This is a genomic window from Streptomyces sp. NPDC005866 (assembly GCF_040629895.1).
Classification (GTDB): Bacteria; Actinomycetota; Actinomycetes; order Streptomycetales; family Streptomycetaceae; genus Streptomyces.
Window position 1 is genome coordinate 1 of the sequence record NZ_JBEXWP010000035.1, and the last position, 82,428, is coordinate 82,428.

The following is an 82,428-nucleotide window of genomic DNA, read 5'->3' on the forward strand; positions in this document are numbered from 1 at the left end:
CCCTCGGCCCCCGTGGTCGCGCGGCTGCGGGGGCGTCCCCCCCGCGCGTCCCCCCCCCGCCCCCCCCCCCCGGGGGGGGGGGGCCCCCCCCCCCCCCCCCCGCGCCCCTGGTTCCTGGACGCCTACCGCCCCCGGGGACCACCCTTGGGCATCCGCATGCCCTTCGGCATGGGCCCCTTGGGCAACGGCATGTTGGACATGAGGTCACCCAGCGCCCGAAGCCGGTCGTTGGTGGTCGTCACCTGAGGACCGGTCAGCACGCGCGGAAACTTCAGCATCGTCGTCCGCAGCTTCTTGAGCTCGACCTGACCCTCGCCCGTGCCCACGATCACATCGTGCACCGGCACATCGGCCACGATCCGGGCCATCTTCTTCTTCTCGGCGGCCAGCAGGGTCTTCACCCGGTTCGGGTTGCCCTCGGCGACCAGGACGATGCCGGCCTTGCCGACGGCCCGGTGCACCACGTCCTGGCTGCGGTTCATCGCCACCGCCGGTGTCGTCGACCAGCCCCGCCCGATGTTGTCCAGCACGGCGGCCGCGGCGCCCGGCTGGCCCTCCATCTGACCGAAGGCCGCCCGCTCGGCCCGCCGGCCGAAGACGATCGCCGTCGCGAGGAAGGCGAGCAGCAGGCCCAGGATGCCAGCGTAGACCGGGTGGCCGATCAGGAAGCCGATCACGAGGAAGACTGCAAGGGTGCCGAGACCGACACCCGCGAGTACAAGACCGATGGTCTTATCGGCCTTGCGGGTCATCTTGTACGTCAGGACGATCTGCTTCAGTCGCCCGGCATTCGCAGCGTCCGCTGCGGGTTCCTTCCTCGCCATGCCCCGAAGTCTACGTGGCCCCGGGAGTGCCGAACGACGGCAGTGCCCGGAGAAGGACCGGAGGGGCCGTCAGGAGCGGCCGGCGGCCTGTTCCAGGAAGCGCTGCGCCTCGACCCGGTCCTTGGCGCGACGGCGGTCCTCCAGCACGGAGGTCCAGGCGTTCTCGCGGGCGGTGCGCTGGCCGCCGCTCATCAGGAGGGACTCGACGGCGCGCAGCGCGCCGGTGAAGGACGGGATGGCGGTGGCGCGAACCGGCGCTGCCTGCATGGCGGAGGTCCCCCTCGAAGTGGGTGTACGTGCTGTGATACCAGGGTCACTGTTTGGTGTTACCAGGGCGTGACCGACCGGTCAAACACCAATGAAACCTTGATACGCGGGCCCCGCACGTCGGCGCGGTCCTGACGGGTGCCCTCATCAGCGAGGACGGTCAGGACCGCGGCCATCCGGTCATTACTGGCCGGTAGTAGCTTGTGCGCGAATTCACACAGCCTGGGCGAGAGCAACCCAGAGTCAGACCGCCTGCGCCGCGACGAACGCAAGACCCCGCTGCGGAGCGGCTGACTGACGCAGCTCGACGGCCATCTGGTAGAGCCGCCCGGCCCGGTAGGAGGAGCGCACCAGCGGCCCGGACATCACGCCCGAGAAGCCGATCTGCTCGGCCTCCTCCTTGAGCTCCACGAACTCCTGCGGCTTGACCCAGCGCTCCACGGGGTGGTGGCGCACGCTCGGGCGCAGGTACTGGGTGATGGTGACCAGCTCGCAGCCCGCCTCGTGCAGCTGGCGCAGCGCCTCGCTGACCTCCTCGCGGGTCTCGCCCATGCCGAGGATGAGGTTGGACTTGGTGACCAGGCCGAAGTCACGGGCCTCGGTGATCACCTTCAGCGACCGCTCGTAGCGGAAGCCGGGGCGGATCCGCTTGAAGATCCGGGGCACCGTCTCGACGTTGTGGGCGAACACCTCGGGGCGGGACTCGAAGACCTCGCGCAGCAGCTCCGGGACGGCGTTGAAGTCCGGGGCGAGCAGTTCGACCTTGGTGCGGCCGGCCTCGCGCTCCGCCGTCTGCGCGTGGATCTGGCGCACGGTCTCGGCGTACAGCCAGGCGCCGCCGTCCTCCAGGTCGTCGCGGGCGACGCCGGTGATGGTGGCGTAGTTCAGGTCCATGGTGACCACGGACTCACCCACGCGGCGCGGCTCGTCGCGGTCCAGCGCCTCGGGCTTGCCGGTGTCGATCTGGCAGAAGTCGCACCGCCGGGTGCACTGGTCGCCGCCGATGAGGAAGGTCGCCTCGCGGTCCTCCCAGCACTCGTAGATGTTCGGGCAGCCGGCTTCCTGGCAGACCGTGTGCAGACCCTCGCTCTTCACGAGGTTCTGCATCTTCGTGTACTCGGGGCCCATTTTCGCCCGGGTCTTGATCCACTCGGGCTTGCGCTCGATGGGGGTCTGGCTGTTGCGGACCTCCAGGCGCAGCATCTTGCGTCCGTCGGGTGAGACTGCGGACACGTCGGCTCCCTGTAACTTCGATTCCTCGGCGTACACCAGGGTACGCCCGTGATTGCTGGGCCCTTCCGCAGAGGCCAACCCCTCGGCCGCAGGGCGCATTCCCTTGATCAGGCGGAGGCCTTCTCGATCTCGCGCGGCTTGAGCTCCGCGTTCTCGAGGACGTCCGTCAGGTGCCGCTCCACCACCGGCAGCACCTCCTCGATCGTGACGTCCCGGCCGAGCTCACCCGCGAGTGAGGCGACGCCCGCGTCCCGGATGCCGCACGGGATGATCCGGTCGAACCACTTGTTGTCCGGGTTCACGTTGAGGGCGAAGCCGTGCATCGTGACGCCCTTGGCGACCCGGATGCCGATCGCGGCGATCTTCCGGTCCTCGCGGCGCTGGCCGGCGTTGGACGGCGCGTACTCCGGGCCGTTCAGACGTGGGTCGAACTCCTCGTCCTGCAGCCGGGGGTCGAAGTCCAGGGACAGCCCTCGCCCAGCCTCCGGCCGGGGGGACCCCCAGGCCGGCCGCTGCTCGACCGGGTCACCGAGCACCCACACCCCGCTGCGCCCCTCGACCCGGGTGGTCTCCAGACCGAACTCGGCGCAGACGCGGATCAGTGCCTCCTCCAGGCGCCGTACGTGCGCCACCACGTCCACCGGGCGCGGGAGCTTCTGGATCGGGTAGCCCACCAACTGACCCGGCCCGTGCCAGGTGATCTTGCCGCCGCGGTCCACGTCGATGACCGGGGTGCCGTCGAGCGGCCGCTCGTTGTCCGCGGTGCGGCGGCCCGCCGTGTACACCGGGGGGTGTTCGAGCAGCAGCACCGTGTCGGGCACCTCGTCGGCGAACCGCGCCGCGTGCACCCGGCGCTGCTCGTCCCACGCCTCCTGGTACTCGACGGCGGCCGCGCCGAACCCCATGCGGACGAACCGCAACTCACTCACGGCAAGCGCCTCCCTTGGCGATGGGTGTGTCAGGCACATAACGCGCCCAAGCCACTGTACGTCCGCCCGTTGCGCGTCAGCCTTGGGGGCAATCCTCACACGATCGGATGAATGAACGGCGAAGAGTGCGATCACCTGCTCACTCTCCGCTACATTCGCGCCGTCCATGAGTGCCAAAAGGGCAGCTCACCGGCAATCCGGGCACAAGCGACCGAGCTGAGCCCGAAGGCAGGAGACCGCACCGCAGATGACGGACCGACCCGCGCAGCGCACCCCCAACCGCCAGCTCGCCGCGCTCATCGCAGAAGCGGGGTTCTCCAACGCGGGTCTGGCCCGTCGCGTCGACCAACTCGGTCTCGAACACGGGCTGGATCTCAGATACGACAAGACATCGGTCACCCGGTGGCTGCGTGGTCAGCAGCCCCGGGGCACCACACCCGCCCTGATCGCCGAGGTCTTCACCCGGCGCCTCGGCCGCCGGCTCACCGCCCAGGACCTGGGCCTGGACGCCTGCGCCCCGGTGTACGCCGGACTGGAGTTCGCGGCCACCCCCGAGGAGGCCGTCGACATCGTCAGCGGGCTGTGGCGCAAGGACTCCGGCAGCCACGCCGAGCTCCGCAAGATCGCGTTCACCCCGGCCGGGCTCGTGGTGCCCAGCCGGGACTGGCTGATCGGCCGCGCCGACGACAGGGTGGCCCGCGGCGAGACGGCACCGCAGGCGGCCCGGGTGCCGGCGCAGACCCGGCCCGCCGCGCCCAAGCTCCCGGCCCCGCCGGGACGCTCGCGGGGACAGGCCGAACGCGGACCCGGCCAGAGGATCACCGGCGGGGACGTCGCCGCGCTCCGCTCGGTCGGCGAGCTGTTCCGCACGCTCGACGACACATACGGCGGCGGGCACGCCCGGCAGGCCCTGGTGCGCTACCTGGAGCACGAGTGCGAGCCGATGCTGCGCGGCACGTACGGCGAGCAGACCGGGCGCGAGCTGTTCGGCGCGGCCGCCGACCTGACCCGCCTCGCGGGCTGGACGTCTTACGACATCGCCGCGCACGGCCTCGCCCAGCGCTACTTCGTCCAGTCCCTCCGCCTCGCCCAGGCGGCCGGGGACCGCTCCTACGGCTCCTACGTCCTCGTCACCATGAGCCGCCAGGCCGTCTACCTCGGCCACGGCCGGGAGGCGGTGCAGCTGGCGCGTGTGGCCCAGCAGGGCGTGGGCACCAGCGCCCCGCCGGTCGTCCAGGCGCTCCTGCACGCGGCCGAGGCCCGCGCCCACGGAGTCCTCGGCGAGGTACGGGCGTGCACCGGCGCGCTGGTCCGTGCCGAACGCGCCCTGGAGGCGGCCCGCCCCGGCGACGACGTCCCGCACTGGGCACGCCTCTTCGACGAGGCGCAGCTCGCCGACGAGTTGGGCCACTGCCACCGGGATCTCCAGCAGTTCCGGGCGTCCGCGCAGCACGCGGAGCGCTCGCTGCAACTCCGTGCGCCCTCCTATGCGCGCAGCCGCCTCTTCTGCCGCGTCGTCCTCGCCACGGCCCGCCTGGGCCTCGGCGAGCTCGACCAGGCGTGCACGCTCGGGGCGGAGGCGGCGGGCGCCGCCGCGGAGATGCGCTCGGTGCGGGCGATCGAGTACGTCAAGGACTTCGAACGCCGACTGGAGCCGTACAAGGACGCGGCACCGGTCAAGGGCTACCGCGACAAGGTCGCCGCGCTGAGCTGAGCAGGTCTCGGTTCAGCGTCCTTCGCGCCGCGGCGGTGCTTCGGTCACGACGGCGTTGTCCGGCGGTGCCGGGCCGGCCGGTGCCGCTCGCCGCTGCCGGTTCCGGTCTGCCGCCGGGTGGCGCGCCGTCGTGGATTGTCGCGCCCGCGCGGCGGGGCCGCATATCGAATACAGCCGTAGCGCCCCATGGGGCGCTACGCGGCCCGGCGTTGCGTCGTCTCCGCCTGGCTCAAGGAACCCGATGCACCGATGTCCGTCAGGATCGCCGCCGTCGCCCGGTGGGCCGAATGCAACGCTCCCTGGACGGTGCTGGTGTCCCGGTGGTCGCCGCAGACATAGAGGCCGGCCATGAGGCGGACCGGGCGGCGGAGGTCGTGCGGGGGACGCATCGCCGGGATCGCCTCCGGGGTGTGGTGGACGGCCAGGGTCTCCCAGCGGTGCGTCGAGGTGCCGTAGAGACGCGCCAGGTGCATACGGACCGCCGTGTCGATGTCGGAGGGCGGGGTGCCGAGGACCGTCGAGGAGATCAGGGCGCGGCCCTGCGGGGCCCGGCTCGGGTCGATGTTGCTGACAACGGAGGTGTGGGAGACGGGACCGCCCCGGTCGGCGTCGAGGAGGAGCGACGTGCCCGTGGTGAGCGCCGCCGGTTCGTCCGTCGTGTGGTGGACCACCGTCACCTGGTGGAAGTCCGGGACCCGCAGCCCCGGCAGCAGTCCGGCGGCGGCCCCCGCGTCCGTCGCCACCAGCACCGCCCGGCAGCGGATCTCGCCGTGCTCGGCCGTCGTCACGGACGTCGTCGAGACCGAGGTGACCCGTACGCCCGTGTGCACCGTGCCCGGCGCAAGGGCGCGGGCGAGGAGCTCCGGGAGGACTTCGGCGCCCCCTTCCGGCACGCACAGCCGGCCGCTCGCGAAGGAGCGCAGGGCGAGGTCCGCACAGCGGCTGGACGTGGTCAGCTCCGGGTCGCAGAGCAGGGCCGCGAGCAGCGGGCGCAGGAAGCCGTCGATCGTACGGGCGGGCACCCCGCGCTCCGCGAGGGCGTGCGCGGCCGGGAGTTCGGGGCGGGCGAGGATGCGTTCCACCGGTGTGGTGGCGATCCGGCCCAGCGCCGCACCGAGGCGCGCCTGGTCGACCGCGCCGCCCATCGGCGCGGTCGCCCGCGCCGGCGACACGGCCGAGCCGCCCCTGGGGGCGCTTGCCAGGGCGCGCACCGCGTACAGTGCGCCCCTCGCGCTCCCTCCGCCCGCCGGAGCGCCGGCCCGGTGCCTGCGCCCGTCGTGATGCAGCAGCACGCCGGGCGCGAACCGGCGCAGAACCAGGGCGTCCAGTCCCGGTGCCAGCCGTAGCTCCGGGTAGGACGTGGACAGCAGCTGTCCGATCCGGTCGAGCCGGAAGCCGTCGATTTTCTCGGTCGACATTCGGCCGCCGACGTAAGGGGCGGCCTCCAAGACCGCGGTCGTTACTCCTGCGCTGTTCAGCCGGTGAGCCGCGGAGAGTCCGGCGACACCGGCTCCCACGATGACGACGTCCGCCTGGTACGCGGGCTCATGCACGAGGCCCCTCCTCGATTGCGCGTCCGGTGGAGACCTGATGCCCCCTACCGGCTCCGGGGATACCCGAGTTCGGGTCGAGGTTAGGGCGGTGATCGGTCAGGGACAGTCGCGCATGAACAGAGCACGGTCGCACACCGGTCGCATGCGGTCACATCTGTTGTCAGGCCGTGCGAATCGCGTCCTCGATGCCCGGGAACGCGAAGGTGAACCCCGACTCCAGCAGCCGCTTCGGCACCACGCGTTGACTGCCGAGCACGTCCCCGGCCATCTCGCCGAGCGCCAGCCGCAGCGCCGGAGAGGGGACCGGGAAGAGAGCCGGGCGGCGCAGCACCCGGGCCATCGCCGCGGTGATCTCGCGGTTCGTCAGGGGGTGGGGCGCGGTGAGGTTGAAGGGGCCCGCCAGGCCCTCGGTGTCCATCAGGAACCTGATCGCGGCCACCTCGTCGTGCAGCGCGATGAACGACCAGTACTGCCGGCCGTCGCCCAGCCGGCCGCCGAGTCCCGCCTCGAACAGGGGGAACAGCCGGCCCCAGGCCCCGCCGCCGCGGGCGACCACCAGGCCGGTGCGGACGAACACCGTGCGTACGCCCGCCTCCCGCGCCGGGGCCGCCGCCTCCTCCCACTCCACGCACAGCGACGGCAGGAAGCCGTCCCCGGGCGGTGCGTCCTCGTCGACGACCCGGTCGCCCGTGTCGCCGTAGATGCCCATCGCGCTGCCGCTCACGAACACCCGTGGCGGCTGCTCCAGGGCGGCCACGGCCTCCGCGAGCGCGGCCGTGCCGAGGACCCGGCTGTCCCGGATCTCCCGCTTGTAGGCGGGCGTCCAGCGCCGGTCGCCGATCCCGGCCCCCGCGAGGTTCACCACCGCGTCGCAGCCGGCCAGCCCGGCCGCGTCCACGTACTGCCCCTGGGGGTCCCAGCAGACCTCGTCGGTGCCGTGGCCCGCGCGCCGCACCAGGCGCACCACCTCGTGTCCGTCCGCCCGCAGGGACCGCACCAGGGCGTTGCCGATCAGACCGGACGCGCCGGCCACCGCGATACGAGAGCGTTCCATGCGTCCCAGCATGCCGGGACCGGCGCCGGAAAACCCGTCGGCCCCCGGTGTCGGCCGCCCTAGGGTGACCACATGCCGGAACCGTACATACGCACCGCCCTGCCCGACGACGACGAGGAGCTCTCCGCCCTCGACCGCGCCACCTGGTCGTATCGGCACGCCGTGCTGCCCGAGCCGCAGCCGCCGTACGACCCCTTCTTCAGTGAGCGCCACGCCCCCGAGGACACCCTGGTCGCCGAGCTCGACCGGCGCATCGTCGGCTACGTCCGCCTCGGCCTCGCCTACAAAATCCCCTCCAACGCGCACGTCCGGCAGATCCAGGGCCTCGCGGTCGCCGAGGAGGCCCGCGGCCAGGGTGTCGCCCGGGCGCTGCTGCGGGCGGTGATGGAGGAGGCGCGCCGCCGTGGCGCCCGCCGGATCCGGCTGGGCGTCCTCGGGCACAACGCCCCGGCGCGCAGGCTCTACGAGTCGGAGGGCTTCGCCGTCGAGGGCGTGCTGCCGGGGGAGTTCCTCCTGGGCGGCGAGTACGTCGACGACGTGATCATGGGCCGGGCGCTGTGACCGTCAGGACGTGATCAGCTCGCCGGTGGCCACCGGCGCCGTGGCGTTCGCCCCGCGCGTGGCGTCCGAGGCCACCTCGTGGGCCGTCAGGACGTACCCCGTCTCGCTGTCCGACGTGGAGCGGGCGAACACCACGCCGTACACCTTGCCGCCGGTGGTCAGCAGCGGGCCGCCGGAGTTGCCGGGGCGGACCGTGGAGCGGATCGAGTAGATCTCGCGGGTCACGGTGGCGTCGTTGTAGATGTTCTGGCCGGTCGCCTGCACCTTGTTCGCCACCGTGGCCGCCTGCAGGTTCAGGGCGCCGTCCTGCGGATAGCCGGCGACCACCGCCGAGTCGCCGCGCGCCGCACCGGTGTCGAACCCCAGCACCGGCGCGCGCAGCTGCGGCACGTACAGCACCGCCACGTCCCGGTTCGGGTCGAAGACCACCACCTGCGCCTGGTACGACGCCCCGACCCCGCCGATCCGCACGGTCGGGTCGGCGATGCCGGCCACCACGTGGGCGTTGGTCATCACATGCTCCGGCGCGTACACGAACCCGCTGCCCTCGCGGCCCTGGGAGCCCGAGACACCCTCGACCTTGACCGTGCTGCGCTTGGCCGCGCCGGTGGCGGCCGCCGTGACGTTGTCGCCCGACGGCCTGGCCACCTGGGCCGTCGACTCGTTCTCGAACGGGTTGAAGACCTGCGGGAAACCCGCCTCCGTGAGCGCGGAGGTGGCCCGCGAGAACCAGGCCGGCGTGGTGTCCGGCATGGTGTTCTGGACCGTGCCGAGCAGCTTCGAGTCCCGTATCGCCGTCGTCACCGCGGGCGACGAGGACGCGCCCAGCACGCTCGCCGCCACCCAGGCCACGATCAGCACCGCCACCGCGTTGGCCGCCGCCCCGCCGATCCCGTCGGCCACCCGGAGTGGCCCCTGGTCCAGCTCGCGGCGCAGCCGCAGCGCCAGCCGCCCCGCCAGCTCGTGCCCGGCCACCGCCGGCACCAGCACCGTCAGCACCGCGACCACCGTCGCCGTCGCCGTCCCGCGGGTGACCAGTTCCATCACCCACGGCAGCACCCACACGCCGATGACCGCGCCGCCCACGAACCCGGCCAGCGAGACGCAGCCGGCCACCAGCCCGCGCCGGTAACCGGACGCCGCGTAGGCGAGGACCACCAGTACGAGCACCAGGTCGAGCAGGTCCACGGAGCCGCCTTTCTCTCGGTGCCCTTGATACGGCCGGGACAGGTCCAGTGATCAGTCGACGCGCGCGGGGACTCCGGGAACCCGGCACGTGTGCGTGTACCCCTTGAAACGCCTCGCACCGGGACGTTGGTTCCACCAGGTGGCACAGCACACATCGCGGGCGGAGTGGATCAACCCGAGAGTGGGTGCCATGCGTGTCTTCCCCAAAGCAGGGCGGCGCACCAGAATCACCGTCCTGACGCTGCTCGGCTGTCTGCCCGGCCTCTTCGCCGTCCTGGCGCTGGCGCTGTGCGCCCAGGGCGTCGACCGCCCCGTCGCGATCCACCTCGCCGCGCCCGCGCCGGCCAGCCCCGCCACCCGCTACGGGGCGCCCCGGCCGCGCATCGTGCCCCGCTCGGCCTGGCTGGACGCCACCGTCCGCCGCACCCAGCCGCCGCCCCGCTACGACGACAAGGTCGTCGCCGTCTTCGTGCACCACACCGACTCGCCCAACGGCTACGCCTGCGCCCAGTCGCCCGAGATCATCCGCCGCCTCTACAGCGGCCAGACCGGCGACCGTGAGTGGGACGACATCGGCTACAACTTCCTCGTCGACCGCTGCGGCACCATCTACGAGGGCCGCGCGGGCGGCGCCGAACGGGCGGTCACCGGCGCCCACACCCAGGGCTTCAACCACCGCACCGCCGGCATCGCCGCCGTCGGCACCTTCACCGCCGGGGTGCCCGTGCCGCGCGCCATGACCGACGCGATCGCGGCGGTCGCCGCCTGGAAGCTCGGCCTGGCCGACGTCGACCCGCGCACCAGGGCCCGCCTGGTCTCCAGCAACGGGCTCAGCCGCTACGAGAAGGGCGTCGTCGTCGGCCTGCCCGCCGTGGCCGGCCACATGGACGGCTACCGGACCGACTGCCCCGGCGCCGCCCTCACCGCCCGCCTCCCCGAGATCAGGGAGGCGGCGGCCCGGCTGCAGGGCAGGGTGCCGACCGGAGCGGCCACCGCGACCCCGACGGGGCCGCCCACGGCGACACGGGCGAGCACACCCGCGGCGACACCGGTGACTCCGGTGCGAACACCCCTGAAGACACCAGCCGGAACACCAGTCGCACCACCCGTCGGGACACCCGTGAAAACGCCCCTGAAGGCACCGGTGAAGGGGTCCACAGGAACGCCATAGCCGACACGCAGGCCGTTCAGATCCCCGCGTCCTAACGTCATGGACGACACAAGCCGACCGGAGGTGGGGATCATGAACAGCAGTCGTACCGAAGCCCGCAAGGAGACCACGGAGAAGGGCGGTTGGGTGAGGTCCGCGCGCGGCCCCTGGGCCGTGGTCTGCGCGGTCGCGACGGTCGTGCTCGGCCCGGCCGCGGTCACCGCGTCCGCCCTCGACCAGGCCAACGCGGCGCCGATGCACCACGCCGTCAAGGCCGAGCAGACACAGGCGTACATCCCCTCGGACGTGACCCGGCGCCGCACGGCATAGCACTCACTCCTTGAAGCGGTCCCAGAGTCTGGGGAACCGCTCAGCGAGCGCCCGCTCGTTCTCGAAGTCGACCGGGGTGCCCTCCGGTTCGGAGGGCGCCGGGGCGATGCCGAGGTCCGGGGCCACGGTCCCGGTCAGCTGCTCGTACGCCTCGTCCGCCGCGTACCCGAGTTCCTCGCCGTCGCCGTCGATCTCCTCGTCGAAGTCGCCCAGCAACTCCGCGAGTGTGTCCGGGTCGTGCAGGGCGCCCTCGAAGACCTCCCGGCCCTGGCCGATCAGCCAGCACCGGAAGAAGTCGAACGCGTCGTCGCTGGCGCCGTCGAGCAGCACCCACGCGGCACCCCACAGGTCCCAGCGGTAGGCGCGGTTGTAGCGGGCCTCGAAGTGACGGGCGAAGTCCAGCACCATGTCCGGGTCCAGCTGGAGCAGCCGTTCCACGAGCAGGTCCGCCTGGTCCTCGGGGTCGCCCTCGGCGGCCTCGCGGGTGGCGTCGACCAGCTCCCAGAACTCCGTCTCGTCCATCACGGGTCCAGCATCGTGCCTGGGCGCCGGGGGCGCACGCGGAGTGGTGCGGATTGTTATCCGCCGTCACCCGCCGGTGTGTACAGCCCCGCCAGGCGCCGCGCGTCCGCCGCGAAGCGTGCTCTCAGCCCCGGCGGCGCGAGCACCTCGGCCTCCGGTCCCAGCGCGGTCAGCTGGCTGTGCGCGACCTCTTCGCTCTCCACCGGCAGGGTCACCGTCACCCACCCCCGCGCGTCCGGGGTTCCGGCGGCCGCGAGGGCCTGCCGTGCGGCGACCGGATCGACGGCGTACGACAGCCTGCGCAGGCCGACCGCCGACAGCCGCACCACCACCTCGGCGTGCAGGATCGACCGCGCGAACTGCTCCGCCCGCCGGTCCCAGAACCCCGGCAGATCGAACTCCTCGTCCCGATGGAACCGCTCCTCGCCGGCCTCGACAGAGGTGAACCGGTCGATCCGGTACACCCGGTAGGAGTCGGTCTCGGTGACCCGCGCGCACAGGTACCACACGCCGGCCTTCAGCACGAGCCCGTACGGCTCCAGTTCCCGCCGTACCTCGGACTCCCCGCGCCGGTAGTACGCGACGACCCTCCGGTCGTCCCACACCGCGTCGGCGACCGCGGGCAGCAGCGTGGGCGTCCCGGGCTCGGTGAACCAGTTGGGCGCGTCCAGGTGGAACCGCTGGGCCGCGGTCCGGGACGCGTCGCGCAGCGAGGGCATCAACGCGGCGGACACCTTCAGCCGGGCGGCACTGGCGGCGTCCTCCAGCCCCATCTCCCGCAGCGCCCCCGGCACCCCGCTCAGGAACAGCGCCTCGGCCTCGCTCCGCCCCAGCCCCGTCAGTCCCGTCCGATATCCCCCGACCAGCCGGTACCCGCCCCCGCGGCCCCGGTCCGCGTACACCGGCACCCCCGCCTCCGACAGGGCCTGCGCGTCCCGCATCACGGTCCGCTCGGACACCTCCAGCTCGGCGGCCAGTTCACCGGCGGTCATGGCGGACCGGGACTGGAGCATAAGCACCATTCTGATGAGACGGGCGGCACGCATGCCTTCATGATGCCGGGAGCCACCGACGACGAAGGGGTACGGCGGCAGCCGTACCCCTTCGCTGGACCGCGGTGCTTACAGCCCGTACTTCCCTCGCGCTTCCTTCACCGCCGTCGCCTTGACCTCGCCGCGCCTGGCCAGCTGGGCCAGGGCCGCGACGACGACCGACTCCGCGTCGACGCCGAAATGGCGGCGGGCCGCGTCCCGGGTGTCGGAGAGGCCGAAGCCGTCGGCGCCCAGGGAGGAGTAGTCCTGCTCGACCCACTGCGCGATCTGGTCCGGGACCTGGCGCATGTAGTCGGAGACGGCCAGGACCGGGCCCTCGGCACCGTGCAGCGCCTGACGGACGTACGGCACGCGCTCCTCGCCGCGCAGAAGGGCGGCGTCCGCCTCCATGGCGTCACGGCGGAGCTCCGTCCAGGAGGTGGCGGACCAGACGTCGGCCGCCACGCCCCACTCCTCGGCCAGCAACCGCTGCGCCTTCAGCGCCCAGTGGATCGCCGTACCGGAGCCGAGCAGCTGGATGCGCGGGGCGTTCGCCACCACGGACAGCCCGGCCGACTCCGCCGTGTTGAAGCGGTACAGGCCCTTGACGATGCCCTCGTCGATGCCGGGCCCGGCCGGCTTGGCGGGCTGCGGGAGCGGCTCGTTGTAGACGGTCAGGTAGTAGAAGACGTTCGGGTCCTCACCCGGGGCCGACTCGCCGTACATACGGCGCAGACCGTCCTTGACGATCGTCGCGATCTCGTAGGCGAAGGCCGGGTCGTACGACAGCGCGGCCGGGTTGGTCGCGGCGATCACCGGGGAGTGGCCGTCGGCGTGCTGGAGGCCCTCGCCCGTCAGGGTCGTACGGCCGGCGGTCGCACCGACGAGGAAGCCACGGCCGAGCTGGTCGCCGAGCTGCCACATCTGGTCGGCCGTACGCTGCCAGCCGAACATCGAGTAGAAGATGTAGAACGGGATCATCGCCTCGCCGTGCGTCGCGTACGCGGTGGACGCGGCGATGAAGTCGGCCATCGAACCGGCCTCGGTGATCCCCTCGTTGAGGATCTGGCCGTTCTTGGCCTCCTTGTAGTACATCAGCTGGTCGCGGTCGACCGGCTCGTACGTCTGCCCCTTGGGCGAGTAGATGCCCAGCGAGGGGAACAGGCTCTCCATGCCGAAGGTGCGCGCCTCGTCCGGGACGATCGGCACCCAGCGGCCGCCCGTCTCCTTGTCACGGACCAGGTCCTTGACCAGACGCACGAAGGCCATGGTGGTGGCCACGTTCTGCGAACCCGAGCCCTTGTCGAAGGAGGCGAAGGCCTTGTCGGCGGGGGCCGGGAGGGGGGCCAGGGCGTGCGTACGGCGGGCGGGGGCCGGGCCGCCGAGGGCCGCCCGGCGCTCCTGGAGGTAGCGGACCTCGGGGGAGTCGGCGCCCGGGTGGCCGTAGGGCACCGTGCCGTCGGCGAAGTCGCTGTCCTTGATGGGCAGTTCGAGCAGGTCGCGCATCGTCTTGAACTCGTCCACCGTCAGCTTCTTCATCTGGTGGTTGGCGTTCTTCGACGCGAAACCGTCGCCGAGGGTGTGGCCCTTGACGGTCTGGGCGAGGATCACGGTCGGCGCGCCCTTGTGGTCCAGGGCCGCCTTGTAGGCCGCGTAGACCTTGCGGGCCTCATGACCGCCGCGCGAGAGGTGGAAGCACTCGATGATCTTGTCGTCACCGATCAGCTTCGCCATCTCGGCGAGCGCCGGGTCCTTGCCGAAGAAGTCGGCGCGGATGTAGGCGGCGTCGCGGGTCTGGTACGTCTGGACCTGCGCGTCCGGTACCTCACGGAGGCGCCGTACCAGCGCACCGGTCGTGTCGAGCGCGAACAGTTCGTCCCACGCCGTACCCCACAGCGTCTTGACGACGTTCCAGCCGGCGCCGCGGAACTGGGCCTCCAGCTCCTGCACGATCTTGAAGTTGGCGCGCACCGGGCCGTCGAGGCGCTGCAGGTTGCAGTTGATGACGAAGGTGAGGTTGTCCAGGCCCTCGCGGGAGGCGAGTGCGAGGGCGGCCGTGGACTCCGGCTCGTCCATCTCGCCGTCGCCGAGGAACGCCCAGACATGCGAGGACGAGACGTCCTTGATGCCACGCGCCGTCAGATACCGGTTGAAGCGGGCCTGGTAGATCGCCGACAGGGGGCCGAGGCCCATGCTCACCGTCGGGAACTCCCACAGCCAGGGGAGGCGGCGCGGGTGCGGGTACGACGGCAGGCCGTTGCCGCCGGCCTCCTGGCGGAAGTTGTCGAGGTGCGCCTCGGTGAGGCGGCCGTCGAGGAAGGCGCGGGCGTAGATGCCGGGGGAGGCGTGGCCCTGGATGTACAGCTGGTCGCCGGACCCGGCCGCTGCCCCGGATTCCTTGCCCTTGAAGAAGTGGTTGAAGCCGGTCTCGTAGAGCCAGGCGGCGGAGGCGAAGGTGGCGATGTGGCCGCCGACGCCGTGTTTGCTGCCCCGGGTGACCATCGCGGCCGCGTTCCAGCGGTTCCACGCGGTGATCTTCCGCTCCATCTCCTCGTCGCCGGGGACGGCCGGCTCGGCGCCGGTGGGGATGGTGTTGACGTAGTCGGTCTCAAGAAGCTTCGGCAGCGCGATGCCGCCCGCCTCGGCGCGCTCCAGCGTGCGGCGCATCAGGTATGCGGCGCGGTGCGGCCCGGCTTCCCTGGTCACGGCGTCCACTGAGGCCTGCCATTCGGCGGTCTCCTCCGGATCCCGGTCCGGGAGCTGGTCGAGCGCGCTCGGCTGGATGGCGTTGGGGTCGGTCATGTCGCCGCCTTCCTCAGTCGAAGGGGGTTCCCTCATCGGTAAGGGTTCGGGGGTGCCCTTGGTCTTTGGCAGGACAGGGCGGCGGGCCCGGGTGCGGGCCCGTTGGGGACAATAACTCCCTGATCGATGATCGATCAAAGGGTTGAGGGCTAAAACTTCTCGATTTCGAGAAAGTCGGCACGGGGTGCCTCCGGCAGTGGCACCGGGTGACGCGGCCGGGTCGGTGTTTGCGCAGGTGGGGCGGTGTTTGAGCGAGGGTGTGCTCTTGTGCGGGGGGACGGGCGAGGGGCCTTCTTCACGCTCGCGGCGCGCAGCCCAGTACGTGAGCCTTCACGATCTCCGCGATGCGCGGGTCCCGGCGCTGGAACGCGGCCACCAGTTCCTCGTGCTCCTCGGCGTACGACTGCTGCACCGTCCCCAGCCAGCGGATCGACAGCGCCGTGAAGACCTCGATGCCCAGGCCCTCCCACGTGTGCAGCAGAACCGAGTTGCCGGCCGCCCGGACCAGCTCGCGGTGGAAACCGACCGTGTGCCGGACCTGCGCCGTGCCGTCGGCGTTCCGGTCGGCGTCGTAGAGCGCCGTGACATGCGGTTCGAGGGCCGAGCAGTCACCCGCCAGCCGCTCCGCCGCCAGCTCCGCCGCGATCGCCTCCAGGCCGGCCCGCACCGGGTAGCTCTCCTCCAGGTCGGCCGCCGTCAGGTTCCGCACCCGCACGCCCTTGTTCGGCGCCGACTCGATCAGCCGCAGCGACTCCAGCTCCCGCAACGCCTCCCGCACCGGAGTCTGGCTGACCTCCAGCTCGGTGGCGATGCGTCGCTCCACGATCCGCTCGCCCGGCTTCCATCGCCCGCTGACGATGCCCTCCACGATGTGCTCGCGGATCTGTTCGCGCAGCGAGTGGACGACGGGCGCGGTCATGGAAGCTCCTTAAGGGCGTTGACGCTTAGACAATAAGCCCGGACCGCCTTTCGGGAAGGGCGCACGGGGGCGCTTTCGTGCAGGTGAGACGAGACTTACACGCCTGCCGGGCGGGTCTGATCCGCACAGCCCGTACTGGTCGGCTGGCGCCACGCCCGGTGATACGACGGTGCCCCGCCCGGAGCAGCTCCGGACGGGGCACCGCAGAACCCTTCGGGGGTCAGAGACCGAGCTCGACCTCGAACTCGCCCGCCTCCAGGATCGCCTTGACGGCCGTCAGGTAGCGGGCCGCGTCGGCACCGTCCACCAGGCGGTGGTCGTAGGACAGGGTCAGGTACGTCATGTCGCGGACGCCGATGACCGTGCCCTCCTCCGTCTCGATGACGGCCGGACGCTTGACCGTGGCACCGATGCCGAGGATCGCGACCTGGTTCGGCGGCACGATGATCGTGTCGAACAGCGCGCCGCGCGAGCCGGTGTTGGAGATGGTGAAGGTCGCGCCGGACAGCTCGTCCGGGGTGATCTTGTTCGCCCGGACCTTGCCCGCGAGCTCGGCGGTGGCCTTGGCGATACCGGCGATGTTGAGGTCGCCCGCGTGCTTGATGACAGGGGTCATCAGGCCCTTCTCGGAGTCCACCGCGATACCGACGCTCTCGGTGTCGAAGTAGGTGATCGTGCCCTCGTCCACGTTGATCCGGGCGTTGATGGCCGGGTGGGCCTTCAGCGCCTGGGCCGCGGCCTTGACGAAGAACGGCATCGGGGAGAGCTTGACGCCCTCACGGGCCGCGAACGCGTCCTTGGCCTGGGCGCGCAGGCGCATCAGGCGGGTCACGTCGACCTCGACGACCGAGGACAGCTGGGCCTGCTCGTGCAGCGCCTTGACCATGTTGTCGCCGATGACCTTGCGGATGCGGGGCATCTTGACGGTCTGGCCACGGAGCGGGGAGACCTCCAGCGTGGGGGCCTTCTTCGCACCGGCGGCCGGAGCGGCCGCGGCCGTGGGGGCCGGAGCGGCGGCGGCGGCCTTCGCGGCCTCGGCGGCGGCGAGCACGTCCTGCTTGCGGATACGACCGCCGACACCGGTGCCCTTGACGGCGGCCAGGTCGACACCGTTCTCGGCGGCGAGCTTGCGCACCAGCGGGGTGACGTAGGCACCCTCGTCGACCGGGGCGGCCGGAGCCGGAGCCGCGGCCGGGGCGGCCGGAGCCGCGGCCGGGGTGACCGGGGCCGGAGCCGCCGGCGCGGGAGCCGGGGCGGCCGGAGCCGGAGCGGCGGCGACCGGAGCGGGAGCCGGAGCGGCCGGGGCCGGGGCAGCCGGGGCCGGGGCAGCGGGAGCCGGAGCCGGGGCGGCCGGGGCGGGAGCCGGGGCAGCGGCGGCGGGCGCCGGAGCCGGGGCGGCAGGGGCCGGGGCGGCCGCCGGAGCGGCACCCGGGGCGCCGATGACGGCGAGCTTGGCGCCGACCTCGGCGGTCTCGTCCTCGCCGACCGTGATCTCCAGCAGCACACCGGAGGTGGGCGCAGGGATCTCGGTGTCCACCTTGTCGGTCGACACCTCCAGCAGCGGCTCGTCGGCCTCGACGGAGTCGCCGACCGACTTCAGCCAGCGGGTGACGGTGCCCTCGGTGACGGACTCACCGAGCGCGGGCAGGACCACGTCCGTGCCGGAGGCGCCACCGGCCGGAGCGGCCGGGGCGGCCTCGGGGGCCGGGGCGGGAGCGGCGGGGGCCTCGGCCACCGGGGCCGGAGCCGGGGCAGCGGCGGGAGCCGGCTCGGCGGCCGGAGCCGGGGCGGCCGGGGCGGGCGCGGCCGTGCCGTCGTCGATGATCGCCAGCTCGGCGCCCACCTCGACGGTCTCGTCCTCGGCGACCTTGATCGAGGCCAGGACGCCCGAGGCGGGGGCCGGGATCTCGGTGTCGACCTTGTCGGTCGAGACCTCGAGCAGTGGCTCATCGGCCTCGACGCGCTCACCCTCGGCCTTCAGCCAGCGGGTGACAGTGCCCTCGGTGACGCTCTCGCCGAGCGCCGGAAGGGTTACGGAAACCGCCATGGTTTCGGTTGCTCCTTACGAATTGCGGAAGTCTGAGTCGTCGCGTGCGTCGACCGAGGGTCAGTCGTGCGAGTGGAGGGGCTTGCCGGCCAGAGCCAGGTGCGCCTCGCCCATCGCCTCGTTCTGCGTCGGGTGGGCGTGGATGAGCTGGGCGACCTCGGCGGGCAGCGCCTCCCAGTTGTAGATCAACTGGGCCTCGCCGACCTGCTCGCCCATGCGGTCGCCGACCATGTGGACGCCGACCACGGCACCGTCCTTCACCTGGACGAGCTTGATCTCGCCCGCGGTGTTGAGGATCTTGCTCTTGCCGTTGCCCGCCAGGTTGTACTTCAGAGCGACGACCTTGTCCGCACCGTAGATCTCCTTGGCCTTGGCCTCGGTGATACCCACGGAGGCGACCTCCGGGTGGCAGTACGTGACCCGGGGGACACCGTCGTAGTCGATCGGGACCGTCTTCAGACCGGCCAGACGCTCCGCCACCAGGATGCCCTCGGCGAACCCGACATGCGCGAGCTGGAGCGTCGGGACCAGGTCACCGACGGCGGAGATGGTCGGAACGTTCGTCCGCATGTACTCGTCGACGAGGACGTAACCGCGGTCCATCGCGACGCCCTGCTCCTCGTAGCCGAGACCGGCGGAGACGGGGCCGCGGCCGACGGCGACGAGCAGCACCTCGGCCTCGAACTCCTTGCCGTCGGCGAGGGTGACCTTGACGCCGTCGGCGGTGTACTCGGCCTTCGAGAAGAAGGTGCCCAGGTTGAACTTGATGCCGCGCTTGCGGAAAGCGCGCTCAAGAAGCTTGGAGGAGTTCTCGTCCTCGACCGGGACGAGGTGCTTGAGGCCCTCGATGACGGTGACGTCAGCACCGAAGGACTTCCAGGCGGAGGCGAACTCGACGCCGATGACACCGCCGCCCAGGATGATCGCGGACTTGGGCACGCGGTCCAGGACGAGGGCGTGGTCGGAGGAGATGACGCGGTTGCCGTCGATCTCCAGGCCGGGCAGCGACTTGGGCACGGAGCCGGTCGCGAGGAGCACGTGCCGGCCCTGGATGCGCTGGCCGTTCACATCGACGGAGGTCGGGGAGGAGAGACGCCCCGTACCCTCGATGTACGTCACCTTGCGCGAGGCGATCAGACCCTGCAGGCCCTTGTACAGACCGGCGACGACACCGTCCTTGTACTTGTGGACGGCCGGCACGTCGATGCCCTCGAAGGTGGCCTTGACACCGAACTGCTCGCTCTCGCGGGCCTGGTCGGCGATCTCGCCCGCGTGCAGCAGGGCCTTGGTGGGGATGCAACCCCGGTGCAGGCAGGTACCGCCGACCTTGTCCTTCTCGATCAGGGCGACGTCCAGGCCCAGCTGCGCCCCGCGCAGGGCCGCGGCGTAACCGCCACTACCACCGCCGAGGATCACTAGGTCGAAAACGGTGCTGGCGTCGTTCGCCACGTCACGTCCTCCATGCATGTGCGCCGTACGCCGGTCAACGTCGACCGGGCGGCGGCTGGTGTCCGGCCGCTCTTCTTCGGCCCTGTGGTGGGGGCCCTGTCCTGCCGAGCCCCATCTTCGCACTTGTCGGAGTCGAACGAGACGCCGGGCCGGGGTGTGAGACACCACACCCAGCGCCCCGGCCCACTGGGCGACGGGACCCCGCCCTACCCGCACACGAGGTCCCGTCGACCTCGTCAGCCCAGGTCACCCTCAGCGGTCAGCTCGGCCAGCCGCACCAGCGTCCGCACCGCGGACCCCGTGCCGCCCTTCGGCGTGTATCCGAACGGCCCGCCCTCGTTGAACGCCGGCCCCGCGATGTCCAGGTGCGCCCAGGTGATCCCCTCGCCCACGAACTCGCGCAGGAAGAGCCCGGCGACCAGCCCGCCGCCCATCCGCTCACCCATGTTCGCGATGTCCGCCGTGGGCGAGTCCATCCCCTTGCGCAGGTGCTCCGGCAGCGGCATCGGCCAGGCCGGCTCGCCGACCTCCTCGGCCGCGTCGTGGATCGAGGTACGGAACGCGTCGTCGTTGGCCATGATCCCGAAGGTCCGGCTGCCCAGCGCCAGCATCATCGCTCCGGTCAGCGTCGCCACGTCGACGACGGCGTCCGGCTTCTCCGCCGAGGCCGCCCACAGCGCGTCGGCGAGGACCAGGCGGCCCTCGGCGTCGGTGTTGAGCACCTCGACCGTCTTGCCGCTGTACATGCGCAGCACGTCACCCGGGCGCACGGCGGTGCCGGACGGCATGTTCTCGGCGAGCGCCAGCCACCCGGTCACATTGACCTGGAGACCGAGCCGCGCCGCCGAGACGACGGCCGCGAAGACCGCCGCCGCCCCGCTCATGTCGCACTTCATCGTCTCGTTGTGCCCGGCCGGCTTGAGCGAGATACCGCCCGAGTCGTAGGTGATGCCCTTGCCGACGAAGGCGAGGTGCTTGTCCGCCTTGGGGCTCGTGTACGACAGCTTCACCAGTCGCGGGGTCGCCGCCGATCCGCCGCCGACGCCGAGGATGCCGCCGTAGCCGTCCTTGGCGAGCGCCTTGTCGTCCAGGACCTGGATCTTGAGGCCGTGCTCCTTGGCGGCGCGCTGCGCGATCTCCGCGAACGCGGCGGGGGTGAGGTCGTTCGGCGGGGTGTTGACCAGGTCGCGGGCGCGGTTGAGCTCCTCGGAGACCGCGGTGGCGCGGGCCAGTGCCGCATTGTGGGCGGCGTCCCGCGGCTTGCCGCCGAGCAGCACGGCCTCGGCGAGCGGCGTCTTGCCGTTCTTCGCCTTCCCGTTCTTGCCGTTCTCCTTGTACACATCGAACGAGTAAGCGCCCAGCAGCACGCCCTCGCCGATGGCGCCGACGGCGGCCGCGTCCTCGACGGGCAGCGCGAAGGCCGCCTTCTTCGCCCCGTTCAGTGTGCGGGCCGCGACGCCGGCCGCCCGGCGCAGCGCCTCGGCGTCGTACCCGGCGTCGCCGTCGGGCTCGGAGCCCAGGCCCGCCGCGAGGACCAGTGGGGACTTGAAGCCGGACGGAGCGGGCAGCTTCGTCAGTTCGCCCTCGGCACCCGAGGCACCGAGGGTCTCCAGGACGTCGGCGAGCTTGCCGTCGTAGGCCTTGTCCACGGCCTCGGCGCCCGGGGCGACGACCGGGCCCTTGGCGCCCTTGGCGACACCGATCACGATCGCGTCGGCCCGGAGGCCGGGCGCCGCTGAGGTGCTGAGAGTGAGAGCAGTCACGGTGGTGGAATCTCGCTTCCGATGTTGAGTTGCTGTGGCCGAGTGGGTGGGTCGACCGGGCCCGGGAAGCGACCCTAAGGACTGGCCTGGGGGCGCGTTACCACCGGGGCCTTCACCCTGTCGGCGAACACCCGGGACGAGCCTACGCGTGTGCATGCGTTCGCTCATTCCTGCGGGCGTTCACCTGAGGGTGGCGTGGTGGCCACTTCCCGCCTCTCCCGGTCGGTGACCTGAGCCACACTCGGCGCGTTCCGGTGGGCGAATCCGCCTGCCGCTTCGCATGATTTGCGCTGATCCTGCTTGGAACCTCCACAAGGAGGCGCAAGGGGATTTTCTGGGGGAGGGGACCCGCATTGGCACACATCGCGCGCCGATGGAGAACCACGGCAATCGCCATAACCGCGGCCGGACTGATCACGCTGGGACTTGACGCGCCCGGCGCCTCGGCCGCCACCGCACCGCGCATCGACCTCAAGGTGCTGGTCGTCGACAACGGGGACAGTCCCGTCGCGGCCATCACGGCCCAGCTCAGGAGCGAGGGCATCCCGTACACGAGCGTGAACCTGAACGAATCCGGTCGTCCGGCCATCACCGGCACGTTCCTCAGCGACACGGTGAACGGCACACCGCGTGCGAAGTTCCAGGGCGTGGTGCTGCCCGACGAGGCCCCGTTCGGGGCCGGTTCGGCCGAGCAGACGGCCCTGGAGACGTACGAGAGGACGTACGGCATCCCGCAGGTCGACGCCTACACCTGGGCGCACCCCGAGGTCGGCCTCGACTACAGCTCCTACTCCGGCACGCTCGACGGTGAGACGGCGACCGTCACCACCGCGGGCAGGTCGGCGGCCTTCGGCTACCTCGACGGCGATGTCGCCTTCGAGGACAACTCCCCGTCCGTGCAGGAGAGTTACGGCTTCGTCGGCACCCCCCGCACCGGCTTCACCAGCTATGTGGACATCCCGGTGCCGGGCGGCACGGGCACCGGCAGCCTGCTCGGCGAGTACGCCCACGACGGGCGCCGCGAACTGGTGCTGACCTTCGCCTACAACCAGTACCAGCAGCAGTTCAGGGTGCTGGCCCAGGGCATCGTCGAATGGCTCACCCAGGGTGTGCACCTGGGCCGGGCCCGGAACTACTTCGCGGTGCACATCGACGACGTGTTCGCCCCGGACGCCCGCTGGGACACCGAACGCAACTGCACCCCCGGCGACATCGACTGCGGCGGCACCACCACCGACACCACCGCGCCGATCCGGATGACGACCGCCGACGCCCGGTACGCGGCCGCCTGGGAGCAGGCGCACGGCTTCACCCTGGACATGGTGTTCAACGCGGGCGCGGGGGAGGAGTGGAAGGCGGACAACGGCGGCAAGGACGCGCTGACCGACCAGTTGCTCGCGGACAAGGCCAAGTACCGCTGGGTGAACCACACTTACACCCATCTCTTCCTCGGCTGTGTCCAGGACACCTCGACCGTGCCCTGGTCCTGCGCCAAGAACGCCGACGGCTCCACCCGGTGGGTGAGCCGCTCCGACATCTCGACGGAGATCTCCAAGAACCACGACTGGGCCGTCCAGCACGGACTTCCCGTCGACCGCGGCGAACTGGTCACCGGTGAGCACTCCGGTCTGAAGACCCTGCCGCAGCAGCCGCAGGACAACCCGAACCTCGCGCCCGCCCTGGCCGCCAACGGCGTCAGGTGGACCGGCTCCGACAACTCCCGCGAACCCGGGCAGCGGGCCGTCGGCAGCAGCACCCTGACCGTGCCGCGCCATCCGATGAACGTGTACTACAACACCGGCACCAAGGCGGAGATGGCCGACGAGTACAACTGGATCTACGCGTCAAGGGCCGACGGCGGCAGCGGGATCTGCGAGAACAACCCGACGTCGACGTGCCTGTCCGCACCGCTGGACACGGCCACCGGCTATGACTCCGCCATCGTTCCGCAGGAGGCGCACACCGACCTCGGGCACGTCCTCGGCAACGACCCCCGCCCGCACTACGCCCACCAGTCCAACCTGGCCGAGGACCGCACCCTCTACCCGGTCCTGGACAAGGTCCTGGCCGACTACCGGGCGATCTTCGCCGGCAACACCCCGATCGTGAACCTCCGCGAGAGCGCGATCGGCGCCGAACTCCAGAACCGGGCCAAGTGGCAGACCGCCCTGGACGCCGGCAAGGTCACCGCCTACCGGACCGGCGGCACGGTCACCGTCACGGCCCCCTCCGGGACCCAGATCCCGGTGACCGCGCCGGAGGGGACGAAACAGCAACTCCTGCTCGGCACGCAGACGTTCGGAACGTCCTACGCCGGTGAGCGCTCGGCCTGGACCACGCCGGCGCTACTGCAGTCGGCGCTCACGCTGAAGCTGCCGTAACAGGCGTGCCCCACAAGGGGCGCGGGGCTGTACCGACGTGCGGCTCCGCCGCGCGGGCGCGAGCAACCACGACTGACCCGTGGCCGGCTACGTCCGCGCGGCTCCCCGCAGAGCATCCGCAGCACAGCGAGCGCGCCACTGCCACCTGGTCCACGGCGTCCCGTCCGATGCCGATGTGGAGGCACTGGCCCGGGCGCGGGGGGCCTCGGTGTACTGCGCGGAACCCGGAGTGGGAGATCATCCATGGGGTATCCTGCCGCACACCCTGGAGCCCGCCCGGTGAAACCCCGCACCGCACTTCTGCTCGTCCCGCTGGCCCTGCTTGCGGGCTGCACCCAGGCTCCGGCCGACGCCGGGCGCTGGCAGCCGAAGCCGGGGGTCACCTGGCAGTGGCAACTGAGCGGCCGCGTGGACACGTCCGTGCGCGCGTCGGTGTACGACATCGACGGCTTCGACCAGTCCAAGGCGACGGTCGGCACGCTGCACGGCAAGGGCCGCAAGGTCATCTGCTACGTCTCCACCGGCGCCTTCGAGGACTGGCGCCCCGACGCGAAGAAATTCCCCGAGCCGGTGCTGGGGCGCGGCAACGGCTGGGAGGGGGAGCGCTGGCTCGACATCCGCCGTACCGACGTACTGGAGCCGTTGATGGCGGCCCGCTTCGACATGTGCAGGGACAAGGGCTTCGACGCGGTGGAGCCCGACAACATGGACGGCTACAAGAACCGTACGGGCTTCCCCCTCAAGGCGGCCGACCAGCTCCGCTACAACCGGCTCATCGCCCGGCTGGCCCACGACCGGGGCATGTCGGTGGGCCTGAAGAACGACCTGGACCAGATACCGCGGCTGGTGGGCGACTTCGACTTCGCGGTGAACGAGCAGTGCGCCCAGTACGGCGAGTGCGGCGATCTGAAGCCGTTCATCGAGGCGGACAAGGCCGTCTTCCACGTCGAGTACGAACTGCCGACGAGCGAATTCTGCGCGCGGTCGCGCAAGCTGAAGCTGAGCTCACTGGAGAAGAAGTACGAGCTGGGCGTATGGCGCAGAACTTGTTGAGGATGCTTCAGGACGATCCTTCAGCCCCCCAGCGAGAACACCACCAGCGCTGTGGTGGCCGCCGTCTCGGCGAGGCACCCGAACACATCCCCCGTGACTCCTCCGAACCGCCGCCGGCAGTGCCGTAGCAGCCCGTCCGTCACCGTCTCCGCCGCCACCACCGCGAGCAACGCCCGCAGACAGTCCGCCGACCCCACCAGCGCTCCGGCCCCCGCCGCCACCACCATCACCGCGACCGTGACCACCGACGCCCCCACCTTCGGCACCACCCCGGCCACCGCCGCCCCCAGCCCCTCGGGCCGGGCCGCGGGCACCCCCACCACCGCGGCCAGGCTCATCGCCAGCCGGGCCACCGTCGCCGAGACGACGGCGGCCAGCGCCCCCCGCTCCCACGAGGCGCCGTAGGCCTGTGCCAGCGCGGCCACCTGGACCAGCAGGACGAGGACGAGCGTGATCACCCCGAACGGCCCGATGTCCGACCGCTTCATGATCTGCAGCGCTTCCTCGGCGGGCTTGCCGCTGCCGAGGCCGTCGGCGGTGTCGGCGAGGCCGTCCAGGTGCAGCCCCCGGGTGAGCACGGCCGGTACGGCGACCGCGGCCACGGCGGCCAGCAGCGCACTCGCCCCGGCCACGAGGAGCAGCGCCCCGACCGCGCCCGCGCAGAGCCCGACGGCGAGGCCGGCCAGCGGCGCGAGCATCATGCCGCCGCGGGCGGCCTCGCGGTCCCAGCGGGTGACCTTCAGAGGGAGGACGGTGAGCGTGCCGAAGGCGAAGCGGAGGCCGTCAAGCCAGGGAGTCGCAGAGGTCGAAGCCACCGGCGCAGGCTACCCGGTGGTCCGGAGGGGCCGTCTCACGGTTAGGGATAAAGTGCGCACATGGGACATTGGCTGGAACGGAACATCATCGAGCCGGGCAAACTCCCCCTGTTGCTCGCCCTGGCCGCATTCGTCCTGACCTTTGTGATCACACGGGTCGTCACCCGGCTGATCCGTGCCGGAAAGGGCCCGTTCGGCAATGTGAAGGCGGGCGGGCTGCACATCCACCATGTGGTCCCGGGAGTCGTTCTCATCGTCATCGGCGGTTTCGGCGCGGTCGCCAGCGCCCGTGACGGCTTCGGCGCGGGCCTCGCCGCGATCGTCTTCGGTATCGGTGCGGGGCTCGTCCTCGACGAGTTCGCGCTGATCCTGCACCTCGACGACGTCTACTGGACCGAGCAGGGCCGCAAGAGCGTCGAGGTCGTCGTCATCACCGCCGCGGTGGTCGGGCTGCTGCTCGCCGGGTTCTCGCCGTTCGGCGTCAACGACCTCTCGGCCGGCGAACTCCAGGACCGGACCACCGTCATCGCGAACATCGTGGCGAACTTCTTCTTCTCGCTCGTCGCCCTGAGCAAGGGCAAGGGCCGCACCGCGATCTTCGGCGTGATCGTCCCGCTGGTCGCCCTCGTCGGCGCGGCCCGCCTGGCCCGCCCCGGCTCGGCCTGGGCCCGCCGCTTCTACGGCAACCGCCCGCGCGCCCGGGCCAGGGCCGGGCTGCGCGCCTACCACCACGACCGCCGCTGGGCCCGGCTCAGCAGGACTCTTCAGGACTGGATCGGCGGCAAGCCCGACCGCCCCGAACCGGTACGGCTGCCCGGCCGCCGCTGACGCCACCGGTACCCCAGCCGCCGCCCCGCCGCCACAGCCGCGTACAGCGCCACCGCGCCCGTGAGGCCCGCCAGATGCTCCTTGCCGGCGAGGTTCTCCTTCAGTGCCACCTCCATCACCATCGCCGCCGCCACAGCGCCTGCGGTGACATACGCGCCGTACCGCCAGGCCAGGCAGACCGCGAGCCCGACTACGGCGGCCGAGGGGCCGGTGTCCACCACCCGGGCGTCCGAGGCGGCCAGGCCGAGCGGGCCGTGCGGACCCAGCGCCACACCGATGCGGGCGTACAGCGTGCCGGCGAGGGTCGCGGCATAGGCGACGGTCAGGGTCCGCCACCAGCCCAGGCACACCTCGGCGACGCCGAACACGACCAGGATCTGCGTCAGCGCGCCCCACACCGGCAGGTCCAGCGCCGGCACGAACAACGACAGGGGAGTGCGCAGCAGGGCCAGCCAGAGCGGGTCCTCGGCGCGTACGCCCCCGATGTTCTGCACGAACCGATAGCCCCACGACTGGTTCTGGGTGAACTGAAGCAGCGCCGTCAGACACACCGCCGCGACCGCCGTCGGCACCGCCCGCAGCCGCCGCTTCGCCAGCGGGCCGCGCACGGTGACGTACAGCAGACCCCACTCGGCGCGGGCCCGGCGGGCGAGCGGCTTCATGCGGTGGTCCTCATCCGTGCGAGTCTGTGCCCGTGCCGAGGTGCCGTCGGTGCAGCCACCCGGGCAGCACCGGCGCCGTGGGCCGTGTCGGCGGATTCCCGCCTGCCGACACGGCCCCCAGGAACCCCTCGGCGTGCGCCGAGGCGAGGCCGATGCGCGGCAGGTCCGCGCTCTTCTCGAAGAGCAGGAACCGGGGTTCCCAGATGGGCCGGTATTTGGCGTTGGCCCGGTACAGGGACTCGATCTGCCACCACCGGGAGAAGAAGCTCAGCAACGACCTCCACAGCCGCAGCACCGGCCCCGCGCCGAGGCGTGCGCCACGTTCGAAGACCGCCCGGAACATGGCGAAGTTGAGCGAAACCTGAGTGATCCGGATCTCTCCGGCGCGCCGCAGCAGCTCGATGACCATGAACTCCATCAGCCCGTTGTCGGAGTCCCGGTCCCGCCGCATCAGGTCGAGGGAGAGCCCGCCCGGCCCCCACGGCACGAAGGAGAGCAGCGCCCGCAGCCGCCCCTCACCGTCCGTGCACTCCAGCATCACGCACCGCCCGTCCCGGCCGTCCCCGAGCCGCCCCAGCGCCATGCTGAACCCGCGCTCGGTGGCGCCGTCCCGCCAGTCGTCGGCACGCCGGACGAGGTACGACATCTCGTCCGCCGGGATGTCCTCGTGCCGGCGGATCCGCACCGAGTACCCCGCCCGCATGACCCGGTTGTAGGCCTGCCGGACGGTCCGCATGGCCCGCCCCTCCAGCGTGAACTCGGCGACCTCGACGATCGCCTCGTCCCCCAGCTCCAGCGCGTCCAGACCATGCCGCGCGTAGACGGTCCCGGCCTCCTCGCTCGCCCCCATCACCGCCGGAATCCACCCGTGCGCCCGCGCCTCGCTCAGCCACGGCACGATCGCCCCCGGCCAGGCCTCCGGATCCCCGACCGGATCCCCGGAGGCGAGGCTCACCCCGCCCACCACCCGGTAGGCCACGGCCGCCTTCCCGGTCGGCGACCACACCACGCTCTTCTCCCGGCGCAGCGCGAAGTACCCGAGCGAGTCCCGCTCGCCGTGCCGCTCCAGCAGCGCCCGCAGCCGCTTCTCGTCGTCCTCGGTGATCGGGTCGACGGCGCGGCGGGAGCGGAAGGCGGCGTACAGGACGGTCAGGACCAGGAGCGTGCTCAGGACGTTGATGGAGACGTTCACCCAGTTGGGCGGCGCGATGTACGGGAACCGGGTGGGGTCGGCGGCGACCGAGACCAGGCGCAGGGTGCCGTAGTGCCAGCGCTCCAGGAATGTGGAACGGGCGGCGTGCGGGGCCTGGTTGGTGACGGTCACGAGGAGGGCGGCGAGCAGCGAGGCGAGGAGCCCGCCGCCGACGGCCACGGTCGCGGCGAGCCGCGGATTCGACCGGTCGCCCTTGGCGTAGAACTCCCGGCGGCCGACGAGCAGCGCGCCCACGAAGGCGGCGGTCAACACGAGCGAGATCCAGTTCTGCGCGTACCGCCGGATCTCCGGAAACGCCATGGCGAACGCGAACAGCGCGAGGAACAGCCCGCTCAGTACGAGGTTGAGGATCCAGGCGGCCCGCTTGCGCCGCCGCATGGTGATGGCGAGGAACGCGGTGAACACACCCGAGGCGAAGCCGGCGGTCAGCAGGTACGGCGTGAAGAAGTCCTCCTGGTTGTGCCGCCGCACGTCCTGCCCCAACGACACCCACACCGCGCTGAGGAAGTTGACGAAGGCGACCGCCCGCAAATACCACACAGCAAAGGCGGCGGCCCGCTGGGAAACGCTGACGGACCGCCGCCCCGCCGCACGTCCAGCACCCCACTCAAGGGCAATTCGGGCATCTCCCATGGAGATGGATCATATGGGTGCTGTCGTGATGAACCACGTCACACGCACGGACCTCGCCGCCGGTCACACCTCTACGCCTCCGGCTCCTCCGGCTTCTCCGGCTTCTCCGGCTTCTCCGGGAGTTCCGCCGCCAGGGCCGCCGCGGACTGGACCAGCGGCAGTGCGAGCAACGCTCCCGCCCCCTCGCCCACCGTCACGCCCTGTTCCAGCAGTGGCTCCAGCGCCATCCGGTCCAGCGCCTTAGCCTGACCCGGCTCCCCGCTGTCGTGGCCGGCCAGCCACCAGTCCGGCGCCCGGAACGCGACCCGCTGGGCGACCAGCGCACACGCGGCCGCCACGACCCCGTCCAGCACCACCGGCAGCTTCCGCACCGCCGCCTGCAGCAGGAACCCGGTCATCGCCGCGAGGTCGGCCCCGCCCACGGTGGCCAGCAACTGCAACTGGTCTCCGAGCACCGGCCGTGCCCGCCGCAACGCGTCCCGGATCGCCGCGCACTTCCGCATCCACGCGAGGTCGTCGATGGCGACCCCGCCCCGCCCGGTCACCACGGACGCGTCGGTACCGCACAGCGCCGCGACGAGGACGGAGGCCGCCGTGGTCCCCCCGACGCTGACATCGCCGAGCGCCACCAGATCGGTGCCGGAGTCGGCCTCCCCGTCGGCCAGCGCCACCCCCGTCCGGAAGGCCGCCTCGGCCTCCTCCAGGGTCAGCGCGTCCTCGGAGTCGATACGACCGCTGCCCCGCCGCACCCGGTGCCGTACGACCTCCGCGGGCAGCGTGTCCGGGTCGCAGTCCAGCGCCATGTCGACGATCCGCAGGGGCACCCCGAGCCGCCGGGCCAGCACCGCCACCGGGCTCGCCCCCTCCAGGATCGCCCGCACCAGCAGCCCGGCGCTGCCCGCGGGCCGCGCGGACACGCCGAGTTCGGCGACGCCGTGGTCACCGGCGAAGAGCAGGACCCGCGGCCGCTCGACCGGCCGTACCGGTACGGAACCCTGTGCGGCGGCCAGCCACTCACCCAGGTCGTCGAGGCGGCCCAGCGACCCGGGCGGCACGATCAGCCGCTCCCGGCGCGCCTCTGCGTCACGGCGCACACCGCCGTCGGGGCGCTCGATCAGATCGGTGAAGTCGTCGAGATTAAGCGAGCTCATTCGCCGAACAGTACCGGCACGGAAAGAACGGTTCGGTGGCAGATCGCCACCACACCCGCACGGCGTCTTGGCGCGCAAGATCGGTATCCCATACGTTCCGGTTTGCAGTGGACTGCGTACAGGAGCACAGGGAGCCGCCCATGCCGCCCAGACCCGAACTCCTCCCGGGCACCGACGGGTTCCACGAGCCGCGCCGTGAGGACTGCCCCTGGTGCGGCTCCAGACGTCTGCGCACCCGACTGCGCACGCCCGACCTCCTCCATCACCGGCCCGGCGTGTTCGCCGTCGACGAGTGCCGCGACTGCGCCCACGCCTTCCAGAACCCCCGGCTGACCGCAGTGGGAGTCACCCTCTACGACCGGGACTACTACGAGGGCCGCCTGGAGGACTACTACGACCGCCTCCGCGCGACCCGCGGCGGCGGCCGCCGGCACCGCGCCGCCGCCCGCGCGATGCTGGCGCTGCCGGAGCCGGAGAGCTGGCTGGACGTCGGCACGGGCCAGGCCCACTTCCCGCGCGCGGCGAGGGAACTCTTCCCGTACACATCCTTCGACGGCCTGGACTCGACCCTCCGGGTGGCGTGGGCCCAGGCCGAGGGGCACATCGAGGAGGCCCACTGCGGCCACCTGACCGCACCGGAGGTCCTCGCCCGGCTGCGCGCCCGCTACGACGTCGTCAGCATGTTCCGTCACCTGGAACACGCCCCCGACCCGCGCGCCGAACTCCGCGCCGCGCTCGCGGCGCTGCGCCCCGGCGGCCACCTCCTGATCGACGTCGCGAACCCACGCAGCGCCTTCGGCGCCCTGCTGGGCAAGTGGTGGGTCCCGTACGGCCAGCCCCGCCATCTGCATCTGGTGCCGCCGGCCAACCTGCGGGCGGAACTGGAGTCCCAGGGCTGCGAGATCCTGACAGCCGACCGGAAAGCGCCCCACGTCCCGTACGACATCTCGGCGGCGCTCACCTTGGCGCTGGGCCGGGTGTTCCCGAAGCGGTGGCTACCGGCGACGGCCCCGCTGGTGGCCGTGGCGGAGGCCGTCGACCACGCACTGGCTCCCTTGCTGCGCCGCACACCCTTCTCCAACGGGTACCGGATCATCGCGAGAAAGGGGCGCTGACAGGTCGTTGCGCGACCGCGGGCGGGTGGGGACTGGTCGCGCCCACGCGGCAAAGCCGCATATTGTCTCGCCCCGCGCCCCTTCAGGGCGCCACCCCCGCCCCCACTACCTCAGCACCACCACCTGCCCGGCCACCACCAGCACCACGTGCTCGCACTCACCCGCGAACGCCGCGTTCAACCGCCCCAGTTCATCCCGGTACCGCCTCCCCGACGCCGTGGCCGGCACGATCCCCGACCCCACCTCGTTGGACACCGCGACCAGCGTCCGCCGGGTCGACCGCACCGCCTCCGTCAGCTCCCGCACCCGCTCCCGCAGCGCCTTCTCCCCGCCCGACGCCCATTCCGTGTCGTCCCAGGCCCCGACGGAGTCCATAGCGTCCGTCAGCCACAGCGACAGACAGTCGACCAGCAACGGAGGCCCGTCCTGCGTCAGCAACGGCACCAGGTCACAGGTCTCCGTCGTACGCCACGACCCCGGCCGCCGCTCCCGGTGCGCGGCCACCCGCGCCGCCCACTCGGTGTCCCCGCCGCGCGTCCCGCCCGTGGCGACGTACAGCACGTCGGGGAAGGCCTCCAGCCGCCGCTCGGCCTCCACGGACTTGCCGGACCGCGCCCCGCCCAGCACCAGCGTCCGGCGCGGAACGTCGGGCACCTCCTCGTACACCCCCACCGTCAGCGTCGTACCGTCCGGCACGGCGCGCGCCCCGGCCGCCGCCAGCCGCCGCCGAAGCTCCGCGCCGGGCGGCACGTCGTGGTCGACATGGACGGCGATGACGTCCGTCGTCGGCCCCACCGAACCGACCGCCCGCAGCCGCGCCAGCGCGTCCGGCCGCCCCACGAGGTCCAGGAGCGCCATGTCGTACGACTCCGTGCTCCCGTTCTCCAGCCCGGCCGGTGCGCTGCCCGGCGGCAGATACAGCAGCCGCTGCCCGTCGGGTCCGGTCACCGCGTACCCGGTGCCGCCCGCGTCCATCGCCACCGCCCGCACCCGGTGCCCGGTCAGGAGCGCCAGCTCCCGCCCGTCCGGCACCCGCCCCGGCTGGGGCAGCCCGGCCGGCACCTCGACGGCGGGCCCGTCGTGCGGATGCGACAGGAGCACCTGCCGTACGCCCCCGAGCGACCGCCCGGCCCGTGCCGCGGCGAACGCCGCGCCCGGCGTCAGATCGAGCAGCAGTGTTCCGTCGACGAGCACCGCCGTGGCGGCCCGGGCGTCCTCCCCGACGGCGCAGGCACAGGCCGCGCAGGGACAGTCCGGGCGGGGCAGGCCCGCGGGAGCACCGGTACCGAGCAAAGTCACTTCCACGCCCTGATTTTCACCCGACGCGACGAGTCCTGCGCTCAGTGGTAGTCCCGAAGGGGTCCTGCACCTGGCACTGACCCCATACGATGCACCAGTTGGATCAAAGGAGGCCTGCATGACGGCATGGATGTGGCGGTTCGAGAAGGCCGACGGGACGGAGGTCCAGCCCGCGGTGGAGCCCGAGGAGTTCACCACCCAGGGCGACGCCGAGTCCTGGCTCGGCGAGCAGTGGAAGGCCCTGCTGGCCGGCGGCGCCGACCAGGTGCGGCTCTACGAGGACGCCGCCGAGATCTACGGTCCGATGAGCCTGCACGCGGACGAGTCCTGAGCGGTGCCGGTCCGGGGCGGCCCCCTGTGGGCCGCCCGGCCGTCACTGCTCGCCCAGCGTCACCTCCACCGTCCGCGCGATGCCGTTCCGGTGGTACGTCACCGTCGTCTTCTGCCCCGGCCGGGCCGTGGCGAGCGACTCGGCCAGTGAGGTGATGGTGGTGATGTCGTCGTCACCCACCTTGGTGATGATGTCCCCGGGCCGGATGCCCGCCTTGTCGGCCGCGCCGCCCCGCTTCACGGTCACCACGGCCACACCGGCGGGCTGGTAGTTCACGTCGACGACCGTGCGCGCGGTGATGCCGAGCGCGGCCCGGCCTGAGTCGACGACCTTGCCCTGCTTGATGATCTGGTCGGCGACCGTCTTCACCATCGACGCCGGGATGGCGAACCCGATCCCTGGCGCCGCGCTGCCGCCGAGCTGGGGGTCGCTCGCGGCGAGCGTCGGGATGCCGATGACCTGGCCGTCCAGGTTGACCAGGGCGCCGCCGCTGTTGCCGGGGTTGATGGCGGCCGAGGTCTGCACCATGTTGGCAATGGTGGCGCCGGTGCCGCCGTCCTCGGGGTTCTCGCTGACGGTCCGTCCGGTCGCCGAGACGATGCCCTCGGTCACGCTGGACGACAGCCCGAGCGGCGAGCCCATGGCGAGCGTGATCTGCCCGACATCGACCTTCTCGGTGTCCCCGAAGGCTGCCGCCTTCAGCCCGCCGGGGATCTTGTCGAGCCTGATGACCGCCAGGTCCTGCTCGGGGTAGGAGTAGACGAGCGTCGCGGTGAGCGGTTGCTCGTTGTTGGCGGTCGTCACCCTGAACTTCTTCTCGTTCCCGACGACGTGCGCGTTGGTGACGATGTGCCCGTTGCCGTCGTAGACCACGCCCGAGCCCAGGTCGCTGGTGGCCTGGATCTGCACGACCGACGGCAGGACGTCCTTGATCACCTTCTGGTACTGGTCCTGCAGATCGGCAGCCACCCTGGGAACGGCCGCCACCTGGGCGGCCTGGGTGGTCGAGCCGTCCTCGGCCGTGTCGCTGTCGAAGGCGGAGCAGCCGGAGACGAGGGCGAGGCAGCAGGAGCCGAGCGCGGCGGCCGTACGGAAGATCCGGCGGGTACGGGAAACGTCCATGCCCCCGAGTCTCGTCGCGGGGTGCCGGTCCGGCTCGCGCTGCTCACCCGAACGAGCAGGACGCGGTGGGTCAGCCGCGGACTCCGCACAGGTGCAGCAGCGCCGCCACCGCCCGGTACGGATCCGTCCGCCCGGCCCGCTCCTCCACCGCCAGCAGCGTCTCCACGTCGGCGGCTGGTTCGGCGCCGTCCGCGGCCGTGTCCGTGAACACCCGTACGCCGTACCAGGAATGCAGCGGCGCACCGATGCCGGCGAGTGCGGCGGTGAGGGTGCTCAGCCGGTCGGCCCGCACCTCCATGCCCAGCCGGTTGCGGTACGAGACGGTGTCAAAGGCAGCCAGCGCCCCCGCCCAGTCCCCGCTCAGCCCCGGCCGCATGGCCAGCGCGTCGGCGTTGCGCACCAGCAGCGAGAGCAGTCCGCCCGGGGCCAGCATCCGGGCCAGTCCGGCCAGCAGCGCGTCCGGCTCCTCGACGTACATCAGCACACCGTGGCAGAGCACCACGTCGAAGCTGCCCGGCAGGAAGTGGACGCCCGTGTCCCGCCCGTCCCCCTGGACGATCCGTACCCGGTCGCGGATCCCCTGCGGCTCACCGGCCAGGGCCTCCCGCGCGGCCGCGGTCATCGTCGGGTCCCGCTCGATGCCGGTCACCTGGTGCCCGGCCCGGGCCAGCCGCAGCGCCTGCGTGCCCTGGCCCATCCCGACGTCGAGCACCCGCAGCCGCTGACCGACCCGGAACCGCCCGGCTATCTGCTCGTCGAGCTGCCGGGCCACCAGCTCCTGCCGTACGACATCACGCAGTCCGCCCAGCTTGGTCAGCCAGGCCTTCGCCGCACCCCCGGAGAAAGGCTCTGCGCTCAGGGCCGCTCTCCGCGCTTGACCTGCGGCTTGGGCAGCCGGAGCCGGCGCATCTGCAGGGAGCGCATCAGACCGTAGGCGACGGCGCCCTTCTTGTTCTGGTCCGGGAAACGCTCGTTCAGCCGCTTGCGCAGCCGGAAACCGCTCACCGCCGCGTCGAGCACGATCAGCACGATCACGACCAGCCACAGCAGCAGCGCGATGTTCTTGATCGCCGCGTTGTTGACCACGCTCATGACCAGGATGATCACGGCCAGCGGCAGGAAGAACTCCGCCACGTTGAAGCGCGAGTCGACCCAGTCGCGGGCGAACCTGCGGACCGGGCCCTTGTCACGGGCCGGCAGGTACCGCTCGTCGCCACTGGCCAGCGCCTGGCGCTGCCGCTCCATGGCGGCGCGCCGGTCCTCGCGTTGACGCTTGGCGGCGTCCTTGCGGTTCGTCGGCGTGTTGGCCACGCTGCGGCGCTGGGTCTGGGCCGCACTGCGCTTGGGCGTGGGCCTGCCCTTGGGCGCCTGCGGGTTACGGGTCTGCTTGGAGTCGGTCACCACGGCCTTGTCGGCGGGGGCCTTCTCATCCTTGGCACGGCTACGGAACACAAAACCCAAGGGTACGGGGTGGTGGGGTGTGGGCCCTAGTCCGGCGGGGAACGATCCCGCAACGTCAGTCGTCTCCAATAGGGGACAGAGGGGACGTTGCAGACGGTTCGCTCGGGTCGTACGACGTCGACACGGCGTTGTACGGGGGATGTACGACGGTTGCGCGCGGGTTCACCGGGGGGCCACCCCCGGCACACCCCGGGGGCCACCTACTACCTGTGCCGGAGTGGAGGCGACCGCAGTCGTCCTTGGGGATGAGCGCATCGGTCCCCGAACAGTGCGGTAATGGAGGCAGGGCCCGTACTGTGGGTTCTGTCGCAGGATCTGTGAGCTGGAGTCCGTCAGAAGGGGGCGCGCGAAGCCCATGAGCGGTGTCATGAAGCGTATGGGGATGATCTTCCGCGCGAAGGCGAACAAGGCCCTGGACAGGGCCGAGGACCCGCGCGAGACCCTCGATTACTCGTACCAGAAGCAGCTGGAGCTGCTGCAGAAGGTGCGCCGCGGGGTGGCCGACGTGGCCACCTCCCGCAAGCGACTCGAACTCCAGCTGAACCAGCTCCAGCAGCAGTCCACCAAGCTGGAGGACCAGGGCCGCAAGGCGCTCGCGCTCGGCCGCGAGGACCTCGCCCGCGAGGCGCTGTCCCGTCGCGCCGCCCTCCAGCAGCAGGTGACCGACCTGGAGACCCAGCACGCCACCCTCCAGGGCGAGGAGGAGAAGCTCACCCTCGCGGCCCAGCGCCTCCAGGCCAAGGTGGACGCCTTCCGTACGAAGAAGGAGACGATCAAGGCCACCTACACCGCCGCCCAGGCCCAGACCCGCATCGGCGAGGCCTTCTCCGGCATCTCCGAGGAGATGGGCGACGTCGGCCTCGCCATCCAGCGCGCCGAGGACAAGACGCAGCAGCTCCAGGCCCGCGCCGGCGCCATCGACGAACTGCTCGCCTCCGGCGCCCTCGACGACCCGTCCGGTATGGCCAAGGACGACATCGCCGCCGAGCTGGACCGCCTCTCCGGTGGTACGGATGTAGAGCTGGAGCTGCAGCGGATGAAGGCCGAGCTGGCCGGCGGCCAGCCGCAGCAGGCGATCGAGGGCGGCACCGGCCAGGGCCAGCAGTCGCAGCAGCCGCAGGACACCCCGCGCTTCGACAAGCAGTAGCCGACGCCTGGAGGGCGACATGGCCGACATGGTCGTAAGGATCATGGGGGAGGGCCAGGTGAGGCTGGCCGACAGTCACCTCACCGAACTGAACAAGCTGGACGACGAGCTCATGGCGCAGACGGAGTCCGGTGACGAGGCCGCCTTCCGCCGCACCCTGGGCGCCCTCCTGGACAAGGTCCGGGAACTGGGCGAGCCACTCCCGGACGACGCCCTGGAGCCCTCGGACCTGATCCTGCCGTCCCCGGACGCGAGCCTGGAGGAGGTCCGGGCACTCCTGAGGGACGACGGTCTGATTCCGGGCTGACGCTCACACCGTCGGCCCCTCCGACGGTTCCCCCAGCGGGCGGTGGCCGCCTCGGTTCCGGCCCGCACGAAGCACCCGTACTGTTCAGACCGTGAGCCCCTTCGAGAGAGCCCGCTGCCGAGTCGGCGCCCATCCACTCGCCGTGGACGCGGTCATCGCCGCAGGCGCTCTCGTGTGCATGGTCGTCAGCTCTTTCGCCGTCCCGCACGGAGAGCACGGCGTCGCCTGGGGCATCCGCACCCCGGACACCCTCAGCCTGGTCCTGATGACGCTCGCCGCCGCGGCCCTGGTCTTCCGCCGGCACGCCCCGAAGACCGTCCTGGCCGTCACCGGCGCGGCCTCCGTCGTCGAGTGCGTCACCGGCGACCCCCGCGCCCCCGTCGCGATGGCGGCCGTCGTCTCCCTCTTCACCGTCGCCGCCGCCACCGACCGCCGTACCACCCTGCGGGCCGGCCTGCTCACCATGACCGTGCTGACGACCGCCGCGATGGCCGCGGGCCCCCTCCCGTGGTACGCCCAGGAGAACCTCGCGATCTTCGCCTGGACCGGCATCGGCGCCACCGCCGGGGACGCGGTCCGCAGCCGACGGGCCGTCGTCCAGGCCATCCGCGAACGCGCCGAGCGGGCCGAGCGCACGCGTGAGGAGGAGGCCCGCCGCCGGGTCGCCGAGGAGCGGCTGCGCATCGCCCGTGACCTGCACGACGTCGTCGCCCACCACATCGCCCTGGTCAATGTGCAGGCGGGAGTGGCCGCGCACGTCATGGACAAGCGGCCCGACCAGGCCAAGGAGGCCCTCGCCCACGTCCGCGAGGCCAGCCGCTCCGCGCTCAACGAACTGCGCGCCACCGTCGGCCTGCTCCGCCAGTCCGGCGACCCCGAGGCCCCCACCGAACCGGCCCCCGGTCTGCACCTTCTCGAAGAGCTCGCCGACACCTTCCGCAACGCCGGTCTCCAGGTCGAGGTGGCCCGCGCCGACCAGGGCACCACCCTGCCGGCCGCCGTGGACCTCGCCGCTTACCGGATCATCCAGGAGGCCCTGACCAACGTGCAGAAGCACGCGGGCCCCGAGGCCAAGGCCGAGGTCAGCGTCATACGCGTGGGACCGCACATCGAGGTCACCGTCCTCGACAACGGCTCCGGCGAGGACACCGCCCCCGAGGTCGGCGGCGGCCACGGCCTGCTCGGCATGCGCGAGCGGGTCACCGCCCTGCGCGGCACCCTCACCACCGGTCCCCGCTACGGCGGCGGCTTCCGCGTCCATGCGATCCTGCCGGTCAAGACCGACGCCGACGGCCGTACGAACGCCCGGACGGCCGCCCTGGGGGATTCCGTATGACGATCCGTGTCCTGCTCGCCGACGACCAGGCCCTGCTGCGCAGCGCGTTCCGCGTGCTCGTCGACTCCGAGCCCGACATGGAGGTGGTCGGCGAGGCCTCCGACGGCGCCGAGGCGGTGCGGCTGACCAGGGAGACCGGGGCCGAGGTGGTCCTGATGGACATCCGGATGCCGGGCACGGACGGCCTGGCCGCCACCCGCCTCATCAGCGAGGACCCGTCCCTCGCCCGGGTCCGGGTCGTCATCCTCACCACCTTCGAGGTCGACGACTACGTGGTGCAGGCGCTGCGCGCGGGCGCCTCCGGCTTCCTCGGCAAGGGCAGCGAACCCGAGGAACTCCTGAGCGCCATCCGGATCGCCGCCGGCGGTGAGGCCCTGCTCTCCCCGACCGCCACCAAGGGCCTGATCGCCCGCTTCCTCGCCCAGGGCGACGCGGCCGGCGACGGCCGTGACCCTGCCCGCTCCGAGCGGCTCGACGCCCTCACCTCACGTGAGCGTGAGGTTCTCGTCCAGGTCGCCGGCGGACACTCCAACGACGAGATCGCCGAGCGCCTGGAGGTCAGCCCGCTGACCGTGAAGACGCACGTCAACCGGGCCATGGCCAAGCTGGGCGCACGGGACCGCGCACAGCTCGTGGTGATCGCGTACGAGTCGGGGCTGGTCCGTCCGCGGACGGACTGATCTCCACCCGGGCGTACTGCGCCGGGAGTAGGAGCCGGATAAAGGAACGGGGCCAGTGAGCGACGGCCGGTTCCCGGAAACACCGGGAACCGGCCGTCGGCGCGTTGTCGGCTGCGTAGGCCGTGGACTCGCCCGTCTCGGGGAGACACCGGGCGGCTAGGGCAGCGCCAGCATCCGCTCCAGCGCCAGCTTGGCGAACGCCTCCGTCTCCTTGTCGACCTCGATCCGGTTGACCAGGTTGCCCTCGGCCAGCGACTCCAGGGTCCAGACCAGGTGGGGCAGGTCGATGCGGTTCATGGTGGAGCAGAAGCAGACGGTCTTGTCGAGGAAGACGATCTCCTTGCCCTCGGGAGCGAAACGGTTCGCCAGCCGGCGGACCAGGTTCAGCTCCGTGCCGATCGCCCACTTGGAGCCTGCCGGGGCGGCTTCGAGGGCCTTGATGATGTACTCGGTCGAACCGACGTGGTCCGCCGACGCCACGACCTCGTGCCTGCACTCCGGGTGGACGAGGACGTTCACACCGGGGATGCGCTCGCGCACGTCGTTGACCGAGTCCAGACCGAAGCGGCCGTGCACCGAGCAGTGGCCGCGCCACAGGATCATCTTCGCGGCCCGCAGCTCGTCGGCCGTGAGCCCGCCGTTCGGCTTGTGCGGGTTGTAGACCACGCACTCGTCCAGGGACATGCCCAGATCGCGGACGGCGGTGTTGCGGCCCAGGTGCTGGTCGGGGAGGAACAGCACCTTCTCGCCCTGCTCGAAGGCCCACTCCAGGGCCCGCTGCGCGTTCGACGAGGTGCAGATGGTGCCGCCGTGCTTGCCGGTGAACGCCTTGATGTCCGCGGACGAGTTCATGTACGAGACGGGGACGACCTGCTCGGCCGTCCCGGCCTCCGTCAGCACGTCCCAGCACTCGGCGACCTGCTCGGCCGTCGCCATGTCGGCCATGGAGCAGCCGGCCGCCAGGTCGGGAAGGACCACCTTCTGGTCGTCCGAGGTCAGGATGTCGGCGGACTCGGCCATGAAGTGCACACCGCAGAAGACGATGTACTCGGCCTCCGGGCGGGCGGCCGCGTCCCGGGCCAGCTTGAAGGAGTCGCCCGTGACATCGGCGAACTGGATGACCTCGTCGCGCTGGTAGTGGTGGCCGAGCACGAAGACCCTGTCGCCGAGCTTCTCCTTGGCCGCGCGGGCGCGCGCGACCAGGTCCGGGTCGGACGGCGAGGGCAGGTCGCCGGGACACTCGACGCCCCGCTCGCTCCTCGGGTCGGCCTCACGGCCGAGCAGCAGCAGGGCGAGCGGAGTCGGCTGTACGTCGAGCTCCGTGGTCTGGGCGGTGGTCACGGCACACACCCTTTCTACTTTTCGTCGTTCTGACGTTATCTATCATAACCGCTTCACGTCACTTTGACGAAGCCCATTGTGTCGATGTGACGTGAATCCCGGTGCCATACGGGAGAGTTGCGGGGAGGTGGCCGCCGGATGGTCCCCTTGTGGGAATGTCACGGAGTACGGTCGTCACCCTCGTCCACAGGCCGCTGTGCGTGACTTCGGGCATGTGCGAGCATGAAGACAGAGAAAAACGCGAGGACGCGTATGCCGGCCCGGAATGAAACAGCGGCCCCGCCGGTTGCACTCGTCGGCAAGCAGTCTCCGTACAACCCGGGAGAGATGTAGATGTCCGTATCGGACGAGACCAGCACCGCCACCGACGGCATCATCCTGAGTGACGCCGCCGCGGCCAAGGTCAAGGCCCTGCTCGACCAGGAAGGCCGCGACGACCTCGCCCTGCGTGTCGCCGTCCAGCCCGGTGGCTGCTCCGGCCTGCGCTACCAGCTCTTCTTCGACGAGCGTTCCCTCGACGGTGACGTCGTCAAGGACTTCGGCGGTGTCAAGGTCGTCACCGACCGCATGAGCGCTCCCTACCTGGGCGGCGCCTCGATCGACTTCGTCGACACCATCGAGAAGCAGGGCTTCACGATCGACAACCCGAACGCGACCGGCTCCTGCGCCTGCGGCGACTCCTTCAGCTGAGCCGACCGGCCGGCCGGCACGGCAGAGCAGAACGAAGGCGGCGGTCCCTCTCCGAGGGGCCGCCGCCTTCGTGTGTCCTCAGCCCACCTGCGGGTCGAGCGTGGTCGCCTTCTCCTTCGGGACCGCCATGCCGTCCGTGCCGACCACCTTCCGGCCGTCCAGCGGCGCGTCGAGACGCACCGTCTGGTGGTACTGCTTGGCGATCATGATGCAGATCTTGTCCGGCCAGGGCGTCTCGGTCACCTTGACCACCACCTGCTCCGAACCCTCGTCCGCGGAGACCTTGTAGTCGGCGCACACCCCGCCGGTGAAGGCGACGGTCAGATTCCTGCCGTCGGCCGTGTAGCCGTCCACCTTCACGTCCTTCGGCGTCCCCGGGGAGGAACTCGGCGCCGGCGAGGAGGCGGAGGCCAGGTACTTCGGCTCCACCGCCGGATAGGTGACGGTGTACGAGTCCGCCGCGCCGCGCACCTGGAACAGCCAGGACGGCACCAGCGCCTGCCGGGCGGCGACGGACTGCGCGGCCAGCCCGAACACCGCGTGCTGGATCACGGCCGAGGAGGCCGGGGAAGCGGACGGCGTCGACCCGGCGCACGGCTGCTCCAGCCGGTCCTTCAGCGGTACCGAACTGGCGCAGCCGCCGATGCCCATCCGGTGGTCGGAGCCGGGCGCCGCGTTCATCAGGTCCAGCGTCTTCGCGGCGCTCAGCGCCGGATACGTGTCGCCCTTGGCCGGCGTCGCCAGCATCCCGTTGCCGCCGACGACCTCGCCCCGCTGGCTCACGGTCAGGCCGGTCGTCCAGCCGTACGTCGGCAGTCCGCCCACGACCGGATCGGCGTTCACCGCCCGCCGGGCGCCCGTGACCTGGCTCGCGTCGAGCTTCGCGTCGTCCTGGCCGAGCGCCTTCAGAACCGGCGCCGCCGCCTTCTCCGCGGCGGAGACGCTCACGGGATCACCGGCCGGCGCCGCCGGATCCTGCGTACACACGAGCGTGCCCTCGCAGTTGTCGGTGCCGGGGGCGTAGCGGCTGTACGTCCAGATGCCCGGGGCTGCCCTGTTCACCTGCAGACTTCCGCCGGAGCCGTCCTTGTCGGTGCCGACCTTCCACATCTGGCCCTCGGCGACCGGCGTCCCCTCCACCCCGAGCGCCTTCGCCAGCTCGGCCACCCGGTCCTGGGAGACCTCACCGGACGGCTGGTACACCGTGGCCGAGCGGGGGCCGTCGGGGAGTGTTCCGCCCGCCGTGTAGGTCACGCCGTAGGGGTTGGGCTCGCCGGGGGCTATGCCGTTGCCTCCGGAGGAGTAACCGTCAAGGGCGAGCGGCGGAGGAGTGGAGCCACCGGAGTCCCCGGTCCCGGCCCCCGTACCACCGCCGGAGCCGGTGCTCGCGGCGAGATAGGCGCCTCCGCCACCTACCAGGAGTACGGCGGCGGCCACGGAGGCGATGACGACGGCGGGGGAGCGGCGGCGGGCGGGGCGGTCGGCCCCGGGCGCCTCGGGCACTTCGGGAGCACCGGAAGGAGAGGCCACTTCCGGCTCGGGGGCCGTATCCGGCTGGGGAGCCTCGGCCGTGGTGGGGGCCGTGTCCGGCTGGGGGCTTCCGGCGGGCCCGGGTATCGCCCCTGCGGCGGGGGGCGCTGTCGGCTCGGGGGCCGTTTTCGGATCGGCCGGGGTTCGCTCCCGCTCCGGGGGCTCGGGTGCGGTGCTCTCGGCGGGCCCCGCGGTGGACCGGGCGTCGGTCTCGGGAGCCTTCGGCGACTCCGTCGGCTCCTGGGCCTCGGGGGCCTCCCCGGCGGTGCCCGCGGCCGTGTCGTCGTCGTTCTCGGGTCGCTCGCTCTTCACCGCATCGCTCCTTGCCGCCTGTCGTATCCCGTCTCCCCTTCACGGGGGACGGCGATGGGACGCGGGAGGGGAGCGCGCGGTTCCCTGGAAACGCGCCGGGCGGCATGGGGGTAGTGACCCTGCGGGTCAATACAGCTAGTCGCCGTACTCGGACATCGCGTCCAGCAGCTTGGCCGACTTCTTCGGCACGGTCACCCCGTGGATGAGTGACGGCGGCACCGGCCGGGCATCGCTGTGATCAGGAACCGCCCAGTGCGGGGCCATCCGCGCGCAGTCACCGCGCAGCGACGCCAGGTCGCCGTCGAGGTCGGCCGGAGCGGGGGCGTGGACCTTGAGGTTCGTCATGACCGAACGGTATGCACGCCGAGCGCCGCGAAGAAAGATCTACTATCGGGTAGTTTTGCCACCTTCAGGGCGCCCCCGCCGACCCGGTAGCGTTAACTGTCAATAACGCCTCCCCCTCAGGAGAGTTCCAGCCGTGCGCATCGCAGTCACCGGCTCCATCGCCACCGACCACCTCATGACCTTCCCCGGCCGCTTCGCCGACCAGTTCGTCGCCGACCAGTTGCACACGGTCTCGCTGTCCTTCCTGGTCGACAACCTGGACGTGCGCCGGGGCGGCGTCGGCGCGAACATTGCTTTCGGCATGGGACAGCTCGGCACCCGGCCGATCCTCGTGGGCGCGGCGGGCTTCGACTTCGACGAGTACCGGGCCTGGCTCGGCCGGCACGGCGTCGACACGGACTCCGTCCGCATCTCCGAGACCCTGCACACCGCGCGTTTCGTGTGCACGACCGACTCCGACCACAATCAGATCGGCTCCTTCTACACGGGCGCGATGAGTGAGGCCCGCCTGATCGAGCTGAAGACCGTCGCCGACCGGGTGGGCGGCCTCGACCTGGTCCTGATCGGCGCGGACGACCCCGAGGGCATGCTCCGCCACACGGAGGAGTGCCGCGCCCGTTCCATCCCCTTCGCCGCCGACTTCTCCCAGCAGATCGCCCGGATGAACGGCGACGAGATCCGGATACTGCTGGACGGCGCGACGTACCTCTTCTCCAACGAGTACGAGAAGGGGCTGATCGAGACCAAGACCGGCTGGAGCGACGAGGAGATCCTCGCGAAGGTCGGTCACCGGGTCACCACGCTCGGTGCGCGCGGGGTGCGGATCGAGAAGGCCGGCGAGGACGCCATCGAGGTCGGCTGCCCCGACGAGGAGCGCAAGGCCGACCCGACGGGCGTCGGCGACGCGTTCCGGGCCGGGTTCCTGTCAGGGCTCGCCTGGGGTGTCTCGCTGGAGCGGGCGGCCCAGGTGGGTTGCATGCTGGCGACTCTCGTCATCGAGACCGTGGGCACCCAGGAGTACCAGCTGCGCCGCGGGCACTTCATGGAGCGGTTCACGAAGGCGTACGGGGACGAGGCGGCCGACGAGGTTCGGGGGCATCTGGTCTGACGCCGCCGGGCGCGGGTGCCCGGCCGGCGGCAAGCGCTCGGCCGAACCGACACCGCCCGCGCCCCTCAGCGAGTCAGCTGACCCGGCGGACCAGGTACGCCGTTCCCCTCTCCGCGGGCTCCTCACCGACGTACTCCTGGCCCCGCATCTCGCACCACGCAGGGATGTCCAGCCGTGCCGCCTCGTCATCCGACAGGACGCGGACCGTGCCGCCCAGCGGCACGGCCCCGATGACCTTGGCCAGTTCGATGACGGGGATCGGGCACCGCTTGCCCAGCGAGTCGACGACCGTCTCCTCGGAGCGGACCGCCGTCGCCGGCATCGGGGCGCCCAACTTCTCCCGCACCCCCGCCACCACTCCCGGCAGCACCTCCAGGAACCGTTCCACATCCGTCTGCGCGGCCCCCGCCGGCAGCGACACCCGCACGTTCCCCTCGCTCAGCACGCCCATCGCCTTCAGCACATGGCTGGGCGTGAGCGTGCTGCTCGTGCAGGAGGATCCGGACGACACGGAGAAGCCCTCGCGGTCGAGTTCGTGGAGCAGGGTCTCTCCGTCGACATAGAGACAGGAGAAGGTGACGATGCCCGGCAGACGCCGGTCCGCGTCCCCCACCACCTCCACGTCCGGGACCAACTCCGGGACCCGCGCCCGGATCCGCGCCGTCAGCTCCCGCAGCCGTACGGCCTCCTGCTCGGCCTCCGCCCGTACGGCCCGCAGCGAGGCGGCCGCCGCGACGATCGCCGGGAGGTTCTCGAACCCCGGCGCCCGCCCCGACTCCCGCTCGTCCGAGGCGCCTTGGACGGCGAACCGCACCCCTTTGCGCACGACCAGCAGCCCGACCCCGCTCGGCCCGCCCCATTTGTGCGCGCTCGCCGTCAGCAGCGACCAGTCGCCCTCGACCCGCCCCCAGCCCAGCGACTGGGCCGCGTCCACCAGCAACGGCACCCCGGCCGCCCGGCACACCTCGGCCACCGCTGCCACCGGCTGCACGGTCCCCACCTCGTGGTTGGCGGACTGAAGGCAGGCGAGCGCGGTGTCCGGCCGCAGAGCCGCCTCGTACGACTCGGCGTCCACCGCGCCCGTCCGTGCCACCGGCACGCGGGTCACCTCTCCACCGTCGGCCTCGAAGACCTCGGCCGAGTGAAGCACCGAGGAGTGTTCGACGGCTGACACGATCAGGTGACGTCCAGCCCGGCGCCGCCCTGCCAACGCCCCGGCGATGCCGGTGTGAACGGACCGCGTGCCGGACGGGGTGAACGTCAGCTCGTCGGCCCGGCAGCCGACGGCTTCGGCAGCCGCCTCCCGGGCCGCGTCCAGCAGCATGCGGGCCTTGCGTCCCTCGCGGTACAGGCGCGCCGGGTCGGCCCAGCCGTCGTCGAGTGCGGCCAACAGCGCCTGACGGGCCACGGGATGGAGAGGGGCGGAGGAGGCGGCATCGAAATAGGACATACGGCAACGCTAGACGCCCCGAGGGGGCGAGGGGCTGTGAGATGGGCGGCTTCGTCGCGGGGCGCGATCAGGCACGACGCACCCGCCGCCGCGTACGCCCCGGGCAAATCGAGCTGGTGGGCGGCCCGAACCCCCGTCAGAAAACAGACCCCGTGGGTCATCCCACCCCCTTGGGGGTGACCCACGGCGCGTTAGGGACCCTCCCCGCGCGACCCCAAATGGCGTCCAGTAGGGTTTGGTCCGCATAAACATCCAAACCCCTGCCCGACGCAGGGCGGCGACCGACCAGCGAGAAGGCCGCAGCCGAACCGCGCGGGCGAGACTCTCGGGAAGGCGCTACGTGAGTCCCAACGGCTCCGACCGCTCGCCGCGGCGCCCGATGCGGCGGAAGCTGCTGCAGGCAATGACCGCGGGCCTGGTCCTGGCGACCGCTACCGGTTGCACATACAAGGACTTCCCCCGCCTTGGTATGCCCACCCCGACCACGGAAGAGGCTCCGCGGATCCTCTCCCTGTGGCAGGGGTCCTGGGCCGCCGCGCTCGCCGTCGGCGTGCTGGTGTGGGGTCTGATCATCTGGAGCGCCATCTTCCACCGGCGCAGCCGCACCAAGATCGAGGTTCCGGCCCAGACCCGGTACAACATGCCGATCGAGGCCCTGTACACGGTGGTGCCGATCATCATCATCTCGGTGCTGTTCTACTTCACGGCCCGGGACGAGACGAAGCTCCTCAGCCTCACCGACAAGAAGCCCGACGTCACGGTGAACGTGGTCGGCTTCCAGTGGAGCTGGGGCTTCAACTACGTCGCGCCCGTCGACGGTGTCACGGGCGACGCGAAGACCGACGCGAACCTGGACGCCATTCCGGACCGGTTCAAGAAGGACTTCCCGGCCAACGCCGGTGGCGTCTACGACGTCGGTACGCCGGGTACCAGGAACCCGCAGACCGGCAACCCCGGTCCGACGCTCTGGCTCCCCAAGGGGGAGACCGTCCGCTTCGTCCTCACCTCGCGTGACGTCATCCACTCCTTCTGGGTGCTGCCGTTCCTGATGAAGATGGACGTCATCCCGGGTCGCACCAACGCGTTCCAGGTGACCCCCAACCAGGAGGGCACCTTCCGCGGCAAGTGTGCGGAGCTCTGCGGCGTCGACCACTCCCGGATGCTGTTCAACGTGAAGGTCGTCTCGCCCGAGCGCTACCAGCAGCACCTCAAGGACCTCGCCAAGAAGGGGCAGACCGGTTACGTTCCCGCCGGCATCGCGCAGACGAGCCACGAGAAGAACCGGGAGACGAACGTACTGTGAGCATCCTCAACGAACCCCAGGGTGCCGCGGCCGCTGAAGGCTCGTACGCTGACGAGCTGCCGGTCAGGCGCAAGCAGCCCGGCAATGTCGTGGTGAAGTGGCTGACGACCACCGACCACAAGACCATCGGCACGCTGTATCTGGTCACGTCGTTCGCGTTCTTCCTGATCGGCGGCGTGATGGCGCTGCTCATGCGCGCCGAGCTCGCTCGCCCCGGTCTGCAGATCATGTCGAACGAGCAGTTCAACCAGGCGTTCACGATGCACGGCACGATCATGCTGCTGATGTTCGCGACGCCGCTGTTCGCCGGCTTCACGAACTGGATCATGCCGCTCCAGATCGGCGCGCCGGACGTCGCCTTCCCGCGGCTGAACATGTTCGCCTACTGGCTGTACCTGTTCGGCTCGACGATCGCGGTCGGTGGCTTCCTCACCCCGCAGGGCGCGGCCGACTTCGGCTGGTTCGCCTACTCCCCGCTGTCGGACGCGGTCCGCTCGCCGGGCATCGGCGCCGACATGTGGATCATGGGTCTGGCCTTCTCCGGCTTCGGCACGATCCTCGGCGCGGTCAACTTCATCACCACGATCATCTGCATGCGGGCCCCCGGCATGACCATGTTCCGCATGCCGATCTTCGTGTGGAACGTGCTGCTGACCGCCGTCCTGGTCCTGCTCGCCTTCCCCGTCCTCGCCGCCGCGCTGTTCGCGCTGGAGGCGGATCGGAAATTCGGGGCACATGTCTTCGACGCGGCAAACGGCGGAGCCCTGCTCTGGCAGCACCTCTTCTGGTTCTTCGGCCATCCAGAGGTGTACATCATCGCGCTGCCGTTCTTCGGCATCATCTCCGAGGTCATCCCGGTCTTCTCCCGTAAGCCGATGTTCGGCTACATGGGTCTGATCGCGGCCACCATCGCGATCGCCGGTCTGTCCGTGACGGTGTGGGCGCACCACATGTACGTCACCGGCGGTGTGCTGCTGCCGTTCTTCTCCTTCATGACGTTCCTCATCGCCGTACCGACCGGCGTGAAGTTCTTCAACTGGATCGGAACGATGTGGAAGGGGTCATTGAGTTTCGAGACCCCGATGCTCTGGGCCACCGGCTTCCTGATCACCTTCACCTTCGGTGGTCTCACCGGTGTCATCCTGGCCTCGCCCCCGATGGACTTCCACGTCTCCGACTCGTACTTCGTGGTGGCGCACTTCCACTACGTGGTCTTCGGTACGGTCGTCTTCGCGATGTTCTCCGGCTTCCACTTCTGGTGGCCGAAGATGACGGGCAAGATGCTCGACGAGCGCCTCGGCAAGATCACCTTCTGGACGCTGTTCATCGGCTTCCACGGCACCTTCCTGGTCCAGCACTGGCTGGGCGCCGAGGGCATGCCGCGTCGTTACGCCGACTACCTGGCGGCCGACGGCTTCACCACGCTGAACACGATCTCGTCGATCAGCTCCTTCCTGCTCGGCCTGTCGGTCCTGCCGTTCCTCTACAACGTGTGGAAGACGGCCAAGTACGGCAAGCCGGTCGGCGTCGACGACCCGTGGGGCTACGGTCGTTCGCTGGAGTGGGCGACCTCCTGCCCGCCGCCGCGGCACAACTTCCTCACCCTGCCGCGGATCCGCAGCGAATCCCCGGCGTTCGACCTGCACCACCCCGAGATCGCCGCCCTGGAGCAGCTGGAGCACGGCGGCCACGCCGCCGCTGTCACGGGCAGCAAGGAGGCCGGCAAGTGAAGATCCAGGGCCGCATGTTCGTGTGGCTGAGCGTCTTCGTCCTCGCCATGGCGATCGTCTATGGCGTCTGGTCGAAGGAGCCGGCCGGTACCACGGCGCTCTTCCTGGCCTTCGGCCTGTGCATCATGATCGGCTTCTACCTGGGCTTCACGGCCTCGCGGGTGGACGCCGGTGCCCAGGACAACAAGGAGGCCGACGTCGCGGACGAAGCCGGCGAGCTGGGCTTCTTCAGCCCGCACAGCTGGCAGCCGCTCGCCCTCGGTGTCGGTGGCGCGCTGGCCTTCCTCGGTGTGGCCGTCGGCTGGTGGCTGCTGTACTTCTCGGCGCCCATCATCCTGATCGGCCTCTTCGGCTGGGTGTTCGAGTACTACCACGGTGAGAGCCGCACGCAGTAAGCACACACCGAGCGCATCAGGAGCCCGGACCCTCTCCCAGGAGGGTCCGGGCTCCTGCTTTCCGGGGCGTCCCACCTTCGGCGCAGTGCCGGGTCACCCGTACGGATTACCTGGCGTGCCAGTATGGAAAACGTCTCATAGCGTGACCGTATGAGTCACTCTCCGTGCGCCCGTACCGTCGTCAGCTGCACCCTGCTGGTGACCGCCCTCGGCGCGGGCGTCACCGCCTGCGGATCGGACGGCAACCCGCTGTCGGGCAAGCCGTACGACGCGGCGGACCAGGTCTCCTTCAACACCCCTACCGGCGCGGGAAAGCGGGCCGATCCGGACAAGCCGCTGGAGGTCGTCGCCAAGAGCGACGAGGACCGGATCACGGACGTCACGGCCGAGGACGCCACCGGTCGCCATGTGGCGGGCGAACTCGACGCCGACGGCCGTCGCTGGCACAGCACCTCCCCGCTGGCCGCCAACGCCCACTACACGGTCCATGTCAGTACCGAGGACGAGGACGGCGCGCCCGGCCGCAAGGTCCTCACCTTCGACACCAGCATGCCCACCACCCAGCAGCGGCTGAAGGTCACCTTCGGCCCCAAGGCGGGTGAGTACGGCGTGGGCCAGCCCGTCACCGCCCAACTCGATCACGAGGTCAAGGACAAGGCCCAGCGGGCCGTCGTGGAGCGTGCCCTCAGGGTCGACTCCATCCCCGCCGTGGAGGGGTCCTGGTACTGGGTGAGCAACAAGGAACTCCACTACCGGCCCAAGGACTACTGGCCCGCCCACGCCACCATCCAGGCGCACAGCAACCTGGAAGGCGTCAAGATCAGCGACCGTCTGTGGGGCGGCGCGGCCAAGCCCCTGAAAATCACCACCGGCGACAAGCTCCTGGCCGTCACGGACGCCGCCGCCCACCAGTTGACGGTGTACAAGAACGACAAGGAGATCAACCAGATCCCCGTCACCACCGGCAAGTCCGGCTTCGAGACCCGCAACGGCGTCAAGGTCGTACTGGAGAAGCAGTACTTCGTACGCATGCGCGGCACCACGGTCGGCATCGCCGAGGGCACCTCGGACTCGTACGACCTCCCGGTCTACTACGCCACCCGGGTCACCTGGTCGGGCGAGTACGTCCACGCCGCCCCCTGGTCGGTGGGCTCCCAGGGCTACGAGAACGTCAGCCACGGCTGCACCGGCATGAACACCTCGAACGCCGAGTGGTTCTTCAACACCGTCCACCCGGGCGACCTGGTGAAGGTCGTCAACTCCAAGGGCGAGGAGATGGAGCACTTCGGCAACGGCTTCGGCGACTGGAACCTCGCCTGGAAGGACTGGCGCAACGGCAGCGCCCTCGTCAACGGCACCCCGGACGGCCCGAAGCCGGGGGACGCGGTGAGAGTGCAGCCGGCTGCCCTGTGAAACGCCCTGAGGGGCAAGCGCCCGATAGGGGGCGCGGGACTGTATTCGTTATGCGGCTACCGCCGCGTGGGCGCGAACGGCCGCCACCGGCCCGCACGCGCGCACACGACCCGCGCCCCGCCCTCCTAGGCGCTCTGCAACCGCCGCTGCCGCAACAACGCGGCCAGCGCCGAGGCGAACTCCACCGGATCCACCGGAAGCGTCACAGCCGCGTCCGCACGGCTCCACGTGGCGAGCCACGCGTCCTGCGGCCGCCCGATCAGCAGCAGCACCGGCGGGCAGTTGAAGACCTCGTCCTTGATCTGCCGGCACACCCCCATGCCCCCCAGCGGCACGGCCTCGCCGTCCAGCACGCACACGTCGATCCCGCCCTTGTCCAGTTCGGTGACGACGGCCTGGGGCGTCGCGCACTCCACGAACTCGACGAACGGCACATCGGGAGCCGGCCGCCGGCCTGCGGCCAGCCGTACCTGCTCGCGGGTGTTGGAGTCGTCGCTGTAGACCAGCACCGTGGCGGTCGGCTGCATTGTTCCTCCGATGCGCGGGGACGGGAGTCGTCGTACGGACAGGACCGATGCGCCGGATGCTACTCCCCCGAACATCGCGTCAACACCTGTTGGAACACCGCTTCGATGGGCCATCCGGGCAGTACACACGGTGCTAACACTCCGAACGGCACCCCCCGGAGTGAGCCCGAGATAAGCGACCGACATAATGTCGGTCGTGGCGACAGCAACGACAGTAGAAACCGGGCACGCGCACCCGTCGGTCAATCGGCCGAACCTCACCAGCGTAGGAACCATCATCTGGCTGAGTTCCGAGCTGATGTTCTTCGCGGCCCTCTTCGCGATGTACTTCACCCTGCGATCGGTGACAGGTCCGGATCACTGGAAGGAGATGGCGAGCCATCTCAACATTCCGTTCTCCGCGACCAACACCACGATCCTGGTGCTCTCCTCCCTCACCTGCCAGCTCGGCGTGTTCGCTGCCGAGCGCGGGGACGTGAAGAAGCTCCGGGGCTGGTTCATCGTCACCTTCGTGATGGGCGCGATCTTCATCGGCGGTCAGATCTACGAGTACACCAGCCTGGTGAAGGACGACGGGATCTCGCTCTCCTCCGACCCGTACGGCTCGGTGTTCTATCTGACCACCGGCTTCCACGGGATGCACGTGACGGGCGGCCTCATCGCCTTCCTGTTCGTCCTCGGCCGCACCTACGCGGCGAAGCGGTTCACGCACGAGCAGGCGACCGCGGCCATCGTCGTGTCCTACTACTGGCACTTCGTCGATGTCGTCTGGATCGGCCTCTTCGCCACGATCTACCTGATCAAGTAGCCGGGCCGGCTCCACGCGCTGCAGAAGCGCACAACCCAGAAGCATCGACGCAGAAGATCCTGACACCGGGGTAATCCGTGAAAAAGCTCTCCGCACGACGACGCCATCCGCTGGCGGCGGTCGTCGTCCTACTCCTCGCGCTGGCGGCCACTGGGGGGCTGTACGCTGCGTTCGCACCCGCGGGCAAGGCGCAGGCCGATGAGACCTCCCAGTCCCTGACCATTGAGGAGGGCAAGAAGCTCTACTCGGTCGGCTGTGCCAGCTGCCACGGCACCGGCGGTCAGGGCTCGTCCGACGGCCCCAGTCTGGTCGGCGTGGGCGCCGCGGCCGTCGACTTCCAGGTGAGCACCGGCCGTATGCCGGCCGCCACCTCGCAGGGCCCCCAGGTCCTCAAGAAGAAGAACATCTACACCCAGGCCCAGATCGACCAGCTCGCGGCGTACATCGCCTCGCTGGGCCCCGGTCCCGAGGTGCCGACCAAGGAGCAGTACAGCCCGGCCGGTGCCGACATCGCCGCGGGCGGCGAGCTCTTCCGCACCAACTGCGCGCAGTGCCACAACTTCGTCGGTAAGGGAGGCGCGCTGACCGAGGGCAAGTTCGCGCCTGACCTGTCGGGCGTCGATCCGAAGCACATGTACGAGGCCATGCAGACGGGCCCGCAGAACATGCCGTCCTTCCCCGACACGACGATGCCGGAGAAGAACAAGAAGGACATCATCGCGTACCTGAACGCGGTCAACAGCAGCAAGACGACGAACCCCGGCGGTCTTGACCTGGGCGGCATCGGGCCGGTCAGCGAGGGTCTGTTCTCGTGGGTCTTCGGTCTCGGTGCCCTGATCGCGGTCGCCGTCTGGGTCGCCGCTCGGACCGCAAAGGCCAAGAAGTCATGAGTAGCCAAGACATTCCAGAAGAGAACCTGCCCGCTGAGCAGGACCACGCGCACGTAGCGGTGGGCGTCGCGGACGAGAGGTACCCGTTCGCGGACCCGGGTCTGCCGCCCCACGAGCACCGGATCCAGGACATCGACGAACGGGCCGCCAAGCGGTCCGAGCGCGTCGTGGCCCTGTTGTTCACGGTGTCGATGCTGGCCACCGTCGGCTTCATCGCCTCGTATGTCACGATCCCGCGCGACAAGTCGATCTTCGTCTTCCCGCTCGGTCACATCAGCGCGCTGAACTTCGCGCTGGGCCTGACCCTCGGGGTGGCGCTGTTCTGCATCGGCGCGGGTGCGGTCCACTGGGCCCGCACCCTGATGTCCGATGTGGAGGTCGCCGACGAGCGGCACCCGATCGAGGCCCCTCCCGAGGTCCGTGCCAAGGTCCACGCGGACTTCAAGGAGGGCGCCAAGGAGTCGGGGATCGGCCGCCGCAAGCTGATCCGCAACACGATGTTCGGTGCGCTGACCCTGGTCCCGCTCTCCGGCGTCGTGCTGCTGCGCGACCTCGGCCCGCTGCCCGGCACCTCGCTCCGCCACACGGAGTGGTCGAAGGGCAAGCTCCTCGTCAACATGAACACCAACGAGCCGCTGCGTCCCTCCGACGTCACCGTCGGCTCGCTGACCTTCGCCAAGCCCGAGGGCCTGGAGGAGACCGACGAGGAATTCCAGAACAAGATCGCCAAGGCGGCCCTGATGATCGTCCGGCTGCAGCCGGACAACATCAAGGACAAGCGCGAGCTCGAGTGGGCGCACGAGGGCATCGTGGCCTACTCGAAGATCTGCACCCATGTCGGTTGCCCGATCTCGCTGTACGAGCAGCAGACCCACCACGTGCTCTGCCCGTGCCACCAGTCCACCTTCGACCTCTCCGACGGAGCCCGAGTGATCTTCGGCCCGGCCGGTCACGCCCTGCCGCAGCTGCGCATCGGCGTGAGCGAGGAGGGCTACCTCCAGGCGCTCGGCGACTTCGAGGAGCCCGTCGGTCCTGCTTTCTGGGAGCGCGGATGAGCACTACACCCAACGAAACGAATGCATCTGCCGCTGGCGCGGCGGGCCGTTCCTCTCGCGGGAAGGCACCGGCCGGCGAGCGCGTCGCCGACTGGGCCGACGGCCGGCTCGGGATCTACTCCCTGGCCAAGTCCAACATGCGCAAGATCTTCCCCGACCACTGGTCGTTCATGTTGGGCGAGGTCTGCCTGTACAGCTTCATCATCATCATCCTGACGGGTGTCTATCTGACGCTGTTCTTCCATCCGTCGATGACCGAGGTGGAGTACCACGGCAGCTATGTCCCGCTCCAGGGACAGCTGATGTCCGAGGCGTTCAGCTCGACCCTGCACATCTCCTTCGACGTGCGCGGTGGTCTGCTCATCCGGCAGATCCACCACTGGGCCGCGCTGATCTTCCTCGCCGGCATGTTCGTGCACATGATGCGTGTGTTCTTCACCGGCGCGTTCCGTAAGCCGCGTGAGATCAACTGGCTGTTCGGCTTCCTGCTGTTCGTCCTGGGCATGTTCACCGGCTTCACCGGTTACTCGCTCCCGGACGACCTGCTCTCCGGCACCGGTGTCCGCTTCACCGAGGGCGCGATCCTGTCGATGCCGATCGTCGGCACGTACCTCACGATGTTCATCTTCGGCGGCGAGTTCCCCGGCCACGACTTCGTGTCCCGGTTCTACTCGATCCACATCCTGCTGCTGCCGGGCATCATGCTCGGCCTGGTGGTCGGCCACCTGATCCTGGTCTTCTACCACAAGCACACGCAGTTCGCGGGACCTGGAAAGACCGAGAAGAACGTCGTCGGCATGCCGCTGCTGCCGGTCTACATGGCCAAGGCCGGAGGCTTCTTCTTCCTGGTCTTCGGTGTCATCGCGGTCATCGCGGCGACCACCCAGATCAACCCGATCTGGGCCATGGGCCCCTACCGTGCGGACCAGGTGTCCACCGGCGCCCAGCCCGACTGGTACATGGGCTTCGCCGAGGGTCTGATCCGCTACTTCCCGGGCTGGGAGATCAACTTCTGGGGTCACACGCTCGTCCTGGGCGTGTTCATCCCGCTGATGCTCTTCGGCCTGGTCCTGGCCGCGATCGCGGTCTACCCGTTCATCGAGTCCTGGGTCACCGGCGACAAGCGCGAGCACCACATCCTGGACCGCCCGCGCAACGCCCCGACCCGTACCGGCTTCGGTGTCGCCTGGGTGACCGTGTACATGATCGGCCTGGTCGGTGGTGGCAACGACCTCATCGCCACCCACTTCCACCTGTCGATCAACGCCGTCACCTGGTTCGTCCGGATCTTCTTCTTCGTCGGCCCGGTGATCGCGTTCATCATCACCAAGCGGATCTGCCTCGGCCTGCAGCGCCGGGACCGCGAGAAGGTGCTGCACGGTCGCGAGACCGGCATCATCAAGCGGCTGCCGCACGGTGAGTACATCGAGGTGCACGAGCCGCTCAGCCAGGAGCAACTGCACACCCTCACGGCCCACTACCAGTACGAGCCGGCCCAGGTCGGCCCGGCGGTCGACGAGAACGGTGTCGAGCGCAAGATCAAGGGGGTCGAGAAGCTCCGCGCCAAGCTGAGCAGCGCCTACTACGGCGACGACAACCAGATCCCGAAGCCCTCCGTCGAGGAGTACAAGGAGATCACGAGCGGCCACGGCCACCACTGATCGAGCGCGTCGCCACGCCACGGTCGAAGGGCCCCCGTCCGTACACCGGACGGGGGCCCTTCGCCGTGTCCGGGGCTGGATAGGGTAGCCCTGACACTGCTTTGCGCCCGGTACGACGATCAGGAGCGGCCTTATGAGCGCTGTGACCCCCGCTGGAGGCGACACCGCGGCGGGCCGTTCCTGGCCCGAGGTGATGAACGCGCTGCTGTACGGGCAGGACCAGAGCGCGGACGCGACGGCCTGGGCGATGGACCAGATCATGCGCGGCCAGGCGACCGACGCCCAGATCGCCGGCTTCGTCGTCGCCCTGCGGGCGAAGGGCGAGACGGTCCAGGAGATCAACGGTCTCGTCCGCACGATGTACGAGCACGCCAACGTCATCGAGGTACCGGGCCGCACGGTCGACATCGTCGGCACCGGCGGTGACGGCGCCAAGACGGTGAACATCTCCACGATGTCGGCGCTGGTGGTGGCCGGCACCGGGGCGAAGGTCGTCAAGCACGGCAACCGGGCCGCGTCCTCCGCGTCCGGTGCCTCTGACGTGCTGGAGAAGCTCGGCGTCAACCTCGACCTGACCCCGCAGCGGGTCGCCGAGGTCGCCGAGGAGGCCGGCATCACCTTCTGCTTCGCCGTCAAGTTCCACCCGGCGCTGCGTCATGCGGGCGCGGCGCGCGGACAGCTGGGCATCCGCACGGTGTTCAACATCCTCGGCCCGCTGACCAACCCCGCGCAGGTCCGGGCCCAGGCGGTCGGTGTCGCGGACCCGCGCATGGCACCGGTGGTCGCGGGCGTGTTCGCGGAACGCGGCAACTCCTCCCTGGTCTTCCGCGGCGACGACGGCCTCGACGAACTGACCACCACCTCCACGTCCCACGTCTGGGTCGTCCGCGACGGCAAGGTCACGGAGGAGACGTTCGACCCGAGAAACGTCGGCATCGAACTGGTCCCGGTGGAGGCGCTGCGCGGCGGTGACCCGTCGTACAACGCGGAGGTCGCGCGCCGGCTCCTGGACGGTGAGAAGGGCCCGGTCCGCGACGCGGTCCTGCTGAACTCGGCGGCGGCGCTGGTGGCTTTGGACCCGGGCCCGGGAACGCTGGCCGAGCAGATCCGCGCCGGCATGGACCAGGCGGCGGAGTCGATCGACTCGGGCGCGGCCAAGCGGGTGCTGGAGCGCTGGGCGGCGGCGACGAACAAGTAGGGGCAGAGCGAAAAGAGAACGTGGCGCCGGCGCCGGCATTCGTCCCGTCATCCGGACTGAAGTTGCGCGTCGGCGATCACTTCATCTACGTTTCTTGCCAGGTCATGAGTGACAGTCATGAGGCCCCGGCCGACTGTCCGGCAACCCTCCGTCCGTGGCGGGGTGCCCCGGGTGAAGACCAGGCCGTAGGCAGCGAGGTCCACGGCAAGCGCGGATCCCTCGGACACCAGGGATCCTGGTCATCGAGGGAGTCTCCCGTGAGCAAGCGAATGCGCTAGGGCGTCGAGCCCCGCCTCCGCACACCCACTTTCACTTTCTTCTTTCCTCTCACGGGAGTTCCGCCATGTCCGTCTCCACCGCTGCCCCCGTCCAGTCGGTTTGTGCCCCGCTGCCCGTTCTGGGCCGGGATGTCACCGTCCCGCTCGTCACCGGCGGCGAGGTCACCTACGCCGCCCTCGACTACGCGGCCAGCGCCCCCGCGCTGCAGCGGGTCTGGGACGACGTGGCGGCGTACGCGCCCTACTACGGCAGCGTCCACCGCGGCGCCGGCTACCTCTCCCAGCTCTCCACGGACCTCTTCGAGAACGCCCGCGGGACGGTCGCCGAGTTCCTCGACTGCCGCCCCGACGACCAGCTGGTCTTCACCCGCTCGACCACGGACTCCCTGAACCTGCTGGCCCGGGCGCTGCCCGCCGACTGCCAGGTCTTCGTCTTCGAGACCGAGCACCACGCCTCCCTGCTGCCCTGGCAGGACACGAGGGTCACCTACCTCAACGCCCCGCGCAGCCCGCGGCAGGCCGTCGAGACCCTGGAGCGCGCCCTCGCCGAGCGCGACCCGTACGGCCCGGCCCTGGTCTGCGTCACCGGCGCCTCGAACGTCACCGGCGAGCTGTGGCCGGTGCGGGAGCTGGCCGCGGCGGCCCACGCGCACGGCGCCCGGATGGTCCTGGACGCGGCCCAGTTGGCCCCGCACCACCCGGTGAGCGTCCGCGACCTGGACGTCGACTGGATCGCCTTCTCCGGCCACAAGCTGTACGCCCCCTTCGGCTCCGGCGTCCTCGCCGGCCGCGCCGACTGGCTCCTGGCGGCCGAGCCGTACCTCGCGGGCGGCGGCGCCAGCCGCAAGGTCACCCGGCGCGAGGACGGGGGAGTGGCCGTGGAGTGGCACGAGAGCGCCGCGCGCCACGAGGCCGGGTCGCCCAACGTGATCGGCGCCTACTCGATCGCCTCCGCCTGCAAGGCGCTGACCGAGGCGGGCTTCGACACCCTGGTCGCCCGCGAGCAGTACCTGATCGAGAAGGTGCGGTCGGCTCTGGCCGAGGTCCCTCAGGTGCGGATCCTCTCCCTCTTCGGCGACGACGCCCCGCGGGTCGGCGTGATCTCGTTCGTCGTCGAGGGCTGGAACAGCTCACACTTCGCCGCGGCCCTCTCCGCCGAGTACGGCATCGGCGTCCGTGACGGCCTCTTCTGTGCCCACCCCCTGGTCAGGACCCTGCTCGGCTCGGATCCGCAGACCCAGGGCGAGTGCGGGGCACCCGAGGCGGCGCCGGGCGAGAAGTCCCTGAACGCGATCCGGGTGAGCTTCGGAGCCGGGACCCCGGAGGAGCACGTGGAGCGGTTCGTCAACGCGGTGAAGGAACTGGTCGCCGACGGCGCCAGGTGGACGTACCGCACCGAGGAAGGCCGCTGCGTCCCGGCGGTGTGATTCGGACCGACCTCAGGGGCAACGTCCTGGGGGCGCGGGGCTGTATCAATTTGCGGCTACCGCCGCGTCGGCCCCCACCGGCCCGCAGCCGGGCACGAAGCGTCGTGGTCCACCGCGGGTCCGTCCTGGCTGGTCGCGCCCACGCGGCGGAGCCGCACATCGAATACAGCCCCGCGCCCCCGGCAGGGCGCTCCACCACAGGGCGCTTCGAGAAGAGGTCCCTAGCTGTCCAGGCCGATCGCGAACGCCGCCTCCAGGTCGTGCTGCGAGTAGGTGCGGAACGCGACGTGCGTGTCCGTGGCCTCCACGCCCGGGATCTTGCTGATGGAACCGGGGATGACCTCCGCCAGGTCGTCGTGCTGCTTCACCCGGACCATGGCGATCAGGTCGTACGTACCGGTGACGGAGAAGACCTCGCTGACGCTGTCCAGCGCGGCGATCCGTTCCGCGATCTCGGGGATCCGGTCCACGCTGGTCTTGATGAGGACGATCGCGGTGATCACGGCTGGTTCTCTCCCTCGGGTGCCGGAGCTGGGGCGGACTTCACTTTAGTCCTACGGCCGTACCGCACCCACGCGTAGCCGAGGCCGAGGCCGAAGCCGACCAGGTGGGCGAGATAGGCCACGCCGGGGCCGGAGGGGGCCTGGTCCAGGGCCAGCCACTGCAGGGCCGCCCAGAAGGGGAGGACCACCCAGGCCGGGAAGCGGAGGGGAAGGAAGAAGAGGAAGGGGAGAAGACTGGTCACGCGGGCGCTGGGGAACAGGTACAGGAACGCTCCGAGGACCGCCGAGATCGCCCCGGACGCCCCCACCAGCGACTGCTGGGACGTGGCGTTGGCGGCCGCGTAGCCGAGCAGTGCGAGATAGCCGCAGCCGACGTAGAAGAGTGTGAACTCGACGCGGCCCATCCGCTCCTCGGTCATCGCCCCGAAGACGAAGAGGAAGAGCATGTTGCCGAGCAGGTGCACCCAGCTGCCGTGGATGAACAGCGCCGTGGCCGGGGTGAGCGCCTCCCGCGCCGGGCCGTCGAACACGTCGGCGGGGACCACCCCCCAGCGCCGGAAGTACGCGCGCTGCGCGGCCACCAGGGCGTCCCCCGTGCCGTAGGACGGGGTGAGGCCGGACGCCGGGCCGAGTACGAAGATCAGGCAGCACACGGCGATCAGGGTGTACGTCATGGGCGCCGAGGTGCCCCTCAGGCTCCGCGGGGTCCGGGTGGCCGTCGTCTTCCGGTTGCCGATCATGGACATAGAGCATGGCGTAACCGGATGCACCGGTACAGATCGCCTCGCCGCCGTGAACGGGGCGGCGTCGAGTACTCGCCAGGCCTTAGGGTAACGAGCCACACGCGTCGGGACGGCGCGTCACGGACACTAGAAGGAAGCGAACAGTCACGATGACGGTTCCCCTGCCGACCGCCACGACGCGGTGGCGCTGCACCCTCTGCGGCAACCTCACGCGCTTCGACGTGACCCGCTCGTCGAAGGTCGTGGAGTACGTGCACCTCGACCTGGCCGGTGAGCCCAAGGTCGAGGAGCGCGAGGTGGTCAGTGAGACCATCGAGTCGGTGCGCTGCCGCTGGTGCAACGCGGTGGACCAGGTGGAACTCGTGGACAGGCCGGGCGCCGACTCCTGAGACCGGGAGGCGGCCCCGCACAGGTGATGGGGTGTGACGGATGGTGGAGACCACAGGCGGGGGGCCGGGCGACGGCACCGCTGAGGTGCTTGACCGTCCGCTGCCCGACGGTGTGCGACGGCGGGTCGTACAGATCGTGTCGGACGGCTTCGGCGGGCTGACGGTCGCCGAACTGCCCGCCCAACTGCGACAGTACGCCCGGTTCGCCCCGAATCGTCGGGCCAAGTTCGCCGGGAACGCCATGGCGGCCGCGCTGGAGACGGACACCCTTTTCCGGCAGCGGATCGGGGAGAAACTGAGAGAGGCTCAGCCGGAACTCGCCGGCGCCCTCGACTCCGGTTCCCCGCCGCCGGCCGCGGACCCGCTCGATGTGGCGGCCGCTGCCTATGTGCTGCGCCCCGCGGGCTGGGTGAAGCTCGTGACGGCGGCCGGCGAGGAGGCCCAGCGGGCCGACGCCGAGCGCGCCGACGAGGAGAGCCGGGCTGAGCTGGAGCGGCTGCGCGAGGAGCTCGACCGGGCCCGGGAGCAGACCCGCTCCGAGGCGGAGCGGCTGCGCGCCGATCTGGACACGGCGAAGAGGGAGGCGGAATCGCTTCACCGCAAGCTGCGCGCCGCCCTCAGTGACGTCAAGCGCGGTGAGGCCGCCCTGCGCAGGATGCAGGGCGAGCTGGAGGCCGTGCGCTCCGAGGGGCAGGCCCAGGTGTCCGCCGCCGAGAGCGAGGGCCGGCGGCTCAAGGCCCGGCTCGGCGAGGTCGAGGCCGCCCTGGAGGCCAGCCGCCGGGCCGCCCGCGAGGGGCGCAGCGTCGAGGACATGAGGGTACGGCTGCTGCTCGACACCGTTCTCGACGCGACCCAGGGCCTGCGCCGCGAACTGGCGCTGCCGCCGGTGTCGGTGCGGCCCGCCGAGACCGTGGATGCGGTCGAACCGGGACGAATGACCCCGAAGGACATCGCGGCCCGAGCGCTCTCCGAGAACGATCCGGCCATTCTCAATCAGCTACTCGCCCTGCCCCAGGCACACTTGGTCGTCGACGGCTACAACGTGACCAAGACCGGTTATCCGCAGATGCCGCTGGAGAAGCAGCGGCTGCGGCTGCTCGGCCAGCTCTCCCAGCTCGCCGCGCAGACCGGGGCCGAGGTCACCTGTGTCTTCGACGGCGCCGAACTGGCCGCGCCGGTACTGCTGGCGCCGCCGCGCGGGGTCAGGGTCCTCTTCTCCAAGCCCGGTGTCACCGCGGACGAACTGATCCGCCAGCTGGTGCGCGCCGAGCCGCCGGGCCGCCCGGTGATCGTCGCCTCGACCGACCGCGAGGTCGCCGACGGGGTCGCGAAGGCGGGTGCCCGTCCGGTGGCTTCTGCGATGCTTCTGAAGCGACTGTCCTGAACGTTCAACGCACATACGTAATGCCCGAATTGACCGAACCGTCACGCAACGTAGCGTCAGTCGAGCGTCACGGCACGTGAGTTATGTGCAAAGAGTGCGTTGCGTGACCAGATTTTTGGCTGTTGGGATTTGAACTGATCACAGTAGGGTCACTAGGGTCTGGCCTCGAACCTCCACACGGGTGATCACTCAAAAGAAGGAGCCCGTCTCCGTGGCGTCCCATCGTCGACCCAAGCAGCCGAGCCGTGCGCGCGTGACCGTACTGACCACCGCGGCCGCCGCTGCCGTAGTCCTCAGCGCCAATGCCGCCAATGCGGCGCCCAGTGGGAAGCTGAGCAAGGATGAGGTCAAGGCCAAGGTCGACAAGCTCTACCAGGAGGCGGAGCAGGCCACCGAGAGGCTGGACGGGGCCAAGGAGAAGCAGCAGAAGCTGCAGAAGGAAATCTCCACGATCCAGGACAATGTGGCCCGCGGTCAGGAGGATCTCAACAAGCTGCGGGACAGCCTCGGTTCGCTGGCCACCGCGCAGTACCGCTCCGGCGGCATAGACCCGTCGGTCCAGCTCTTCCTCTCGTCCAACCCGGACGACTACCTCGACAAGGCCTCCACGCTCGACCAGCTGAGCAGCCAGCAGGTCGAGGCCCTGAAGAAGATTCAGGACAAACAGCGCGAACTCGCCCAGGAGCGGGCGCAGGCGACGGCCAAGCTCAAGGACCTCTCCGCCACCCGCACCGAGCTGGCCAGGCAGAAGAGCGCCGTCCAGTCCAAGCTCGCCGACGCGCAGAAGCTCCTCAACACCCTGACGGCCAAGGAGAAGGCCGCCCTGGACGCCGAGCAGGCCCAGGCCGCCAGCCGTGCCTCCTCCCGCGTGAACCTCGGCAACACCGGCTCCGCCTCCGGCCGGGCCGCCGCCGCCTTCTCCGCCGCCCAGTCCGTGATGGGCTCGCCGTACGTCTACGGCGCCTCCGGCCCGTCCTCCTTCGACTGCTCGGGCCTGACCTCCTGGGCCTACGCCCAGGCCGGCGTCACCATCCCGCGCACCTCCGAGGCGCAGGCCAACGCCGGCACCCGCATCTACAGCCAGAGCGGCCTCAAGGTCGGCGACCTGGTCATCTTCTACGGCGACTATCACCACGTCGGCCTCTACGCGGGCAACGGCCAGGTGCTGCACGCCCCGCACACCGGTGCCGTGGTGCGCTATGAGTCGATCGGCAACATGACGTTCGAGTTCGGCGTCCGGATCTGACCCCACCGGGTTACGGCGACACTCGTGCGGCCCAAGATCAACCGGACGGGGCGCCCGAACGGGCGAATCACGACAACCGAAGATGACTCCACGCCCCGCCGGTGACCTGCGTCAGCGGCGGGGCGTCACGTTATGTGCCCGGCGAGGTCTTTGGCCGGGGTGTGCTCGCACGGCTACTGTCTGGCGCGTTTCCTCCGGCGCCCGGGCATCCCCGTCCCCGGCGCCGGAGGAAGCGGTACCTGTCCGCCAGCAGAAGGACCGCCGTGGGGTTTCATCGCCGTCTCGCACCGTCCGGGTTCAACCGGGGCGCCGGTGCCGCCCTCTGTGTGCTGTCGGCCGCGGCAGCCGCGGCCGGTGCCGTACCCGCGAGCGCGGCCCCGCAGGGGGACACCCGCGCCGAGGTGGACCGGCTGTACCAGCAGGCCGAGGAGGCGACCGAGGCCTACAACAAGGCCGACGAGCGGGCCGGCGCGCTGCGCCGCGAGGTGAGCGACTCCCAGGACCGCATCGCCCGGCAGCAGCAGCGCATCAACACCATGCAGGAGGCACTCGGTTCGCTCGCCGGTGCCCAGTACCGCTCCGGCGGCATGGACCCCACCGTCGCCCTGCTGTTCTCCGAGGACCCCGAGGACTATCTCGACCGGGCGTCCCTCCTCGACCGCATCGACGTCCGCCAGGCCCGGCAGCTCAAGGGACTCAAGGCGGCGATGCGCGAACTCGCCCAGGAACGCGCCGAGGCCGCCGGCCGGCTCGCCGAGCTGGACCGCAGCCGCGAGGCGGTCGCCTCCCACAAGGCCACCGTGGAGAACAAGCTCGCCACGGCCCGGCGACTGATCAACGCGATGCCCGCCGCCGACCGCGCCGCCTTCGAGCACGCCTCCCGGGGCGACGCCCGCGCCGACCTGCCCGACCTCTACGGTGTCACCGCCCCGAACGGCCGCGCCGCCGCCGCGGTGGCCGCCGCCCGCGCCGCCCTCGGCAAGCCGTACGTGTGGGGCGCCAGCGGCCCCTCCGGCTTCGACTGCTCGGGCCTGATGCAGTGGTCGTACGCACACGCCGGCGTCCACCTCCCACGCACCTCGCAGGAGCAGCGCTACGCCGGCCACCAGGTCCCGCTCTCCCAGGCACAACCCGGTGACCTGGTCGTCTACCGCTCAGACGCCAGCCATGTGGCGATGTACGTCGGCCACGGCCAGGTCATCCACGCCCCCTACCCGGGCGCCCCGGTCCGCTACGACCCGGTCGGGATGATGCCCGTCTCCTCGGTCACCCGGCCCTGACTATCGGGTTTCGACCCGTACGATCGGAAAGTGGCTGGTGGCAGGCGGGCGTGGCGCTCAGGGGCGGTGGGGTTGTGTCTGCTGCTCCTGCCGCTGACGGGATGCGGCGGTGGACAGGCCGCGACCGGGTCGGCGATGGCGGAGGTGCAGCAGGTCCTGGACCGGCGCGCGACCGCCGTCCTCGGCCATGACGAGGGGGCGTACGCCGAGACCGGTACCCGGAACTCGTACGCGAACCTGCGGGCCGTACCCCTCGCGGCCTGGAGCTACCGGCTGACCGCACTGCACCCGGACGGCGCCGAGGCCACCGCCGACGCCCAGCTCCGCTACCGCATCCAGGGGTACGACAGGGCCCCGGTCACCACCGACCGCACCCTGACCCTCAGCCGCACCGCCGACGGCCACTGGTACGTCGCCGCCGACAAGCCTGCCGAGAAGGCCGGGCAGCAGCTCTGGGACCAGGGCGCGGTGACGGCCGTCAGGGGCGCGCACAGCCTGGTTCTCGGCGTCGGCCAGCCCACGGCCACACTGCGGGACTACGCCGACCTCGCGGACACCGCCGTCCCCGAGGTCTCGAAGGCCTGGGGCCCGGACTGGACCCGACGAGTGGTCCTGCTCGTACCCGGCTCGCTGAACGGCATGGCCGGCCTGCTGGGCGCCCCCGCCTCCAACTACCGGGGCATCGCCGCCGTCACCACCGGTGAGGTGGGCGGCGCCGGCCAGGCCCCGGCGGACCGGGTCATCCTCAACCCGGAGGCCTACACCGACCTCGGCTCGGTCGGCAAGCAGGTCGTCCTCACCCACGAGACGACCCACGTGGCCACCCGCACCCACACGACGGCGGCCACCCCTCTGTGGCTGTCGGAGGGGTACGCCGACTGGATCGGCTATCTCGACACCGGCCGTACGCCCCCCGAGGCCGCGCCGGAACTGGCCCGCGCCGTGCAGGCCGGGGACACCCCCGAAAACCTTCCGGTGGACAAGGACTTCGGCTTCACCGACGACCCCACCAAGCTGGCCGAGGCCTACGAGGGCGGCTGGCTGGCCTGCCGGATGATCGCCGGCCACTGGGGCGAGGAGAGGCTCGGCGCCTTCTACCGGGCCGTCGGCGCCCATCAGGGCCGTACGGGCGCGGTCGAGGACGCGCTGCGCAAGGAACTCGGCACGAACCTGACGGACTTCACCGCACGCTGGCGGGACTATCTGACGGCTCAACTCGGCGACTGACCCAGCCGCTCGATCGCTTCCTTGAGCCGGGCTGCTGCTGGCCGGCCTCAGGAGGGGACCGAGGTCTCCTTCGCCCGGGCGGCGTGAAGGGGCAGGGGGGCGGCCGGGGCCTTGGCCGCCGTGGAGCGCCACAGCTGCCTTGCCGCCGTGACCGTCGCGGCGACCAGCAGGCCGTTGCGCAGGACCAGCAGGGTGATGCCGTACCAGTCGCTCACCACGACGTGCGAGAAGCCGATCGGGAACTCCAGGACCGTCATGAAGGTCGCCAGCAGGACCAGGACCACCGGCAGGGTCATCCGGCCGGCCCGGAAGCAGAGGCAGACGGCGGCCAGGCCCACCAGCCACACCATGTACTGCGGGCTGATCACCCGGCTGGTGACCGTGAACATCAGGACGGCGGTGAAGGCGGCGTCCGCGAGTGTGTGGGGCCGGAAGCGGGCCGCGCGTACGCGCCACAGCAGCAGCCAGCCGAAGGCGCACACCGTCAGCACCAGGGCCGCCGCGCTCACCGACTTCACCTGCGGGCCCAGGAACTCGATCGAGCCGTAGTTGAGCAGCACCTCGCCGTGCCATCCGTAGTGCCGGGCGATGTGCAGGACCAGCGCGCCCAGGGACTCCACCTCGGTGCCCCGGTCCCGCTGGAAGGTCAGGAAGGAGAACGCGCCGGGCATGGCCAGCGCGAACATCGCCCCGACCACGCCCACCGTGACCGCCGCCGACGCCCAGGCGCGCCGCCGTACGGCACCCACCAGCAGCAGCGCCGGCCACACCTTGACCATCGCGCCCAAGCCGGCCAGCGCGCCCATCAGCCGGGGGTGCCGGGCCCCGGCGAGCAGCGCGGCGACGGCGACCGCGGTGACCATCAGGTCGTAGCGGGAGTAGACGGTCGGCCCGAGGAGCGGCACACCGAGCACCCAGACCCAGGCGCCGCGCAGGCTGCGGCCGGGGCGCAGGCCCGTGTGGAGGAGGAGGGACAGGACCGCAAGGTCGGTCAGGAAGACCAGCACGAAGAAGGCGGTCGGGTAGTCCAGGAAGGGCAGCAGCCCGGGGGAGAGGATCGCCAGGGCGGCCGCGGGCGGGTACTGCCAGGTGACGTCGTCCAGGGGAAACGTTCCGTGCCGGAGGACCTCGTACCACCCCTGGTAGATCACCGACACGTCGGTCGTGACGTCCGCGCCCGGGAACACGAACACCCTCAGCACGAACAGCAGCAGTATCAGCCGCGTGGCACCCCAGATGACCAGCGGCAACGCCAGGGCGCGCCTCTCGCCCGTCCTGTCCACCTGAGCCCCTGTCCGTCGGCCTGCCTGGGAGTGCGCCACATGATCTCCCGTCGTCCTGTGCGGCGGCCATGAAGCGCGGCCGAACACACCGTGCGGGTAGGGTCGGCCGCGATGCACAAGACCCTCATCGTGACCAATGACTTCCCGCCCCGGCCGGGCGGCATCCAGGCCTTCCTGCACAACATGGCCCTGCGGCTGGACCCCGACCGGCTCGTCGTCTACGCGTCCACGTGGAAGCGGAGCCGGGAGGGCGTCGAGGCCACCGCCGCGTTCGACGCGGAGCAGCCCTTCACCGTCATACGCGATCGTACGACGATGCTGCTGCCCACGCCCGGGGCGACCCGGACGGCGGTCGGGCTGCTCCGGGAGCACGGGTGCACGTCCGTGTGGTTCGGGGCGGCGGCTCCGCTCGGGCTGATGGCGCCGGCGCTGCGGAACGCCGGGGCGCAGCGGCTGGTCGCCACCACCCACGGGCACGAGGCCGGCTGGGCCCAGCTGCCCGCCGCCCGGCAGCTGCTCGGGCGGATCGGGGAGGCGACCGACACGATCACCTACCTCGGCGAGTACACGCGCTCGCGGATCGCCACCGCGCTCAGCCCGGCCGCGGCCGGGCGGATGGTGCAGCTGCCGCCGGGGGTGGACGAGAAGACGTTCCATCCAGGCTCCGGGGGTGACGAGGTGCGGGCCCGGCTGGGGCTGAGTGACCGGCCGGTGGTCGTGTGCGTGTCGCGGCTGGTGCCGCGCAAGGGGCAGGACACCCTGATCCTCGCGATGCCGCTGATCCTGGCCGCCGAGCCGGACGCGGTGCTGCTGATCGTGGGCGGCGGGCCCTACGAGAGGGAGTTGCGGCGGCTGGCCCGGGAGACGGGGGTCGAGGCGTCGGTGCGGTTCACGGGAACCGTGCCCTGGTCCGAACTGCCCGCGCACTACGGCGCGGGTGATGTGTTCGCGATGCCCTGCCGGACGCGACGGGGCGGGCTGGACGTGGAGGGGCTGGGGATCGTCTACCTGGAGGCCTCGGCTACGGGGCTGCCTGTGGTGGCGGGGGACTCCGGCGGAGCGCCCGACGCCGTGCTCGACGGGGAGACCGGGTGGGTGGTGCGGGGCGGGTCGGTGGAGGAGGTCGCCGAGCGGATCGTCGTGCTGCTGGGGGACGCGGAGTTGAGGCGACGGATGGGGGAGCGGGGCCGGTTGTGGGTTGAGGAGCGGTGGCGGTGGGATCTGCTTGCGGAGCGGCTCAAGACGTTGCTGTGAGTCAGACGCAACGGTCGAGGATGTTGTGCAGCTGCTCGGCGGAGAGGGCTGGATTTGCCGCCGCGCCCTCCGCCAGGTCCGGGTCGTCCAGGTGCGGTGGAACCAGTGGGTTGGCCGCCGCCGCCCTGCGGACCCTCGGGTCGGGGTCGGTCAGCAGGGCGGTCGGCGGCTGGTCCGACGTCGGGTCGGATGCCGCCAAGGCCCGTACCTCCGGGTCCTCGTGGGTCAGCAGGTGGGCCAGGCCCGTGCGGGGGAGGTGGGGGAGTGTGAGCAGGTACGGGCGTTGGCGTGGGGCGGCGATGAAAGCTTCCAGGACCGTCGCCGGGGGAGCCAGGGGGTGGTTGAGGGCCAGGAGGTGACGGGTCTCGGTGTCGGGGTCGGCGGCCAGGCGGTGCACCAGGTCCTCGGGGAGTCCGGGGTGGGTCGCGGCCAGGCGGCGCAGCAGTGGCTCGTCCGAGGTGGCGCACTCCGTGTACCAGCCGGGGTCGGGCTCGGTGAGCATCTCGGGGAGCCGGCCGATCTCCTCGGCGGTGCGGCCGATGACCCGGTCGATGGCGGCGCGCTCTCCCCAGGTGCGGGGGAGCGGCTGGAGCAGAGCCCGGGCGCGCACCCGGGACACCGGATCCTCGGACAGCTCCGCCAGCAGGGCGGGGGTGAGGTCGGCCCTCGCGGCCACCAGTTCCCGGACCTTGGGGTCGGGGTCGCGGGCGAGGCGAGCCACGGCGTCGGCGGGGGTGTGCGGGTTGAGGGCCAGGCACTGGAGGTCCTGGCCCTCGGCGAGGCACTTCTCGGCCACGGCGTGGGAGACGGCGTAATTGACGAGCATGAGGCCGCGCCGCCAGCCGTGCTGTTCGGGCAGTGCGGCCTCCATGGCCGCCGGGTCCAGCTCCCGGCTGCTCTCGCGGGCGGCTTCGCGCACGGTGGGGTCGGGATCGGCGAGGAGGGCCTCGCGCTGCGCGGGGCTGAGCCAGAGCCAGTGGTGCGCGCCGTAGGCACGCACCACCGGGTTCTCGTGGCGGACGGCCCGGTGCCGGAAGGACGACGGGAGCTGCCCGGAGGCCACGAGTTCCTGGGCGATCTCCGCCGTCGAGGCGAGCTGACCCGGCTCGAAGTCCTCGTCCCGCGCGGTCAGCAGGGTCGCGATGACGTCGTCCGGAAGCCCCTGGCGCCGGTGCTGTCGCAGGCGGGGACCTCCGGCCACGTTGACGCGGACCTTGGCGTGGGGGTCGGTGGCCAGTCGGCCGCGGTCGGCGGGGTTCGCGTACGGGTTGCGGGCGAACATCCAGCGGACTTTCGGGTCGGGGTGTGCGATCACCGCGTCCACGATCTCCGCGGGCAGCCCGCGCTGCTCGCACAGCACTTCCCATGCCGCCTCCGCCGCCGGGTCCAGCAGGCGGAGCAGCACGTCGGACGGGGCGGTCGGGTTCGCGGCGACACCCCGCAGCCAGGCTTCCTTCATCTCGCGGTGCTCGCCCTCCGCCATCGGTTCCGGTGTCCCTTCCGTCATCGCTCCGTCACCCGTTCCGTCACTCGGGAGAAGTCTGTTTGAAAGGGCCGGGCCCAACTCTGCCGCAGCTCTAGGCGGAACCGGAAAATCCGCACATGCTGCGCGCATGACAGTAAAACTGATGCACCGTCAGCTGACAGGGTCACATCGTGGGCGTGATCGCCCTCCAGACCGCCGCCGCGGCCGGTCTCACCCGCGTCGGGCTCCAGTCGGCGCAGGCCGCCGAGGAGGCGGCCGCCGTCGACAACGCGCCCGCGACCGTGGTCGGTTCGGGCTATGGCGGCGCCGTGGCCGCGCTCCGGCTCGGGCAGGCCGGTGTGCGGACCCTCATGATCGGGATGGGGGTGCGGTCTCGGTCGCCATGGCCAAGAAGCTGTTCGACCGGACCAACTCGGCCAACGCGACGATCTACCGGTACGACCTGTTCGGGTCGGGCGGCGAGGTGTTCGCGGACGACTTCTGCTACCACCCGCTGGGCGGCTGTGTCCTGGGCAGGGCGACCGACGACTACGGCCGGGTGAAGGGGTATCCGAAGCTGTACGTCAGGACGGCTCACTCGTGCCCGGGAACATCGGCGCGAACCCGTTCGTGACCATCACCGCGCTCGCCGAGCGGACGATGGAACGGGTCCTCGCCGAGGACATGTGACCGAGTGCCGCTCTAATTCTGGTAGATGGCCTCGATCTCGTCCGCGTAGTCCTTCGCCACCACATTGCGCTTGAGCTTCAGGGACGGCGTCAGGTGGCCCGAATCCTCCGAGAACTGGGAGGGCAGAATGCGGAACTTCCGCACCGATTCCGCCTTCGACACCGCGGCGTTGCCGTCGTCGACAGCGTCCTGGATCGCCGCGACCAGATCCAGGTCGTCACGCAGCGACGCCGCGGTGGCACCCGCCGGCTTGCCGTGGTCGGCCGCCCAGCGGCCCAGGAACTCCTCGTCGATGGTGACCAGCGCGCCCACGAACGGCCGCCCGTCGCCCACCACCATGCACTCCGCGACCAGCGCGTGCGCGCGGATCCGGTCCTCGATCACGGCCGGGGCGACGTTCTTGCCGCCCGCGGTGACGATGATCTCCTTCTTGCGGCCGGTGATCCTGAGGTAGCCGTCCTCGTCCAGGGTGCCGATGTCGCCGGTGTGGAACCAGCCGTCGGCCAGCGCCTCGGCGGTCGCGGCCTCGTTGTTCCAGTAGCCCTTGAACAGGTGCTCGCCGTGCAGCAGCACCTCACCGTCGTCCGCGATGCGGATCACCGAGCCGGGCAGCGGCTGGCCGACCGTGCCGATCTTCTGCCGGTCCCAGGGGTTGAACGCGGTCGCGGCACAGGACTCGGTCAGGCCGTAGCCCTCCAGGACCGTGAAGCCGATACCGCGGAAGAAGTGACCCAGGCGCTCGCCAAGCGGGGCGCCGCCGGAGATGGCGTACTCGCCCCTGCCGCCGAGCACCGCGCGCAGCTTGCTGTAGACGAGCTTGTCGAAGGTCTTGTGTTTGATCCTCAGGCCGAGTGACGCACCCGACGGCGTGTCCAGCGCCTTGCTGTACGCGATCGCGGTGTCCGCCGCCTTGTCGAAGATCTTGCCCTTGCCGTCCGCCTGCGCCTTGGCCCGCGCCGAGTTGTAGACCTTCTCGAAGACCCGCGGGACGCCGAGGACCAACGTCGGCCGGAACGCGGCCAGTTCGTCGGTGAGGTTCTTGATGTCCGGGACGCAGCCCAGCTTGATCGGCGCCATCATCGGGGCGACCTGGACGAGCCGGCCGAAGACGTGCGCGAGCGGAAGGAAGAGGAGGACACTGCACTCGCCCGTGCGGAACAGCGGGCGCAGGCGCTCCACGATGTTGCCGCACTCGGCGAAGAAGTTGCGGTGGGTGAGGACGCACCCCTTGGGGCGGCCCGTCGTGCCCGAGGTGTAGACGATGGTCGCCGGGTCGTCCGCCTTCGCCTGCGAGCTGCGCTCCTCGACGGTCGCGTCCGTGACACCCTGGCCGAGCCGGCCCAGCTCCTCCAGGCCGCCGGCCTCGATCTGCCAGATGTGCTTGAGGGCCGGCAGCGTCTCGCGCACCGACTCGACGGCGGCCACGTGGTTGTCGAGTTCGACGACGCAGGCGGTCGCGCCGGAGTCGCTGAGGATCCACTGCACCTGCTCCGGCGAGCTGGTCTCGTACACCGGCACGGTGACCGCGCCGGCGCACCAGATCGCGAAGTCGAGGAGCGTCCACTCGTAGCGGGTACGCGACATCAGGCCGACCCGGTCGCCGGGCTGGATGCCGGAGGCGATGAGGCCCTTGGCGGCCGCGTGCACCTCGGCCAGGAAGGTGGTGGCGGTCACGTCCTGCCAGACCCCGCCGACCTTGCGGGCCATGATGGCGACGTTCGGATGCTGCGCGGCGTTTCTGCGGACGATGTCGGTCAGATTGCCGTCCGCGGGGACCTCGTACAAAGCCGGAAGGCTGAACTCGCGCAAGACTGCTGCTCCTCATAGGGCGCCGGCGCCACGACGTTGTGCGATGCGACGGTGTGGTCCAAGGCTCGGGCAGGTACTCAGGGCTTCGCCACGGGCCACGTGATCCGTTGGTTGAAATCCTGAGCACGACTGGACTGCCCGGACGTTACCCGCCGGTATGGCTTCTTCGACAGGGGGTCCCGGCGAGATGTTCGGTGCGTCACACAGGTTGGTGTTCTTTCGCGTACGGTAGTCCACGCCTTTAGTGACTGACCAGTAACCGCAGGCCCGGCCATCGCCTGTTCACGTTTGCCGCACAGGCCTACGCTTGATCACCATGGCAGCCACACCCCCCGGCACCCGAAGGACCCGCGTCCACGTGGTCAGCGATGTGCACGGCAACGCCCGCGACCTGGCCAGAGCCGGCGATGGCGCCGACGCCCTGATCTGCCTCGGCGACCTGGTCCTCTTCCTCGACTACGCCGACCACTCGCGCGGCATCTTCCCCGACCTGTTCGGCGTCGAGAACGCCGACCGCCTCGTCGAACTCCGTACCGCCCGCCGTTTCGAGGAGGCGCGGGAGCTGGGGGCCCGGCTGTGGGGCGGGATCGGCATGGACCGGGGGACCGCGATCGAGAAGGCGGTGCGCAAGCAGTACGCCGAGATGTTCGCCGCGTTCCCGGCACCGACGTACGCGACCTACGGCAATGTCGACATCCCGTCGCTCTGGCCGGAGTACGCGGGACCGGGCACCACGATCCTCGACGGGGAGCGGGCGGAGATCGGGGGCCGGGTCTTCGGATTCGTGGGCGGCGGGCTGCGGACTCCGATGCGCACGCCCTACGAGATCTCCGACGAGGAGTACGCGGCGAAGATCGAGGCGCTCGGCGAGGTCGACGTGCTGTGCACGCACATTCCGCCGGAGGTGCCGGAGCTGGTGTACGACACGGTGGCGCGCCGTTTCGAACGGGGCAGCCGGGCGCTGCTGCATGCCATCCGGCGCACCAGGCCGCGTTATTCGCTCTTCGGACATGTCCACCAGCCGCTGGTGAAGCGGATGCGGATCGGAGCCACCGAGTGCGTGAACGTCGGGCACTTCGCCGGTACCGGGCGGCCCTGGGCGCTGGAATGGTGACGACGGCCCCCGGACGGGGGTGAAGTCGGCTGGTCGGAGCGCGGTAGCCTTCACGCTGCACACGCGTGCGCACGCTCGCGCACGGCGACCCCTTGTACCGGTCTCACCGGCTTGTACCGGTCTCACCGGCCCGCATCTGGAGGAGCCACGGCGATGGCGGAACACACCAGCTCGAGCATCACGATCGAGGCGGCCCCGGGCGACGTCATGGCGGTGATCGCCGACTTTGCCCGGTACCCGGACTGGACCGGTGAGGTGAAGGAGGCGGACGTGCTGAAGACCGACGAGCGGGGCCGGGCCGAGCAGGTCCGTCTCGTCATGGACGCCGGTGCGATCAAGGACGACCAGACGCTCGGGTACACCTGGACCGGGGACAACGAGGTCTCCTGGACGCTGGTGAAGTCGCAGATGCTGCGGTCGCTGGACGGGTCCTACCTGCTGAAGCCGGTGGGGGCCGGGGCGACCGAGGTCACGTACTCGCTGACGGTGGACGTGAAGATCCCGATGCTCGGGATGATCAAGCGCAAGGCCGAGAAGGTCATCATCGACCGGGCACTGGCGGGGCTGAAGAAGCGGGTGGAGTCGGACCACTAGTCTGCCCACCCACTCACCCTGCGCCGGCTCACCCCGCGCCGGAAAGCGGCCCCCGCCCCAGCCGCGGCTCCGGGTGCCTGAAAACGGGGCGAAGTCGGTTACGGTTCACCCCCATGCGCACCATCCTGATCACCGGCCCCGGCGGCAGCGGCCGTACGACCGTCGCCGCGGCGACCGCCCTGCGCGCCGCGGGCGAGGGCACCCCGACCCTCGTGCTCAGCGCCGACCGCACGGACACCCTCGGCGCGGCCCTGGGAACGGCGACAGGACCGGAGCCCATGCACGTCACCCCCGCCCTCACCGCCTGGCGCCCCGACGCGGCCGCCCGGTTCCGTGAGGACCTCACCGCCTTCCAGACCCGCGCCGCGAACGTCCTCGACCTCCTGGGCGCCTCCCGCCTGGACGCCGAGGAGGTCACCCCCCTCCCCGGCGCCGAGGAGCTGTCCTTCCTGCGCGCCCTGCGCGACGCCGCCCTCTCCGAGCGGTACGAGCTGCTCGTCGTGGACCTCCCGGCCGCCCCGCACGCCCTCGACCTGCTCGCCCTCCCCGAGGAACTGCGCCGCTATCTGCGCCGCCTCCTCCCGCCCGAGCGGCAGGCGGCCCGCGCCCTGCGCCCCGTCCTCGGCCGGCTCGCCGGCGTCCCCATGCCCGCCGACTGGCTCTACGAGACGGCCGCCCGCTGGGACGTCGAACTCGCCGCCGTGGAGGCCGTCCTCGCCGACCGCCACACCGTCGTACGCCTGGTCGCCGAACCCGGCCCGGCCGGCGCCGACGCCGTCCGTACCGCCCGCCTCGGCCTCGCCCTGCGCGGCCTGCGCACCGAGGCCCTGGTCGCCAACCGCGTGCTGCCCGAGGCCACCCCCCTGCACGGCCTCGTCGCCCAGCAGCGCAAGGCCCTCGCCGACTGGGCAGAGACGCTCGACGTCACCGCCGTGGCCCACCTCGGGCACGACCCGCGCGGCACCGAGGATCTCGCCGCGCTCGCCGTGCCCGGCGTCAACACGGCGCCCACACCGGTCGAGTGGCCCGTCGTCGACCGCGTCGAGGAGGACGGCGTCCTCGTCTGGCACATCCCGCTGCCCGGCGCGATACGGGACGGCCTGGACCTCGTCCGGCGCGGCGACGAGGTCGTGATCACCGTCGGTGGCTTCCGCCGGATCGTCGCGCTGCCGTCGGCCCTGCGCCGCTGCACCGTCGCCGGGGCCGCGCTGCGCGACGGCGAGCTGCGGCTGCGCTTCGCGCCGGACCCGGATCTGTGGCCGCGCTGACGGTGAATCCGGCACGCCCGTTCGGGTAACGTCGTAAGGGCGAACCGTAGTCAGGAGTCGGTCATGAGCGAAGAGCGCCCCACAGCTGACGCCTCCGAGGCACCGGACGAGGTACGGGCGACGGACGCCGACGCCTGGGCCACGGCCTGTGCCGAGGACCTGGAGGCGGAGAAGGCCCGCCGCCACGCCCAGTACGGCCCGCCCCCGGGGTCGGCCGCCGAGGAACTGCGCAAACTCGTCGACGCCGTCGCCGACAAGCTCTCCGGCCTCCAGAACCCGCTTCTCGGGGCGGTCGCCGGGCCCGCCGCCCAGCAGGTGGTCCGGCAGGTCGTGCAGCAGGCGAAGAACGCCGTCGAGCCCGTCATAGAGCGCAACCCGGACGTCTTCGACCATCTGGCCGCCGCCGGCAGCGAACTCCTCGCCGCCTACCGCTCCGCGGTCCAGACCCAGGAGACCCGCTGGACCTCCGGTCGGCCCGACGGGGACGAGTCCGGTGGCCCCGGCGAACGCATCGACCTCGACTGACAGCCCCCTCGGGTACGGTTGGCCGTAGCGGGGCTCGACCGAAACTGAGGGATTCATGGGACTCACCATCGGCGTCGACATCGGCGGCACGAAGATCGCGGCCGGCGTGGTCGATGAGGAAGGCAACATCCTTTCGACCCACAAGGTGCCGACCCCGGGCACGCCCGAGGGCATCGTGGACGCCATTGCCTCCGCCGTAGAGGGTGCGCGCGTCGGACACCAGATCGTCGGCGTGGGCATCGGCGCCGCCGGCTATGTGAACCGGCAGCGCTCCACGGTCTACTTCGCGCCCAACATCGACTGGCGCCAGGAGCCGCTGAAGGAGAAGGTCCAGACCCGGGTCGGCCTCCCCGTGGTGGTGGAGAACGACGCCAACGCCGCCGCCTGGGGTGAGTACAGGTTCGGCGCCGGCAAGGGCCACCGCAACGTCATCTGCATCACGCTCGGCACCGGCCTCGGCGGCGGCATCATCATCGGCAACAAGCTGCGCCGCGGGCACTTCGGTGTGGCGGCGGAGTTCGGTCACATCCGCATGGTTCCGGACGGGCTGCTGTGCGGCTGCGGCTCGCAGGGCTGCTGGGAGCAGTACGCCTCCGGCCGCGCCCTCGTCCGCTACGCCAAGCAGCGCGCCAACGCCACCCCCGAGAACGCCGAACTCCTGCTCGGCCTCGGTGACGGCACCCCCGAGGGCATCGAGGGCAAGCACATCTCCATGGCCGCCCGCCAGGGCGACCCGGTCGCCGTCGACTCCTACCGCGAGCTCGCCCGCTGGGCCGGCGCCGGCCTCGCCGACCTGGCCTCCCTCTTCGACCCCTCCGCCTTCATCGTCGGCGGCGGCCTCTCCGACGAGGGCGAACTGGTCCTCGACCCGATCCGCAAGTCCTACAAGCGCTGGCTGGTAGGCGGCAACTGGCGCCCGGTGGCGGATGTCATCGCGGCCCAACTGGGCAACGAGGCGGGCCTGGTGGGCGCGGCGGACCTGGCCCGAGAGCCCGACCCGATCATGTAACGCCGTTCGCTCCTCAGGGAGCGGCAACCGGACTTCCCAGGGGCGCGGGGCGGTGGAAACACACGGCTCCGCCGCGTGGGCGCGACCAGCCGCAACGCACCGGCAGTCGCCCACCACCTCGCGCCCCCGGCCAGTGGGCGTAGATTGATCCACATGGCGCCGCTCCCCAAGTCCCACACAGAGCCCGACGGTTCCGCCGTCATCCGCGTCCTCAGCTACAACATCCGCTCCATGCGTGACGACACCAAGGCCCTGGCCCGTGTCATCAGGGCCTGCGCCCCCGACCTGGTCCTCATCCAGGAGGCGCCCCGGTTCTTCCGCTGGCGCAAGAAGCTCGCCCGCCTGGCCGCCGCCTCCGACCTGGTGATCCTCACCGGCGGAGCGACCGCGGCCGGCCCGGCCGTCCTGTGCGACCTCCGCGCCACCGTGGAGCGCACCGAGGACGTCCTCCTGCCCCTCACTCCCGGCCTCCACCGCCGCGGCTTCGCGACCGCCGTCGTCCGGTTCGGCGGCGCCCGCCTCGGCGTCACCAGCTTCCACCTCAGCCTCCAGCAGGACGAGCGCTACGAGCAGGGCGGCATGCTCCTCGACCGGGTCGCCGGCATGGGCGTGGAGCACGCCGTCGCCGGCGGCGACCTCAACGACCGCCCCGACGGCCGCACCTTCCGCCGCCTGGCCGACGCCCTCCAGGACTGCCGGACCACCGCACCCTGGGGCGGCGAGTTCACCTCCTGGTCCACCAACCCCCATCAGCGCATCGACGCGATCTTCGCGACCAAGGGCATCGAGGTGCTCGGCTGCGGCGTGCCGGAGGACCAGCCCGGCGTCGCCGGCGCAGATCTGAGGGCGGCCACGGACCACCTTCCGGTCCTGGCCGCCCTCAGAATCCCGGCGTCATAGCGGAGCGCCTCAGACCACGGCGCCGCGTCCCGGGTCGCCGTCCTCGTCGTCGTCCGTCTTCATCCGCGTCACCAGCGTGACGAAACCGCCGAGGAAACCGCCGATCCCCAGCGTCGCCAGCCACCAGGTCATGTCCCAGCCGAGCAGCACCGCGACCAGCAGCAGGATCGGCCCGCCCACCACGCCCAGCCAGGCGAACCTGGCGGTCGTGTCGGTGGCCGGCAGCGGCGGCGGCTCGGGCGGCACGAAGTGCCCCTCGTCGTCCTCGTCGAAGTCGTCCTCGGACGGCTCCGGCGCCGTGTAGTCACGCGGGCCGACCCCGGGCGCGAAGGAGATGGAGCTGCCCAGGGGTTGCACGGGCCGCCGTTCCTCGGGCCCCCCCCGCGTCGGCGGCGTCCTCTTCCATGGCCGGCAGCGCCAGGTCCTCCACCGGCTTGTAGGGCTTCGCGCCCGGCGGGTCCGGCGGCTCGGCGCCGTACCCCTCGACGATCGCCGCCCAGGCGGCTGCCTCGTCGAAGGGCACACCCTTCTCGTCCGGCTCGCGGTCCTCGCGGTCGGAGTCGTGCTCAGCCAACTGCGGCCGTCCCTTCCTTGCCGACACTGGGTGCGAGCCGGCCGATGAAGGCAAGGCTCTCCTCGAAGATCCGGTCCGCATCGTGGTCCAACGTCGCCACGTGGTAACTCTGTTCCAGCACTACCTCCGTTACGTCCGTGGACGACACCCGGCTCAGGATCCGGGCCGAATCGACCGCCGGAACCACATGGTCGCGGTTACTGCGCAGAAGCAGCAGCGGCTGGGTCACCCGCGGAAGTTCACCGTCCACCCGGCGGAAGAAGTTCCGCAGCGAGTGCGCGGCATGCAGCGGCACCCGGTCGTACGCCACCTCCGCGGCGCCCGGCTTGGCGATGTCGCTGGCGATGCCCCTGGTCGTGCGCACCAGATGCCGGGCCACCGGAAGGGCGTACGCCGACAGGCCGTGCACCTTGTTCGCAGGGTTGACGATCACCACGCCGTCCACACCCGTCCCGTTCTTCGCGGCCAGCCGCAGCGCCAGGGCGCCGCCCATGGACAGGCCCGCCACGAACACCTGGGCGCAGCGTTCGCGCAGCAGGCGCAGCTCGCGGTCCACCTCCGCGTACCAGTCCTGCCAGCCGGTGACCTGCATGTCCTCCCAGCGGGTGCCGTGCCCGGGCAGCAGGGGCAGGGACACGGTCAGGCCGTGTGCCGCGTGGTGCTCCGCCCAGCGGCGCAGCGACTGGGGCGAGCCGGTGAAACCGTGGCAGAGCAGGACACCGGCCTCCCCGCCGTCATGGCGGTACGGCTCGGCTCCAGGGAGAACCGGCACTTCGGCCTCCAATTCATGAGAGGGGGCAGGAACCGAGAGAGGCACGAACGACGACTTCGGATGTGCTTCACCGTACGCGACGGCACTGACACCGACCAGGGTCGCCGGACCCATTCCCGGCGCTCCGGGTTAAGGTCTGACCCACGGAAACAGGAGGCACTCGGTTGTTGTACGGCGCGATGAAGGTCGCTATCGGGGGACCGCTGAAGGTCGCCTTCAGGCCCTGGGTGGAGGGCCTGCAGCACGTCCCGGCCGTGGGCCCGGCGATCCTGGCGAGTAACCACCTCTCTTTCTCGGACTCTTTCTTCCTGCCCGCGGTGCTGGACCGCAAGGTCACCTTCATCGCGAAGGCCGAGTACTTCACCACGCCCGGCGTGAAGGGCCGCCTCACGGCTGCCTTCTTCAAGGGCGTCGGCCAGCTCCCGGTGGACCGCTCCGGTGGGCGCGGCGCCGGTGAGGCGGCCGTCAGGAGCGGCATAGAGGTGCTGGAGCGCGGCGAGTTGTTCGGCATCTACCCGGAGGGCACCCGCTCGCCCGACGGCCGCCTCTACCGGGGCAAGCCCGGTGGCCTCGCGCGCGTGGCGCTCGCGACCGGCGCCCCGGTCATCCCGGTCGCCATGATCGACACGGAGAAGATCCAGCCGCCGGGGCAGGTGATGCCCAAGCTGATGCGCCCGGGCATCCGGATCGGCAAGCCGCTGGACTTCAGCCGTTACCAGGGCATGGAGCACGACCGGTTCGTGCTGCGGGCGGTGACCGACGAGGTCATGTACCAGATCATGAAGCTCTCCGGCCAGGAGTACGTCGACATCTACGCGACCGCCGCCAAGCGGCAGATCGCGGAGGCCGCCAAGGCGGAGAAGGAGGCGGCGAAGGCCGAGAAGAAGGCCGTCGAGTCCTAGACCGGCGGCAACGGGGACTGGGGGGACATGACCAAGCGGGAACGCGTCGTACGGATGTCGGTCGAGCTGCCCCTGTGGCGTGCGCTGAGCGGCTACCGCGTACTGACCCTGCTGTACGCGATCGGCCTGTTCGCCTCCGCCTACGACGACTACGACCGCTCGGGCGTCGCCATCGCCTACTACGCCGTCCTGACCGTCTGGACCCTGGCGACGCTGCCCCGCGTCCACAACGCGGCGGCCTGTACCAAGCGTTTCCTCGCCGTCGACCTCGCGATCGCGCTCACCGGCATCGTGCTGACCCCCTGGGTGGTCACCCAGGGCCACATCGACCGCGGCGGCCCGACCCTGCCGTCGATATGGACCGCCGGCTCGGTCCTCGCCTACGCCCTCAAGGGCGGCTGGCGCTGGGCCGCGTTCGCCTCCACGCCGGTCGCCGCCGCCAACCTGATCGAGCGCGGCCACCCGGCCCGCGACACCGTCCACAACGTGATCCTGGTCTGGGTCGCCTCCATCGCCATCGGGTACGTCGTCGAGGTGGCCCGCGCCTCCGAGCGCACCCTCGCCCGCGCCCTGGAGATCGAGGCGGCGACCAGGGAACGGGAGCGGCTCGCCCGGGACATCCACGACAGCGTGCTTCAGGTGCTGGCGATGGTGCAGCGACGCGGCGCGGTCCTCGGCGGCGAGGCGGCCGAACTGGGGCGCATGGCGGGGGAGCAGGAGGTGGCCCTGCGCACCCTGGTCTCCGGCGGCCTGGTGCCGCCCTCCCGGGCCTCCGAGGACGCGGCCGAGGGCGCGGTCGTACGCCTCGTCGAGGAGCCGGACGACACCGGTCCCGTCGACCTGCGCACGCTGCTCGCGCCGTACGCCGGAGCGCGGGTGAGCCTGGCCGAGCCCGGTGCGCCGGTGGAGCTGCCTCCGGTTGCCGCTCGCGAGCTGGCCGCCGCCGTCGGTGCCGCCCTGGACAATGTGCGCAGTCACGCCGGGGCCGGTGCGCGGGCCTGGATCCTGGTCGAGGACGAGCCCGACGCGATCGTGGTGACCGTACGGGACGACGGCCCCGGCATCCCGGAGGGCCGGCTCGCCCAGGCCGAGGGCGAGGGGCGGCTCGGGGTGGCCCAGTCGATCCGGGGGCGGCTGCGCGACCTCGGCGGCAGCGCCGAGTTGTTCTCGACTGCCGGGCAGGGCACGGAAGTAGAGCTGAAGGTACCGAAGGTCTCCCTGGGGAAGGCGGAGCGGCGATGAGCATCAGGGTCATGGTGGTCGACGACCACCCCATGTGGCGCGACGCGGTCGCCCGGGACCTGACCGAGTCCGGTTTCGAGGTGGTCGCCACCGCCGGGGACGGCGAGCAGGCGGTGCGCCGCGCCAAGGCCGCCGCGCCCGACGTCCTCGTCCTGGACCTCAACCTGCCCGCCAAGCCCGGCGTCCAGGTCTGCAAGGAACTCGTCGGCCACAACCCGGCGTTGCGTGTCCTGGTCCTCTCGGCGAGCGGGGAGCACGCCGACGTCCTGGAGGCGGTGAAGTCCGGCGCGACCGGTTACCTGCTGAAGTCGGCCTCCACCGAGGAGCTGCTGGACGCGGTCCGCCGTACCGCCGTCGGCGATCCGGTGTTCACGCCCGGCCTCGCCGGTCTGGTGCTCGGCGAGTACCGCCGGCTGGCCTCCGAGCCGGCGCCGGCCGCGGACGCCGGCGGGCCCGACGCGCCCCGGCTCACCGACCGCGAGACCGAGGTGCTGCGGCTGGTCGCCAAGGGCCTGAGCTACAAGCAGATCGCCGAGCGCCTGGTCATCTCCCACCGCACGGTCCAGAACCACGTCCAGAACACCCTCGGCAAGCTCCAGCTGCACAACAGGGTGGAGCTGGTCCGATACGCGATAGAGCGCGGTCTCGACGACGGCCCGGAGGGCGACTGATCTGATCTTCGCGCCCGGAACGTAAACCAACGGCTCGACAATTCACCGGAATTGCCCTTCCGCGCCCATCCCTGTGTGACCTGGATCACCACTAGCGTGAGCCCCACCAGGCAACCGCGGCGAAGGGACATTTCCATGCGGGTCGGAGTACTGACCGGAGGCGGCGACTGCCCCGGGCTCAACGCCGTCATCCGGGGCATCGTCCGCAAGGGCGTGCAGGAGTACGGCTATGACTTCGTCGGCTTCCGGGACGGCTGGCGCGGACCCCTCGAAGGCGACACCGTCCGCCTCGGCATCCCCGCCGTGCGCGGCATCTTGCCCCGCGGCGGCACCATCCTCGGCTCCTCGCGGACGAACCCGCTGAAGCAGGAGGACGGCGTCCGCCGGATCAAGGACAACCTCGCCAAGCAGGAGGTCGAGGCGCTCATCGCGATCGGCGGCGAGGACACCCTGGGCGTGGCCGCGCGCCTCACCGACGAGTACGGCGTGCCCGTCGTCGGCGTACCGAAGACCATCGACAACGACCTGTCCGCCACCGACTACACCTTCGGCTTCGACACCGCCGTGGGCATCGCCACCGAGGCGATCGACCGGCTGCACACCACCGCCGAGTCCCATATGCGGGTCCTGGTCTGCGAGGTGATGGGCCGGCACGCCGGCTGGATCGCCCTCCACTCCGGCCTCGCCGGCGGCGCCAACGTCATCCTCATCCCGGAACAGCGCTTCGACGTCGACCAGGTGTGCGCCTGGGTCACCTCCCGCTTCAAGGCGTCGTACGCCCCGATCGTGGTCGTCGCCGAGGGCGCCATGCCGAAGGACGGCGAGATGGTCCTCAAGGACGGGTCGCTGGACTCCTTCGGGCACGTGCGGCTGTCCGGGGTCGGTGAGTGGCTCGCCAAGGAGATCGAGAAGCGCACCGGCAAGGAGGCCCGGACCACCGTGCTCGGGCACATCCAGCGCGGCGGCACACCCAGCGCATTCGACCGCTGGCTGGCCACCCGCTTCGGCCTGCACGCCATCGACGCCGTCCGCGACGGGGACTTCGGCAAGATGGTCGCGCTGCGCGGCACCGACATCGTCCGGGTGCCGATCGCGGAGGCCACGGCCAAGCTCAAGACCGTCGACCCGAAGCTGTACGAGGAGGTCGGCGTGTTCTTCGGCTGACCGCCGGATCCCGTTCCCCGCAGACCCGTTGTGCGGCCGTCCGCGCGCCCGCCCCCGGGACCCGTACGCGCGCCGGCCCCGGCGGCCCG

Annotated in this window: 73 protein-coding genes, 3 pseudogenes and 1 riboswitch; of the genes and pseudogenes, 42 read left to right on the forward strand and 34 right to left on the reverse strand. The window is 71.1% G+C overall.

Annotated features, from left to right (window positions below):
• Nucleotides 1-122: 122 nt before the first annotated feature.
• The 4 genes from ABZ396_RS36315 to lipB all read right to left on the reverse strand — a co-directional run bounded on the left by ABZ396_RS36315 (nucleotide 123) and on the right by lipB (nucleotide 3,253).
• The gene (locus tag ABZ396_RS36315) at nucleotides 123-824 is read right to left on the reverse strand and encodes a DUF4191 domain-containing protein (protein ID WP_358925617.1); all 702 of its coding nucleotides are present in this window, start codon (nucleotides 822-824) and stop codon (nucleotides 123-125) included.
• Nucleotides 825-893: 69 nt separating this feature from the next.
• Complete coding sequence (locus ABZ396_RS36320; protein WP_358925616.1) at nucleotides 894-1,091, reverse strand: hypothetical protein; 198 nt, start codon at nucleotides 1,089-1,091, stop codon at nucleotides 894-896.
• A gap of 243 nt (nucleotides 1,092-1,334) precedes the next feature.
• On the reverse strand, nucleotides 1,335-2,324 hold the full coding sequence (gene lipA, locus ABZ396_RS36325) for a lipoyl synthase (protein ID WP_358925614.1): 990 nt from the start codon (nucleotides 2,322-2,324) through the stop codon (nucleotides 1,335-1,337).
• Nucleotides 2,325-2,431: 107 nt separating this feature from the next.
• Nucleotides 2,432-3,253, reverse strand: a complete 822-nt coding sequence (gene lipB / locus ABZ396_RS36330; protein ID WP_358925612.1) for a lipoyl(octanoyl) transferase LipB — start codon at nucleotides 3,251-3,253, stop codon at nucleotides 2,432-2,434.
• A gap of 247 nt (nucleotides 3,254-3,500) precedes the next feature.
• On the opposite strand from lipB, the gene ABZ396_RS36335 reads away from it, so the two are divergent.
• Nucleotides 3,501-4,967, forward strand: coding sequence for a regulator (locus ABZ396_RS36335; protein ID WP_358925610.1), 1,467 nt, complete (start codon nucleotides 3,501-3,503; stop codon nucleotides 4,965-4,967).
• 194 nt (nucleotides 4,968-5,161) lie between these two features.
• Here ABZ396_RS36335 and ABZ396_RS36340 read toward each other — a convergent pair whose 3' ends face one another.
• Together ABZ396_RS36340 and ABZ396_RS36345 are read right to left on the reverse strand one after the other, a co-directional pair.
• Complete coding sequence (locus ABZ396_RS36340) at nucleotides 5,162-6,520, reverse strand: NAD(P)/FAD-dependent oxidoreductase (protein ID WP_358925608.1); 1,359 nt, start codon at nucleotides 6,518-6,520, stop codon at nucleotides 5,162-5,164.
• A 160-nt stretch (nucleotides 6,521-6,680) separates the two neighbouring features.
• Nucleotides 6,681-7,574 carry a TIGR01777 family oxidoreductase gene (locus ABZ396_RS36345; RefSeq protein WP_358925606.1) on the reverse strand — a complete coding sequence of 298 codons (894 nt, stop codon included), beginning with the start codon at nucleotides 7,572-7,574 and terminating at the stop codon, nucleotides 6,681-6,683.
• Nucleotides 7,575-7,646: 72 nt separating this feature from the next.
• On the opposite strand from ABZ396_RS36345, the gene ABZ396_RS36350 reads away from it, so the two are divergent.
• Entirely contained in the window at nucleotides 7,647-8,135 is a 489-nt protein-coding gene (locus tag ABZ396_RS36350; RefSeq protein WP_358925604.1) for a GNAT family N-acetyltransferase, read from the forward strand.
• A 3-nt stretch (nucleotides 8,136-8,138) separates the two neighbouring features.
• Here ABZ396_RS36350 and ABZ396_RS36355 read toward each other — a convergent pair whose 3' ends face one another.
• A complete protein-coding gene (locus ABZ396_RS36355; protein ID WP_358925602.1) occupies nucleotides 8,139-9,323 on the reverse strand; it encodes a MarP family serine protease in 1,185 nt (394 codons plus the stop codon).
• Nucleotides 9,324-9,513: 190 nt separating this feature from the next.
• Between ABZ396_RS36355 and ABZ396_RS36360 the strand changes: the two are divergent.
• Nucleotides 9,514-10,296, forward strand: a pseudogene (locus ABZ396_RS36360) (peptidoglycan recognition protein); the annotation flags it as partial.
• 270 nt (nucleotides 10,297-10,566) lie between these two features.
• Nucleotides 10,567-10,803 carry a hypothetical protein gene (locus ABZ396_RS36365; RefSeq protein WP_358925600.1) on the forward strand — a complete coding sequence of 79 codons (237 nt, stop codon included), beginning with the start codon at nucleotides 10,567-10,569 and terminating at the stop codon, nucleotides 10,801-10,803.
• Nucleotides 10,804-10,806: 3 nt separating this feature from the next.
• On the opposite strand, the gene ABZ396_RS36370 is transcribed toward ABZ396_RS36365, so the two are convergent.
• The 7 genes from ABZ396_RS36370 to ABZ396_RS36400 form a co-directional block, all read right to left on the reverse strand.
• Nucleotides 10,807-11,325: a DUF4240 domain-containing protein gene (locus tag ABZ396_RS36370; protein ID WP_358925668.1), complete on the reverse strand. Its 519-nt coding sequence runs from the start codon at nucleotides 11,323-11,325 to the stop codon at nucleotides 10,807-10,809.
• Between the two features lie 56 nt (nucleotides 11,326-11,381).
• Nucleotides 11,382-12,371, reverse strand: coding sequence for a WYL domain-containing protein (locus ABZ396_RS36375; RefSeq protein ID WP_358925598.1), 990 nt, complete (start codon nucleotides 12,369-12,371; stop codon nucleotides 11,382-11,384).
• A 75-nt stretch (nucleotides 12,372-12,446) separates the two neighbouring features.
• A complete protein-coding gene (gene aceE / locus ABZ396_RS36380; protein ID WP_358925596.1) occupies nucleotides 12,447-15,158 on the reverse strand; it encodes a pyruvate dehydrogenase (acetyl-transferring), homodimeric type in 2,712 nt (903 codons plus the stop codon).
• A gap of 295 nt (nucleotides 15,159-15,453) precedes the next feature.
• Nucleotides 15,454-16,077: a GntR family transcriptional regulator gene (locus ABZ396_RS36385; protein ID WP_358925594.1), complete on the reverse strand. Its 624-nt coding sequence runs from the start codon at nucleotides 16,075-16,077 to the stop codon at nucleotides 15,454-15,456.
• 220 nt (nucleotides 16,078-16,297) lie between these two features.
• Complete coding sequence (sucB, locus tag ABZ396_RS36390; RefSeq protein ID WP_359186777.1) at nucleotides 16,298-18,124, reverse strand: 2-oxoglutarate dehydrogenase, E2 component, dihydrolipoamide succinyltransferase; 1,827 nt, start codon at nucleotides 18,122-18,124, stop codon at nucleotides 16,298-16,300.
• A gap of 60 nt (nucleotides 18,125-18,184) precedes the next feature.
• Nucleotides 18,185-19,573 (reverse strand): dihydrolipoyl dehydrogenase, encoded by a 1,389-nt coding sequence (gene lpdA / locus ABZ396_RS36395; protein WP_358921046.1) that lies wholly within the window; start codon nucleotides 19,571-19,573, stop codon nucleotides 18,185-18,187.
• Nucleotides 19,574-19,809: 236 nt separating this feature from the next.
• Complete coding sequence (locus ABZ396_RS36400) at nucleotides 19,810-21,336, reverse strand: leucyl aminopeptidase (protein ID WP_358921048.1); 1,527 nt, start codon at nucleotides 21,334-21,336, stop codon at nucleotides 19,810-19,812.
• Between the two features lie 353 nt (nucleotides 21,337-21,689).
• On the opposite strand from ABZ396_RS36400, the gene ABZ396_RS36405 reads away from it, so the two are divergent.
• A complete protein-coding gene (locus tag ABZ396_RS36405; RefSeq protein ID WP_358921050.1) occupies nucleotides 21,690-23,717 on the forward strand; it encodes a hypothetical protein in 2,028 nt (675 codons plus the stop codon).
• Between the two features lie 243 nt (nucleotides 23,718-23,960).
• Nucleotides 23,961-24,770 carry an endo alpha-1,4 polygalactosaminidase gene (locus ABZ396_RS36410; RefSeq protein ID WP_358921052.1) on the forward strand — a complete coding sequence of 270 codons (810 nt, stop codon included), beginning with the start codon at nucleotides 23,961-23,963 and terminating at the stop codon, nucleotides 24,768-24,770.
• A 20-nt stretch (nucleotides 24,771-24,790) separates the two neighbouring features.
• Here the strand turns inward: ABZ396_RS36410 and ABZ396_RS36415 are convergent, their stop codons facing one another.
• Nucleotides 24,791-25,585 carry an adenosylcobinamide-GDP ribazoletransferase gene (locus tag ABZ396_RS36415; protein ID WP_358921053.1) on the reverse strand — a complete coding sequence of 265 codons (795 nt, stop codon included), beginning with the start codon at nucleotides 25,583-25,585 and terminating at the stop codon, nucleotides 24,791-24,793.
• A gap of 60 nt (nucleotides 25,586-25,645) precedes the next feature.
• Between ABZ396_RS36415 and ABZ396_RS36420 the strand changes: the two genes are divergently transcribed.
• Nucleotides 25,646-26,413, forward strand: coding sequence for a hypothetical protein (locus tag ABZ396_RS36420; protein WP_358921055.1), 768 nt, complete (start codon nucleotides 25,646-25,648; stop codon nucleotides 26,411-26,413).
• Here ABZ396_RS36420 and ABZ396_RS36425 read toward each other — a convergent pair.
• The 3 genes from ABZ396_RS36425 to cobT all read right to left on the reverse strand — a co-directional run bounded on the left by ABZ396_RS36425 (nucleotide 26,350) and on the right by cobT (nucleotide 30,072).
• A complete protein-coding gene (locus tag ABZ396_RS36425; protein ID WP_358921057.1) occupies nucleotides 26,350-27,075 on the reverse strand; it encodes a hypothetical protein in 726 nt (241 codons plus the stop codon). The two genes, ABZ396_RS36420 and ABZ396_RS36425, sit on opposite strands and share 64 nt — an antisense overlap.
• A 10-nt stretch (nucleotides 27,076-27,085) precedes the next feature.
• Nucleotides 27,086-28,921: a phosphatidylglycerol lysyltransferase domain-containing protein gene (locus ABZ396_RS36430; RefSeq protein ID WP_358921059.1), complete on the reverse strand. Its 1,836-nt coding sequence runs from the start codon at nucleotides 28,919-28,921 to the stop codon at nucleotides 27,086-27,088.
• Between the two features lie 71 nt (nucleotides 28,922-28,992).
• The gene (gene cobT, locus ABZ396_RS36435) at nucleotides 28,993-30,072 is read right to left on the reverse strand and encodes a nicotinate-nucleotide--dimethylbenzimidazole phosphoribosyltransferase (RefSeq protein WP_358921061.1); all 1,080 of its coding nucleotides are present in this window, start codon (nucleotides 30,070-30,072) and stop codon (nucleotides 28,993-28,995) included.
• A 140-nt stretch (nucleotides 30,073-30,212) separates the two neighbouring features.
• On the opposite strand from cobT, the gene ABZ396_RS36440 reads away from it, so the two are divergent.
• Complete coding sequence (locus ABZ396_RS36440) at nucleotides 30,213-31,187, forward strand: class I SAM-dependent methyltransferase (RefSeq protein ID WP_358921063.1); 975 nt, start codon at nucleotides 30,213-30,215, stop codon at nucleotides 31,185-31,187.
• A gap of 105 nt (nucleotides 31,188-31,292) precedes the next feature.
• Here ABZ396_RS36440 and ABZ396_RS36445 read toward each other — a convergent pair whose 3' ends face one another.
• The gene (locus tag ABZ396_RS36445) at nucleotides 31,293-32,492 is read right to left on the reverse strand and encodes a bifunctional adenosylcobinamide kinase/adenosylcobinamide-phosphate guanylyltransferase (protein WP_358921065.1); all 1,200 of its coding nucleotides are present in this window, start codon (nucleotides 32,490-32,492) and stop codon (nucleotides 31,293-31,295) included.
• A gap of 112 nt (nucleotides 32,493-32,604) precedes the next feature.
• Between ABZ396_RS36445 and ABZ396_RS36450 the strand changes: the two genes are divergently transcribed.
• Nucleotides 32,605-32,817, forward strand: coding sequence for a hypothetical protein (locus ABZ396_RS36450; protein WP_358921067.1), 213 nt, complete (start codon nucleotides 32,605-32,607; stop codon nucleotides 32,815-32,817).
• 42 nt (nucleotides 32,818-32,859) lie between these two features.
• On the opposite strand, the gene ABZ396_RS36455 is transcribed toward ABZ396_RS36450, so the two are convergent.
• From ABZ396_RS36455 to ABZ396_RS36465, 3 genes are all read right to left on the reverse strand, one after another.
• Nucleotides 32,860-33,939, reverse strand: a complete 1,080-nt coding sequence (locus ABZ396_RS36455; protein WP_358921069.1) for a trypsin-like peptidase domain-containing protein — start codon at nucleotides 33,937-33,939, stop codon at nucleotides 32,860-32,862.
• Nucleotides 33,940-34,009: 70 nt separating this feature from the next.
• A complete protein-coding gene (locus ABZ396_RS36460; protein WP_358921071.1) occupies nucleotides 34,010-34,711 on the reverse strand; it encodes a methyltransferase domain-containing protein in 702 nt (233 codons plus the stop codon).
• Between the two features lie 83 nt (nucleotides 34,712-34,794).
• Nucleotides 34,795-35,469, reverse strand: a complete 675-nt coding sequence (locus ABZ396_RS36465) for a DUF3043 domain-containing protein (protein ID WP_358921073.1) — start codon at nucleotides 35,467-35,469, stop codon at nucleotides 34,795-34,797.
• A gap of 286 nt (nucleotides 35,470-35,755) precedes the next feature.
• On the opposite strand from ABZ396_RS36465, the gene ABZ396_RS36470 reads away from it, so the two are divergent.
• The 4 genes from ABZ396_RS36470 (at nucleotide 35,756) to ABZ396_RS36485 (ending at nucleotide 38,870) form a co-directional block, all read left to right on the forward strand.
• Nucleotides 35,756-36,547 (forward strand): PspA/IM30 family protein, encoded by a 792-nt coding sequence (locus ABZ396_RS36470; RefSeq protein WP_358921075.1) that lies wholly within the window; start codon nucleotides 35,756-35,758, stop codon nucleotides 36,545-36,547.
• 28 nt (nucleotides 36,548-36,575) lie between these two features.
• The gene (locus ABZ396_RS36475; RefSeq protein WP_358921197.1) at nucleotides 36,576-36,854 is read left to right on the forward strand and encodes a hypothetical protein; all 279 of its coding nucleotides are present in this window, start codon (nucleotides 36,576-36,578) and stop codon (nucleotides 36,852-36,854) included.
• Between the two features lie 91 nt (nucleotides 36,855-36,945).
• On the forward strand, nucleotides 36,946-38,190 hold the full coding sequence (locus ABZ396_RS36480; RefSeq protein WP_358921077.1) for a sensor histidine kinase: 1,245 nt from the start codon (nucleotides 36,946-36,948) through the stop codon (nucleotides 38,188-38,190).
• Nucleotides 38,187-38,870 (forward strand): response regulator transcription factor, encoded by a 684-nt coding sequence (locus ABZ396_RS36485; RefSeq protein ID WP_358921079.1) that lies wholly within the window; start codon nucleotides 38,187-38,189, stop codon nucleotides 38,868-38,870. The genes ABZ396_RS36480 and ABZ396_RS36485 overlap by 4 nt, the downstream gene beginning before the upstream one ends.
• 156 nt (nucleotides 38,871-39,026) lie before the next feature.
• Here ABZ396_RS36485 and nadA read toward each other — a convergent pair whose 3' ends face one another.
• On the reverse strand, nucleotides 39,027-40,211 hold the full coding sequence (nadA, locus tag ABZ396_RS36490) for a quinolinate synthase NadA (RefSeq protein ID WP_358921081.1): 1,185 nt from the start codon (nucleotides 40,209-40,211) through the stop codon (nucleotides 39,027-39,029).
• 333 nt (nucleotides 40,212-40,544) lie between these two features.
• On the opposite strand from nadA, the gene ABZ396_RS36495 reads away from it, so the two are divergent.
• Nucleotides 40,545-40,901 (forward strand): iron-sulfur cluster assembly accessory protein, encoded by a 357-nt coding sequence (locus ABZ396_RS36495; RefSeq protein WP_030951236.1) that lies wholly within the window; start codon nucleotides 40,545-40,547, stop codon nucleotides 40,899-40,901.
• A gap of 78 nt (nucleotides 40,902-40,979) precedes the next feature.
• On the opposite strand, the gene ABZ396_RS36500 is transcribed toward ABZ396_RS36495, so the two are convergent.
• Nucleotides 40,980-42,743: a hypothetical protein gene (locus ABZ396_RS36500; protein WP_358921083.1), complete on the reverse strand. Its 1,764-nt coding sequence runs from the start codon at nucleotides 42,741-42,743 to the stop codon at nucleotides 40,980-40,982.
• Nucleotides 42,744-42,878: 135 nt separating this feature from the next.
• Nucleotides 42,879-43,088 carry a hypothetical protein gene (locus ABZ396_RS36505; RefSeq protein ID WP_358921085.1) on the reverse strand — a complete coding sequence of 70 codons (210 nt, stop codon included), beginning with the start codon at nucleotides 43,086-43,088 and terminating at the stop codon, nucleotides 42,879-42,881.
• A gap of 133 nt (nucleotides 43,089-43,221) precedes the next feature.
• Between ABZ396_RS36505 and ABZ396_RS36510 the strand changes: the two genes are divergently transcribed.
• Entirely contained in the window at nucleotides 43,222-44,196 is a 975-nt protein-coding gene (locus ABZ396_RS36510; RefSeq protein WP_358921087.1) for a carbohydrate kinase family protein, read from the forward strand.
• Nucleotides 44,197-44,269: 73 nt separating this feature from the next.
• Here ABZ396_RS36510 and ABZ396_RS36515 read toward each other — a convergent pair whose 3' ends face one another.
• The gene (locus ABZ396_RS36515; protein ID WP_358921089.1) at nucleotides 44,270-45,646 is read right to left on the reverse strand and encodes an aminotransferase class V-fold PLP-dependent enzyme; all 1,377 of its coding nucleotides are present in this window, start codon (nucleotides 45,644-45,646) and stop codon (nucleotides 44,270-44,272) included.
• A 340-nt stretch (nucleotides 45,647-45,986) separates the two neighbouring features.
• On the opposite strand from ABZ396_RS36515, the gene coxB reads away from it, so the two are divergent.
• The 4 genes from coxB (at nucleotide 45,987) to ABZ396_RS36535 (ending at nucleotide 50,487) form a co-directional block, all read left to right on the forward strand.
• A complete protein-coding gene (gene coxB / locus ABZ396_RS36520; RefSeq protein ID WP_358921091.1) occupies nucleotides 45,987-46,949 on the forward strand; it encodes a cytochrome c oxidase subunit II in 963 nt (320 codons plus the stop codon).
• Complete coding sequence (gene ctaD / locus ABZ396_RS36525) at nucleotides 46,946-48,679, forward strand: cytochrome c oxidase subunit I (RefSeq protein ID WP_358921093.1); 1,734 nt, start codon at nucleotides 46,946-46,948, stop codon at nucleotides 48,677-48,679. Before coxB ends, ctaD begins: the two co-directional genes overlap by 4 nt.
• Nucleotides 48,676-49,074, forward strand: a complete 399-nt coding sequence (locus tag ABZ396_RS36530; RefSeq protein ID WP_358921095.1) for a cytochrome c oxidase subunit 4 — start codon at nucleotides 48,676-48,678, stop codon at nucleotides 49,072-49,074. Before ctaD ends, ABZ396_RS36530 begins: the two co-directional genes overlap by 4 nt.
• Before the next feature lie 150 nt (nucleotides 49,075-49,224).
• Nucleotides 49,225-50,487, forward strand: a complete 1,263-nt coding sequence (locus tag ABZ396_RS36535; RefSeq protein WP_358921097.1) for an Ig-like domain-containing protein — start codon at nucleotides 49,225-49,227, stop codon at nucleotides 50,485-50,487.
• A gap of 125 nt (nucleotides 50,488-50,612) precedes the next feature.
• Here the strand turns inward: ABZ396_RS36535 and ABZ396_RS36540 are convergent, their stop codons facing one another.
• Nucleotides 50,613-51,014, reverse strand: a complete 402-nt coding sequence (locus ABZ396_RS36540; protein WP_358921099.1) for a hypothetical protein — start codon at nucleotides 51,012-51,014, stop codon at nucleotides 50,613-50,615.
• A gap of 187 nt (nucleotides 51,015-51,201) precedes the next feature.
• Between ABZ396_RS36540 and ABZ396_RS36545 the strand changes: the two genes are divergently transcribed.
• The 6 genes from ABZ396_RS36545 to ABZ396_RS36570 all read left to right on the forward strand — a co-directional run bounded on the left by ABZ396_RS36545 (nucleotide 51,202) and on the right by ABZ396_RS36570 (nucleotide 58,331).
• Nucleotides 51,202-51,822, forward strand: a complete 621-nt coding sequence (locus ABZ396_RS36545; RefSeq protein WP_358921101.1) for a heme-copper oxidase subunit III — start codon at nucleotides 51,202-51,204, stop codon at nucleotides 51,820-51,822.
• A gap of 77 nt (nucleotides 51,823-51,899) precedes the next feature.
• Nucleotides 51,900-52,712 (forward strand): cytochrome c, encoded by an 813-nt coding sequence (locus tag ABZ396_RS36550; protein WP_358921103.1) that lies wholly within the window; start codon nucleotides 51,900-51,902, stop codon nucleotides 52,710-52,712.
• Entirely contained in the window at nucleotides 52,709-53,767 is a 1,059-nt protein-coding gene (locus tag ABZ396_RS36555) for a Rieske 2Fe-2S domain-containing protein (protein ID WP_358921105.1), read from the forward strand. The genes ABZ396_RS36550 and ABZ396_RS36555 overlap by 4 nt, the downstream gene beginning before the upstream one ends.
• Nucleotides 53,764-55,428, forward strand: a complete 1,665-nt coding sequence (locus ABZ396_RS36560; protein ID WP_358921107.1) for a ubiquinol-cytochrome c reductase cytochrome b subunit — start codon at nucleotides 53,764-53,766, stop codon at nucleotides 55,426-55,428. Before ABZ396_RS36555 ends, ABZ396_RS36560 begins: the two co-directional genes overlap by 4 nt.
• A 133-nt stretch (nucleotides 55,429-55,561) precedes the next feature.
• Entirely contained in the window at nucleotides 55,562-56,626 is a 1,065-nt protein-coding gene (trpD, locus tag ABZ396_RS36565; RefSeq protein WP_358921109.1) for an anthranilate phosphoribosyltransferase, read from the forward strand.
• Nucleotides 56,627-56,726: 100 nt separating this feature from the next.
• A riboswitch (SAM riboswitch) is annotated at nucleotides 56,727-56,843 on the forward strand.
• Nucleotides 56,844-56,969: 126 nt separating this feature from the next.
• A complete protein-coding gene (locus ABZ396_RS36570; protein ID WP_358921111.1) occupies nucleotides 56,970-58,331 on the forward strand; it encodes an aminotransferase class V-fold PLP-dependent enzyme in 1,362 nt (453 codons plus the stop codon).
• 221 nt (nucleotides 58,332-58,552) lie between these two features.
• Here the strand turns inward: ABZ396_RS36570 and ABZ396_RS36575 are convergent, their stop codons facing one another.
• Nucleotides 58,553-58,834: an Lrp/AsnC ligand binding domain-containing protein gene (locus ABZ396_RS36575; protein WP_358921113.1), complete on the reverse strand. Its 282-nt coding sequence runs from the start codon at nucleotides 58,832-58,834 to the stop codon at nucleotides 58,553-58,555.
• Nucleotides 58,831-59,508 carry a rhomboid family intramembrane serine protease gene (locus ABZ396_RS36580; RefSeq protein WP_358921199.1) on the reverse strand — a complete coding sequence of 226 codons (678 nt, stop codon included), beginning with the start codon at nucleotides 59,506-59,508 and terminating at the stop codon, nucleotides 58,831-58,833. Before ABZ396_RS36580 ends, ABZ396_RS36575 begins: the two co-directional genes overlap by 4 nt.
• A 218-nt stretch (nucleotides 59,509-59,726) precedes the next feature.
• Here ABZ396_RS36580 and ABZ396_RS36585 point away from each other — a divergent pair, with 218 nt between their 5' ends.
• The 5 genes from ABZ396_RS36585 (at nucleotide 59,727) to ABZ396_RS36605 (ending at nucleotide 65,103) form a co-directional block, all read left to right on the forward strand.
• A complete protein-coding gene (locus ABZ396_RS36585; protein WP_009309707.1) occupies nucleotides 59,727-59,966 on the forward strand; it encodes a hypothetical protein in 240 nt (79 codons plus the stop codon).
• A gap of 40 nt (nucleotides 59,967-60,006) precedes the next feature.
• The gene (locus ABZ396_RS36590) at nucleotides 60,007-61,350 is read left to right on the forward strand and encodes an NYN domain-containing protein (RefSeq protein WP_358921116.1); all 1,344 of its coding nucleotides are present in this window, start codon (nucleotides 60,007-60,009) and stop codon (nucleotides 61,348-61,350) included.
• A gap of 211 nt (nucleotides 61,351-61,561) precedes the next feature.
• Nucleotides 61,562-62,596 carry an NlpC/P60 family protein gene (locus ABZ396_RS36595; RefSeq protein ID WP_358921117.1) on the forward strand — a complete coding sequence of 345 codons (1,035 nt, stop codon included), beginning with the start codon at nucleotides 61,562-61,564 and terminating at the stop codon, nucleotides 62,594-62,596.
• Between the two features lie 263 nt (nucleotides 62,597-62,859).
• Nucleotides 62,860-63,876 carry an NlpC/P60 family protein gene (locus ABZ396_RS36600; protein WP_358921119.1) on the forward strand — a complete coding sequence of 339 codons (1,017 nt, stop codon included), beginning with the start codon at nucleotides 62,860-62,862 and terminating at the stop codon, nucleotides 63,874-63,876.
• A 30-nt stretch (nucleotides 63,877-63,906) separates the two neighbouring features.
• A complete protein-coding gene (locus ABZ396_RS36605) occupies nucleotides 63,907-65,103 on the forward strand; it encodes a hypothetical protein (RefSeq protein ID WP_358921121.1) in 1,197 nt (398 codons plus the stop codon).
• Nucleotides 65,104-65,150: 47 nt separating this feature from the next.
• Here ABZ396_RS36605 and ABZ396_RS36610 read toward each other — a convergent pair whose 3' ends face one another.
• Nucleotides 65,151-66,386: a glycosyltransferase family 87 protein gene (locus ABZ396_RS36610; protein WP_358921123.1), complete on the reverse strand. Its 1,236-nt coding sequence runs from the start codon at nucleotides 66,384-66,386 to the stop codon at nucleotides 65,151-65,153.
• A gap of 111 nt (nucleotides 66,387-66,497) precedes the next feature.
• Here ABZ396_RS36610 and ABZ396_RS36615 point away from each other — a divergent pair, with 111 nt between their 5' ends.
• A complete protein-coding gene (locus ABZ396_RS36615; RefSeq protein WP_358921125.1) occupies nucleotides 66,498-67,640 on the forward strand; it encodes a glycosyltransferase family 4 protein in 1,143 nt (380 codons plus the stop codon).
• Between the two features lies 1 nt (nucleotide 67,641).
• Here ABZ396_RS36615 and ABZ396_RS36620 read toward each other — a convergent pair whose 3' ends face one another.
• Nucleotides 67,642-69,147: a hypothetical protein gene (locus ABZ396_RS36620; protein WP_358921127.1), complete on the reverse strand. Its 1,506-nt coding sequence runs from the start codon at nucleotides 69,145-69,147 to the stop codon at nucleotides 67,642-67,644.
• A 346-nt stretch (nucleotides 69,148-69,493) separates the two neighbouring features.
• Here ABZ396_RS36620 and ABZ396_RS36625 point away from each other — a divergent pair.
• Nucleotides 69,494-69,795: pseudogene (locus ABZ396_RS36625) on the forward strand (GMC oxidoreductase); the annotation flags it as partial.
• A 12-nt stretch (nucleotides 69,796-69,807) separates the two neighbouring features.
• On the opposite strand, the gene ABZ396_RS36630 reads toward ABZ396_RS36625, so the two are convergent.
• Nucleotides 69,808-71,604, reverse strand: coding sequence for an AMP-dependent synthetase/ligase (locus tag ABZ396_RS36630; RefSeq protein WP_358921129.1), 1,797 nt, complete (start codon nucleotides 71,602-71,604; stop codon nucleotides 69,808-69,810).
• Between the two features lie 358 nt (nucleotides 71,605-71,962).
• Here ABZ396_RS36630 and ABZ396_RS36635 point away from each other — a divergent pair, with 358 nt between their 5' ends.
• The 6 genes from ABZ396_RS36635 to ABZ396_RS36660 all read left to right on the forward strand — a co-directional run bounded on the left by ABZ396_RS36635 (nucleotide 71,963) and on the right by ABZ396_RS36660 (nucleotide 77,014).
• Complete coding sequence (locus ABZ396_RS36635) at nucleotides 71,963-72,718, forward strand: metallophosphoesterase (protein ID WP_358921201.1); 756 nt, start codon at nucleotides 71,963-71,965, stop codon at nucleotides 72,716-72,718.
• A gap of 153 nt (nucleotides 72,719-72,871) precedes the next feature.
• Complete coding sequence (locus tag ABZ396_RS36640; protein WP_358921130.1) at nucleotides 72,872-73,312, forward strand: SRPBCC family protein; 441 nt, start codon at nucleotides 72,872-72,874, stop codon at nucleotides 73,310-73,312.
• A gap of 113 nt (nucleotides 73,313-73,425) precedes the next feature.
• Nucleotides 73,426-74,580: an ArsA-related P-loop ATPase gene (locus tag ABZ396_RS36645; RefSeq protein WP_358921132.1), complete on the forward strand. Its 1,155-nt coding sequence runs from the start codon at nucleotides 73,426-73,428 to the stop codon at nucleotides 74,578-74,580.
• A 63-nt stretch (nucleotides 74,581-74,643) separates the two neighbouring features.
• Complete coding sequence (locus ABZ396_RS36650) at nucleotides 74,644-75,105, forward strand: DUF5304 domain-containing protein (protein WP_358921134.1); 462 nt, start codon at nucleotides 74,644-74,646, stop codon at nucleotides 75,103-75,105.
• Between the two features lie 55 nt (nucleotides 75,106-75,160).
• On the forward strand, nucleotides 75,161-76,114 hold the full coding sequence (locus ABZ396_RS36655) for an ROK family glucokinase (protein WP_358921136.1): 954 nt from the start codon (nucleotides 75,161-75,163) through the stop codon (nucleotides 76,112-76,114).
• A 153-nt stretch (nucleotides 76,115-76,267) separates the two neighbouring features.
• On the forward strand, nucleotides 76,268-77,014 hold the full coding sequence (locus ABZ396_RS36660) for an endonuclease/exonuclease/phosphatase family protein (RefSeq protein ID WP_358921138.1): 747 nt from the start codon (nucleotides 76,268-76,270) through the stop codon (nucleotides 77,012-77,014).
• Nucleotides 77,015-77,023: 9 nt separating this feature from the next.
• On the opposite strand, the pseudogene ABZ396_RS36665 reads toward ABZ396_RS36660, so the two are convergent.
• Nucleotides 77,024-77,588: pseudogene (locus ABZ396_RS36665) on the reverse strand (hypothetical protein).
• Entirely contained in the window at nucleotides 77,581-78,360 is a 780-nt protein-coding gene (locus ABZ396_RS36670) for an alpha/beta fold hydrolase (protein ID WP_358921141.1), read from the reverse strand. The pseudogene ABZ396_RS36665 and the gene ABZ396_RS36670 overlap by 8 nt, the downstream one beginning before the upstream one ends.
• A gap of 167 nt (nucleotides 78,361-78,527) precedes the next feature.
• Between ABZ396_RS36670 and ABZ396_RS36675 the strand changes: the two genes are divergently transcribed.
• The 4 genes from ABZ396_RS36675 (at nucleotide 78,528) to ABZ396_RS36690 (ending at nucleotide 82,339) form a co-directional block, all read left to right on the forward strand.
• Complete coding sequence (locus ABZ396_RS36675; protein WP_358921143.1) at nucleotides 78,528-79,262, forward strand: lysophospholipid acyltransferase family protein; 735 nt, start codon at nucleotides 78,528-78,530, stop codon at nucleotides 79,260-79,262.
• 27 nt (nucleotides 79,263-79,289) lie between these two features.
• Nucleotides 79,290-80,504 (forward strand): DUF5931 domain-containing protein, encoded by a 1,215-nt coding sequence (locus ABZ396_RS36680; RefSeq protein ID WP_358921145.1) that lies wholly within the window; start codon nucleotides 79,290-79,292, stop codon nucleotides 80,502-80,504.
• Nucleotides 80,501-81,175 carry a response regulator transcription factor gene (locus tag ABZ396_RS36685; RefSeq protein WP_358921147.1) on the forward strand — a complete coding sequence of 225 codons (675 nt, stop codon included), beginning with the start codon at nucleotides 80,501-80,503 and terminating at the stop codon, nucleotides 81,173-81,175. Before ABZ396_RS36680 ends, ABZ396_RS36685 begins: the two co-directional genes overlap by 4 nt.
• 135 nt (nucleotides 81,176-81,310) lie before the next feature.
• Nucleotides 81,311-82,339, forward strand: coding sequence for a 6-phosphofructokinase (locus ABZ396_RS36690; protein ID WP_358921149.1), 1,029 nt, complete (start codon nucleotides 81,311-81,313; stop codon nucleotides 82,337-82,339).
• Nucleotides 82,340-82,428 lie beyond the last annotated feature (89 nt).

Bases quoted from the DNA above. Each gene is read 5' to 3' on its own strand.
- ABZ396_RS36685 (WP_358921147.1), top strand. From the start codon at position 80,501: ATGAGCATCAGGGTCATGGTGGTCGACGACCACCCCATGTGGCGCGAC.
- ABZ396_RS36620 (WP_358921127.1), bottom strand. From the start codon at position 69,147: ATGACGGAAGGGACACCGGAACCGATGGCGGAGGGCGAGCACCGCGAG.
- ABZ396_RS36585 (WP_009309707.1), top strand. From the start codon at position 59,727: ATGACGGTTCCCCTGCCGACCGCCACGACGCGGTGGCGCTGCACCCTC.
- ABZ396_RS36375 (WP_358925598.1), bottom strand. From the start codon at position 12,371: ATGCGTGCCGCCCGTCTCATCAGAATGGTGCTTATGCTCCAGTCCCGG.
- ABZ396_RS36560 (WP_358921107.1), top strand. From the start codon at position 53,764: ATGAGCACTACACCCAACGAAACGAATGCATCTGCCGCTGGCGCGGCG.
- ABZ396_RS36335 (WP_358925610.1), top strand. From the start codon at position 3,501: ATGACGGACCGACCCGCGCAGCGCACCCCCAACCGCCAGCTCGCCGCG.
- ABZ396_RS36385 (WP_358925594.1), bottom strand. From the start codon at position 16,077: ATGACCGCGCCCGTCGTCCACTCGCTGCGCGAACAGATCCGCGAGCAC.
- ABZ396_RS36350 (WP_358925604.1), top strand. From the start codon at position 7,647: ATGCCGGAACCGTACATACGCACCGCCCTGCCCGACGACGACGAGGAG.
- ABZ396_RS36690 (WP_358921149.1), top strand. From the start codon at position 81,311: ATGCGGGTCGGAGTACTGACCGGAGGCGGCGACTGCCCCGGGCTCAAC.
- ABZ396_RS36455 (WP_358921069.1), bottom strand. From the start codon at position 33,939: ATGGACGTTTCCCGTACCCGCCGGATCTTCCGTACGGCCGCCGCGCTC.
- ABZ396_RS36320 (WP_358925616.1), bottom strand. From the start codon at position 1,091: ATGCAGGCAGCGCCGGTTCGCGCCACCGCCATCCCGTCCTTCACCGGC.
- ABZ396_RS36580 (WP_358921199.1), bottom strand. From the start codon at position 59,508: ATGACGTACACCCTGATCGCCGTGTGCTGCCTGATCTTCGTACTCGGC.
- ABZ396_RS36655 (WP_358921136.1), top strand. From the start codon at position 75,161: ATGGGACTCACCATCGGCGTCGACATCGGCGGCACGAAGATCGCGGCC.
- ABZ396_RS36645 (WP_358921132.1), top strand. From the start codon at position 73,426: ATGCGCACCATCCTGATCACCGGCCCCGGCGGCAGCGGCCGTACGACC.
- ABZ396_RS36590 (WP_358921116.1), top strand. From the start codon at position 60,007: ATGGTGGAGACCACAGGCGGGGGGCCGGGCGACGGCACCGCTGAGGTG.
- ABZ396_RS36475 (WP_358921197.1), top strand. From the start codon at position 36,576: ATGGTCGTAAGGATCATGGGGGAGGGCCAGGTGAGGCTGGCCGACAGT.
- ABZ396_RS36365 (WP_358925600.1), top strand. From the start codon at position 10,567: ATGAACAGCAGTCGTACCGAAGCCCGCAAGGAGACCACGGAGAAGGGC.
- ABZ396_RS36650 (WP_358921134.1), top strand. From the start codon at position 74,644: ATGAGCGAAGAGCGCCCCACAGCTGACGCCTCCGAGGCACCGGACGAG.
- ABZ396_RS36615 (WP_358921125.1), top strand. From the start codon at position 66,498: ATGCACAAGACCCTCATCGTGACCAATGACTTCCCGCCCCGGCCGGGC.
- ABZ396_RS36570 (WP_358921111.1), top strand. From the start codon at position 56,970: ATGTCCGTCTCCACCGCTGCCCCCGTCCAGTCGGTTTGTGCCCCGCTG.
- ABZ396_RS36370 (WP_358925668.1), bottom strand. From the start codon at position 11,325: ATGGACGAGACGGAGTTCTGGGAGCTGGTCGACGCCACCCGCGAGGCC.
- ABZ396_RS36640 (WP_358921130.1), top strand. From the start codon at position 72,872: ATGGCGGAACACACCAGCTCGAGCATCACGATCGAGGCGGCCCCGGGC.
- ABZ396_RS36425 (WP_358921057.1), bottom strand. From the start codon at position 27,075: ATGAAGCCGCTCGCCCGCCGGGCCCGCGCCGAGTGGGGTCTGCTGTAC.
- cobT (WP_358921061.1), bottom strand. From the start codon at position 30,072: ATGAGCTCGCTTAATCTCGACGACTTCACCGATCTGATCGAGCGCCCC.
- aceE (WP_358925596.1), bottom strand. From the start codon at position 15,158: ATGACCGACCCCAACGCCATCCAGCCGAGCGCGCTCGACCAGCTCCCG.
- sucB (WP_359186777.1), bottom strand. From the start codon at position 18,124: ATGGCGGTTTCCGTAACCCTTCCGGCGCTCGGCGAGAGCGTCACCGAG.
- ABZ396_RS36660 (WP_358921138.1), top strand. From the start codon at position 76,268: ATGGCGCCGCTCCCCAAGTCCCACACAGAGCCCGACGGTTCCGCCGTC.
- ABZ396_RS36345 (WP_358925606.1), bottom strand. From the start codon at position 7,574: ATGGAACGCTCTCGTATCGCGGTGGCCGGCGCGTCCGGTCTGATCGGC.
- ABZ396_RS36540 (WP_358921099.1), bottom strand. From the start codon at position 51,014: ATGCAGCCGACCGCCACGGTGCTGGTCTACAGCGACGACTCCAACACC.
- ABZ396_RS36420 (WP_358921055.1), top strand. From the start codon at position 25,646: ATGGGACATTGGCTGGAACGGAACATCATCGAGCCGGGCAAACTCCCC.
- ABZ396_RS36315 (WP_358925617.1), bottom strand. From the start codon at position 824: ATGGCGAGGAAGGAACCCGCAGCGGACGCTGCGAATGCCGGGCGACTG.
- ABZ396_RS36410 (WP_358921052.1), top strand. From the start codon at position 23,961: ATGGGGTATCCTGCCGCACACCCTGGAGCCCGCCCGGTGAAACCCCGC.
- ABZ396_RS36535 (WP_358921097.1), top strand. From the start codon at position 49,225: ATGAGTCACTCTCCGTGCGCCCGTACCGTCGTCAGCTGCACCCTGCTG.
- ABZ396_RS36430 (WP_358921059.1), bottom strand. From the start codon at position 28,921: ATGGGAGATGCCCGAATTGCCCTTGAGTGGGGTGCTGGACGTGCGGCG.
- ABZ396_RS36485 (WP_358921079.1), top strand. From the start codon at position 38,187: ATGACGATCCGTGTCCTGCTCGCCGACGACCAGGCCCTGCTGCGCAGC.
- ABZ396_RS36470 (WP_358921075.1), top strand. From the start codon at position 35,756: ATGAGCGGTGTCATGAAGCGTATGGGGATGATCTTCCGCGCGAAGGCG.
- ABZ396_RS36440 (WP_358921063.1), top strand. From the start codon at position 30,213: ATGCCGCCCAGACCCGAACTCCTCCCGGGCACCGACGGGTTCCACGAG.
- ABZ396_RS36495 (WP_030951236.1), top strand. From the start codon at position 40,545: ATGTCCGTATCGGACGAGACCAGCACCGCCACCGACGGCATCATCCTG.
- ABZ396_RS36515 (WP_358921089.1), bottom strand. From the start codon at position 45,646: ATGTCCTATTTCGATGCCGCCTCCTCCGCCCCTCTCCATCCCGTGGCC.
- ABZ396_RS36505 (WP_358921085.1), bottom strand. From the start codon at position 43,088: ATGACGAACCTCAAGGTCCACGCCCCCGCTCCGGCCGACCTCGACGGC.
- ABZ396_RS36450 (WP_358921067.1), top strand. From the start codon at position 32,605: ATGACGGCATGGATGTGGCGGTTCGAGAAGGCCGACGGGACGGAGGTC.
- ABZ396_RS36680 (WP_358921145.1), top strand. From the start codon at position 79,290: ATGACCAAGCGGGAACGCGTCGTACGGATGTCGGTCGAGCTGCCCCTG.
- ABZ396_RS36545 (WP_358921101.1), top strand. From the start codon at position 51,202: ATGTCGGTCGTGGCGACAGCAACGACAGTAGAAACCGGGCACGCGCAC.
- ABZ396_RS36555 (WP_358921105.1), top strand. From the start codon at position 52,709: ATGAGTAGCCAAGACATTCCAGAAGAGAACCTGCCCGCTGAGCAGGAC.
- trpD (WP_358921109.1), top strand. From the start codon at position 55,562: ATGAGCGCTGTGACCCCCGCTGGAGGCGACACCGCGGCGGGCCGTTCC.